The sequence below is a fragment of the Hamadaea sp. genome (assembly GCF_013362815.1).
Lineage (GTDB): Bacteria > Actinomycetota > Actinomycetes > Mycobacteriales > Micromonosporaceae > Hamadaea.
Window position 1 is genome coordinate 1 of record NZ_JABFVK010000097.1, and the last position, 93,382, is coordinate 93,382.

Genomic DNA, 93,382 nt, shown 5'->3' on the forward strand with positions numbered 1-93,382 from the left:
CGGTGCTGGACCGGATGACGGCCGATTGGCTGGCCGTCGTCCGGATGCTCGGCGCGGAGCGGGTCGCGTACGTCGGGCTCTCCCTCGGCGCTCGCCTCGGGCTACCGGTGGCGGCTGCGCTCGGCGACCGGCTGCGATGCGCGGTTCTCGGCAAGTTCGGGCTGGTCCAACAGCATCCGGAGATGCCGCCCGGGCTGGCCCGGCCGGAACGCGTACGCCGGGAAGCGCGCGCTCTGACGGCTCCGGTCCTCTTCCATGTGCAGTGGGACGACGAGCTCTTCGCGCGCGACGGGCAGCTGGCCCTCTTCGACGCGCTCGGCTCACCCGGCAAGCAGCTCATCGCGTACGCGGGCGGGCATGGGGTGACCCCGCCCGGGGCGGTGGAACACTGGCGGACCTTCGTCCACCGCCACCTGGGCGAGGATTCGGCTTAACCCAGCACGGTACGCAGCGTCGCGGCGAAGGCGTCGGGGTCGCCCTTCATCCACGGGTTGTCGCCGAGGAAGCCGCCGTGGTGGCTGGGGAAGGTGACCGGAGCGGTGCCGAGACGGGCCGCCATCGCTTCGCCGCCCCGGTGGGCCATCTCGCCCTCCGACTCCGCGCCGACGCCGATGACGATGCGGGTCGCCGACGCCTTCAGCGCCTCGAAGTCGTGCTCGTAGTGCGTGCAGCTCAGCAGGTTCTGCCCGATGAGGGCGTCGTCGCGCCGTCCGTCGTCCTCGGTCGGCAGCCCGAACGCAGCCGGGTCCGGGATCGGCAGCGTGGCGAAGTCGGCCGGGTATTCGCCGCGGTGACTGGTCAGCATGATGAACATGGCCATCGCCGGGCCGAAGCCGCGGTCGGCGTACACCTCGTTCAACCGCTTGGCCGCGGCCAACGCGACCTCGCGGTCGGGCAGGTTCGGCATCGAGGGCGGCTCGTGGGCGACGAGCGTACGCACGATGCCCGGATACTGCGCGACCAACGCCAGCGCGTTCACCGCGCCGCCACTGCTGGCGAAGACGTCGACCGGCGCGCCGACCGCCTCGATCACCCGGCGCACGTCGTCGGCGTGCTGGTCCGGGGTCGACGGCGAGGCGGGCTCCTCCTTCGGGCTGCGGGCGGTGCCGCGCGGGTCGTAGGTGACGATCGTCCGGTCGGGGAACCGGGCGGCCAGCTCGGCGAAGCCGCCCGCGTCCATCGGCGAGCCGATGAGGAGCAGGGCCGGTTCGGTCGTGCCGTCGGCCGGGCGGACGTCATAGGTGATGACTGCGCCCGGCGCGCCGACGGTGCTGGTCTGGATCTCGCTCATCTGTGCTCCTTGAGGCTCCTTGGAGAATGTGTGCTCTACGAAAGGTAAGACGGGCCGGCCGGGCCGGACTCATCGGTCACCAGACGGAAATCTCGTCGAGCACCGATCCGGAGAAACCGAAGCGGTCATTGCGTACGCACGCCAGCCGGGCAGTCGTGGGCGGGTCGACCCGGGTGACTCGAATGTCGTCGTTCGCCCCATCCGGTGATTTTGCGGAGGTACGCCCCACGCTGCGGAACCGTTTGCCGTCGGTGGTCAGCTCGACGACCGTCCCGTCGCTGAGGAACGGAGTCCGGTAGACCACCAGGGAGACGCTCCGGGGCGTACCGAGGTCGACGCAGATGCGATGCCGGGTGGGCTGCGAGCACGCCGACGAACCCGCCGAGCACGGCGTACGCACCGCTTCGTTGGTGGTGAGGTCGCCGTCGGTCAGGGCGCACGGGCTCACCGCCGAGACGAGCGGCTTGCCGACGTCGCCCACCTTGCACTCGGCGTTCCGGGACGGCGGTGCGGTGCCGACCGGCAACGCGACGCTGCCGGTGCGGTAGAGGAAGTCCTTCGACGTCGCCACCACGATCACGGCCGCCGCCCGGTCCTCGTAGGGCCGCCGGTCCAACACCGCCCGCGTCTCGTGGGTCGTGATCCCGGTCGACTGCGGCTGCTCCTTCTCGCCGAGGGTCCACAGGGCGTACTCGGCGTCGCCGGGCAACCCGGTCCAGGAGACGGTCACCCGTTCGCCCGATCCGTCGACCCGGATCGGCGGCTCCCAGTAGCGCAGGTCGGGTACGCGTTGCTGCGTACCGGTCTGGTGCTGGAACGAGACCGCGACCTCCGGCCCCGCCAGCTGCCCGGCTTCGGGCGCATGCCGGGCGGTGACGGTGATGTTCTTGACCGGCTTGATCTTCTCGGCTGGAAAGGCGTACCCGCCGCGCTCGTCGACCTTGGCCGGCACCGGACTCGGGCAGAACCCCGGGACCAGGCAGAACAGGCCGAGGGAGAACATCGCGAAGCCGGTCCGCACGGTGTCTTCATCCGACACCTGGTACGCCTCGACGGTGGAGCGCGTCGCCGCCCGGCCGTCCTGGCGCAGCACCCGCCCGTAGAGCACGCCGGACGGCGCGGGCTCGGGGGCTGCGCCGGTCGGCTCCGGAGTGGTGGGCATGTCCTGGTAGGCGCATCCCGTCAGCAGCAGCACGGTCAGCAAGACGAGCAATCGGCGCGACATCCGTCGATTATGCGGTCGTACGACAGTCCCAGCGCGCATCGACACAGGGGGCGCGATCAGCGAAACAGCCCCGCGAGATCGCCCTTCCATCCATTGAGGACATGCGCCGGATCCGCGCCGAGGACGCCGGTCAGGACGGCCGCGTACACGTCGCGGAAGTCGGTGTGGAACTTCAGGTCGCCGTTGTCGAGGTCGGTCAGGCTCGGCTGGTCGCCGATCAGCCGCCCGCCCGCGACACCGGCTCCCGCGATCAGGATGTTCGACGCGGTGCCGTGGTCGGTGCCGTCGGAGGCGTTCGCGCGTACCCGCCGGCCGAACTCGGAGTAGACCATCACCACTACCTTGCGCCCGTTCTCGGTGCGCTTCATCCGGTCGAGGAATCCGCCGATGGCGGAGTCGACCGTCTTGAGCTGCGTCTGCTCCCCGGCCTTCTCGCCCGCGTGGAAGTCGAAGCCGCCCATCGACACGGAGAACACCCGGGTCATGACGCCCGCCTCGACGCAGGTGGCGACGAGGTCGAGCTGCGCGGCCAGCGGAGACTGCGCGCCGCCGGTGCCCGTCGCAGGGTCGTGATCGTCGTCTGCGCCGTCGTGGTCGTCGTCGGCGAGCGCCGCCGTGACCAGCTTGTCCACACTGACGAGGTCACCGAAGCACGCCGCCGCGCGCGCCTGCAACGCCGGTTCGCCGGGCATGGCCGCGCCGAGCGCGCGCAGGTCCGCGTCGGTCACGCTCTTCGGCACGGCGACGCTGCCGAGCGGGACGGCGGCGCCCGCGCAGGTCGCCCCCGCGAGCACCGGGGGCAGCACCGGCTCCAGCGAGATCGCCGACCGTGGGTCCCGGCCTGCCTGGTCAAGCCAGCGCCCGAGCCAGCCGGTCGCGCCGGGGCGCACCGGGTCCGCGGTCTGCCAGATGTCCATGGACCGGAAATGACTGCGGTCGGGCTTCGGGTAACCGACGCCGCGCACGATCGTCAGTTCTTTCCGGTCGTACGCCGAATGCAATCCCGTCATCGCCGGGTTGAGTCCGGTGTGCTCGTCGAGGCGGAGCACCTCCGAAGCCTCGTACGCCAGCTCGCCGCGCGCGTCGTGGTAGGCCGGATCGGCGTACGGGATGACGGTGGCGAGCCCGTCGTTGCCGCCGTAGAGCGTGACGAGCACCAGGGTGCGGTCGGCGGCGGCCGTCGGCTCCCCGGCGGTCGCGAGGATGTCGGCGATCGTGTAGACGCCCGCTCCGGCGGCCAGCGCGGTGCCACCGACGACGCCCGAGGCGAGGAGGAACTTGCGGCGGGTGACGGTGTCCATCGGGTCCTCCTTCAGCTGACCGCGTACTCGGGGCTGATCAACGCCAGGGTGACCAGTCGCTGCGGCTTCTTCGCGGCTTCGGTGAGCGCCTTGTGCGTCCGGTCGGTCCAGGCGTCGACGGCGAGCAGCCGGCCGAGCGTCTCGATCTTGGTGGCCGCCGAGCCGGAGCCCAGAGCGGACACAGTGGACTCTGGCAGAGCGGATGCGATCGCGGCCGCACCGCGCATCCGCGCCTGCAGGGAAGAGGTGGTGAGCCAGGCGGTCCCGGCCGGCCAGCCGCCGACGCTGGGCGGCCGCAGCGGCACCTGGCCCATGCCCCGGGTGGCGTTCAGCGCCGAGGTCAGCGCCTTGCCCTTCGCCGGTACGCCGAGCTGCCGCAGCGCGCCGACCGCCCACTCGACGGGTTGCTTGACGAGCTGACCGGCGGCGGAGCCGAACGCGTCGGCGGTGAACAACGCGGTCAGCAGCGCGCTGACGTCGTGCCCGCTCCCGTACGCCGTCACCAGACTGTCCCGAGTGGACGAAGACAGGGGCTCCCCGGAGCCGAAGCGCCGCCAGAACCGGGCCGCGAGGAACTCGGGATGAGCCCGCTGTTCCACCAGGAGCCGGACGAAGGAGTCCGCGTCGTGCGCTGACGTCTGGCCGAGAATCGTCGTGCTGCCCTGGGCGTGCCGGCGAGGAGTGAATACGGCCGCGCCGGTGGCGCGATCCAGACTCCAGCCGGTGAGCGCCTTGGCGCTCGCCTTCACATCGTCCTCGGTGTACGCGCCGACGCCGAGCGTGAACAGCTCCATCAGTTCACGGGCCAGGTTTTCGTTGGGCGCCTTGGCCGTGTTGCGCTGGCCGTCGAGCCAGTAGACCAGGGCCGCGTCGCGCACCATCGCGCGGGCGAAGACGCCGAAGTCCCCGGAGCCCAACGAACGAAACGTTTCGAGCTGCGTACGCATGAGCCGGGCGGACTGCACCTTCTGCGCGCTCGTCGCCCAATGCCCGTGCCAGAAGAACACCAGTTTCTCGGCGAACCCGTGATCCGCCGTCGCCATCCGGCCCACCCACGCCTGAGTCAGCGTCGTGAGCTGGTCCCGGGCCAGTTGCCGGGCCTGCGCCCGCTGCTCCCGGGTGGCCTCCTTGGCCGCCTTCTCCGTACGCCCGAAGAGCGGATCGTCGGCGAAGACCGGCAACGGCGCGGCCTTCTCCGGCCCACCCGGGCGGATCAGGTCCGCCACGACGTCGCGATAGTCGCGCGCCGCCGCGGCGTCCACCTCGGCCGCGGTGGGGCCGAAGGTCGCCCGGCGCAACAGATGCGCGACCAGCTTCCGGTCTGCCATGGCCACGACCGTACCGACGGCCGCTTCGCCGCGCAGCCGGGGGAGGTTCGGGGAATGTAAACCGTCAGAGGCGCTCGACCACGCGGAAGCGCTGAAGCACCGCCATCGTGTCGTCTCCGACGGTGAACTCCGGATCGTTCAGCCAGCCGCGATAGTCGGCCCCGTGCCAGAAGTCCTCGTGCCCCTCGCGCCACTCCGCGACCGAGGTGTACCCCTCGCCCTCGTCACGGGCGTGATCGAGGTCGACGTCGCCGATCCGGGCGATGCGTACCTCGGTCAGCTCGATCACGGCGACCAGGCGCTCGTCGGAGTCGGGCACGACAGCGCGCGTACCGACGACGGGCAGCGGATCGCCGTCGATCTCCCAGTCCTGCAGCAGTCCGGTGGTCGACGTCTTGGTGCCGTCGAGCACGGCTGCGACGAGTAGGTCACGCAGCGGACCCGGGAACCCGAGCTGGAACAGCGGAAGATCGTCGGTCATCGGGCGAGGCTAGCAACGTTCACTGGTTGTCCGCGGCTGCTTTTCCGCGCTCCATCTGCTCGACTGCGGGCGTGCCCGGCAGGGGGCGTACGCTGCCCGCGACCAGCGCGGCGAGACCGAGCATCACCGCGACCACGGTCAGCGCCCGGAGCACGGTGGCGTGCTCGCCGAGGAAACCGATCAGCGGCGGACCGGCGAGGAACGCGCAGTAGCCGATCGACGCGATGACGGAGACTCGGGCGGCCGCCCGCTGGGGATCGTCGCCACCGGCGCTCATCCCGACCGGGAAGCCGAGGCTGACGCCCACGCCCCAGAGCAGGGTGCCGGCGAACGCGTACGCCGGATTCGGCCCGAAGACGAACAGCAGCACGCCGCCGACCCCGATGACGCAGAGCACCCGCACGACCGGTACGCGTCCGTAGCGGTCGAGGATGCCGGGTCCGAACCATCGGCCGATCGTCATCGCGGTGAGGAACGCGGCGAACGCCAATGTGCCCAGGGCGGGGGAGACGCCGTGGCCGTCGATCGCGGCGACGCTGATCCAGTCGTTGCCGGTGCCCTCGGCGAAGGCGAACGCCAGCGTGAAGACCCCGACGAGCAGCGTACGCGGTTCCAGCCAAGCGGCCAGCGGGCTCGTCCGGACGGCGCCCTCCGCCGGAGCCGACTCCGACTCGGTGCGGTCGTTGAGGAAGCGTTGTGCGTACCACGGGATCGTCAGGACGATGACCACCGCGACGCCGAGCAGATGCGCGGTGACCGGGACCTTCAGGGCGATCATGAGCGTGCCCAGCAGCGCGCCCGCCACCGTCCCGAGGCTGAACCCCGCGTGGAAGCGCGACATGATCGAGCGGCCGAGCCGCCGCTCCACGATCGTGCCCTGCACGTTCATCGCGACGTCCCACGCACCGTTGGCGAATCCGAGCATCGCCAGGCCGACGACCACCGGGAACACCCCGGCGAGCGCACCGAGCGCGACCACCGTCAACGCCACCGACAGCAGCAACGCCATCGCGGTGACCGTTCGGGCGGAGCCGAACCGGCTGACCACCGGGCCCGACAGCGGCAGCGCGAGCAGCGAGCCGGCCGCGATGGCGAGCAGCACGAGGCCGAGCGTCGCCGGATCGAGTTCGAGCTGGTCACGGACCTGCGGGATGCGGGAGGCCCAGCTGGCGAAGGCGAAGCCCGAGCCGATGAAGGCGGCGTAGGTGGCCGTCGTCGCGGCGCGCGTGCTCGTCATGATCTAGAAAGTACCCTCACCACTGCGGGCGCAACGCGGGTAGCCGATCCCCGGTGAGCTCGCGGATCAGCCGCGCGAGCCCGGTCCGCAACGCGGCGAGCTCGGCCTCGCCCAGGCTCGCCCCGAGTTCGGCCTCCAGCCCATGCAGTACGCGTCCCGCCGCGCGCAGGTGCGTCTCGGCCTGTTCCGTCAGCACGACGAGTTTGCGCCGGCCACCGGCCGGATGGGGTTCCCGGCGGACGTAACCGCGCGCTTCCAAGTCGTCGACGAGCTGCCCGGCGGCCTGCTTCGTGACGCCGAGGCGCTCGGCGAGTTCCGTGCCGGTCGCGCCATGGCCCTTCAACGCCTGGAACACCGCGCCGTGCACGGGGCGCAGGTCACTGTGCCCGGCGGCGTCCATGCGCCGGACGAATTCGCCCAGCACCAGCTGGAAGCCCAGCCCCATCAAGTAGGTCAGCTCGGCGTCGGCGAGCGGATCGGTCCTCACCCGTCCATGTTGACACAGCCGAGTCAAGTTGCTTTACTCATCCGAGCGAGTAAAGCAACTTGACTTGGAGTCGTCATGAAGATCGTCCGCCCGACCGAAGACCGCCTCATCACCACGGCCGCGGCCGTCACCACGGCCCTCGCCGCACCGAGCCAGGGCAGCACCGAGCTGTGCAACTGGCGCGTACGCATGGAGCCCGGAACCGCCGGACCGCTGCACGCCATCGACCGCGAGCAGCTCTGGACGGTGCTCGCCGGATCACTCACCATCACCTGCGACGGAGCCACCGATCAGGCGGCGGCGGGGGAGACCGTGATCCTGCCCGCCGGGGTCCAGCGGCAGATCACCGCCGGTGACGAGCCCGCCGACATCCTCGTATGCATGGCGGTCGGCGGGATGGCTTCCGTTCCCGGAGACTCTTCTCCTGTTCCGCTTCCTTGGGCTCGCTGACGCTCCCTCCTTCGTTCTTGGGGCGGTCGGCGCGCTTTCGCGGGTGGTCGAGCGCGCGTCGCGTCTTAGGGCGGCGCGGGTTGGGGGCGGGCGTCGCACGTTTTCCGGGCGGTCGTCCCGCGTGTTGGGGGCGGTCGTCCCGCGTTTCCGGGATAACGCGGCCTCGAACACTGTGCGAGACCGCGTTTATCCCGGAAAACGCGAACCCCCCGCGCCCGACCACCCCGCGCGCCCGACCACCCCGCGTGAGCCCGCCCCCGCGAGCCCGACCACCCCGCGAGCGCACCGCGAAAGCTAGCGCCAAAGCACCAGGTCAGGGTCGCAAGCGACAGCGACAAGCTGGTCCAAGGTCAGCGGAGGCGTAGGCCGGCTGACCGGCCACCGCCCGTCAGCGTCAGCGGTGTTGTGCGTACGCGCAACAACAGCAGTCTGTCCGGTGTAGACATAGAGGACGTAGCCGATCATCCCGTCCGGGTCGCTGGTCTGATATACCTCGATGACCTCGCCGTGCGGACCCGTACGCAGAGTGCACAGCGTCCCGGTCAAACAGCGATCGGGTTCGGGCCGAGCTCGAACGGGGCCGGCTTCGATGACGACGGAACCCCGGCCGAGCCGGTCCTGAGTTGCCGCCCCGGCCAGGACCCCGCCACTGGTCATGGCGAAACCCGTCGAAACGCCCGCCGTCAGCGGCGGCGGCCCGGTCCAGTACGCGTCCCGCAGCTGGGCGAACTTCGTGCCGGGCAGGACGGCGGCCACACCACGGCGTACGGCGCAGGTGAATTTGTCGAGTTGTTCCGGCGACACCGAATCGGGGACGTCCGGTTCCTTCGGTTGGTGGCTGGAGCTGGGCAGCCCGGTCGGCTCAACCGACTGAGCCTGGGCGTCCGTGCTCGGCCCGACGCCGGGCAGGTTGTCGCCGAACGGGAACTCCGAACCGGCCGGCAGCGGCGTCGGCGCGTTCGTGGGCACGGTGGTGTCGCACGGCCCGGCCGCCGCGCCGCCGGCGAAGGGTTCCAGGTAGAAGACCGCCCCGAACAGCACGAAACCCGCGCCCATCGCGGCGGTGGCCATGCGCAACATCTCCGCCCGCCGCTTGCGCCGCCCGGCCGCGATGGCCTGCCGGGCCGTGATGCCCAACGGCGGCTCGGCGCGTCCGATCTGCTCCCGCAACGCGTCGCTGAACCAGTCTTCGCTCATCTCACGCCTCCTTGACCAGCCGCGACCGCAACAACGCCAGCCCCCGCGACGACTGACTCTTCACCGATCCCTCACTCATCCCGACCAGCTCCGCGACCTCGGCGATCGGCAGATCCTCCAGATGCCGCAACACGATCACCGCACGCTGCCGCGGCGGGAGCTGCGCGAGCATCGCCAGCACGTCGGTGTCCGTACCGCCCTGGCCAGGCGCCGGGTGGTCCGGCACGTCGGCCACGACACGTTCGCGTTTGCTCACTCTTCGATTACTCAGGTACGCGTTGAGCAGCGTCCGTCGTGTGTAGGCGTCGAGAGTGGCCGGCTGAATGCGCCGCCAATGCCGATAGAGCTGCACGAACGTGTGCTGAACCAGGTCCTCGGCAAGATGCCAGTCGCCGCACAAGGCGTACGCGATACGGCGCAGCTGAGCCGCGCGAGCGGAGAAGTACTCCGCGAACTCGGCGTCCTTGGTCTGCCCGGCTTCGGTCACACATCATGTACGCACGAATACCCGTAAAAGTTGAGACGCAGTGCGGACAATTTCGGGCCTGTGATCGTGGCACTTTCTCGCGACCTTGACCCCCTGGAAGGTGTCATACCTTCGTTCTAATGTTGATCTGTGAACGGGGCATTGGCGCAGGCAGAGGCGGATGTCGCCGAGCTTGCTGCTGGTCCCCTGTGGACGTTTTCCGACGCCGAGATCACCGATGAGGTGCGCCGTACGTTTGCGTTGGTGCAGCGGTTGTCGGCCCGGCTGCTCGCGTTGGTGGGGACGGCCGAGGGGCGGGAGGTGCCGTACAACGCTGGGGCCACTGGGACGGCGAACTGGTTGACGTTTCTGCTGGCGGTCAAGCACACCACCGCCAAGGACATGGCCAAACTGGCGAAGTTGCTGCCGACGGTGCCGGTGCTGGAGGAAGCTCTCGCCGCTGGGCGGGTGAACGTCGAGCAGGCGCAGGTGATCGCGTCGACGGTGCACGGGCTGCCGAACGCGGTCGGTGAGCAGGGCAAGGCCAAAGCAGCCGAGGTGCTGACCAAGCTGGCCGTCGAGCAGCGGGAACGGCCCGACGTGCTGGAGCGGCACAAGCGGCAGATCTTGGAGCTGGTGGCTCCGGAGATCGCCGAGGAACGCCTGCGCAAGGAGTTGGAGCGGGCCGAGCGGTCGGCGCACGACCGGCGTGACTTCACCCTGATCCCGAACGGTGAAGGCGAGTACCGCATCCGCGGCATCCTGGACGCGGAGATGGCTGCGATCCTCCGCGCCGCGTTGGATCCATTGTCGGCACCGCGCCGGCCCGCACCTATCGCCACGGCAGACCAAACGCTGAGCGGTGACAACTCAGACTTCCCGGACGGCAGCGGCGGCCAGCCGGACCTCGGCGCAGCATTCGGCGGATCTGGCACGCGCCCCGGCGGCAGCGGCGATCATCCGGTGTTCGGCGGCGTGGCGACCGCGGCTGGCGGCGCGATCGCGGCTGGCGGCTCAGACGCGGCTGGCGGCGCGCGTTCGGCAGGTGGCGGCACGGTACCCGGCTTGGCGACGGCGGCCGAGGCGGATCTGGCAGGCGATGCGCATCCGTCGCACGGCGGGAGTGGCCGGACGGGCCGGGTGTTGCCGGGTGATCCGGATCTGCGGTCGGCCGGTGCCCGCCGGGCGGATGCGCTGATTGAGCTGTGTGAGCGGATCCTGCACGCGGGGGAGCTGCCGGACAATGGTGGCCAGAAACCGCATCTCACGGTCACTTTGCCGTGGGAGCAGCTGAAGGCCAAGGTCGGCGCCGGGCTGCTGGACACCGGCGACCTGCTCACCCCGGAAACCGTCCGCCGCCTCGCCTGTGACGCGGTCATCATCCCCGCCGTCTTGGGCGGTGACGGGCAGGTCCTCGACGTCGGCCGCGCCCGCCGCCTCATCGACGGCCCGCTACGACGTGCGCTTGTGTTGCGAGACCGCGGATGCGCCTTCCCGGGATGTGATCGCCCACCGCAGTGGTGCGACGGCCACCACGTCCAGGCGTGGGCAGACGGCGGCACTACCTGTTTAGCGAACTCTGTCCTGCTTTGCGGCTTCCACCACCGCGAGATCCACCACGGACACTGGCAAGTACGCATCAGAACCGACGGCTTCCCCGAATTCCTCCCACCCGCCTTCATCGACCCGTTCAGACGGCCCGTGCAGAACACCCTGCACAGACGCTGCTGATGCAGTCGGACAAGCAAGCGTTCGGGCACAGTGGTTCCAGTCGGGCGGACACGGCTGGCGTGTCAGGGACGCAAACCGGTGATCGTCTCCGGGGTGAGACGCCGGCCGAACGCGGCGAGCGCGCCGAGCATCTTGGTGTCGCTCCGGAGACGTTGCCCGGCGGCCACAACGGCAACCTGACCTACCCGCGAGCCTTCGCCGGACGGGTGGCGGAGCTGCTGAAGTGACCGCCAGCGGCGCGACTCAGGTGAGCTGGCCGATCGCGTCGATGAGCAGCCAGACGCCGAAGATCACGAACAGCACGGCCGCGCCGTATTTGATCGCCTTCTCCGGCAGCGCCTTGCCGAGCCAGCGTCCGACCAGGATCGCGAGGGCGTCGGCCGCCACCATGCCGACGGTCGAGCCGATCCAGGTGCCGAACCACCCGTGCTGAGTTGCGAGGGTGATCGTGGCCAGCATCGTCTTGTCGCCGAGCTCGGCGAGGAAGAATGCGCCGCCGACGGCCCACAGCGCGGATCGGCCGGCACGACCGGCTTTGGCCTTCTCGTCGTCGGTGAGGCTGTCACCGCGCAGCGTCCACGCGCCGAACCCGAGGAATGCGATGCCGGCTGCCAAGCCGATCCACCCGGTCGGCAAGGCCGCCCCGAGTCCGTAGCCGATCGCGACCGAGACCAGGTGCACTACCGCGGTGGCGATGCTGATGCCTGCCAACACCGTCGTTGCGCGATATCTCGTTGCGAACGTCATCGCCATGAGCTGTGACTTGTCGCCGAGTTCGGCGACGAAGACCACGCCGAAACTGATCGCGAGCGCGACCAGGAAACCTTCCACTGTGCGTCCTCCCGGGGTGTACGCCGGGAGGAGAACGCGTGCGACGACCTCGACCCGGCATGGCTGCCTGAGCCGAAGGTCTCGCCCACCCGTCCTCGGTCACGCCGAGTGCGGGCCGGAGGACCGGGTCCCGGGGGACCAGTGTGTCGACCACTCCGTGGGGGGCTACTCCCCTTCGCTGCGGATGAGGCTACCGGGCCGTCGGTTACGGGCGGGCGACGACGTGATCAAGGCCACGGGCAACGTTTCGGGGTCCCGATTCCGTCTCCTTCACGACGGGCTAGCGGGGGAGGGCCGGATGGCTGAGTCGAGGCGCGTACGCAAGACGAAGGTCAAGTCGCCGGTGTGGGCGCGGTTGGTCGTGACCCTGGGCCTGCTGGTGGGCCTGGCCGGATTCGGCGGCATGGCCATGGTCGGCAAGTACTTCGGGGACTTGACGGGAGGCATCGAGACCGGGACGACCAGCGAATCGGGCGCGCCGGTCGAGAAGGTTTCCGCGGGCAAGGCGTTGAAGGGCCCGATCACGCTGTTGCTGCTCGGTATCGACCACCGCGAGGGCTGGGCGGCCAACGACGCGCGGGCGGACACGATCATCATCCTGCACATCTCCGCCGACCACGATCAGGCGTATCTGATCTCGTTGCCCCGAGACCTCGCCGTGCCCATTCCCGCCTGGTCGAAGTCCGGGTTCAAGGGAAGCATCATGAAGATCAACGCGGCCTATGAGAAGGGAGCGCAGCGGGGCGTCGGCTGGCAGGGCGGAGCCGGGCTGACGGAGAAGACGATCAAACAACTCGCCGGGATCACGTTCAACGGCGTCGTCGTCATCGACTTCAGCGGCTTCAAGAACGTCATCACCGCGATGGGCGGCGTACACATGTGCGTCGAGAAGAACACCTGGTCCAGCCACTACATCAAGAACTCCAAGGGCCAGCCCGAGTACTACAGCTACAAGGGTGAGAAGCCCCTGCCGAACAGCTGGATCCATCAGAAGGGCTGCCGGGACATGGCCGCCTGGGAGGCGCTCGACTATTCGCGCCAGCGCTACGGGCTGCCCAACAGCGACTACGACCGGCAGAAGCACCAGCAGCAGCTGCTGAAGTCGATGGCGAAGAAGGCGACCAGCGCGGGCGTACTGACCAATCCCGGGAAGCTGTCGGAGATCTTCAAGGCGGCGGGGAGCTCCTTGAAGATGGACACCAAGGGCGTACCCCGGGACGACTTCGTCTTCTCGCTGAAGTCGCTGGCCGCCGCCGACCTGATCACGCTCAAGACCAACGGCGGCCACTTCGCTGAATGCGCCTACGACATCGGCAGCAGTTGCGAGGGAATCACCCAGGGCACGAAGGACATGCTCGCCGCCGTCAAGACCGACACCTTGGGTGACTTCATCACCGACAACCCCGAGTACCTGAGCATTCCGGCCGCTTAGCACCCCGGCGGCCTAGAACAGGGGAATCCCGGCGATCTTGCACAACTCCTGCATGGCCTTGTACGCCTTGCTGAAGTCCGCGCCCGATCGTGCGCTCAGAACGCTCTTCAACGCGTCCGAGCAACTGGTGAGCTGCTCGACCTTGCCGGTGTCGGTGCCGCCGCTCGCGGCGTTCTCGGCCCGGGCCTTGGCCGCGTCCGCCTGGGCCGCCGCGACCTGCGCCTGGAGCTCCTGCACTTTGCGCTGGCCGTCGGCCACCTGCGCGGCGAGCTGGTCCTCTCGCTCGCGGTGGGCCTTGTCGGCCGAGAGGAAGTAGCCCGTCACGGCGGTCAGCGCAATCAGGAGGACCACGACGAGCCCGGTCAGGATCTTGACCGTCGGCCGCCGCGGCGGGCGGTCGTAAGGCACGGCCGTCACGGGATAGTCCTGGACCGTGGTCGGAACGGCGGCGCGGCCGTGCACGGGCACGGTCGGTTCGTCGGGGGCGGTCGGCATCGCCATCTCCCAGGGGATCTCGCCGGATCTGGCCGGAGTGGATCAAGTGTCTTCGCACCTAGTGTGGCCCCCGAGGGCAAACCCCGCTCGGCAATGTCGTCAGGCTGTCAGGAAAAGTCAGGCGATCGGGATAGTCAGGCCGTCCGGAAAATCGGTTGGCCAGATCCCCGGCTTCGGCGATCCTCGTGGCATGACGTACTGACGCGCACCTCCGGTTCCGAGTCCGTTCTTCCTCCCGAAGCGAGCGTCTTCTTTTGTCTCAGCCCTTCGCGGCCGTCACCGAATCCGGTACGGCCACTGTCACCGTGTTCGCCGCGCCCACCAGCTGGATCGAGTCCGACGCCGTCGCGCAGTGCCATCAGGTCGCGGCGTTGCCGGGCATGATCCACGTCGCCGGGATGCCCGACCTCCACCCCGGCAAGGGCGCCCCGATCGGCGCGGCCATGTCGTCGTCCGTGCTCTATCCGCTACTCGTCGGCTCCGACATCGGTTGCGGGATCGCCGTCTTCCCGATCCGGCTCAAGCGCGTCGTGCCCGAGAAGCTCGCGGCCCGGTTCCCCGACCTCGACGTGCCGCTGCATCCGGCGGTGGACGCCGACGACCCCGCCTGGTCGGTGCTCGACGGCGAGATCATGGCGAACATCCCGGCCGGTCACCTCGACAGCCTGGCCACCGTCGGCCGAGGCAACCACTTCGTCGAACTCGCCCGGGTCGGCCCGATCCTGGCGGCCGCCCACGCCGAGCGCATTGAGCTCGCCGAAGGCGACCTCGTCCTCATCGTCCACAGTGGCTCCCGGGGATTCGGCGAGCGGATTCTTCGTGAGCACACCGAGGTCCACGGCGCGGGTCCGGCCGCCGATCCAACGGCGTACCTGGCCGCCCATGATGACGCCGTCCGGTGGGGTTCGCTCAACCGGCGGCTGATGGCAGCCCGGGTCGCGTACGCGTTGGGAGCCGAACCGGCCGACCCGATCGTCGACGAATGCCACAACCTCGTCGAAGTACGCGACGGCGGTTACCTGCACCGCAAGGGAGCCGCCCGCGGCGACGGTCGCGACGTGCTGATCGCCGGCACCCGCGGTACGCCGTCCTACCTGGTGGCGGCGCATGCCGGGGCGGAGGCGAACTACTCCGTGGCGCACGGGGCCGGACGTAAGATGTCGCGCGCCGACGCGCTGCGGCGCGGTCGCGCCAAGCACACCGTCGAGGAGTTGCGGCGTACGCCGGTCGGCTCGGTGGTGGTCTGCGGCGACCGGCAGCTGCTGTTCGAGGAGGCGCCGACGGCGTACAAGCGGATCGAGCAGGTGATCGGCGACCTCGTCGGGCATGACCTCGCGACGCCGATCGCCACGACGATTCCCCTCGTCACCTACAAGACCGCCGAGGCGGGCGCCGCTGACGGGGATGCCCGACGCGACCGGCGGAAGCGGGGCCGGCGGTGAGCGTACACCTGCTGTTGTCGGCTGGACGTGGCCCGCAGGAATGTGCGTGGGCTGTAGCGATGCTGGCCCGCCGGCTCGAAGCCGACGCCGGGCGACGCGGGGTGACCGCTCGCCGGATCGAGACCGTGCGCGGCGAGCGGCCGGGCACGCTGCTGTCGGTGCTGGTCGCGCTCGACGGCGAGGACACCGGAGCCGTGGCGGCGTTCGCAGCGAGCTGGACGGGAACGCTGTGCTGGCAAGCGCCGAGTCCTTATCGGACGGTGGGCCGGAAGAACTGGTACGTCACCGCCCAGCCGTGCCAGGTCGACGCCGAGCGGATCGGATTCGACGAGTCCGAGGTGGACGTCGTCGCGTGCCGCACCGGCGGACCGGGCGGCCAGCACCGCAACAAGGCCAGCACGGCGGTACGGGCGACGCACCGGCCGACCGGCACGGTCGTCGTGGTGGACACCGAACGGCACTTCGCACTGAACCGCCGCATCGCGATGCAGCTGCTTCGCAGCCGGATCGCCGAGCGGGACGAGGCGGCCGGGCGTGAGCTCGTCGCCGGTCGATGGCGAATCCACGACGAGCTGATCCGGGGCAATCCGACGCGGGTCGAGCGCCCCTGAAGCTATCCACAGTGGGCTGGCGGCTTTGCGTCATTTCGTAAAGCCGCCAGCCGGAAACGTATCCAGGGCAACCCGCCGCTGCCAGGATCGCTAACCAGGATCTGCGCACGCGGAAGGAAACCCCCTCATGCATGTCCATTCCAGACGGACGCGCGGCGTACGCATCGCCGCGGCCGCCACGCTGACCTTGTCAGTGCTAGCCGTCCCGACGCGTACGGGAGCCGCCGAGAGCCACCCGCTCGTCGGCTCGGCCGGGTCGGCCTCCTCGGCTGCAGCGGCCGCCGGCCGGGAGATCACCCTGATCACGGGCGATCGCGCGCTGCTGACCATCGACGCGCAGGGTCATCCGGCCGCCACGCTGATCGCCGGGCCGGCCGCCGCCGACGGCTACGTGACCCGGCAGTTCCGCGGCGACCTCTACGTCATCCCCGCCCAGGCGATGCCGCTGATCAGCCAGGGCAAGCTGGACGAGGAGCTGTTCAACGTCACCGCGCTGGCCCGCCAGGGTTACGACGACGCGGCGACCGGCCAGCTGCCCCTGCTCGCCACCTACGCCGGCCAGGTCGCGCGTACGCGGGAAGCACCGAAGCCGCTCGACGGCACCAGCGTCGCCGCGACGCTGCCGATCGCCGACGCCGTCGCGCTGACCGCCGCGAAGGAGAAGACCGCCGAGCTGTGGCGGGATCTGACCGACGGCGAGGGGCCGGAGATCGGCAAGCTGTGGCTGGACGGCAAGGTCACCGCCGACATGGCCGAGAGCAACGCGCAGATCCACTCCGCACAGGCGTGGGCGGCCGGGTTCGACGGCGCGGGCGTGACCGTCGCGGTGCTCGACAGCGGATACGACGCCACCCATCCCGACCTCGCCGGGCAGGTGGTGAACGCCAAGAACTTCACCACCGAGAGCGGCGGAGCCGTCGACCGCAACGGCCACGGCACCCACGTCGCCTCCACCATCGCGGGGACCGGCGCGGCGTCGGGCGGGACGGAGAAAGGCGTCGCACCCGGTGCGAAACTGCTCGTCGGCAAGGTGCTCAACTACGCCGGCAGCGGGCAGGACTCCTGGATCATCGCCGGCATGCAGTGGGCGGTCGACTCCGGGGCCGACGTCGTCAGCATGAGCCTCGGCAGCAGCAGCCCCTCCGACTGCACCGATCCGATGGGGGTGGCCGCACAGAAGCTGACCGAGCAGAGCAAGACGCTCTTCGTCGTCGCGGCCGCCAACGCCGGGCCGGCGCTGCAGACCATCAGCGCGCCCGGCTGTGCTCCCGGCGTACTGACGGTCGGCGCGGTCGACTCAGCCGGGGGGACGGCCTGGTTCTCCAGCCGGGGCCCGGTCATCGGCCGGCACACGGTCAAGCCGGAGATCGCCGGGCCGGGCGTGGGCATCGTCGCCGCCGCGCTGAACACCGGCGGCTACATCGCGATGTCCGGCACCTCGATGGCGACCCCGCACGTCGCCGCCGTGGCCGCCCTGCTCAAGCAGCGGCACCCCGACTGGACGGCGCAGCAACGCAAGACGGCGCTGATCTCGGCCGCCACGCCCAGCACCACCGCTACGGTGTACGAACAGGGCAGCGGTCTGCTCGACGCGTACAAGCCGCTGACGGCGACGGTTTTCGGGCCGGGGACGGCGTATGCCGGCTCGTTCAGCTGGCCGCATCTGCATCAGGACCCCGTCACGACGCCGGTCACCCTCACCAACACGGGGGACAAGGCGGTCACCTTCGACCTCGCCATCGTCGGCGCGACCGGTGAGGACGGCACCGCTTTGGCGAACAAGACCCTGACCGTCGGTGCCTCCAAGGTCACGGTGCCCGCCCAGGGAACCGCCACGGTGCCGGTCGTCTTCGACCCCGCGAAGAACCAGACGGCTGCGGCGTACGGAAACGTCGGCGGACGCCTGGTCGCCACCGCCGCCGACGGAGCCACCGTCACGACGGCGGTCGGGGCGTACCTGGAGCCGCACTACGTCTCGGTGAACCTGCACGTGCTCGACCGCCGTGGCCAAGCTCCGGCGTCACCGTCGTTCGTGGACGTCGTCGACGCCGACCGGCTCACCGCGCAGCGGTTCACCGTGTTCACCACAGACCCGGTGCTCCGCCTGCGGGAAGGCAGCTACTCGATCACCGCAGTGATCGCCAGCCGGGACGAGGGCACCACCGGCGCAGCCGGGCTGGTCAAGTCGATCAGCTTCCTCGGCGATCCCGACCTGCGGATCAACAACGACGACGTCGACCACACCATCACTTACGACGCGCGGGACGCCGTCCGTCAGGAGGTCCGGGGCAACCGGCCGCTGGAGGCGCAGTCCACGGCGGTGGAGTTCGTCCGTGACTGGGACGGCGTCTACCTGGCCGCGGGCATGGTCGGCGGCAGCTCGGTCGACGACGTCTACATCGGACGGACGAAGCCCGTGATCAACGGCGACTTCACCGTCGGCACCTTCTACCGCATGTACGCGCCGGAGCTGGCGCTGCGGACCACCGGTGGGCTCACACTCGGCGCGGAGTACATCGCCACCCCGACCTTCGGCCCGCTCATGCCGGTGAAGTTCGACGGCAACGGGCAAGCCGACGTCGTCGCGGCCGGCACCGGCACGGCGGCTGAGCTCGCCGCGGCCGGAGTCAGCGGCAAGGTGGCGTTCGTCGTCGGCGCGGGAAACATCGGCACGGTGCTGACCGCGGCGGCAGCCGCGGGTGCGAAGGCGGTGGTATTCGGGCAGGCCGCGGCAGGCCGGTGGACCGGCGTGGCGACCGTCGCCACCACGGTCCCCGGAGTCACGGTCAGTGGGGCGGACACCACCGCGTTGCAGGCCGCACTGGCGGCGGGTCCGGTGACCCTGGCCTGGCAGGGCACGGCCGCCAGCCCGTACGTCTACAACCTGGCCTTCACCGACACCAAGAAGACCCAGCCCGACGTCACGAAGTGGGTCCGCGACGACGACCTGGCCAGCGTCACGGAGAACTTCTACGCCCAGCGCACCGACCGGCCGCTGATCGACTTCGTCCGCGCGTACTGGGACGGGTTCCCCGTGACGATCACGTCCAGCCAGCAGAAGTTCGCCGCGCCGTTCACGCGGACGGCGTACTTCACGGCGGGACGCCAGTGGCAGTCGCTGGTGGGCGGGGCAGGCGTCTTCTCCGAGGTCATGCTGGACGTGCCCCGCACGTACGCGGCCGGCTCGGCGCGTACCGCCGACTGGTACAAGGCTCCGGTGCGGTCCACCGGCACTCGGCGGGCCGACTGGTCGCCCGAGCACATCGGCGAGCGGCAGGAAGGGCTGATCGGCATGGCGATGCTGCCGTTCGGCGACAGCGATCCCGACCACTGGAGCGGCGGCGGGTCCTTCGGCGACGGGGGCAACGCCGAGCTGCTTCGCGACGGCGTCAGCCTCGGCAAGTCGGCGTGGCCGTCCGGGCTGTGGGACGTGCCCGACGCCGACGGCGCGTACGAGCTGAAGGTCTCGACGGGCCGGTTCAGCACGAACCCCGTCTGGTACCCGGGCTGGAACATGTTCCGGCGGACGGACACGTCGTTCCGGTTCCGCTCGGCCCGGCCGTCCGACGCCGGCCTGTACGCGCTGCCGCTGCTGGTCCCGACCTACGACATCCCGGCCGACCAGCGCAGCCTGACCCCGGCGAGGGCCGGATTCCAGCTGGGCTTCGGTGCGACCGGGCAGCGGGACTACGACGCGGGCACGATCGTCGCCGCGAAGGCCTGGGTCTCGGTCGACGACGGCACGACCTGGACGGAAGTCCCGGTGGCCCGGTCGGGTGCCGGCTTCACCGCGACGGTCGACCAGTCGGCTGGGGCGGGCAAGTACGTCTCGCTGCGGGTCGATCTGACCGACGAGCATGGCAACGGCGTCCAGCAGACGATCATCCGGGCGTACGGCGTGCAGTAGTCACTCTATATGGACGCCGGGGTGCTCGCGCCCCGGCGTCCACGCGTTTCACGTCTGGTCGGTTCAGATGAGGTCCCAGCTCAGTGGGGTGCCCTTGGCGGCGTCGCGGGTGAAGGTGCGGCCGAGGACTTTGTCGATCTCGATCGGGGGCAGGCCGTTGGCGGGCCGGATCGAGCGCACGTTGGCCGGGGTGACCGGGTCACCGGCCTGGACGTCTTCGACCACGTACAGCGAACGGCGGAACCGCAGGCCTTCCTTCTCCGACTCGGTCGGGCCGATGTGCGTACTGCCCAGGGCGAGCCAGGCACGTTCGGACTCGTCGACCAGGGCACGCATCTCGGCCGGGGTCATCGAGAACGCCGAGTCGACCCCGCCGTCCTCCCGGGCCAGGGTGATGTGCTTTTCGATCACGGTCGCCCCGAACGCCACACTGGCGATCGGCACCCCGATGCTGAGCGTGTGATCCGACAGACCGACCTGTACGCCGAAGGCCTCGGCCAGGATCGGGATGCGCCGCAGGTTGGAGTCTTGCGGCGGCGACGGATACGACGCGGTGCAGGCCAGCAGCACGATCTGGGTCGCACCCGCACCACGGGCGGTGTCCAGCGCGGCGGCGATGTCGGCGACGCTGGCCATCCCAGTGGAGATGATCAACGGTTTGCCGGTCTGCGCGGCGAGCCGGATCAGCGGCAGGTCCACCAGCTCCGACGAAGCGATCTTGTACGCCGGTGCGCCCAACGACTCCAGCAGCTCGATCGCGGTCGGGTCGAACGGGGCCGAGAACACGGTCAGCCCGTGCGACGCGGCCCGCTGGAAGATCGGCTGGTGCCACTCGAACGGCGTGTGCGCCTTCTGGAACAGCTGATACAGCGACTCGCCGCCCCACAGGTCGTGCCCGGCCGAGATCCGGAACTCCGGGGTGTCCACGTCGATCGTGATCGTGTCCGGGGTGTAGGTCTGCAACTTCAACGCATGCGCACCGGACTCGGCGACCGCGTCGACGATCTGCAACGCCCGCTCCAGGGAACCGTTGTGGTTACCCGACATCTCGGCGATGACGAACGGCCGATGCCCCGGCCCGACCGGCTGCTCACCGATCCTGATCTCATCCTTGATCGAAGTCATGACCCGAGTCTGCGGCGTACGCCCGGGCGGGGTCCAAGACATGAGCGCGCCGCAGTGACAGGATCTGGTTATGAATCCAGGTCAGGGGGCATCCGTCGCCGACGACATCGACCTGCGGCTGCTGCGCTACTTCCTCGTCCTCGCCGAGGAGCTGCACTTCACGCGGGCCGCTCAGCGGCTGTTCGTGTCCCAGCCGGCACTGAGCAACCAGGTCCGCCGCCTGGAGCGATACGCCGGAAGCCGCCTCTTCGACCGCACCACCCGCGGCGTCGAGCTGACCCCGGCCGGGCAGGCGTTCCACCCGTACGCCGAACGGGCGGTCGCCGCGCTCCGGGCGGGTATCGCCGCGATGGGGGAGGACGCGGCGATCCGCGTCGACGTGCTGGACGCCGAACTCGCCACGCCGCGCGCGGTGCTCAGCCGGTTGCGCCGGGCGCAGCCGCAGGCCCGAGTCGTCGTCGGCGCGGAGGGCAGCGTCAGCCAGCGCCGCCGCATCCTCGCGGGCGACCTCGACGCGGGTTTCTGCGGACTAGGCGCAGTGAATCCGGATCTCGCGTACGAGGTCGTGCGCCGGGAACCGGTCGACCTCATCCTGCCGGCCGGGCATCGGCTCGCCCGGCGTCGCCGGATTCCGTTCGGCGACCTTGCTGGGGAGACGTTCTACCTGCCCAACGAAGGGCTGGCCCCAGAGTGGAACGCGTTCGTCGTGGATGCGTGCCACCGGGCCGGCTTCGACCCCGTCCGGTACGCGGTAAGCACCGCGACGGCGACGGCTGCGCTCGACCTCGTCGCCGAGGGCGTCTGCGTGACCCTGAGCCTGCGCTCGACGCCGCATCCGGCCGGCACCGCCCGGCGAAGACTGGAACCGGAGCTCACCGGCGATCGGGCGTACGCCTGGGTGCTGGTCTGGCATCCCGACCGGGCCGACGCCGAACCCGTACGCCTGCTCCGGCAGGCGGTGGCCGACGCGCGTCACGACGAGAGCTGGGAGTGACTGTCACAGCCCGCGGCTAGGGTTCGCGGAATGGCGATTGTGACCCTGCGTACGGTCAATCTCGACTGTTCCGACGCTCACGCGATGGCCCGGTTCTACGGCGGCCTGCTCGGCTGGGAGCCCACCTACACCGAACCGGACTGGGTGCTCATGCGTGATCCGGGCGGCGCGACCGGCCTGTCGTTCCAGCGGACGCCGGACTTCGTCCAGCCGACTTGGCCCGAGCAGCCCGACCGGCAACAGAAGATGATCCACCTCGATCTCAAGGTGGAACCGGCCGACGGGCAGGACGAGCAGGCGGCGCTGGCCGAGGCGGTCGCGCTGGCGCTCTCCCTCGGCGGGACGCTCGCCGAGCCGCAGGACCGCGCGGACCTCCGGGTCGTGCTCGATCCGTCCGGGCATCCGCTGTGCCTGTTCCTAGTGTGAATACGCCGAGTGATTCTGAAGGGGATCAGATGATCGACTTCGCGCCGCAGACTGCGAGCGGCAAAGTGCTGTGGCACTTCACCATGTCGCTGGACGGCTTCGTGGCCGGGCCGAACCACGAGATGGACTGGATGTTCGGCGCGACTATCCGGCCCGGACTGATCGACGAGTACGTGCAGACGACGGGCGCGATCCTGGCCGGCCGGGACGGCTGGGAGGTCATCAACAAGGCGCGCCCATACGGCGGGGATTGGGAAGGGTCGTTGTTCGTGCTCACCCACCACCCCGAGGACGCGACGCCCACTCCCGGCGTCACATTCCTCAGCTGTGACGTCGCCGAAGCCGCCCGGATCGGACTCGAGGCCGCCAAGGGCAAGAACCTCGAGGTGTTCTCGCCGACCATCGGTCGTCAGCTGCTGGAACTGGGCCTGATCGACGAAATCGATCTGCACATCGCGCCGGTGCTGCTCGGTTCAGGCAAACGTCTCTACGACAACCCCGGCGGCCCGACGATCCGGCTCGGGCGCGCCGGCGCCGGCGATCCCGCCGCCGTCCTCAACGTGCGGTACCACCCGATCACCGGGTGACGCCGCCTTCCGACAGTCTTGGCGCTGACTTCTTTCATGATCGTCGGATGCCGACGATCAGTGCACGATTCGGCCCACGATTGTCGGAAGCCGACGATCATGCCGGCGCGGACCGCCAAGAATGTCGGCTTCCGACGATCATCGCGACTGTGAGCGGACGAAGCTGAGGCCGAAAGCCCCCGCGCCCAAACGCTGGCCGCGCCGAAGTGGGCTTCTCACGCTGTGAACGCGCCGTAGACAGTGTCTATGCCGCGTGGTAGACACTGTCTACAGACAGCGATCATGGAAGGTGACGGCGATGCGCGGTTCCCGAGTCGTCTCAGCGGGCCACTTCCAGCCCGCGAAGGTCCTCACCAACGACGACCTCGCTCAGCTGGTCGAGACCAACGACGAGTGGATTCGGAGCCGGGTCGGCATCCGCGAACGCCGGATCGGCGGGCCGGACGAGCCGCTCGACCTGCTCGCGGCCGAGGCCGCCGCCGACGCGCTGCGCCAGGGTGGTGTCGATCCGGCGGACGTCGACCTCGTGATCGTCGCGACCTGCACCGCGCTCGACCGCAGCCCGAACATCGCCGCGCGAGTGGCCCGGCGGCTCGGGCTCGGCTCTCCGGCCGTCATGGATGTCAACGTCGCCTGTTCCGGGTTCGGCCACGCGCTGGCCACTGCAGATGCGCTCGTCCGAGTGGGATCGGCGTCGACTGCGGTGGTGATCGGGGCGGAGCGGCTTTCGGACTTCACCGACTGGACCGACCGGACGACGTGCGTACTGGTCGGCGATGGTGCGGGCGCGGTCGTGATCACGGCGAGCGACGAGCCCGCGATCAGCCCGGTCGTCTGGGGATCGTTCCCGGAGATGGGCGACGCCGTCGTCATCGAGGGGGATCAGAAGTTCAGCCAGGCCGGGCAGAAGGTATACCGCTGGGCGGTCACCACGCTGCCCGACATCGCCCGCGAAATCTGCGTCGCGGCCGAGATCAGCCCGGAGGACCTCGGCGGCGTCGTGCTGCACCAGGCCAACCTCCGGATCATCGAGCCGGTCGCGCAGCGTATCGGCGCGCCCAAGGCGATCGTCGCCCGGGACGTCACCGAATCGGGCAACACCTCGGCCGCCAGCATCCCGATCGCGCTCTCCAAACTGCTGCGCCGCGGCGAACTCACCCCCGGCTCGCCGGTGCTGCTACTCGGCTTCGGCGGTGGTTTGGCGTACGCGGGACAGGTGATCCGCTGTCCGTGACGAGTGGCCGGGAGTGCAGCCCGGGTAACGTGACGCCGGATGAACACCTATCGCACGCATGACGACGCCGACCTGCACTACGACCGGCTGGGCGCCGGAGACGGTGAGCCGATCGTCGTCCTGGCCGGTGGCGCAGCCGCTCATCCGTCCTACTTGGACGATCTCGCCGGGCTGTCCGGCGTACGCTCGCTGGTCGTTCCGCAGCTGCGCGGGGTCGGTGACTCACCGTTGCCCGCCGATCCCGAGGTCGCCTCGTTCTGGCGGCAGGCCGAAGACGTCGACCGCCTCCGGCGGCATCTCGGACTCGACCGTGTCGTCCTCCTCGGCCACTCCGCCGGTACGCGGCTAGCCATCTCCTACGCCGCCCAGTTCCCGGCGTACGTGGGCGGACTGGTGCTGGTCACGCCACCGACCGGGTACCTGATCCCGGGCGGGCCCGGGGTCGACCAAGTGACGGAGGCCCGGCGCGGCGACCCCGACTTCGACGCGGCGTACGCGGCCTGGCAGACCGGTCCCGAACAGCACGACGAGGAAGGACTCACCGCCTGGTACGCCCGCGTCGCGCCGGTGTCGTACGCGAAATGGGGTCCGGCCGAGCAGGAGCACGCGCGCAAGTTCCACTACAGGTACGCAGCCAACCGGGCGTACTTCAGTGTCGAGCCGCCCGAAGATCTCGCCGGGCGACTGCGGGCCGTCGAAGCTCCGGTGCTCGTCGTCGCGGGAGCACAGGACACGGGGGTCGGCGTCGGCCCGGTGACCGAGCTGGCCCGGCTGTTCCCGGCCGGGGAGATCGCCGTGATCGACGGCAGCGGGCACTTCCCCTGGTTCGAGCAGCCCGCCGCATTCCGTTCCATAGTGGACACATTCCTGGCCCGGCGGTGAAAGCGGCCCGGCTGTGAGAGCGGCCCGGCTGTGAGAGCGGCGCGGCCGTGGGCGACCATCCGCGACGCTCGGCGCGATGCGTTGATCAGGGCGTTTCCGGTTACGACACACTGACTGCATTCCTGGCGGCTCGCGCAAGCGCTCCCCGGCGCGAGACGAAGGTTGGAGCCTGTTGGGCAAGGAGTGGGGGCGTGCGCCAAGATCACGTTCCCGTGGTCTGCGTTTTCTGGCCAGAAATGATGATCAAGTACCCATGGTCTGCGGAAATCCGCCTTCGGGCGCATATCACGGGCACATGTCGGTCGATGCGAGCCGAAAATCGCAGACCCAGGGAACAGGATCATGTCCAGGTCCTCGGCGGCGCTTTGCCGACGGACTGTAACTCCATGACCACCGGCCCGGGCGGGGGCGGGGGAGAGAGGGCGGGGGCGGCGTTAGGAGACCAGGCGGGTCTGCCAGGCCCAGGCGGCGATCTCCACCCGATTGCGTACGCCGAGCTTCGTCTGGATGCCGGAGACGTGGCTCTTCACCGTGCTCAGCGAGATGAACAGCTCGGCGGCGATCTCCTGATTGGTCAGCCCGCGGGCGATCGCCCGGACGACGTCCAGCTCACGATCCGACAGTTTGCCCCACGGCTTGATGGTGTCGACGGTCGTCGCCGCGGTGAGATGCCGCAACAGGCGTACGGTGATCGACGGTGAGATGAGGGAGTCGCCGGCGTACGCCGCTCGCACGGCTTCGGCGAGCAACGCCGGACCGGCGTCCTTCAGCAGGAACCCGGCCGCGCCGTCCCGCAGCGCGCCGTAGACGTATTCGTCGAGGTCGAACGTGGTGACCACGACGACTCGCAGTGGGGCGGCGACGCCCGGTCCGGCCAGCGCGCGGGTCACGGCGAGCCCGTCCAGCCGGGGCATCCGGATGTCGACCAGGCAGACGTCCGGCCGAAGCCGCCGGGCTTGCTCGATCGCCGCCACGCCGTCGGCCGCCTCGCCCACGACTTCGATGTCGGGCTGGTCGGACAGGATCAGCCGCAGGCCGCTGCGGACCATCGCCTGGTCGTCGGCGATCAGGACGCTGATCATCGGACCGTCCCGGCCTCGTCCGAGGTCCCGGCCGGGGCGGAAGAGCCGCGAGCGCCGGGAGCGGGGAGCGAAGCGGACACGACCCACCCGCCGCCCGGCGCAGGTCCGGCAGTCAGCGTCCCGCCGAGCGCCGAAACTCGCTCGCGCATCCCGAGCAGCCCGTGCGACGAGCCGGAAGACATGACGCCGGAAGACATGACGCCGGAAGACATGACGCCGGAAGACAAGACGCCGGACGACAACCCCGAGGACGTGGCCGGTCCGTCATCGGCCACCCGCACGGTGAGCACCCCGTCCACCGGTGACTCCACGGTGACGGAGACCTGCCGTGCTCCCGGCGCGTGCCGGGCGACGTTCGTGAGCGACTCCTGCACGATCCGGTAGACCGTCGTCGCGAGCTCGGGCGGCCACGCTGCGCCGGAGGCGTACTCGGGCGGCGTACGCAGATCGACGGGTGGCCCGGGAAACCGGCGAACCAGGTCGGCGAGACCTTCCGGCTGGGGCGTCGTCGGCGGGGCGTCGCCGGAATCCCGCAGTACGCCGACCACGCGCCGGGTCGCGGTGAGCGCCTCGGCCGCCGCCGTCTCGATCTCCGCCAGCGCGTCGGCCACCTCCGCCGGTCGCGTACGCGCGACGATCCGAGCCGCCTGGGTCTGCACGACGATTCCGGTCAGGTGGTGCGCGGCGACGTCGTGCAGTTCGCGGGCCAGCGCCAGGCGCTCGTCTCGGCGTACCTGGTCGGCGGAGTAACGGCGACGCAGGTCGACCAGCCGCAGGCTGAGTCCGGTGGTCACCGCGCCCAGCCAGCCCAGCACGGCGAAGCCGGTGACAGTGCCCGACGAGGTCGCCGGGGCGAGTAGATGGCTGCCGACCACGATGACGGCGTACGCCGCCGTGACCAGGCCGCCCCACACGACCGGCTGCCGCCGGATCGCCGCGCCGACCAGTACGGACAGCGCCAGGATCGAGGCCGGGCCGGGTTCCCTCGGCAGCTCGAAGGCAGACGCGATCGGCGTCGCGACCGCGGCGACGGCCAATCCCGCGACGGCGGCGTACGCTCCCGGCAACCGGTCGCGGAGCAGCGCGAACATACCCGTGACGAGGCCGGTCACCAGCCCGAACAACGCCGCGCGCCCGCCCCAGCTCACGGTGACGGCTAGCGCCACCAGGGCCGCGGTCGCCGCCAATGCTCCGGCCAGCAACACGTTGGCGGTGGAGACGACGCGTCGTTCGAACTGCTCCCAGGTAGGCACGCGCCCACGCTACCCACGGCGTGAGCTGCGCCGTCACCGCCGAAAGTAGGGTTCGCCGCTGTGCGTACCCCTTCTTCGAGCCGATGCGCGACCACCCGGCGGCGACCCAGGCTGGCCGCATGTCAACGGAAGCGTTGAGGGCCACGGCCCTCACCAAACGGTATGGCCGGCGGACCGCGCTGGCCGAGGTGGAGCTGGCGGTGCCGCCGGGCCGGATCGTCGGGCTGGTCGGGCCGAACGGCGCGGGCAAGTCGACGTTGTTGCAGCTCATCTGTGGTTTGATCGAGCCGAGCGGCGGCGTGCTGACGGTGCTCGGCCGCCGTCCGGGCGCGGACCCGGCGGCCGTCGGTTTCGTGGCGCAAGATACGCCCGTCTATGCCGGGCTGTCCGTCGGCGAGCACCTGCGGCTCGGCGAGCGGTTGAATCCGCGCTGGGACGCGGCGCTGGCCCGCCGGCGGATCGAGCAGCTCGGCATCGATCTGCGTCAGCGTGCCGGGCGGCTGTCCGGTGGTCAGCGCGCGCAGCTGGCGCTCACCGTGGCCGCCGCGAAACGCCCCGACCTGCTCGTCCTGGACGAACCAGCCGCGGCATTGGACCCGTTGGCACGCAACGGCTTCATGACAAGCCTGGTCGAGTTCGTGACCGACCTCGGCGCGAGCGCGGTGTTGTCCTCACACCTGCTGTCCGATGTGGAGCGAGTCTGCGACTACCTCGTGCTGCTTCGCGACGGCCGGGTCCAGCTCGCGGGCGAGGTCCGCGACATTCTCGCGCGGCACAGCGGCGGGCTCGAGGAGATCGCGCTCGGCTACATGACGGGAGGCCCGCGATGATCTGGCTCAGCTGGCGGCAATTCCGGACCTCCGCGCTGGCCGGGCTGATCGCCCTGCTCGCGGCCGTGGTTCCCCTTCTCCTGCTGGGGATACGCCTGAAGCAGTCCCGTCGTTCGTACCTCGCGAGCTGCGCCGATGCGGTGAGATGCGCCGACGCGCTGCGGCAGTACGCCGCTGAACACCAGAACATGCTGTTGTTCATCGACGCGGGTGTGCTGCTGGTGCCCGCCCTGATCGGGATGTTCTGGGGTGCACCGCTGATCGCGCGCGAGTTCGAGACCGGTACGCATCGACTGGTGTGGAGTCAGAGCATCGGCCGGCGACGGTGGTTCACGATCAAGATGCTGGTCGTCGCGGCTGCGGTCGTGCTTGCCGTATCCGTGCTGACCGGGATGCTGACCTGGGCGGCCGGCCCGGTCGACACGGCGGCGGGGGATCGGTTCACCACCATCGTCTTCGGCGCTCGCGACGTCGTGCCGATCGCGTACGCCGTGTTCGGGTTCGTGACCGGCGCGGTTCTCGGCCTCGTCATGCGGCGTACCGTGCCGGCGATGGCGCTGACCGGCCTGCTCGTGATCGTCACGCAATTCGTGGTGGCCAACGGCGTACGCCCGCATCTGCTGCCGCCGTCCCACGAGACCCGGGCGATGACCGCGTCCGCCATCAACGAATTGCGGGGATTGGGCGGGCTGACCAACCGGCCCTCCGTACGCGGGTTGACCGTGCCGGACGCTTGGGTCACCTCCGCCAGCGATCTGCGTACGCGGGACGGCCGGACGCTGGACCCCGCCGTGTTCGGCGCTTGCATCGCGCCGCCGGCCCCGGGCTCTTCCGGCTCTGGCTCTTCCGGGTCTGGGGGCACCTTTGGCGCTGCGGCTGACTGCCTGGGCGCGCGCGACTTGCACGTCGACGTGGCGTACCAGCCGAATCGGCGGTACTGGCCCTTTCAGCTGATCGAGTCGGGCCTGCTGATCGGGCTCGCGATGCTGGTGGGCGGGTTCGGGTGGTGGCGGATCCGGCGTCGCTGACGCTCGGGGTATGGGCGGTCAGGTGAGTCCGACCTGGTGGCGCCCGGTGCAGTCCTGATCTGTGTGGTTCAGGGTGTGGCAGGGCGACAGCTGGTCTCCGGCGTCGGCGACCTCGGCGAAGTCACGGGGCCGCTGGTCAGTGGATTCGTTCCGGATTCGGTCGGCGACGATGGTCTGGCCAGGCTCGGGGATCATGGCGCCGTCCATACCCGGTTGCGCAGTTCGATAATCCTGCAAGGTCGTACTTCGGGAGTGGCCGTAGTCACAATCGCACGTTTTGAGGTTTGCGTTCGAGCGCGCTCGAAGCCATAGCGTCGCGGCCATGACGAAGACACAACTGACCTGGATCATCACCGGAGCGTCCCGGGGCTTCGGCCGCTCGCTCGCCGAGAAAGCGCTGGCCGGCGGGGATCTCGTCGTCGCGGCTGTGCGGCGGCCAGAGAGTTTGACCGACCTGGCGGCGAAGTACCCCGACACCTGCCTGGTCACGAAGTACGACGCCCGGGACGTCTCCGCCGCGGCGACACTCGTCCAAGCCGCGGTCGAGCGGTTCGACCGGATCGACGTGCTCGTGAACAACGCCGGACGGGCGGTCGTCGGAGCCGTCGAGGAGGTGTCCGACGCTCAGCTGCGCGAGCTGATGGACCTGCACCTGTTCGGTCCGGCCGCCCTGGTCCGGGCGGTGCTGCCGGTGATGCGAGCCCAAGGCTCCGGGTCCATCGTCCAGATGAGCAGCCAGGGCGGCCGGACGTCGTTCCCCGGCGTGGCGGCGTACTCGGCATCGAAGTTCGCGCTGGAGGGCTGGTCCGAGGCGCTCGCGGGAGAGGTCGCGCCGTTCGGCGTACGCGTGATGATCGTCGAACCGAGCCGCTTCCGGACCGACTTCAACTCCGGTGGCACGCTGGAGTTCGCGGACACGTCCGACGCGTACGCCTCGATGCTGGCCGCCGTCCGCGCCGACATGGCCGGGGCCGACGGCCGCCAGGAAGGCGACCCGGATCGGGCGGCCGACATCATCGTCTCGCTGGTCCACGGCGAGTCTCTGCCGCTCCGGCTGCCGTTGGGGCGGGAGGCGGTCGACCGGATCTCCGGGGCGTACCGGCGTGGGCTCGCGGAGGTCGCCGAGTGGGCGGACGTCGCCCGTAGCGCAGACTTCGCCGACGTCCCGGCCTCGGCCCGCCCGGTCTAGGCTTGCGCCATGGCGACGGAAGACCTGATGACGCGGGTGCTGGAAACTCTCGGCGAGGACGATCCGTTGTCGGTCGAAGCCATTCACCGGCTCACCGGCCTCGGCGACGTCCCGGCGGCGATGGCCATCAATGAGGTGGCCGACATGCTGGATATCTCGCCGCATACGTTGCGCTACTACGAACGGGCCGGGCTGGTCGAGGTCGCTCGCGACGCCAACGGCTACCGGGTCTACGACGCGGACGCCGTACGGCGGCTCGTCTTCCTGACCCGGATGCGGCTGTCCGGGATGCCGATGCGCGATCTCCAGCACTACATCGAGCTGGTGGACGCCGGACCGGACACGGTGCCCGAGCGGCTGGACATGCTGCTCGAGCACCGGGACATCATCCGCCGCCGCCTCCGGGAACTGACCTTGTCGCTGGCCGCCACCGAATACAAGATCTCGACCTACGGCGGCGAGACCGGCCCGGACGGGGTCTGACGGCTCAGGCCGTGCGCAGGGGCCGGCCGACTGCGTGCAGATGGCGCAGCGCGATCGCGTACGACCGGAACAGGCCGCACTCCTCGTAGGGCACCCCGATCTCGGCGCAGAACCGCCGGACGATCGGCTTGGCCCGGCGCAGGTTGGCCGACGGCATACTCGGGAACAAGTGGTGCTCGATCTGGTGGTTCAGGCCGCCGAGCACGACGTCGAGCACCGGCCCGCCGGTCACGTTCCGCGAGGTCAGCACCTGCTTACGGAGGAAGTCGAGGTCGTCGGTCGCCATCGGCATGCCCTTGTGGTTGGGGGCGAACGTGCAGCCGAGGTAGAGGCCGAAGGCGGCCTGGTGCACGGCGATGAAGGCGAGTCCCTTGCCCAGCGGCAAGACGGTGAAGACCGCCCCGAAGTACGCCGCGAAGTGCAGCACGAACAACACGATCTCGGCAGCCCGGTGCCGCATGCCGCCCTTTCGCAGCGCCCGGACGCCGGAGACGTGCAGGTTCAGCCCTTCCAGCAGCAGCAGCGGGAAGAACAAGAACCCCTGGACACGGCCGACGAACCGGGCCACCCCCTTCGCCGTCCGCGCCTGATCGGTCGACCAGATCAGGATGTCGGGGGAGACGTCGGGGTCGTGGTCCTCATGGTTGGGGTTGGCGTGGTGGCGGGTGTGCTTGTCCATCCACCAGCCGTAGCTCATGCCGATGCCCAGGTTGCCCGCGAGGAGACCGGCGACCTCGCTCGCCTTGCGGGTGCTGAACACCTGGCGGTGGGCCAGGTCGTGGGCGACGAGGGCCACCTGGGCGAACACGGCGGCCAGCGCGAGCGCGACGATGATCTGCAGCCAGGAATCGCCGACCATTGCGAAGGCGACCCAGCTTCCGGCGTACGCCGCGATCACCAGCCCGATGCGAAGGGCGTAGTAGCCGGGCCGCCGGTCGAGCAGCCCGGCTCGTTTGACGCGTTCGGACAGGCGGGCGAAATCGCTGCCGCGGACGGTGGCCGGACTGGCGAGGGCCGTCGTATCAGTCATGCTCCCAGCCTCGTGGCCGGGGCGCTCCGAACCAATCCCGCTGCCCCCCGAGCGGGGGTGGGGCTGGCCCCAGTCCGATCCCTCGGGCGGGCCTCAATCCGCCGGCTGATCCGTCAGTTCGCGACGCAGTTCCAACTGGACGGCCGACCGACTGTCCAGATTGGATCGGCGATGCGTGGCCGAGCCGTGGAATAGCAGCTCGGGCCGGGGCGTTGGAGAGCAGCGTGACGATGACCGGAGACTATGAACCGAGCGCGACCGGGTGGGTCCGCAAGCACGTCGAGCAGATCATGCGGACCGGGACGACCGACGGAGTGACGATCCGAGGGCTGGCGACCGTGCTGATGACCTATCGGGGCGCCAAGAGCGGCAAGATCCGCAAGACTCCGGTCATGCGGGTCGAACACGACGGGGCGTACGCGGCCGTGGCATCCCAGGGCGGCGCGCCCAAGAACCCCCAGTGGTACGCGAGCCTGGTCGCCGAACCGGTCGTGGAACTCCAGGATGGCCGGACAAACCGGGAATATCGGGCGCGTGAGGTGTCCGGCGACGAGAAGGCGATCTGGTGGGAGCGGGCGGTCGCGGCCTATCCGCCTTACGCCGACTATCAGCGCAAGACCGAGCGCCAGATCCCCGTCTTCGTGCTGGAGCCGATAAGCGGCTGACCGCTGACGATCTCCGTAACGTTCGTCGTCGCCTGGCGAGCGGGCGTCGGATGGTGATCCACAGCCCGTACCGTGTCAGATTCGTCCACCGAAACGACACGCGCCGGGATGTGGATCACGCGTAGGACCGCTCAACCTTTTGGCGCGGTCACGTGTTCATGAGGGTAGAGGCGACCAGAAAGCGAGCCGATGCCCGACGACGAATTCCGTGCCTTCGTAGAACAGCGCTACACCGCGCTGCTGCGGACGGCGTACCTGCTGTGCGGGTCGCCGGATCGCGCCGAGGACCTCCTGCAGGCGGCCCTGCTCGCCGCGATGCCCCGCTGGCGGCGCATGGACCATCCGGAGGCGTACGTCCGCCGGATCATGGTCAACCAGCTGGCCAACTCGTGGCGGCGGCCGATCCGGGAGATCCTCACCGCGGTGCTGCCCGACCGGCCCGTGCGAGACACCGCCATCGAGGAACGGGACGCGATGTGGGTGGCGCTGAGCCGGTTGCCGGCTCGGATGCGGGCCGTGCTGGTGCTGCGCTACTGGGAAGACTTGTCCGAAGAGGAGACCGCCAGGGTGCTGGAGGTGAGCCTCGGCACGGTGAAGAGCCACTCCTCCCGGGGTCTCGCCCGGCTGCGGGATCTGCTCGGCGAGCCGCTGGTGCTCGACGCGGGCGGACCTCGGGACAAGCTACGCATCAACGGGACCGGAGGCGCGCGATGATCGACGAGCTGCAACGAACCCTTCGCGAGCGCGCCGAGGTGGTGGTGGCCCGGCCTCAGCCGTACGAGCGGCTGCTGCGCCGACGCCGGGTTCGCCGGCGGACGACGGCGATGACGGCCGCCGCAGTGGCGATCCTGATCGCGGTGCCCCTCGGGTTCAAGGCGATCGTTCTGCCGACTTATGATCCGGAGCCGGGACCGCCGCCCGCCGCGGTGGCTCCGCTGCTGAACTCGCCGACGCGCGGCAGCCTCGCCGGGGACGAGAAGTTCCTGGCCGGCCTACGCGAGCGGGCGGCAGCGGTCGCCAACGTGGGACGGGGACCGAACGGCCCGCACATGCCCTCCGACCCGGACCTGATCAAGGTGCTCTTCGCCGGCGACGTCGGCACCCGCCGGATCGCAATCGTCGCCGGACTCGACGGGTGGCCGCTGGAGGCGCTCTTCCAAGGCTCGGTCGGCGACGACCCGGGCGACCTCTACAACAGCGGGTCGGGCGAGCTGGAACCCGTCGTGCACACGGATACGGCGAAGATGGGCTCCGATCGGTCGGAGACCTACCTGCTTCTCGGCCCGGCCGGGGCGAGCATCGACAAGGCGACTTCGGTCTACAGCTCGACCGGCGTCCGGCGTACGTGGACTCCGGTCGCGGCAGATCAGGGTTACGTGGCGTACCCGGATCTGACCTGGCGCGAGCGGCTGCGCGTACGCATGGGGGACATGGTGATCTGGGAGGGCGTCGGCGGGCGAGCGCCCGATGCGGCCGTGGAGGTCGACCCGCAGCCGGTGCTTGGACATGGAACCGCGATTCCGGCGTCGTACGCGCAGATGGCGGCGAACTATCTCGCCTACTCGACTGGCCTATCCGGACCGGGAGCGAAGTACCGGGTGTTGTGGAGCGACCGCCTCACCATGCCCGGCACCAAGCAAGGCGAGGCGTACGCCGTCGTAGTGCAGGCGATCACGGCCGACGGCGGCGGTCCGTACTCCCTCTACGTCTTCGAGGCCGGCACCGAGGACACCCGCAACCTTCCGATTGGAAACGGCACCGCCGGGCCGCCGGATCAGGCCTTCCTCTTGCTGCGGTTGCCGTCGTTCGCGGCGATGACCGACGATCGGGTGTACGCCGTCGCTCCTCCGGCAGCGGCTCGAGCCGAGTTCACCGACGCGAGCGGGCACACCGTCGGCATCGGGCTCAGCAACGGCGTCGGCTGGCTGAACACGCCCGCCGGGATCGACAGCGAGGTCCGGTTCTACGACGGCGGGGGAGCGCTGCTGGCGACGCGTCAGTTCAGCGACAAGGACCGCGGCGCGAGCTGCGACGAGCACGATCCGTCCATCTGCGACGGGCCGATCTCGGTCCGGGAGAGCCGGCCGGCTGAGCCGGTCCGGTGATTCAGCGCAGCGGGTGATACATGACATGCAGGCCGACGAGCCCGTGGCGCGGGTGGCGGAACGCCTCCGGGACCGTGCCGATGATCCGGAAGCCCAGGTCCTGCCACAGGTGCACGGCCGGTTCGTTGGTCTCGACGACCGCGTTGAACTGCATGCCGTGGTATCCCCGCTGCCGCGCCCACGCCAAGGCGTACTCGCCGAGCGCCCGTCCCACGCCGCGGCCCTGCGCCTGCGGGCTCACCATGAAGCTCGCGGTCGCGATGTGCGCGCCCCGGCCGGGCCGGTTCGGCCCGAACTTCGCCGAGCCCAGCACGGACTCACCGTCGACGGCCACGACCGTCTGTGCCGGCGGCGTCTCCATCCACAACGGACGCGCGGTTTCCGAGGTCAGGTCTTCCGGGTACGCGTAAGTCTCACCGGCAGCGACGATCGCGGAGAAGAAGGGCCAGATCCGGGGCCAGTCGGAGTCCACGGCAGCTCGAATGATCACACCGAGACATTATCGTCGGAGAGCAGATATCCTTCCGCGCATGTGGGCGCGCATGTTCTCGGGCGTACGCCGGTGGTATTGGCTGGCGGGCGCGGGTCTGATTCTCATCGTCATCGCTGCCTTCGTGCTCTGGCCGCGATCCGAGGAGGAGCCGCGCGCGCGTCAATACCGCGACGTCAGCGCTTGCCTGCTGACCGATTCGGCGGGGATCTCGTCATCGGCGGCGAAACCCGTCTGGGCCGGTATGCAGGACGCCTCGCTGAAGACGCTCGGCCAGGTGCGGTTCCTGTCCATCGCGGGGCCGCAGGACGTGTCGAACGGGCGCACCTTCGTGAACTCGCTGGTCCTCAGCCGATGCGCGGTGATCGTGGCCGCCGGGAAGCTGCCGGTCGAGACGGTCACCGAGGTCGCCCGGGAGAGCCCCCACCAGAAGTTCGTCATCGTGGTGGCCGGCGACCAGACGCCCGCCCCCGGGGTGGGCAACGTGTCGGTGGTCTCCGCCACGGGTGAGGACGCCACGCGTACGGCGGTGAGCAACGCCATCGCCCAAGCCCTCAGCGCGTAGTCTCGCGCGTACCGCCGAGGGTGGTGACGATCTTCGTCAGCGCGTTCTCCAGGTGCGTGAGCTCCTCCGGCGTGAGCGCGGCGAGCGCACGCGCGGCGATTTCGCGCCGGGCGGCGGAGATGGGTGCCTCGGCGGCGCGGGCTTTCGGGGTGAGGTAGAGCCGGACCAGCCGCCGGTCGTCCGGATCGCGGCGGCGTTCGAGCAGGCCCGCGGCTTCCATGCGAGCGGCGGTGTTGACCACGGTGGGGGTGGCGACGTCCAGCCGGGCCGCCAGGTCGCCCGGAGTGAGACCGTCGGTGTCCCAGAGCACTTCGAGGACGAGGTTCTGGCCGATGCGTACGCCGTGTTCCTGCATCGCCGAATCGGTAGCGGTGCGTAGCAGCTTCTGGGCCCGGGTGAGTAGGCGGACGACGTCGGTCACGCGTCCAGTGTATGATCGTTAGCAGGCTAACGATTTGGAGCGGCCCTCATGATTCTGGTTACCGGTGGTGGAGGTTTCCTCGGCACGCACGTCACGCAGGCGCTGCGCGACTTCGGCGAAGAGGTCGTGATCGCCCGGCGGCAGGGGCCGACGCCCGTGGACGTCACCGATCTGGCGAGCGTGCTGGCCTTGGGCAGTCGCTACCCGATCACGCGCGTCGTGCACCTCGCCGCGGCCGGGTTGACCGAAGGGTCCACACTCGACAAGCTCTGGGCCGACACGCTCGGCCTGTTCAGCGTGCTCCGCGCGGCGTACGAGTGGAACGTGGAGCGAGTGCTGCTCGCCAGCAGCATCGGCGTCTATGCCGGGGTCACGCCGGACGACGGGTTCTACCACGAGGACGCCCGATTGCCGGTCGCGAGCCCGCACGCCATCCCGGCCGTGAAGAAGATCGCGGAGACGGTCGCCGCGGCTCAGCGGGAGGTCCCGGCGGTCACGGCCCGCATCGGCGCGATCTGGGGACCGCGCGGCCGGTCCGCGTCACCCTTCTTCGCCGCGCCAGGTCTCATTCACCAGGTCGTACGCGGAGAGCAGCCCACGGCGGCCGCCGACGACGCCATAGACATGCTGTACGCCAAGGACTGCGGCGCAGCAGTGGCCCATTTGGCGACGTCATCCCGACTGCGGCATTCGGCGTACAACATCGGGAGCGGCAGAGTGACCTCGAACCGGGAGCTGGCGGGGGCGATCGAGCGGGTGGTGCCCGGGGCCCGGATCGCGCTGACGGACGGGGGTGAGGCGCAGGCTGCGCTGGACGTGACGCGGCTGAGCGCGGACACGGAGTTCGTGCCCGCGTACGCCCTGGACCGCGCGGTGGCGGACTACACGGCGTGGCTGGCTGTGCACGAGCGATGAGCGTCGGCCGCCGGCGTTCGTCATGATCATCGCAGAATGCCGGATAACGTCCCCTCGCACAGTGTTCGAGACCGCGTTATCCCGGATAACGCGAGCGCGCCCACCCGAGCGCGCCTCGGGACAACGCGGGCGCGCCCCGGATAACGCGAGCGCGCAGGACCCTGAGGAAGCTCAGGGTCAGCGGCGACGTTCGGCAGAAGCCGGAGCCCGCCAAGATCCATAACGTCGAGGGCATGATGCACATGCTGGAGTCGGCGGTCGCCTCGCCCTGGGTCTACCTGGTGTTGTTCGCGGTCGCCGTGCTCGACGGGTTCTTCCCGATCGTCCCGGCCGAGACGATGGTGATCACCGCGGGCGTCTTCGCCGCCGGAGGCCGGCCCAACCTGGCACTGGTGATCGGAGTGGCGGCGCTTGGCGCGTTCGTGGGCGATCACGTCTCGTATCACATCGGCCGCACCGCCGGGCAGGGTCTGCTGCGCCGGATGCCCCCGGACAGCAAGCGGCGGGCGGCGTACGAGTGGGCGTCGAAGGCATTGCAGGAACGGGGCGGGCTGTTGCTGGTCGTCGCCCGGTACATCCCCGGTGGCCGGACCGCGGCGACGATGACCACCGGGGCGGCGGCGTACCCGAGGCGGAAGTTCGCGATGTTCGACGCGATCGCCGCGTCATCCTGGGCCCTCTACTCGGGACTGATCGGCTACCTGGGCGGGCGGGCGTTCGAGGACGACCCGTTGCACGGGCTCTTGCTGGGACTCGGCATCGCGGTCTCGATCACCGTGGCGGTGGAGGCGACTCGGTATCTGCGGCACCGGAAAGCCCGGCCTCGTACGCCAGAATCGCCGCCTGCACCCGGTTACGCAGATCGAGTCGGGTCAAGATCGAACTGACGTGGGTCTTGACGGTCCCCGCCCCGAGGAAGAGCCGTTCGCTGATCTCCTGATTGGACAGTCCGGCCCCGATCAGGGCGAGCACCTCCCGTTCCCGCTCGGACAACCGGCCGACCCGGGCGCGGGCGTCGGCGACCCGGGTGAGCTGGTCGCCGCCGAGGTGGGCGATGACTCGCCGGGCGACGCGGGGGGACAGGAAAGCCGCGCCCTCCGCCGCCGCGCGTACGCCGGCCGGCAGTTCGCGGGGATCACCGGATTTCAGCAGGAACCCGGATGCTCCGGCGGCCAGCGCCGCCGAGATGTACTCGTCCTCGCCGAACGTGGTCAGCATGAGAACGGCCGTCTCCGGGAGGCCCCGGCGGATCTCCCGGGCGGCGGCCAGACCGTCGAGCTTGGGCATGCGGATGTCGAGCAGTGCGACGTCGGGCCGATGGCGAAGAGCCAGCTCAACCGCTTCGCGGCCGTCACCCGCCTCGGCGACGAGCTCGATGCCCGGGTCGCTCGCCAGGATCGCGCGTACGCCCGACCGGATCATCGGCTCGTCGTCGGCGACGAGGAGCCGGATCATCGGGACCGGCCCGGGATCAGGTCCTTGGTGACCAGGCGGCCGTCGCGGAAACACAGCCGGTAGACGTCGATGGGACCGGCGAACAGATCGGTGTTCACCCGGTAATACTCGCATTCCGCCCCGTCGGGCGCGGCAGGCTCGGTCACCTCGGGACGCCCGTCCACCTGGTGCGACGGCAGGTCCAGGTCGGACCGGAGCTGCCCGAGCTGGAAGGACTGGTAAGCGGCTGTGTCTACATAGGATGTCGTGACCTCATACACCCGGAGCCCCAGCACGATGAGCCCGATCGCCGCGAACGCCGCGAGCTGCACCGCGACGCCGCCCCACAGCGTACGGCGGACGGACCGGCGAGCCGATTCGCGCGCCGGTGGCGGTGGCGGCGGCATCGGGGGAGCGCCGTCCACCGGCAGCTCCGCGACCAGCTCGAATCCGCCGTCGATCGGCCCCGCCCGCAGCGTCCCGCCCGCCAGCCGGGCCCGCTCCGTCATCCCGACCAGGCCCCGGCCGCCCGGTTCCACCGTCGCGGGTCCACCCGGTCCGTTACGCACGGTCACCGTCACCCGGTCACCCACGCGCCGCACGTCGACGGTCACGGCCGCGCCCGGCGCGTGCTTCGCCGCGTTGGTCAAGGCTTCCTGCACTATGCGATACGCCGAAAGCCGTCCCATGGCCGGTAAGTCGTCGGCCGCAGAGCCACTGAGCGAGACGGCCATCCCGGAGTCCCGCGTACGCCGGACCAGCTCGACGAGGTCCGGCACGTGCGGCTCGGTCGGGGCGACCTCGGGGCCGGCGTCGCCGGCGAGCACGCCGATGATCTCCCGCAGCCGTTCGGTGGCGTCGGCGGCCGCGACTCGGACGTCGGCGGCTGCCGTGCGATGGTCTTCCGACAGGTGCGAATCGAGTTCGAGGGCTCCAGCGCGCAGGGCGATGAGGCTGAGTTCGTGGCCGAGCGAGTCGTGCATGTCCCGCGCGATCCGGGTGCGCTCCCGGAGGCGGGCCTCCTCGGCGACGAGTTGCCGTTCACGTTCCAGCTGTTCGGCCCGGAGCCAACCGGCCTCCACGAGCGCGGCTCGCTGACGGGCGTACTGCCCGGCCCACCAGGGCAGCACGGCGAACACCGCCAGCGGGATCAGCACCTCGATCCAGGCCCACAGATCACCGAGCCCGGCGACGGCGAGGCCCAGCCCGGCCAGCGCGACCAGCCCGAACACAACGGCGGCCGGTGCGGCGCGGGGCATCCGGCGACCGGCCACCAGGGCGGCGAGGATCGACAGCAGGATCGGCCAGACCGGCAGCTCGTTGGTGCCGATCGGGATCACTAGGTTCGCCGCGGAACCGGCCGCCAGCGTCCAGACGGGCGCTCGCCTGGCCGCAGCGTACGCGATCGCGGTCAACCCGAGCCCGAGAACCATCCCGGGCCAGCCACCCCAGAGCTCCGCCACGACGACGGCCGCAACTCCGACGGCGCCGACGCCGTCGCGGAGCCGGGCGGCATGGAGCATGAACCCACGGTAGCGGGCCTACCGTTAGGGTGTGGTCATGAAGATCGCGATCACCGGCAGCACCGGCCGGGTGGGCGGCCGGGTCGCTCAGCGGCTCCTCGAGTCGAGCACCGAGTCGGTCGCCGAGTCGCAGATCGTCCGGCTCACCCGGCGAGACGCTCCGTATGAGGATGTGTCGGCGCTGCGGGCGGCCCTCAAGGGCGTGGACACCCTCGTCTTCGTCTCCAGCGACGGCGAAGCCGCCCGGATGATCGCGCATCACCAGAACGTGCTGCAGGCGGCGGCCGACGCCGGAGTCGGGCACGTCGTGCTGCTCAGCGGGCTCGACTCGGCTTTGGACTCGCCCTTCTGTTACGCGTACACGAATGGCTTCACCGAGCAGATGTTGCGCGGCAGTGGGCTGGGCTACTCGATCGCCCGCGCGGGCCTGTTCGCCGAATTCTTCGGCGGCCTGGTGCGGCAGGTCGCGGCGGACGGCACTGTGCGGCTGCCGACCGGCGGTTGCAGCGTGTCGCTGGTGGCCCGAGACGACGTGGCCGACTGTCTCGCCGCGCTGGCGCTGGCCGGTCCGACGAACCGCCACCACGATCTGACCGGCGAGCAGAGCCTCTCCGGCGCGGACGTCGCCGCTGCCGCCGGGTACGCCTTCGAAGAATGCCCGGAGGCGGAGTTCGCGGCCTCGCTGACGCTCGGCGGCGAGGAACCCTGGTGGGTGTACGCCTACACCTCGATGTTCGCCGCCATCCGGCAGAACCGCTGGTCAGCGGTCAGCGATGAGGTCAACCGGCTGCTCGGCCGGCCGGCGGCGCGCATCTGAAGGGTCGGATCTGGGTAGAGGTCGTTCGCTAGGGAAGGAGGAGGCGTGTCGGAACCGATCACGGTCGACGAGTTGCGTCCGGGCGACCACGCGTGCCTGACCTACTCCGACCGCGACGAACGACTGGACATCGTGGCCGCGTTCATCGCCGACGGGCTGGATCGCGGTGACAAGATCATCTGCTACACCGAGGACCTCTCGGCAGACCAGATGACGGCCGAGCTGGTCAGCCGGGATGTCACTGGGGCCCGCGCGGGGCAGCTGGTGATCGCGCCGAGCCGGGACGCCGGCCTGGCGGGGGTCGGTGCGCAACCTGTCGTCGACGTTCTCAGCACCGAACTGGCCGCCTCGGTCGAGCAGGGCTTCCCCGGCCTACGGGTCTCGGCCGACATGTGCTGGGCGGTCTCGCCGTCCCCGGCGGCGGAGCGGCTGGCCGAGTTCGAGACCGCGCTCGGCAGCCTGTTCAGTTCGGGCAAACTGACCGCGATCTGCGAATACGACCGCGACCGTTTCGACCCGGTCACGCTGGCCTTCGCCGCGCGGTCGCACGCCAAGACGGTCGCGGCGCTGGCGTACCACGACGATCCGGTGCTCCGGATCTGCCGGCAGCACCGGCCGCCCGGCGTACGCATCGCCGGTGAACTCGACTACACCCATCGCGACCCGCTGGAACAGGCGTTGTCCGAAGCGGTCCGGCTCGACCACCAGCTGTACTTGAACCTGGCCAAGTTGCAGTTCATCGACGTCGCGTGCGCCACGCTCGTCGCGAAGACGGCGCTCTCGCTGCCGCCCGGGCGGACGATGACGATCGTGGCCTCTCCGGTGGTCGCCGCCGTCCTTCGGCTCCTCGGCGTACGGTCCTCGGGTTCGCCGTCCGACGTCCGAATACGATTGATCGAAGTCGATGAGCACCCCTGAGCTGCGCCCGCCCGAACGCGACCGGCCCGGCGTCGCGGCCGATCTGCTCGAGCAACAGTTCGACGCGGCCGGCCTGTACGCCCTGCGCTCGGCGATCGCGGCGCATGCCTCCGAACTCGGCGCAGACTCACGGCGAGCGGGGGAGATCGTGCTCGCCTGCCACGAGCTCGCCATCAACGCCGTACGCCACGGCGGCGGGCGCGGCCGGCTTCGCCTCTGGCGCTCCGGCGACCTGCTCTATTGCCAGGTCGCCGACGACGGCCCGGGCCTGACCGACCTCGACAGCGGCTCGCAGCCGGTGCCGCTGGCCGATCCCGGCGGCCGGGGACTGTGGATCGTCCGCCGGCTCGCCGCCAGCGTCGAGATCGCCAACCATCAGGGTGCCACCGTGACGGCCGCCTTCGCCCTCCACTAGCCCGCTCGGCATGATGTCCCGATGACGACGATCACCGTGCGCCAGGCCGGCCTCGCCGACACGGACGGCGTACGCGCGGTCGGTTTGGCCGCGTGGCCGCCGACGTATGTGCCGCTGACCGGTCCGGAGTATGTGGAGTGGGCGCTGGCCACCTGGTGGTCGATCGAAGCCACCGAGCGCGGGATCGCGACAGGCGACGTGCTGGTCGCCGAGGTGGGCGGGCGCATCGTCGGCATGGCGGGACTGGGCGCGAAGGATGGCGTACCGGTGCTGTGGAAGCTGTATGTGCTCCCCGGAATGCAGGGCGCAGGTGTGGGTTCGGCGCTGATGGCGGCCGTCTTCGACCGGCTGCGCCGACGCGGCGACGACCGGCTCCGCCTGGAGTACCTGGAGGGCAACGAGCGGGCGGCGGCGTTCTATCGGGCTCACGGGTTCCGGGAGATCGGCCGGACCACCGACCCCGAGCGTCCCGGCGTACCGGAGGACGTGTGGATGGAGGTCGCGCTCTAGAGCGGCTACCGTTCCCGCGCCGGCGGTACGATCATGGGCGATGTCCATGCCCTATGAGGCCACCGGCCGGGTCGGCCAGAAGGCCCGCACCCGGCAGGCGCTGGTCGACGCGACCCGGCGACTGCTCGCCGATGGTCAGACGCCGCAGGTCGAGGAGGCTGCGGAGGCGGCCGGCATCTCGCGGACGACGGCCTACCGATACTTTCCGAATCAGCGCCTGCTGCTCATGGCGGCGCACCCCGAGATCTCCCCGGACTCGTTGCTGGGCCCGGACGCGCCCGCCACCCTGCCGGACCGGCTCGACGCGTTCATGGCGGCGTTCTGCGAGTACAACTTCACCTGGGAACCTCAACTGCGCGCTGCTTTACGCGTATCCCTGGAGCCGGAAGCGGAACGGCCGACGTTGCGTCAGGGCCGCGCGGTGCGGTGGATCGAGGACGCCTTGGCGCCTTTGCGGGAGACCCACCCGGAGCTGGACGTGCACGCCCTGGCCGTGGCGATCCGGTCGGCCGTGGGCATCGAAGCGTTGATCTGGCTGCTCGACGTGGCGGGTTACGGCCACGCGGAGGCGGCACGGACCGTTCGGGAGACTGCGCGGGCCCTGGTGGCGGCGGCGACCCGCGAAGTGTGAATGGCCGCCGGCTGAACCGGCGGCCATTGTCGAGAAGAGTCAGGACCAGCGGAAGAACCGAGCCGCGACTCCCCACGCCACCGCCGCGTACGCGCACAGCACCACCACGTGCAGCGCCTGCCGCCAGTGCCCGACGGTCGCGTCCTGCATGACCTGGACGCCCGCCCCGAGCGGGGTGTATTCGCCGATGCGCTGCAACGTCTCGGGCATGACCTCACGTGGAACCCAGAGGCCGGCGAAGAACATCAGGGGGAAGAAGGTCAGCGACCCGAGACCTTGCGTCATCTTGGCGCTGCCGGCCGTGGCCAGCACGAGCCCGATGCCGAACAAAGTGGCTGCGACCAGCAGGAAGCCCAGCACGAACGCGGTCGGGTTGCTGGGCAGGTCGACGCCGTACGCGAGCCAGCCGACCGTCAGCACGAGCAGCACCCCGATGCCCAGCACGGTGAGCTGGGTCAGCGCCTGAGCGGCCAGCAGGTCACGGGCCCGCGCCGGGGTGGCCGCCAGGCGGCGCAGGATCCCGCGTTCCCGGTAGGTTGCGAGCTGCGCCGGCAGCATGCTGAGCGCGACCATCGCGACCGCCATGGTGAGCATGATCGGCACGTAGATCGAGATGGTCGACCGCCCGCCGAGTTCCGGATCGGCCGCCCGGAACGCCGGTACGCTCCCCAGCACCGCCAGGATCGCCGGGGCGAGCAGGATGCCGAAGATGACGGCCGCGACGTCGCGGAAGTAAAGACGCAGTTCGGTGCGGAACATGGTCGCGTTCATCGGGTCACTCCATCGGTGCTCGCGGAAGCGGTGCTTGCGGAAGTCTGGGCGGTTAGCTGCACGAAAGCGTCGTCGAGTGTGGACTGTTCGACGCGGAGGCCGAGCGGGCTGAGCCCCTGCCGGGCCAGCTCGGCGACGACGGCGGGCAGCGCTTCGTCGTTGCCGCGTACGGTGAACCGGTCGCCGTCGGCGGTGACGGCTGTGACGCCGGGCAGGCCGTCGAGCGGGACCGGCCGGGCGAGGCGGAAGGTGAGCACCTGGCCGGTGGCGACCTTGGCGGCGAGCCCGGCCGGAGTGTCCAGGGCGGCGATCCGCCCGTCGTGGATCACGGCGACCCGGTCGCACAGCCGCTCCGCCTCGTCCATGAAGTGCGTGACCAGCAGAATCGTCACGCCGCGGTCGCGGATGTCGGAGATGAGCTGCCACGTGTCGCGGCGCGCCTGCGGGTCGAGCCCAGTCGTCAGCTCGTCCAGGATGGCCAGGCGAGGGTTGCCTACCAGCGCCAACGCGATCGACAGCCGCTGTTTCTGACCGCCCGACAGCTTCGCGTACGCCGTGTTCGCCGAGCCGGCGAGCCCGAGGTCGTCGATCAGCTGCTCCGGCCGGGCGGGGTCGGGGTAGAAGGAGGCGAACAACTGCAACGCCTCGCGTACCGTGATCCGGTCCTGCAGGGCCGACTCCTGGAGCTGCATGCCCAGGATCCGGCGGAGCCGGTCGCGGTCGCGCTGCGGATCGAGGCCCAGCACCCGGATGTCGCCCCGGTCCGGCGTACGCAGTCCGCCGACGCACTCGACGGTAGTCGTCTTGCCGGCGCCGTTGCGTCCGAGGATGCCGAAGATCTCGCCGCGCTCTACGGAGAAGCTCACGTCGTCGACGGCGATCCGCTCGCCGTACCGCTTGTGAAGGTTGAGGACTTCCAGCACTGTCATGCCCAAGACGCTAGAAATCGGCGGCGTCGCGCAGTATCCGGTTGGCTCTCCGATGGGGGTAGACCTAGCCCTACCCCCATCGGGGACCTGGCCCCCGTGCGAAGTCGCCGCCGGACCCGCCAGACTGGGCTCCATGTCGGCCCGATTGCGCGCGTTCGCGGCAGGTCTGGAGCTCTACGCTCTGAGCCTGTTCGGCCTGCTGTGCCTGATTCCCGTGCTCGCCATGTTCGTCCCGGGGTTCCTGCTCGGCCTGGTCTTCCTCGTGCCCGGCCCGCTGCTCGCCGTGCGCCGGCTCACCGGCGTCGTGCGGCGGCGTACCGGCGAGCTCACCGGCATCGAGATCCGCGAACCCTACGTGCCCGCGCCGCCCTTGCCGCAGCCCCAGGCCGACGGCTGGTATCAGCGCGATCGCCAGCTCTACAAGCGACTGTGGTGGCCCCGGCTCGCCGATCGCATCGACTGGGTGCTGGGCGACAACGCGACCTGGCGCGATCTGGGCTGGCTGGCCGTCTCGCCGCTCGCCGGGCTGCTGGGCGTCCTGCCGCTGGCGTTGCCGGTCGCGGCCGCGATCTTCGCCCCCGCGCCCAGCCCACTCCTGACGTTCCTGCTGGTCGCGGCGGGTGCGGTGGTCGGCCTCGCCGTCGCGCCGCAAGGTCTGCGGGTGACCGCGCGGTTCCATCGGCGCCTGCTGGGCGGCTCGGTGCTGCGGACCGACGTCCAGGACGTCCAAGCAGATCATCGGGTACGCGCATGGGTCGCGAAGGCCTCGTCACCGGTGGTGCGACTGGCCCTGCTCCTGCTCACGAGTCTGGTCGCGATCCCGGTGTTCGCCGCGACCGCGATCGCCTTGATTCTCGGCTACGGTGTCGGCCTGGTCTTCGTGGTCCCATGGGCGCAGGCGGATCTGCGCTGGCTGGCCGACTGGCGGAGGTCGCTCGCGCATTGGTCGGGCGTGTCGATCCCGAGCCCCTACCGGCCGCTGCTGCCGTTGGTGCGCCGCCCGGACGGCATGTTCCGGGTGCGCAAGAGCCTCTACAAGTCGGAGCGCTGGGCATCCTGGACTCAGCGGCTCTACTGGGTGCAGAGCGATCCGGCGACGTGGCGGGAATTCGTGTGGCGGGGAACCGATCCGATCATCGGCGGGCTCATCGCGGGAGTGCCGGTGGCACTGGTCGTCTACGGCATCTGGGGTCTCATCCTGCCTCGGATCGTGCACCTGTTCGTGAGCGATTCGCCCGCGAGCTTCTGGTATGGGACCTTCTTCGGTCATCCCGGCCTGGCGATTCCGGGCGGCCTGATACTGGCCGCGACGGGGGTGGCGATCGCACCGGCCGCCCTGCGGCTGCACGGCCGCTGGACCCGGCTACTCCTGCAACCGGCCGGCGAGACCGTGCTCGCCCAGCGGGTCGAGCAGCTGACCCTGTCGAGGGCCGACGCGAGCGACGCCGCGGCCCGGGAGTTGCGCCGCATCGAGCGGGACCTGCACGACGGCACGCAGGCCCGGCTGGTGGCGCTGGGTCTGCGGCTGGGCGCGATCGAGCAGCTCATCGACACCGATCCGGCGGCCGCCAAGGACCTGGCCGGGCAGACCCGGGAGGCGGCCGCGCTGGCGCTGCGCGAACTCCGGGAGGTCGTCCGCGGCATCCATCCGCCGGTGCTGGCCGAACGAGGTCTCGCCGACGCCGTACGCGCGCTGGCGCTGGACAGTCCGCTCACGGTGACCGTCGACATCGACCTGCCGATGCGGCTGCCCGAGCCGATCGAGGCGGCGGCGTACTTCTCGCTGGCCGAGGCGCTCGGCAACGCCGCGAAGCACGCCCGCGCCCGGAAGGTCGCCGTACGCCTGGACCTCATCCTCGGCGAGCGCACCGGTGACCCCGACGTGCTGCGGATGTGCGTACGCGACGACGGGCAAGGCGGCGCGGACCCGGATCGGGGGAGCGGCCTGCGCGGGCTCGCCCGGCGGCTCGGTATCTTCGACGGGACCCTGTCGCTGTCGAGTCCGCCCGGCGGTCCCACCGAGCTGATCATGGAGCTGCCATGCGTGTCGTCCTCGCCGAGGACCTCTACCTCCTCCGGGAAGGACTGGTTCAGCTTCTGACGGCGCACGGGTTCACCGTCGTCGCGGCGGCCGAGACCGGCCCGGAGCTGGCAGCCGCGCTGGACGAGCACGAGCCCGACGTCGCGATCGTCGACGTACGCCTCCCGCCGACCAACACCGACGAAGGACTCCGGATCGCCTTGGCGGCCCGCCGACGCCGTCCCGGCCTCCCCGTCCTGGTCCTCTCCCAGCACGTCGAGCAGCTGTACGCCCGCGAGCTGCTCGAGGACGGCTCCGGTGGCGTCGGCTACCTGCTCAAGGATCGCGTACTGAACGCCGACCAGTTCGTCGACGCGATCCGCCGAGTGGCCGCGGGCGGCACCGCGATGGATCCGGACGTCATCGCCAAGCTGCTCACCCGCGCACAGCCGAACGGCCCGGTCGACCAGCTGACTCCTCGGGAAACCGAAGTACTCGGGCTGATGGCCGAAGGCCGGTCCAACGCGGCGATCGCCCAGCGGCTGTACATGAGCGAGGGCGCGGTCGGCAAACACACCGCGAGCATCTTCGGCAAACTCGGGCTGGCCCCGTCCGACGACGACAATCGGCGGGTGCTGGCGGTTCTCGCGTATTTGAACAGCGCCCGCTGAACGCGCGCGGGGCACCCAGCCTTCAGCGGTGACGTCACCGGCGAAGGGAGCGGTACGAGCCGGGCGGGACGCCGTACCGCTGCCGAAACGCGCGGCTGAAATGCGAAGCGCTGGGAAAGCCGGACGCGGCGGCGACCCGTTCGACCGGCAGCTCGGTCGCCTCGAGCAGCCGGGCGGCGAACACCAGCCGGGCGTCACGCAGGGCTTGCATCGGGCTCTGGCCGGTCTGGTCGGCGTACAGGTGGGCGAACCGCGACGGCGAGATCGCGACGGCGGCGGCCAGCGACCGCACCGTATGCGGTGCGCCCGGGTCGGCGGCGATCAGCGCCTGCGCCCGGCTGATCCGGTCGTCGAGCCGGGGTTCGGGCCGATCCGGCCGGGCGGCCGTCGTGGCGAGCAGGACGATCTCCTCCAACGCGCACAGCGCCAATTCCCGGGCGGCGTCGCTGTGTGCCACTGCCGCTCGGGTGGTGGTGAGCTCGGGTTCGGGCGGGGCGGCCGTGCCGGTCCAGCGGGCGTCGGCGTGCATACGCCGGAAGCCGGTCTCGACACGTTCCCGTACGCCCTCCGGCACACCGCCGACCGCGTACAGCCGATCGCCCCGGGAGTAGGGCCGCAGCCAGGACGACCACGTCGCGCGGGCCTGGCAATGCGCCCACCAGAAGGTCCACTGCCCGGTTCCGGGAGCCACTTCGTAGTGCTGCCGGACGCCGGGGCCGAGCACGACGAGGTCGCCTGGACCGGTGTCGACGACGGTCCGGCCTTGCCGCATCCGCCCCGAGCCACCGGTCGTCCAGGTGAACAGCCAGCTGTCCGCGCCGTGCGGACGGCTGACGCTGTAGCCGGCCGCCTGGTCGTAGTGATCGACGATCACGAGTCCCGACAGCGGTGGCACGTCAGCAGAATCGGGCACGGGGGCAGCAGTCATGGGCATCCCTTCACGACGCCGATAAGCCTAGCGTTGCTGGTGTAACGAGACGCCAGGAGGAGAGGCATGACAGCGACAGACAATTTGGTCGAGCAGTTCGAGGAGCAGGGCTACCTGGTGGTCCGGGGACTGTTCAGCGCGGCCGAGATCGAGGAGTTGCGGACGGAGTTCATGGCGATGCCCGCCGCCGGGCCCGTCCCCGGGCATTTCCAGCCGCGGGTGCCGGAGGACGGCGAGCCCTTCGATCCCCTGCACACCTATCCGCGGGTGATGCATCCCCACCAGATCAACGACCTCGCGCTGCGCTATCTGCTGGAGCCGAGGCTGCGTACCGTCCTGGAGACGTTGCTCGGCGAGGAGGTGCTCGCCGCGCAGAGCATGTTCTACTTCAAGCCGCCGGGCGCGCGCGGTCAGGCGCTGCACCAGGACAACTTCTACCTCCGGGTCGAACCGGGCACCTGCGTCGCCGCCTGGATCGCCTGTGACGTCATCGACCGCGAGAACGGCGGGCTGGAAGTCGTCCCCGGTACGCACCGAATGGACCTGTTCTGCCCGGAGGAGGCCGACCCCGAGCTGTCGTTCGTCCGGGAGTACGTGCCGCCGCCGCCGGGCCTGGCCGCGGTGCCGGTGGACATGCAGCCGGGTGACGTGCTGTTCTTCAACGGCAGTCTGGTGCACGGTTCGCAGCCGAACCGCACCGCCGACCGCTTCCGCCGCTCGTTCATCTGTCACTACGTGGGCCGGTCGGCGGAGCGCATCGGCAGCTGGTACCAGACGATGTCGATGAGCGGCGACCGGGTGGTGCTGCCGCTGAGTGAGGGAGCGGGGCCCTGCGGTACGGAGTTCGAAGCGATGGGGCCGCACTGACCCCGCCGGCCGCATACCGGTGGACTTCGCCGGATGTGCCCGCGCCCGCCCAGGCCGGGCACATCCCGATGGGTGGTGGCAGGATCGCCGTCACGAGCCGGTACCTGACCCGCGACGGCCGGCCGTGGCTCCCGGCGACCGGCGAGTTCCACTTCAGCCGGTATCGGCGCGATCGATGGCGCGAAGACCTGCTCAAACTCCGGGCCGGTGGGCTGACCGGGGTGTCGAGCTATCTGTTCTGGCTGCACCACGAGGAGACCGAGGGCGAGCTGAGTTTCGCGGGCGACCTCGACGTGCGGCACTTCGCCGAGCTTTGTGCCGAGGCGGGTCTCGATTTCGTCGCCCGGATCGGTCCCTGGGTGCACGCCGAAGCCCGCAACGGCGGACTGCCCGACTGGGTGCTGGCGGGATGCGTACCGCGCTCGAACGATCCGGTCTACCTCGCCCGGGTACGCCGTTGGTACGCAGCCGTCGCCGAGCAGTTGAGCGGTCTCGATCACGCCGGCGGGGGACCGGTGATCGCGGTCCAGATCGACAATGAGTACCACGGCGGCGACGGCCATCTGCGTACGCTGAAAGACATGGCGCAGGAAGCCGGCCTGGTAGCTCCACTATGGACGGCGACGGCGTGGGACGGCGTGGATCTGGCGGGAACCGGCCTGCTGCCGACGTACGCCGGCTACGCGGACGGATTCTGGTTCGACGCCGACGAGGGCTGGCCGGAATCGTGCCGGACTCAGTTCGGCTTCAGCCACGCCCGCGACGGGATCAGCGACGGGCCGACCGAGTTCCCGTTCCTGACCTGCGAACTCGGCGGCGGGATGGCGACCGCGTACCACCGGCGACCTGTCGTGACGCCCGACGACGTCGCCGCGGTGGCGCTGACCAAGCTCGGCAGCGGTGCGAACATGCTCGGCTACTACATGTTCCACGGCGGCACCAACCCGATCGGCCGGCACAGCACCTTCCAGGAGTCGCGAGCCACCGGTTACCCCAACGACCTGCCGATCCTCAGCTACGACTTCCAGGCGCCGCTCGGCGAACACGGCCAGTACCGACGCCACTATCACCGATTGCGGCGGCTCCATCTGATGCTGGCGGACTTCGGCGAGGTGCTCGCGCCGATGCCGATGGTTCTGCCCGGTCCGAGTCCGCTGCGCTGGGCCGTTCGCAGTGACGGCCGGTCGGCGTTCCTGTTCGTCAACAATCACCAGCCGCATGAACCGCTGCCGTCGCGCGACGGGGTTCGGTTCCGGCTCGAACTGCCCACGACCATGGTGGAACTGCCCAGCCTGCCGGTCACGGTTCCGGCCGGCGCGAGTTTCTGCTGGCCGGTCAACCTACGGTTCGCGGGTGTGTCCATCTTGTACGCGACTGCGCAGCCGATCTGTGTGGTCGACGACGACTGCGGGCGACCCGTGCTCGTGCTGGCCGCCACGGAAGGCGTCGAGGCCGAAGTCGTCCTCGCCTCGGGCGAGGTGTTCCGCGGTCTGCGCCCCGGGACGGACTGCCTGATCAGCATCGGCGACGACGCGAAGGTGCTCGTGCTGGACTCGGCCAACGCCGACCGGCTCTATCGGGGCGACCTCGGCGGACGGCGGCGGCTCCTGCTCTGTGCGGACGGGGTCGTCTTCGACGGCGGTTCGCTGCGATTGCATACCGGCCGGGCGGAGCCGAGTTTCTCGGTGTTCCCGCCACCGTCCACCCCGCCGGAGGTGGCCGGAGCCCGCGTGGAGTCCGATGTGGACGGCTGCTTCACCCGGTACGCCGTGGTGTTCGACGAGCCGCCGGTGGCTCCGCCTGCGCTGCCATTCGAGCAGCTCCGAGCAGCCGGACAACAGCCGGAACGGGCGGGGGTTCCGGAAGACTCCGATTTCGACGAGGCGGCGGTGTATCGGATCGACATCCCAGCCGCACTGCGCGCGGCTGCATACGACGTGTTGCTCCGACTGGACTGGCAGGCTGACGTCGGTCGTGCATACCAAGGAGATCGCCTGGTGGCCGACCAATTCTCCCAGGGTGAGCCGTGGGAGATCAGCTTGAGCCGGCTCGAGCCCGGCGACCTGACGGTGCGGTTGTTGCCGGTACCCGGGTCCCAGGCGGAGCTTCGGCAGGTCACCGCCGTGCCGTCGTACGCCGTTACGGTCACCGGAACCGGCTGGCGGGCCGAACCCGATTGGACGGCAGCGCACCGGCCGAGTACTGTTGCTCCTCGGCCGTGACATTGCGCTAGGAGGTGAGCCCCGTGAACGTTGTATCGATGTGGGTGCTCCCCCCGTCGTCACGGCCCGGCGATTGATCTGACCATCGCCCGGGAGCGTCTGGACCAGGCACTCCCGAAAGGCGAATCTTTGGACTCTGCACATCTGTTCTCCGGTGTCGGCGAGCACTCCGTCACCGTCAATCGCATCTCGGCGCGGCACTGGCACGCGCTCGACGACGACGAAGTAGCCGGCCGTGGCGAGGCTCACCAACGTCCCGACGGCCGGCTGTTCCTCAGCATCGACGCCTGGTCCGAGCCGGTCTTCGATCGGCTGGCCCATGCGATGCTCGCCGACCTGCCCCGGCCGCTGCATACCGTGGTCGACGAGGCGGATCTGGACCTGCTAGTGCAGTGGGAACGAGCGGGCTTCGCGCCCCGGCGTCGCGAATTCGAGTACGTCATACCCACTGATCCGCAGGTCACCGGCCTTGATTCGGCCCAGCCTCCGTCGGGTATGCACATCCTCGGGTTGGGCGCGGCCGCCGAAGGGCCGTTGCGCGTACTGGACGGGGTCATCCGCGACGAAGTGGACGCCACGATCGGCTGGCAGGAGATGCCGGCGGAGGTGCTGTCCGGTCCGGACGGACGGCTGCCCGTCGATCCGGCGAAGTACGCCGTCGCCGTTCGCGACGACGAATACGTGGGGCTCGTACGCGTGGCTCCGTTGCCCCGCCAGCCCCACATCGGCCTGGTCGCGGTCCGATCCGGGGTACGCCGCCGGGGTGTGGCGCGAGCGCTGCTGGCCGAGGTGCTGGCATCGGCGTACCGCCGTGGTCTCGGCACGGCATCCGCAAACGTGAACCAGTCCAACGGGCCGGCGATCGCACTGTTCGAAGGGCTCGGCGCCCGCCGGGCCGGCAGCACCCTGGAGCTGGTGCTGCGATGACGGCTTCTCGATGGGAGCAACGATATGATCAAGAAATCCACTGACGGCATCCAACTGGAAGGCACCGTCGTCGAGTGCCTCCGCAACGCCACGTTCCGGGTGGAGCTGCAGAACGGGCACAAGGTTCTGGCGCACATCAGCGGGAAGATCCGGAAGAACTACATCAAGATCCTCCCGTTCGACCGGGTGCTCGTGGAGGTCAGCGCGTACGACCTCGACCGCGGTCGCATCCTCTTCCGGTACCGCAACTAGTACTCCAGTCGCGGGCACGGGAACGTGACTTCGACCGACAGTCCGCCACCCGTTCTCGGCCGGGCGTCGACGGTCGCGGCGTGGGCGGTGGCGATGGCCTGGACGATGGACAGGCCAAGGCCGTGCCCGCCGTCGTGGCCGGCCCGCCGGTCGCCGAGCCGGACGAACGGCTGGAAGAGCCGCCCGACCTCGTCGGCCGGAATGGCGACCCCGGTGTTGCCCACTTTCAGGACGGCGTGACCGTCCCGGGTCGTGGTGCCGACCTCGACTTCGCCGCCGGCGGTGTTGTGGCGGATGGCGTTGGCGACCAGGTTGGCGACGAGCCGTTCGATCAGCACCTTGTCGCCGACCAGGACGGCGGGGGAGAGCGCGGCGGTCACGGACACCCCTCGCCGTTGTGCCTCCGGCGCCGCCGAGTCCAGCACGTTGCCCGTGATCGCGGCCAGGTCGGCGACCTCCCGGTCGGCCGGGCCGGCTTGGCTGCCGGCCAAGGCGAGCAGCGCCTCGATGAGGCTCTCCTGCTCGGCGTTGGAGGCGAGCACTCCCGTGGCGACCGCCCGCCAGGTCTCGGCGCTCGTGCCGGGATCGTCCAACGCGACCTGCAGCATCGCCCGTTCCCGGGTCAGCGGCGTACGCAGCTCGTGGGAGGCGTTGGCGACGAAGTTCCGCTGCGCGTCGAACGAGGCTTCCAGCCGGGCGAACAGATCGTCGAGCGTGTCGCCGAGTGCCTTCAGTTCGTCGTCGGGCCCGCGTAAGGCAAGGCGCTGACTGAGATTGCTGGCGGAGATCCGCCGGGCGGTCGCGTTGATCACAGCCAGCGGACGGAGTACGCGTCCGGCCGCCAGCCAGCCGAGGCCCAGTGCGACGACCGTGACAATAGCCAGCGCGATCGGGGCGTCGATGAGTACCTGCCGCAGATCGCTGGCGGCGATCTCCTTGCCCAGCGCGGTCTCCAGCTGGGCGAGGTCGGGCAGCTGACCATCGGGCAACTGCTCCTTGCTCAGCGGACCGCTGGAGACGGTGATGTCGCTCGGCGGGAAGTTCTCTCTGTTGATGTGCCCGTCCGGATTGATCGCATGCCGTACGAGGAGATAGGTGACCACCAGCAGGATCGCTCCGCAGGCGAGGAACAGGCCGCCGTAGAGCAGGGTCAGCCGGAATCGCGCGGTTCGGCGGGGCATCATTCGGCTCCGATGCGATAGCCGCTGTCGCGGACGGTGTGCAGGACGGGCGGGTCGCCGAGCTTGGCGCGCAGCCGGCCGACCGTGGTCTTCACGGTGGTCGTGAACGGGTCGGCGGCCGAGTCCCAGACGTGCTCGAGGAGTTCCTCCGCGGAGACGGGCCGTCCGTCGGCTCGCAGCAGGTACGCCAGCACCGCGAACTCCTTCGGGTTCAGTGCGAGCTTCCGCCCGGCCCGCGTCGCGGTACGCCGTCCGGGATCCAGCACGAGATCGGCGTACCCGAGCTCGTCGCGTACCGGAGCGCCCGGCCGGCGGGCCAGCGCCTGGATGCGGGCCACGAGTTCGGTGAAGTCGAACGGCTTGGGCAGGTAGTCGTCCGCGCCCAGGCCGAGCCCCTCCACGCGGTCGCGAACCGACCGGGCGGCGGTGAGCATGAGGATGCGGCTGGGCGAGCGCGTCGCGACCAGATGGCGGCAGATGTCGTCCCCCGGCACGCCCGGCAGATCCCGGTCGAGCACGACGACGTCGTAAGCCGTGGCCGCGAGTTGCGCGAGCGCGCTGCCGCCGTCGAGCGCCACGTCGACCGTCATACCGCGGCGGAGCAGCCCGGCCGCCACTGCCCGGGCCAGCCGGTCGTCGTCCTCAGCTATCAGCACTCTCATCGACTCTCACCGGCTCACCATGGCAGGGCGCGGTCGCCCGGCGCCGGAAGGTGACAGCCAGGTGACAGCTGGCACCCGCGTGTCACCTGTCGTCGCCTAAACCTGACTGCCGACGGTACCCATCGGCGAAGGAGACGCGAAATGAAACCGTTCGAACGGACCGCCACGCTCGTCGCGGCGGTGCTGCTCAGCCTGGTGACGGCGGCGTGCGCAGGCGGCTCGGCGCAGGACACCGGTTCGGCCGCGACGCCGTCCGCCACGCCCCGTCCGGCCGGCTCGCCTTCCCGGATCGCCTTCTCCCACTGCATGCGTACGCACGGCGTGCCGAACTTCCCCGACCCCGACAGCAAGGGCAACTATCAGGCCACCGGCCCGGGGGCGCTCGGGGTCAGCAGCACCCAGTACGAAGCGGCTGAACAGGCCTGCCTGTCCCAGCTCCCGACCGGGGGTTCGCTGGAGGAGCAGACGAATCAGTGCTTGTGGTTCGGCGCGTGCCCGCCGGCTTTGCTTCAGCAGCTGATGAACATCGAGCGCCAGTACGCCGAGTGCATCCGTACGCACGGCGTCCCGAACTGGCCCGATCCGGAGATCAACAAGGGCAACCGGCCCGCCTTCAACCTGAGCAAGGCCGGCATCGATCCGGACTCGATGGGCACCGCCCGGTTCGAGGCGCTGGATCGGGACTGCCGCAGCCGGCTCGGCGGCTCCGTGCCCAAGCTGCCGACCTCCTGAGGCGACGTCATGACGGACAGGAAACGAGTCTTCTCCCGGCGTCGGCTGGTGGTCGGTGCGCTGGCCGTCGGCGTCGTGGGCGTGGGTGCCCCGCTGGTGGCGGTCAGCGGAGTGCTGGACGGTACGCCGGACGACGGCGAACCGGCCGGGCAACCGACGACTTCGCTGGCGACGGTGAAACGGGGATCGCTGTCGAAGCAGATCCAGCTTGCCGGCACGCTCGGGTACGCGGGCAGCTACACCGTGACGGGCCGTCGGCCGGGGACGGTCACCTGGCTCCCCGCATCCGGTCAAGTGATCGAGCAGGGTCACGTGCTCTACGAGGTGGACGGCGTACCGGTGATCCTGCTCTTCGGAGCGACACCGGCGTACCGGTCGCTCGGGGCGGCCGCAGTCGGAAAGGACGTGGCGCAACTCAACCACGCCCTGGTAGCCCTGGGATTCCTACGAGCGTCCGATGTGGACGGACGATGGGCACGGTTCGGCGGGACGACCCGGACCGGCGTCAAGCGACTGCAGCATCGCCTGGGCTTGCCGCAGACCGGCGAACTGGATGCCGGTGACGTCGTGTTCCTCCCGACGGCCGCGCGCGTGACGGAGCTGGCAGCCGATCTCGGCGGGCCTGCGGACGGCGCGGTGCTCCGGGCTACGTCGACGACTCCGGTGGTGACCGTGGCGCTGGCGGCCGACCTGCAATCGGTCGTCGCTGTTGGTGATCAGGTCGCCATCACGGTGCCGGACGGCAAGGTCACCACCGGCACGGTGGCGTCGGTGGGCAAGGTCGCGGTCGCGGCCTCCGAGCAATCCGGCGGCTCGGTCGCGACGCCGACCGTGCCGGTGACGGTCACGCCCGCCGATCGGGTGGCGACCAGCGGCTGGGATCAAGCGCCGGTCCTCGTGGCGATCACCACGGCCACCGTCGCCGACGTCTTGGCGGTTCCCGTGTACGCGCTGCTCGCCCGGTCCGGCGGCGGGTACGCCGTCGAGGTCGTCGACGCGAACGGAGCACGCCGTCTCGTCGAGGTGACTCCCGGGCTGTTCGACGACGCCACCGGCCTGGTGCAGGTAGCGGGAGCGGGACTCGCCGACGGTCAGCGGATCGTGGTGCCGGCCTCATGACGACGGCGATGCCACCGGTCCTGCAAGTCGAGCAGGTGACCAAGGCGTATCCGAGCAGCCCGCCGGTGACGGCGCTCCGCGAAGTCAGCCTGACCGTCGCCGAAGGAGAACTGGTCGCGATCGTCGGGCCGTCGGGTTCGGGCAAGACCACGCTGTTGCACTTGCTGGGCACCTTGGACCGGCCGAGTGCTGGGCGCGTACTGGTCACGGGGCTGGACGTGGCTCAGTTGTCCGACCGCGATCTGGCCACGGTGCGCGCGGGTCGCATCGGATTCGTGTTCCAGCAGTTCTTCCTCGACGAGTACGCCACGGTCCTGGACAACGTCGCCGACGGACTGTTGTACGCCGGTGTCGGGCTGCGACGGCGTCGTGTCCTGGCGCTCGAGGCGTTGGAAACCGTCGGTCTCGGCGGCCGTCCGCACGTCCGCCCGACGGAGTTGTCGGGTGGTCAGCGGCAACGGGTGGCGATCGCCCGCGCCCTCGTCGACCGGCCGGCGATCGTCCTGGCCGACGAGCCCACCGGCAACCTCGACAGCGCCACCGGCGCAGCCATCGTGGAGTTGCTCGAAGACCTGCACGCGTCGGGCACGACCATCCTCGTCGTCACCCATGACCAGGCGCTCGCCGCCCGGCTGCCGCGCCGGATCGAGCTGCTCGACGGGCAGGTCGTGGCCGACACCACCCACCCCGCTTCCGTGTCCGGAGGAGGTCGCTCATGACCGCATCGCTCGCCCCGTATCGGCTGCGCCTCGGCGATCTGAGCCGGTTGGCCGCCGTCGGCCTGCGTACGCGCAAACTCCGAGCGGGGCTGTCCGCGCTGGGCATCGCGATCGGCGTCGCCGCGATCGTCGCCGTCCTCGGCTTGTCCTCGTCCTCCCAGGCCGGGCTGCTGGCCGAGATCGACCAGCTCGGCACCAATCTGCTCACTGTCGCGAATGGACAGAACTCGGTCGGCGGCCCGGCCGAGCTCCCGATCGCCGCGCCCGGCATGATCACTCGGATCGCCGGAGTGACCGACGTCCAGTACACCGGCCGGGTCGGCGGCCAGCACGTCTACCGCAGTCCGCTGATCCCCGCGATCAACACGAACGTCCTGTCGGTGCAGGCCACCAGCCTCGACCTGCCCGCGACTCTGGGCGCGTCCGTCGCCGTGGGCCGGTTCCTCGATGCGGCCACCGCCCAGGAACCCGTCGTGGTGCTGGGTGCGGCCGCCGCCGCGCGGCTCGGCGTAGACCGGCTCCATCCCGGCGAGCGGATCTGGATCGGCCCGAGTTCGCGGATCGGTCAGTGGTTCTACCTCACCGGCGTCCTGCAACCGGCCGTGCTCGCGCCCGAGATCGACTCGGCCGTTCTCATCGGCTTCCCGGCCGCGAAGGCGTACCTCGGATTCGACGGGCATCCCTCGCAGATCTATGTGCGTACGGCGACCGATCAGGTCAACGCAGTGCACGACCTGCTCGCGGCCACCGCCAGCCCGGCGAATCCGGGACAGGTCACCGTCTCGCAGCCCTCCGATCTACTGGTCGCCCGGGCGGCGGCGAAATCGGCGCTCAACGGCCTGTTCCTCGGGCTCGGCGCGGTGTCACTGCTGGTCGGTGCGGTGGGGGTGGCGAACACGATGATCATCTCGGTGCTGGAACGGCGGTCGGAGATCGGCCTCCGCCGGGCGCTGGGCGCGACTAGGCGGCACATCCGGCTGCAGTTCCTCGGCGAGGCGATCCTGCTCGCCACGCTCGGCGGTGCGATCGGTGTCGCCGCCGGAGCCGCCGCGACCGCGCTCTACGCCCACGCCCGACAGTGGACCGCTGTCGTCCCGGCGATCGCCTGGGGCGGTGGGCTCGCCGCCGCGGTGCTGATCGGTGCCGTCGCCGGTCTGCTTCCGGCACTCCGAGCCGCTCGGATGTCACCCACGCAGGCGTTGTGGGCCGTCTGAGGGGTGGCTCCGTGGCGGGTTCCGTGACCGGGTCCGTAGCCGCCACGGATGTTCCGCCGCCGTCCGGCCGAGATCCTTGAACCTATCGGGCCGGTCTGGCCCCCATGACTCAGCCCACGACACAAGGAGTGATCGGACATGACCTCTCAGATCAGCGCGGACGTTCTGCCCGTCGGCACCGGGCAGCGGCGTACGCGGATCACCGCCAACGGAGTGCTCTGGGTGCTGCAGGCGCTGCTGGGCCTGTTCTTCGCCGGCAGCGGGTTCGGCAAGGTGCTGCTCCTCGACGACGCCTGGTACACCGCCGCACCACAAGCCGTCGCCTGGTACGCCGCGGTGTCGCAGCCGTTGATCGTGTTCATCGGGGTCGCCGAGGTGCTCGGCGGTCTCGGCGTGCTCTTCCCGGCGATGACCCGGGTGCGGCCGAGTCTGACGCCGCTCGCCGCGGCCGGTCTGACGCTGACGATGATCCTCGCCGGTGGCTTCCACGTCGTACGCGGCGAGTTCGACCTGCTCCCGTACAACATCGTGCTGGGCGCGGTGGCCGCCGTCGTCGCGATCGGCCGCTGGGCCAAGCGCCCCATCGCCGCCGCGCCACTGACCCGCGGCCGCGTGATTCTGTCGGCGGTGGTCGCGGTCCTGCTGATCCTGCTGGTCTTCGCCCCGACCTGGTACTCGATGACCCGCTTCTGAGCGAGCGCGTCAGGCGGGCGGCGACAGGCGCTCGTGCCGTTCGATCAGCAGCCGGATGCCGTCCGGTTCGAGCGCCAGCAGGCTCGGCACGATCTCACCCGCCGCGTACGGCGAATCGACCACAGCGCGTTGCAGGAAGTCCACGAAGCCCGCGTCCTGCCGGGTGACCAAAACGGTGTCGGGATCGGGGAGGGCCACGACGAGCCGTTCGCCGTTGAGCGAGCGGCTCATCTGCTCGTGGAAGTCGGGCAGGGCCAGGGCGGACGAGGCGAACCCGCCGTCGCGGCGCAACGTGAGGAAGCGGCCGAGCTCGGGCCGGTCATGGTCCTCGCCGACGTCGACGCGCAGGCCGGCCACGAGTGCGCCGTACGCCGTCGCGAGTACCTCCTCGAACGGCTGGCTCCCCAGTTTGGCGTGGGTCAGGTGGTTCATGCCGATGCGGCCCTGCGGAGTCGGGGCGACGGCTGCCACTGTCACGTGCATCCGCCCGGGCACGACGTCGCGGTGGGGGAGATGCTGCAGCAGGTCGATCGTCGGCGACGACCAGCTCCAGAGCACCGGCAGAAGCTGGCCGTTCTCGGCGACGTAGTCCATGTTGTCGACGGCCTGTGCGGCGGCGTGCTGCCGTTCGGCCTGCTCCATGGTCTGCCGGACCTCGGCGAACGCGGCCTCCCAGCCGCCCGGGCCGGGCCGGTCGAAGCTGTAGGTGACCGCCGCGCGCGGGAACGTCCGCCCGATGAAGTCTTCGTCCACCAGCGACGGTTGCCACTCCGAGTAGATGCGGCTCACGTCGGCGGCGGCCCGGCGCTCCACCGGCACGGCGAACCAGGCCTGCTGCACGCAGTCGTCGGCCTGCGTCGGCCCACTCGAGATGAACGGCTCCGGGTAGCCGGGGATCTCGAAGACCACCATGTTCGTCGACGGGTCGGTGTTCACACGTCCTCCCAAGGCCAGCGCGTCCCTCCTGGCAAGATCGTCAGGGACGGTACCACTGCCCGGCAAGATTAGCCGTCTGTCCGAAGTGGATGACATCGGCCCGGTCAGAGCAGCCGGTTCCGGCCCCAGCCCCGGGTCATCCGCCAGGAGGCGAACGCACCCAGGACGGTCGCGACCGCCAGCAACACGGCCGCGGCGCGTACGGTGGCGGCCCCGTCGCCGGTCAGGGCGGCGGTCAACGCGTGCAGCGCCCAGTATCCAGGTGAGGCGGGGGCGGCGGCGCGCATCCACGCCGGCATCAGTGCCAGGGGCACCATCGCACCGCCGAGCACGGTGAAGAACATCCCGCCCAGGTCGTTCACCGCGCTCAGCTCGCTCTGGCTGCGTACCACCGTGGCAAGCGCGGCGCCCGCGGCGAGCAAGGTCACCGCCCAGCTCACGCCGGCGACCAGCAGGAGGTCCGGCCGCGGCACGCGCAGCCCTAAGAAAATCATCGAGTACGCGATGATCGCGCCCTGTTGGGCGATCAGCATCGCACCGAGCGGAACGGCCTTGCCGACCAGGATCTGCGCGGGCCGGGCGGGGGTGGCGCGGAGCCGGTCGAGCGTGTGCCACGAGCGTTCGGTGAGGATGCCCCCGGCGATGATGTTGAGCCCGAGCAGCGAGAACAGCACGAGCATGCCGGTGACCGCCTGGGTGAGCCCGGCGGACCCGAGCGCGGCCGAGTAGAGCGGGCGAAGCGCCGTGATCAGCACGAGCGGCATGCCGACGCGGCTGAGCGCCGGCCCGGGCTCGGCGAACAGGAGGGCGAAGTTGTGCCGGATCAGGACGGCCGAAGCGCTCATCGAGAAACCGCCAGACTGTGGTAGAGATCGTCGAGGGTCGCCGGCCGGATGTCCACAGCCGACGGCCGTACGCCGTCCGCGAGCAGCCGGGCCAGCGTGCCGGTCGGGTCCGGCGTGGTGATCTGCTCGACGCTGCCGTCGGCGCGGGTCACGTCGAGGTGGCCGGGCAGCCCCGCGAGCAGGCTCTCCTGGTCGCCCCGGGCGATGACCCGACCGGCCGAGCACAGCGCCAGCGTCGCGCCGAGGTCGACGAGTTCGGGCAGGTAGTGCGTGGTGTAACAGACGGCTGTGCCGGTCGCGGCGATGTCCTTGATGAGGTCGAGCAATGCAGCTCTGGTCTCGGGGTCGGCCCCTACCGTCGGCTCGTCCAGAAGCAGCAGTCGAGGTCGATGCAGCAGCGCGGTAGCGGCCTGGGCCCGGCGACGCTGGCCGCCCGACAGCAACCCGACGGGACGGTCGAGGCAGTCGGTCAAGAGGAGGCGCTCGGCTGTCTCCGTGATCGCATCGCGCAGCGTACGCCCGCGCAGCCCGGCGAGGCCGCCGAACAGACGCAGGTTCTGCCGCAGGCTCGCCGACAGGTAGAGGGCCAGTTCCTGCGGTGCGAGCCCGATGCGATCGCGGGCCTGAGACGGCGTACGCCCGTCGACGGTGACGACACCGCCGTCGGGGCGGACGAGTCCGGTGACGATCTCGACGAAGGTGGTTTTCCCGGCGCCGTTGTGCCCGATGAGCCCGCAGATCTCGCCGGCCGCGATCGAAAGGGTGAAGCCGTCGAGCGCGAGACGCTCGGCGTACTGCTTGACCAGGGCTTCCGCCTGAAGCATCGGCCCGCCTCCTTTGTGATCTACGTTGTATAGATCTACACTGTAGAGGTGCCCGATGACGATCGCAAGCGCCGGATTCTGGACGCCGCGCTGGAGCTGGCCGACGAACGCGGCCTCACCGGCGTGACCATGCGCGCCCTAGCGCAGAAACTCGGCGTCACCGCGATGGCGCTCTATCCGCACATCGGGGACAAGGACGGCCTGCTCGACGGGCTGGTGGACCGGATGCTCGCCGAGATGCTGCCCGCCGTGACCGTCGACGGGACCCCGGAGGAGCGGCTGATGGCCGTCGGCCAGGCCGCCCGCGAGCTGGCCCGCCGGCACCCCTCGGCGTACGCGTTGCTGCTGGCCCGCCCCGCAGTCACGCCGGACGCCGTGCGCCTGGTCGACGCCATCTACGGCGCGCTGCTGGAGCTCGGCGTACCGGAGTCGGAGGTGCCCCGGGTCGAGCGGCTCATCACCACCTTCGCCCTCGGGTACGCCAGTAGCGAGGCGAACGGCCGGTTCTCGGCGGGCACGATCAATCCCCGGGGCCGGCGGGCGCAGTTCCCGGCCGAGGAGGTGCCGGCGCATCGGCGGCTGAGCGAGGTGCTCGACCGGATCCCGGACTGGGACGCGGAGTACGAGGCGGATCTGCAGGATCTGCTGCTGATGCTGCGAGCGCGCTGGCCCGCCTGATTCCCGGCTCAGTTCACGACGGCTCAGTTCACGACGGCGAGCACGAAGCCGTCGTGCCCCTTCACCCCGACCGTCTGCACCGCGGTCGCCGCCAACCGGGGCTCGGCCGCGATGAGCTCGGTGAAACGGCGTACGCCGACGACCCGGGGATCGTCCTCCGTGGGATCGGTGACCGCGCCCTCGCGGACCACGTTGTCGCCGACGATGACGCTGCCCGGCCGGGTGAGCTTGAGCGACCACTCGAGATAGTCCGGATTGGACGGCTTGTCGGCGTCGATGAACACGAGGTCGAACGGGCCGGCCTCCTCCGCCTCCAGCTGCGGCAACGTCTCCAGCGCGCGGCCCACCCGGATGTCGACGAGATGCCCGACGCCGGCCCGCTCGACGTTGGCGGCGGCGACCGTCGCGGCGTGCTCGTCCACCTCCAGCGTCACGAGCCGCCCGTCCTCGGGCAGCGCGCGGGCCAGCCAGATGGTGCTGTAGCCGCCGAGCGTACCGATCTCGAGGATGCTGCGGGCGCCTTTGATCCGCGCGATGAGGTTCAGCAGCTTGCCCTGGTTCGGGGCGACCTGCAGGGCGCTGAGTCCCGCCGCGTCGCTGTCCTCCACCGCCGCGACGAGTGCGGAGTCCTCCTTCACGAGAAGGTCCGCGAAGTAGCCGTCGACTGCGGTCCAGGTGCTCTGCGTCATGCGGGTTCCTTTCGGAGACTGAGCAGCGTGAGCGACGTTACCACTGGTGGCGACCGTTCGGGTTGAGCAACAGACCCGTGTCCGGCGTACGCCGCAGACACCGGTGGCCCGTCACCTCGTCGGCGGCGGGCCACAAGAACGGCGCGGTCGCGTCAGTTCTTCTCCTGGTCCAGGAAGTCCACAGCGACCGCGGAGAACAGCGGCGACAAGAACAGGTTGTAGTGCGTCAGCCCGGGCAGGATGGCCAGCGCGTGCCCGCCCGCCGGCCGCCCCTCGGCCATCCAGCCGCCATCGCGCTGACCGCCGTCGAGCAGGCCGAAGACCTCTACGTAGTGGCTCGGGGGAGCCATGTCGGCGTCAGCCGCCACAACGAGGGTCGGCACCTGGACGGCCCGGACCTCCTCGGTGAAGTCGAAGTCCTTCGCCATCGCCGCGCCGATCTTGTCGAGCAGCTGCGGGAAGTCCTCGGGGCGCGGTGCCACCCGCTGGTACAGCTGGTACATCGGGGTGTCCTTCATGAACTCGGCCGCCGCCGCGCTCACCTGCCCCTGCTGACCCAGCATCTCCGGGTAGATGGCGCTGCGCTTGATGTTCGCCGAGGCCGCGACCAGACGGCCGATCTTCTCCGGGTGGCGGAACGCGACGTGCCAGGCGACGCCGCCGCCGAGCGAGTAGCCCACGACGTCGGGGCGGTCCAGGCCCAGGTGGTCGATCAGCGCGGCGATGTCGTCGGCCATCAGCGCCACGTCCAGCGGGCGGTCGATGTCGGCGGTGCGGCCGTGCCCCTGCAGGTCGACCAGGATCACCTGGTGGTGGTCGGCGAACTGGGCGACGACCGGCCCGAACATCTCGCCGGACCCGAGCCCGCCGTGCAGCAGGATCAGCGGCCGGCCCTCGCCATGCGTCTCGTAATACAGGTTGATGCCGTTGACGTCGGCGTACTGGCCGTTGCCCGCGGTGTCGGCGGTCCAGGTGGTCATGATCAGCTCCTCGGTTATGCCTTCATCGTCATCTGACACCAGCAATGACGGTAGGCGTTGGCGAAACTCATCGCTTCCCGCAGAACTTTTTCTGATACGCCGACCGTTTCAGCCCCGGTTCATCGACGGCTTCATCGTCGAGGTGTCGGATGGAAGCCCTTTCCCGTCGACGTGTACACCGTCGTCGGGGTGGTGATCACGATCTTCGGCGGGGGGCCTTGGCTCTCGTCGAAGGCGGGGATGAGGGCGGCATACATGCCCCCGCTGACCTGCGCCTGGACGACTCGCCCGTCGGCCAGGTGGAGGTGGACGTCCTCGGCGTCCAGCGGCGCGACCCCGATCCACCACCAGGCGTCGTCGATCATGCGATTGCCGCCCTGCGCGACCCCCATCTCCAGCTCCGATCCGTCAGTGGGCCCTGAGACCGACGATTTGATCGACGGGCCGAACCAGTTCCGCCGCACCCGGATGTCGTCATCGGCCATTTCCCAGGTGCAGACGCTGAAGACCGTGCGGCTGCGATAAACGTTCTTCGCCTCGAACGGCGAGGTGCGCAAGGTGAGCGCCGTCCAGAACGGCTCGGCCCTGGCCGGCAGGCTTCGCCGGCAGTACGCGTCGAACGCCGCCTCTTGGAAGCTTCCGGTGAGCGTGATCTCGTCGTGGTCCAGCGACTTCCCTCCAGCTCGGACGTCTTCGGCGTTCAGCGCGTTCGCCGGTCCCCACAGCACGGTGAACCCACCGGCCGACGCGGAAACGACCTCCGGACGGGTTCCGGCCACGGTGACCTGGTCCTTGGGGTCGCGAGCCCGGATGACGATCGCCTTGGAGCCGTCCGGCAGGTAGTCCTCGTACGCGATCGACAGGCCGGTCAGCGGTCGAGTGTCGCCGGGGCTGTAGGTGATGCGGCCCGACACCGAACCGTCGGCGAGGCGTACGCAGTCGAAGACGATCTGCAGGTGACCGGGAGGCGCGGTCGAGTACATCCGGAAGGTAGCCTCGCCGGAGCGCAGCTCGAGCAGAGGACGGCCGACGCCGTCGGGCAGCCCCGACATGTGGAGGCGAGCCCTCTCGCCCGCATATGCCGAACGGCAGGCCCGATCGAGCGCGGCGACCTGTCGGGCCTGTTGAATCCGGTCGGCGGCGACCACAGCCGACGTGGCGACGGTCAGCACGAGTAAGGCGACGGAGACCGACAGCACCGTACGCACGCGCCGTCGCCGACGGCGGCCACGGAGCTCCACCTGCGCCAGGATGGCGGGCAGTTCGGCGTCGGCGTACTCGCGCCGGATCAGGGTGTTCAGGTCGTCCTCGGTCAGCATTCCGCCTCCGCTTCGACGGTCGACAGGGCCTCGCGCAGCGACTGGAGGGCCCGATGCAGGTGGACGTGGACGGTCGCAGTAGCGATGCCGAGCAGCCGGCCGGTCTCCTCGGCGGACAGATCGGCCAGGATCCGGAGTGCGACTACTTCGCGTTGCCGGCGGGGAAGCGCCTTCAGCGCCTCGGCCACCCGATCGTCGGGTGGCCCCTCGTCGGGGCCGGTAGGTCCGGGTGCCGGATCAGGGGTCAGGAATTCGCGCCGCCGGCGCCGCCAGCCGGATCGCGCGATGTTCAGTGCCACCTTGATCACCCAGGCCAACGGATGAGGATGCTCGCGAAGCGACGGCCACCGCTGGTACGCCCGCGCAAAGGCCTCGGCGACGGCGTCCTCGACGGCAGGACGATCGCCGACGGCAGCCAGGACGGCCCGAAACGCGACGTCGCGGCGAGCGTCGAAGATTTCGGCGAAGTCGTCCACTCTGTTCCGTTCTGCCGGCGTACTTGGCTGCGTTCGGGTCCGCTGTCCTTGCGACGGGTAAACGCCGGGCGGACTGTTCACCTTTACCTCGACCGATAACGGACTGGTAACAGGCTTGCGCGCTGCACTAGGTTGATCATCATGGTGGGAACGGTCGCGGAGCTCCGGCGTCATCCGGTGAAGTCGATGCTGGGCGAGCAGGTGAGCGCGGCCGAGGTGACCGAGCGCGGGCTCGCGGGAGACCGACGTTGGGCCGTCGTGGACCGGGAGACCGGCAAGATCGCGAGCGCGAAGACGCCTCGGCTGTGGCGGGCGCTGCTCACCTGCCGGGCGACCGCCGGGCTGGAAGGTCCGGTGATCGTCGGTCCGGACGGCGACCTGATGGACTCCGACGAGCTGACCAAGCTGCTCGGGCGGCCTGTGCGGCTCGCGAGTACGCCGCCGCCGGGTGCCTCGCTGGACCGGTCGAAGCCGGATCAGGTGCTCGATCGGGGGCTGGACGCCGAGGTCGACGCCGATGTCGTCCACTTCGGTTCGGCCGCTCCTGCCGGGACGTTCTTCGACTTCGCGCCGATCCACCTGATCACGACCTCAACGCTGCGGAGCATCGCTGCGCTCAGTCCGCGTACCACTGTCGAGGTCGAGCGGTATCGGCCCAATCTGGTGGTCGACACGGCGGAACCCGGGTTTCCGGAGCACGCCTGGGTGGGCGGAAACCTGCGGATCGGCGACCAGGTGGTACTGCGGATCATCGCGTCGACCCCGCGCTGCGCCATCCCGACCCTCGGCCATGGCGAGCTGGCCCGGGACGCCTACGCCCTCCGCGTGCTCGCCGAGCACAACCGGGTGCCCGCCTTGCCGGGACGCGGCCCGGAACCGTGTGCCGGGGTGTACGCACAAGTCGTCGCGCCGGGCTTGGTACGCCCTGGCGATCAGGTCGCGGTGGCGTGAAGTTCGAGCGCGGCGACGGCGGTGACGACGTCCGGAAAGGACGGGATGTACGCGTCGACGGCGCGACCGGCGAAGTCGGCCCGGCTGCGTACGCCGCTTTGCAGGCAGGCGATGAACCGCAGGCCCGCCCCGAGGGCGGCGTCGGCGTCGCCGGGTGAGTCGCCCACGTAGACGCAGTCAGACGGGCAGAACCCGGTCTCGGCCAGGAACTCGTCGAACGCCCGGGGATCGGGCTTGCCGAAGTCCGTGTTGTCGGCGTGGAAGACCCCGCGTACGCGATTGGCCAGGGCGTGCGCCGGATCGAGCAGATGGCGCAGCTCTTCTTCGGTCCGGGAGGTCAGCACGTATACGTCGCGCCCGGCGGCGGCGAGGTCGTCCAGCGCCGTGAGGTTCTCGGGCACGATCGCGTCGAGCCGCCCTTCGGCGACATAGCGACCCAGAACCGCCGGGTACGCCGAGACGAAACGGGCGAGGTCGACGCCGGGGGACCGGATCGGCAACGCCGTCAGCAGTGGCTGGCCCCAGGTCGCCCGATGGACCGCCCGCTCGATCGCGGCCGCCCCGATCAGACTCAGTACCTCGTTCTCAAGTGCGAAGCAGACCGCTTCGGTCAAGCACAACGTGTCGTCGACGTCGATGACGACCGCCCGGATCATCGCGCTGTCCAGCGGAGTCATCGTTTCAGATCCACGAGCGCGGTCGGCTGCTCCGTCATCCGCGTACGCCGGGTGGCGGCCCGGGGGCGGGCGAAGAAGGCCAGCGCCACCAGCGGGATCACGAGCATCGACTCGGCGAGCAGGACGGTGCCGAGCGCGAGGAGCGTCCAGCCGAGGGCCCGCACGAGGGCCACCGCGATCCCGATGACTCCGGCCGTTCCGACGAAGATGCCGTACCACGCTGGCAGCTGCCGACTCAAAACGTTCCTCCCCAGGTTCGCGGGAAGATCCTTTCAGATCGGCTGCGGTGACGCCAGGGCCACAGTGAGTAATTGAGTAGCCGGTCTAGTCGGTCATCGACCCGGGACGGGTTTGGCCACCAGGCTCACCAGGGCCGACCGATGGGTCGTCCCGTACGTGGTGGTGACCTCGAAACGCTGCTCGGTCAGGAACCCGGCGATCCGGCCGGCGATCGCCTCGGCGCGCCCAGGTGTCGGGGGCTCATAGGTCAGGAACATCGCCCCCGACGGCTTGAGCAGCCGCCGAACGATCTCCAGGTCGCTGGCCGACGAGCGCACCCAGAACAGGTTGACGTTGACGGCGAAGACCTTGTCGAACTTCCGGGCGGGCAGGTCGGCCGCGTCGAGGGCGGTCGTCTGAAAGACCGCGCGGCCCGCCGCGACGTGCTCGGCGTTGCGTTGCTCGGCGAACTTCACCATGGTCAGCGACCGGTCGATCGCGGTGATCTGGCCGCTGCGCAACCGGTCGCACACCAGCGACACCGCCGCGCCCCGGCCGCAGCCGATCTCCAGCAGCCGGTCGCCGGGGCGTACCGCCATGTTCGCCACCGTCCACCGGACGCGTTCCGGAATCGCACCCACCAACATGTGTCTGTCATACCAAACGAAGGCTTGCCGCCGCGCATATGGTGGGGTGATGCCGGAGCGCGTGATCCTGGTCGTCGGCTACGACGGCGCCGAGCTGCTCGACATCGCCTGCGTCACGTCCAGCCTGGACATCGCCAACCGCATCGGTGCGAGCCCGCCCTATCGGACCGTCCTGGCGACGCCGGGCGGACGGCCGATCACCTGCGATTCCGGGCTGCAACTGGCCGGGCAGACGGCGTTGGAGCAGTTCCGGGGACCGCTGGACACGTTGCTGGTCAGCGGCGGACTCGGCCATCGCGACGCGGCCGAGGACGCGGTGCTGGTCGGCCACGTACGCCGGTTGGCCAAGCTGGCGCGCCGGACAGCCTCGGTCTGCACCGGCGCGACGGTGCTCGCCGAAGCCGGGCTGCTCGCCAACAAGCGCGTGACGACGCATTGGATGTACGCCGAGCAGCTCGCCCGGAACTATCCGGAGATCATCGTCGACCCCGATCCGATCTACGTGCGCGACGGCGACGTCGCCACCTCCGGCGGAGTCACCAGCGCGCTCGACCTGACCTTGGCGTTCGTCGAGGACGACCACGGCATGGCGCTCGCTCGCGGTGTCGCGCTCGGCGTGGTGGCGTACCTGCAACGACCGGGCGCGCAGGCGCAACTGAGCATGTTCCTGACTCGCCGGGACGGCGACGATCTCGTCGTACGCCGGACGACCAGCCACATCGTGAGCAACCTCGCCGAGGATCTGACGGCGGGCGCGCTCGCTCGCCTGGCCGGGGTGAGCGAACGGCACCTGTCCCGGTTGTTCCTCACCTACGTCCGGGAGACCCCGGCTCAATACGTTCGCCGTGCGCGTACCGAAGCAGCGGCCCACCTGCTCACCTCGACCGCGCTTCCGCTGCCCGCCGTCGCCCGGCGCTGCGGGTTCGGCAGTACGGAGACGATGCGGCAGGCGTTCGTCACGCACTTCGGGGTGCCGCCTTCGGCGTACCGCAGGAATCCCGTCGGACCGGCCACGGAATCGGACCCGTCCGCTCCCGGCCTCGTCTTGTCGTCGGCCGCCGGGGCACGATCGGATTCGTGAGTTCACTTCGGGCCCGCTGGCCTTCGGCGCTCGGCCTCGTCTCCATCGCCGGAGCGGTATTCGTCCTCGTGCTCAGCACATCGGGGGATCTGCCGCTCACGCCGGCCGTCCTGTTCGGCCCGGCGATCGCCACGATGGCCGGGATCTACCTGATGGCGTACGCCCTCGGCCGTCCCCGGACCGCCTGGGTCGCCTTCGTCGTGCTCAGCGTCGTCGTCTCGGTGTTCCAGGTGCTCTATCAGCGTTCCTCGGGGCTGCACCCGGCGGTCGGGATGTCTGCCGTCCTCGTGCTGCTGTGGGTCTGGGTCGTTCTCGCGAGGCGGGAGCTGCCGCTGCAGACGGTGGGCATGGTGTTCTTCGGGGCGCTCAGTCTGCTGTGCGCTTTCGTGGAACCCCGCCTCGGGATCGCCGTCGCCGGGGCGGGGTTCCTCTTCCACGGTGCCTGGGACGCGTATCACTTCGCGGTGGATCGCGTCGTGGACCGGCGGTGGTCCGAGTACTGCGGCGTCGTGGACCTGGGGATCGGGGTGGCGCTGTTCGTCGCTGCCCTCGTCGGGTGACCCGCGCTTGATCACTTGGGCGGCGCGTTATGCCGGATAACGCGGCTTAGATCGCGCGGAAAGCCGCGTTATCCGGCATCCTGCGACGAAGCGGTGAGCGTCACGCGCCCACCTATGGGGGCCACTTCGACGGTGCGATCGTCCCCGACCCCGACCGTCAGGACGGGAGAGGAGCCGACCTGTACGCGCACGGTGGTCCCGGCAGCCGAAGGCACACCGAGCCGAACGGGGCCGTCCGACGAGACGACCGCCGACACCACGGTGGAGCTGCGCGAATAGGAAGACACCACGGTGGACGAATCGCCGTCCACCAGCAGGGTCGAGTCGAGGGTCACCCGCAGCCGATCGGAGGCGTACAGGTGGAGGCGGCCTTCGCTCAAGGCGAGGTTGGTGAGCGTGGCGGCCCGCCCGGGATGGGCGAAGCGCCAGCCGTCCGGCCGCGGGTCGGCCAGCTGCTGCATCGCCAGGTACGCGAGCAGGTTGCCCCAGCTCAGCAGGAAGTCCGAGCGCGCCTCGAACGGGTGGATGTCCTCGTCCGGGCTTGAGAAGTAGTTCTCGTGGACGTGGCTGTGTTCCTCCCACTCGACCCGGAACATGCTCAGCAACTCGTCGACGATCCGGTCCACGTGATCGTCGAGCGCGTACCGGCGAAGCCCCTCGACGGCGAGGAAGGCGACCGGACCCCAGACGCGTCCCCGCATGTAGTGCCGGTTGTATCCGGGGTCGCTGCGCGACACGCTCGGCAGCGGCGGCGTACCGCCGAGGAGCGACGGTGTCAGCAACGTCTCGACGGCTTGCCGGGCGCGCTCCGGCGACGGCGAGCCGGCCAGCAGCGGGTAGAGCATGCTGGGCGCGAGGTGGATGTCGAACGAGCCGTCCGCTCGCAGGTTCCGATAGTGGCCGGCGTCGGCGTCCCAGAAGCGTTCCTCCAACGCCGTCCGAGCGCCCGCGAGCTGGTCGCGCAAGCGCGCCGCGACCTCGGTGAAGCCGAGCCGGGCGGCGATGGCGGCGAGCGCCTCGGCGTCGGCGGCATGCAGCGCGGTGAGCGCGACGTCGGTCAGGTCCATCGTGTGCGTCTTCGGGTCGTACTGGATCTCGTCGAACATCGGCGAGTCGTCCATCCCCGACTCGCGGCGCGTACTGTCCACAGTGGCCGACTTCGGATCTCCGGTCGGATCGGAACCCCAGGTGAGCAGGCCCAACGGGCCGACTCGATCCCGTGTCCACCAGTCGTGCCAGCCGAGCAGTGCCTCGTACGCCCCGGTCAGCAACGAGAGGTTGCGGGTCTCGTCGGACAACCCGCTGCTCAGATACGACTTGAAGACCGTGTACGCCCCGACCGGCGGCTGCGACCGGTCGTCGGTACGCCCGCGTTCGTCGGAGACGCGGTTGGGCACCATGCCGCGGTCGGTCGCCTGTTCCAGCATCTGGTCGTAGATGCCGCGGGCGTAGTCGTGGTCGATCCACGTCGCGGTCAGCCCGCAGAAGAACGTGTCCCAGCCGTGCAACGCCCAGGTGCCGTAGAAGCCCCGCCGTCCGGCGTGCACGAAGTCTCGGGAGGTCGGCGTGATGACCCGGGCGAGGTCGGTGCGGATCACGGTGTTCCAGGTGAGCGCGCGCTGGTAGCCCTCGGCCGATCGGCCCAGCCAGCCGGAACTGCCGATCGCGCGGGACTCGGCGGCCGCCTTCGCCGCCTCGAAGTCGACGGCCGGGGCGGACACACCGACCGGCGCCCAGGCGAAGGTGCCACCGTGTCCGGGCAGGGTGACGACGCCGTCGCCGACGTCTGAACCCTCCGGAAACGTCGCCTGCCCGCGATCGAGATCGACCGAATCGACCGAGGGCAGCTTGTCCACGATCAGGCGGACGCGCGTGCCGTCGGGCGTACCGGGGAGCAGCTCGGCCAGTCCAGTGAGGACGTTCGCCGCCGGGTTGGTGAAGACCAGGCGCAGCAACGCTTCCCCGGCTCGGACGGTGACTTCGGCGTACTCGCCGTCGACGGTGTGGTGGCCCAGCCGTTCGAGGCCTTCGCGCCAGGTGAACCCGTCGGTCACGGTGCCGTCCGGGGCCACGATCGCGGCCCGGATGCGCAGGCCGGAGGGCAGATGGGCGGCGGCCGTGTGGTACTGCGTGTCCCAGGTGTTCCAGTCGTTCGGAACGGGATGATGCTCGGTCATCGGTGCTTCTCCAGGGTCGGTATCCAGATCCGCATGGCGTGCGGGCCGCGATTGGCCCACGCGTAGTACGGGATGAGCGTCAGGTGGTCGCTGCGCAACACCGTCACGCCGCCAAGCAGGTCGGGCCGTGGTTCGGCGCTGATCGGCGCGGCCGGGTCGATCCGCAGGTCCTCCAGCACCGCGTCCGGGTGTTCGGGCTGCTCCAGCGCGTACACCAGGGGTCCGCGCGCCACCGCCAGGCAGCCGCGCGTCGCGTCCACCCGCTCGTCGGGCTCGATCAGCCTCGGCGTCAGGTCCAGCTCCAGCACGACCTGGTCGCCCGGCCGGAAGACCCGCGAGGTCCGCGAATATTCACCACCATGTGGTATGCGGAAAGCCAGGTCGACGGGGTGTGTCGGAGCCTCCAGCACCGTCACGACGACGCGCCCGTCCCAGGGGTATGCCGTATCGACGTCGACCGCGAAGTCCCCGGATCGGAGGGTGCCCTGGGCGTACTGGTGGATCTGGAGACTGTCTTCGGTCCCCGTCGCGACATACCCCGGCAGGCTGGCGAGCGTACGCATGACGTTGGGCGGGCAGCAGGCGCAGTTGAACCACGGCCGGCGGCCGTTGGCGGGGGAGCGTTGCACGTCGGCGCGTGCCCCCGTCCGCCGGTGCAACGTGTTGACGTAGAAGTACTCGGGCTCGGTCAGCGACACTGCTGGGAGCACCGCGTTGTAGAGGATGCGTTCCATCTGGTCGGCGTACCGGGGGTCGCCGGTGGCCAGCAGCAGCCGCCAGGCCCACTGGAAGACGCCGATGGCCGCGCAGGTCTCGGCGTACGCCCGGTCGGGCGGCAGTTCGTAGTCGTCGCCGAACGCCTCGCCGTCCCATCGCGATCCGACGCCTCCGGTGACGTGCTGCCGGCGAGCGCTCATCGCGTCGAACAACCGGCGTACGGCGGCGAGCAGTTCGGCGTCACCGGACTCGATGGCGACGTCGGTCGCCCCGAGGGCGAAGTAGACCGCCCGGACGGCGTGACCCTCCAAACGGGACGCTTCCCGGATCGGTACGCGGTCGGCGTAGTGAGCCGGGTCGGCGAAGTGCGACGGGTCGAAGCCCGGTTTGGTGGCCCGGCCGTGCCCGCGCGCGTCGACGAAGTATGCCGCCAGGTCGAGATAGCGCCGTTCGCCGGTCTCCCGGAACAGCTCGACGAGGGCGGTCTCGATCCCGGGATGCCCCTCCAGCTCGTTGCGCTTCCCGGGACCGAACGTGTCGGCCAGGTGGTCGGCGAAGCGTACGCCGACGTAGAGGAGCGTGCGATCGCCGGTGGCCCGGGCCGCCGCCACGGCCGCCTGGAACAGGTGACCCGCGTTGTACAGCTCGTGGCTCAGCCAGAGCTGGGTGTACCGGGGTTCGCCGCGCAGCCGCATCACGGAGTTGAGGTAGCCGTCGCTCTCCTGGGCCGCCGCCACCGTCGCGGTCAGCTCGCGAAGGTGGCTCAGCAGCCCCGGATCTTCGCTGCGGGCGTACTCCCAGGCGGCGGCCTCCATCCACTTGTAGACGTCGGAATCCCAGAAGACCGCACCACGCGCCGCGCCGGTCTGTTCCCCGGCGGCGATCCGGAGGTTGCCGATGTTCCCGGCCTCGATCAGGCGCTCCCGGCCGACCGGGATCGCCGCCGAGTTGGCGGCGATCCGGTCGGCCCAGAACCCGCCGGTGATCCGGCTGTCCGCCAAGCCCAGGGGATGCAACGTCACCCCCGTCGTCGGTGCGGCGATCACGCGGGAGCCTGCCGCCGGAACCGTACGCCGTCGGCGATCACCACGCCGTCGGCCGCGTCGGTCAGCTCCACGTAACCGTCGAGGCCGGCCCGGAACGGGAAGGTGCCCAGCGAGACCCATTCGCCCATGCGTGCGTCGGCGACTCCGTGGAGCTTCTGGTTGACGGCCATGGTGGACGCGCCCTCCGCGTGATGAACCGTGTAGGGCGCGTTACTCGCCCGGTTCGGGTCCGCGGCGTACGAGATGAGCACCTCGTAGCGATCGTCCCCGGGAAGCGCGGGCCGCCAGCGGGCGCTGTTGGCCCCGGTGCCCTTCGCGTGGGTGAGGTAGTTGAAGCCGTAGTAGCCGAAGACGCCGCGGCTGCTCGGCCAGGTGCCGGTGGTCGCGAAGCCGAGGCCGCCGTTGTCGACGGCGAAGTCCTCGCGGACGTCGGGCGCGTGCGTGGCCGCGACCAGGCTGAGCTGGTCGAGCGAGACGGCTGTGCCGCCACCGCGGCCGGGACCGGCGAGCGTGAACCGGATCGTGTGCCGCCCCGCGCCCAGCCGGCCGGTACGCAAAAGCGCAGTGTCATAACCGTCTCCGCGATAAGACGTGAGATCCAGTGTGGACGTACGCGGCGTCTCTCCGTCCACGGTGACGGTGATCAGCCCGCCGTCGGCGGACCGGAAGTACCGCAGCCACAGCTCGTAGTCGCCGCCCGGAGCCACCGTGAACGGGTACTCGACGTAGTCGCCGACGGCCGACGGAGTCCACGCCGCGCGGGAACCGTCCCGGGCGGTCGCCTCCTCGACGACAGTGAGCGTGCCACCGGAGACGGTCGCGTGCTTGGCGGTCTTGCCCAAGTCCTGCGTTAGCTTCTCGGTGACTTCCGTTCCGGTGGCGAGAGTGTCGCGCCCCTGGGTGAGCCATTCGAGGTTGAACCGGGCGAGCGCGACCCGGCGGGGGCTGCCGTCGAGGTCGCCGTCGCAGCCGTAGAGCAGCACGATCGTGCCGTCGGACAGCCGCGCGAGGTCGGAGTAGAACGCCCGGATCGGGCTGAGCGACCGGCTGTAGCGGAACGACTGGCCCTCGTCGTAGCTGACCGCGACCGTCATGTTCCACCGCATCGGCGAGTCGGGGAAGCTGAACAGCATCCGGTTCGGCTCCGGGCTGTGCGGTCCGCCGGTGTAGCGGATCAGGCTCGTGTCACAGCCGTTGAACAGCCCGGCGTTGAAGTCCATCCGAGGCTTCGACCAGGTCACGCCGCCATCGTGGCTGACCGCGATCGCCCGTGGCCAGTCGTTGCCGGAACCAGGCCGGGTGTTCATGACGACCGCGCCATCGGCCCGTTGCACGAGCCGGGCCTCGCCCGCGACCGGCAGCCCGGCCTCCATCGGGATCTCGCCCCCGGCCAGCCAGGTACGCCCATGGTCGTCGCTGTAGATCGTCGACGCGCCATAGTTCCGGTCGGCCGTGGGTACGCCGGTGATGACCGTCCGGTGCGAGCAGGACAGGATGAGCCGCCCGGAGTCGAGCTGGATGCCGTGGCCGGGACCGGGACCGTGCATCGCCCAGTTGTACGGGAAGTGGTCGAACAGTCCGGCGAGGCTGCGGCGTTCGCTCCACGTCTGCCCGCCGTCCGTGCTCGACACGACGTACACCGTGCTGGAGTCGGCCGAACAACTCGTGTTCTCCGGCAGCTGCTCGCAGAGGTTGTGGAAGAGGAACACCTCGCCGGTGATCCGGTCGACGACGAACGTCGGGTTCGCCCAGATCTGACCGTCGACCGACTGCTCGACGACCTGGGTGGGACTCCAGGTCCGGCCGCCGTCGGCGCTGCGGCGTACGAGGATGTCGTGCGGTCCGGCGTCACAGGTCTCGTGGCGGCCCTCGGTGCAGGCCAGGATCGTGTCGTCGGGCAGGACGGCCAGGGCGTGCACGTGATAGCTCGACAGCCCGTCGACGGTGTTGTCCCACAGTGTCGTCTCGGTGAAGAACGGCTCCTGCGATTCGGCGGTCGTTTCGAGAGTGCCGTCGGCTGCGGTGGCGGGTCCGGTCGTGAGGGGCAGGGCGAGCGCGGAAGCGCCGGCGACGGCGCCGAGGGTGAACGCTCGCCGGCTGATCCGGTGGGACATGCGGCTCTCCTTGGCTGGTCGGTATTCGGCAGGGGGAGTCAGGCCGGGCGCAGGACGTCGCCGAGCCCGTCGAGGGCGGTACGCAACGCCGAGAGCTCGGCGTCGGTGCATGGCTGGAACGGTTCGGCGGCTGTCGCGGGAGCCAGCCCGAGCAGGTGCAACGCGGTCTTCATGACGACGACGCCGCTCGCGCCGGGCCGGATCGCGAAGAGGGCGGCCAGCCGGTCGACGTCGTGCTGGAGCTTGGTGGCGGTTTCGTGGTCGCCGTTCCTTCCGGCGTGGAACAGGTCCACGCACAGGGCGGGGGCGAGCATGCCGACGCCGGGCACGGTGCCGGATGCGCCGAGCCGGAGGGCGATGTCGAGCTGGCGTTCGACGCCTTGGGCGACGCCGAAGCCGGGTCGTTCGGCGGCCAGGTCGCAGAGCCGGGCGAACTGCGACGCGTCGCCGGAGTTGTCCTTCAGCCCGGCGATCCCGGGTTCGTCGAGCAGACGGCGTACGAGGCTGACCGGAACCGGGTTCCCGGTGTACGCAGGGCTGTTGTAGACCACGACCGGGCGGCCGAGCGCGGCCACCGCCTGGAAATGCGCCAGCAGCTCCCGTTCGGTGTGCTTGAAGTAGAACGGGGCCAGCACCACCACCGCGTCGAGGTCGACGCCGTCCAGCAGTTCCACGCGATCGCGGGTCTCCCGGGTGCCGGGACCGGTCGCGGCCACCATCACGGTCGCGTCCGCGCCGGCGAGGACCCGCCAGCGCGTGGTCACCTCGGTGGCGTACCGCCGGACGTCGTCGCCGGACAGGAGCGGGCCTTCGCCGTTCGTCCCCGCGAGGAGCAGGGACGTGACACCGCCGGCCGCCAGGTGCGTGAGCAACGGGTCGATCGCCTCGGCAGCCGGCCGCCCGTGCGGGTCGAGCGCGGTGATCAGCGGAATGACCGTGCCGCTGACCAGCGGTTTTCCGGCACCTTCGGTGGCCGCTCGGCCGTTTTGCCTGGTAGACATGGGACCTCCTGGGCGAGTGCTTCCGGACGGTACCGGCGATCGGAGCCGGACGCCAGACGCTAATAGGTATTAGTATTTCGCGCCCGTCTTTCGAGATCGCGTTCTGGATCACCCCTTGACATCCCGTCTTAGCCGGTGTGAAACTTTGCGACCACCGAACACCCCCGTTTAGTAGGGCGCATTAGCAGGAGGCACACAGTGTCCCGAAGCCCCGTTCCTCGCGGCCCCGCCCGGCGACCCACCCAGGCCGACATCGCGCGGCTGGCCGGCGTCAGCCAGGCGACCGTCTCGCTCGTGCTGAACGAGCGCGAGTCCGAGGTACGCATCAGCCCGGCGACCCGGGACCGGGTGCTGGCCGCCATGCGCGAATGGGGTTACGTGGCCAATCCGTCGGCGCGGTCGCTCGCCGGTGGGCGTAATCGCATTCTGGGTGTGCACACGTTCGAGCCGGTGTTCCCGACGAAGAGCGCGGACTTCTACTTCCCGTTCCTGGTCGGCATCGAGCAGGAGGCCGCCGATCTCGGGCACGACCTGCTGCTGTTCACCAGCGCGGGCGGCGAACGGCAGATCTTCCGCGACGGATCCAGCCGATTGTCGCTGGCCGACGGCGCGCTCCTGCTGGGCCGCAATCCAAACGTCGAGGAGATCGAGCGGCTGCGCGACTCCGGGTATCCATTCGTCTACATCGGACATCGTGAGGTGTCCGGCCCGCCGATCCCGTATGTCGCCGCCGACTACGCCTCCGCCACCCAGCAGCTGACCGAGCGGTTGTTCGCACTCGGTCACCGGCGCGTCGCGTACGCCCGGATCGGCGACGGCGACGCCCAGCCCAGCCGCGACCGGGAGAAGGGGTTCCGCCGGGCGGCGTCGTCGGGCGAGACGCGGCGGCTGACCGGTCCGGTGTGGACGCTCGAGTCGGCCGAGGACGTGCCGGGCCTGCTCGCCGAGATCCGCCACGGCGGCATCACGGGGATCGTGGCCGAGCAGCAGATCCTGGCTGAGGAGATCCTCGCGTACGCCCGTGGGCAGGGGCTGTCGATCCCGGGCGACCTGAGCGTCGTGGTCCTCGGTGACTCGGCCGGAGCCACCCAGACCGGCATGGATTGGACCGGGTTGATCGTGCCCCGGGAAGAGATGGGCCGTCAGGCCACCCGGCTGCTGGTCCAGCTGCTCGAAGATCGGGCCGACGACGAAGCGGTGACGGGAGCCGGTGCGCCGCACGAAAGCGTCGAGTGCGTGCTTGCCGACGGCGCGACGGTCGGGCCGGTGACGGCGTCATGATCCGGCTCATCGTCAAGCGGCTGCTCATCGGCGTACTGGTGATGTGGGGAGCGGCCTCGGTCATCTTCCTCATCGTCCGGGTTGCGCCCGGTGACCCGGCCAGCATCATGCTCGGCCCCGACGCCGACAGCGAGCAGATCGCCGACTTGACCGCCCGTCTCGGCCTCGACAAGCCGATGTACGTCCAGTACCTGAGTTACCTCGGCGACGTCGTGCGGCTGGACTTCGGCGACTCCTACCGGCTCGGCACCGCAGCGATGCCGACCGTGCTGGAGCGGCTGTCCGCCACCGCCGAGTTGATGCTCGCCTCGACTGCGATCGCCGTGATCGTCGGGCTGACCCTCGGGCTCCTCGCCGGAGCCCGCCCGGGGTCGATCACTGACCGGGTGGTCTCGGCGATCTCCATCGCGCTGCAGTCGTTCCCGACGTTCTGGGTCGGCATCATGCTGATCCTGATCTTCGCCCAGGCGCTGAGAATCCTGCCGAGCGCGGGTGCGGGCTCACCGCTGCATCTGATCCTTCCGGCGGTCACGCTCGCCCTGCCGTTCACCGCGGTGGTCGCCCGCCTGACCCGCACCAACGTCGCCGAGACGATGCGCGAGGCGTACATCCAGACGGCGAGATCGAAGGGGCTGTCCGAGCGGCAGGTCCTCCTCGGTCATGCGCTGCGCAACTCGCTCATCCCGGTCGTCACCGTCGTCGGCCTGCACATGGGCGGGCTGATGGGCGGGGCGGTCGTCGTCGAGAACGTCTTCGCCTGGCCCGGCACGGGTTCGCTCATCGTGGACGCCGTCTCCAACCGGGACTACGGCCTGGTCCAGGCGGCGACCTTCCTCATCGCGGGCATCGTCATGGTGTTCAACCTCGTGACCGACCTCGTCTACTCCCAGCTCGACCCGCGCATCCGCCTGGACGGTGCGTCATGACGGCGACGCTGGAGAAGTCCCCGGCGAAGGCCGGGCCCACCGCACGGAAGCGGCCCGGCCGGCGCTGGACCCGTTGGATCCCGTACGCCATCCTCGCCCTCTACGCCCTGACCGGCGGCATCGGCCCGCTGCTCATCGACTACAACCCGGTCTACACGTCGTTGCCGGACCGCCTGCTCGCGCCGGGGTCGCCCGTGTCCTCCGGGGCGACCGCCTGGCTCGGCACCGACGGCACCGGCCGGGACGTGCTGGCTCAGGTCGTCTACGGCGCGCGTACCTCCGTCCTGATCGGACTCGCGACCGTCGTGGTGTCCTGTGTGGTCGGTGTTGCGATCGGTACGTTGGCCGGCTACTTCCGGGGCTGGCCGGACATGATCCTCGCCCGGGGCATCGACATCCTGCTGGCCTTCCCGGCGATCCTGCTGACGATCGTCATCGCCGGGGCATTCGAGCGCAGCGTGCTCGTCGTGGTCGTCGCGCTGTCGGCCACAGCGTGGATCTCGTTCGCCCGGGTCACCCGGGGCGTGGCCTTGTCCATCCGGGAACGGGCCTGGGTCGACGCCGCCCGGGTGCTAGGCGTACGCCCCCTGGCGATCCTGTGGCGGCACGTCGTCCCGTTCACCGCCGGACCCGTCGTCGCGCTCGCGACGCTTGAGTTCGCCCTCGTCGTCCTGGCCGAGGCCGGGTTGAGCTTCCTGGGCATCGGCCTGCCGAACTCGGCCGTCTCCTGGGGCCAGACCATCGCCAACGGCAAGCAGTACCTGGCGACCGCCTGGTGGATCTCGGCGATCCCCGGCGTCGCGCTGTCCCTGCTGATCATCACGATCGGCATCCTCGGGGACCAGCTCACCGCCCGCTACGGACGCGGGCACGTCCGATGAACCGATCATTCGTCCCCTGCGACATTTCAGGAAGGCATCGATGACCAGATATCGTGCCCTGCGGCGTACGGCGCTGGCCGCGTTGGCCGCCTCGCTGGCCCTGACCGCCTGCAGCACAACCAGCGGCGGCTCCTCCGGCGGCGGCCGGGACATCACCGTCGCCGGCACCTACTCGATCGAGAGCCTCGACCCGGCCAGCCCGTCCGGCGGCGGAGCGACCGGTACGCAGCTCACCTCGAAGGCGCTGTTCAGCCGCCTGGTCCGGCCCAAGGCCGACGGAACCCTCGAAGGCGACTTGGCCACCGAGTGGACGCCGGACACCACCGCCACACAATGGACGTTCAAGCTGCGTACGGGCGTCAAGTTCAGCGACGGCTCGGAGGTCACCGCCGACGACGTGGTCGCGTCGTTCCAGCGGTTCATCGACCTCAAGAGCACCAATGCCGCCAACTTCACCGGCTACACGATGACGGCGAGCTCCCCGGCCGAGGTCGTCCTCAAGGCGACCAAGCCCGACGCCGCCATCCCGTACAAGCTGGCGGTCTTCTTCGTGATGCCCAAGCGCGTGCAGGGCGAGGACAAGGAGTTCTTCCAGCACCCGGTCGGCTCGGGTCCGTTCAAGCTGGAGAAGTTCGACTCGGCGGGCACCGTCGTGTTCACCCCGAACAGCGGCTACTACGCCGGCGCGCCGAAGGTCACGAAGGTGACCATCAAGAAGATGCCGGAGCTGGCGGCCCGGCTCACCGCGCTGAAGACCGGTGAGGCGGATCTGATCTGGGGCATCCCCGACGACCAGCTGCCGCAGCTGCAGAGCGACGCCAACCTGACCGTCCAGACGGTGCCGAGCACCGCCGTCTTCACGATGTGGTTCAACTCGTCGATCCCGGCGTTGAAGGACGCCGCCGTACGCCGGGCGCTCTGGCAGGCGGTCGACTTCGCGACCATCATCAAGACGCTGTACCCGCAGACGGGAACGCTGTCGGACGCGCCGGTCTCACCGGTGACCCTCGGCTACTCGCCGCAGGAGGCGCAGAAGTACGACCCGGCGGCAGCCAAGGCGGCGTTGCAGGCGGCCGGCTTCGACTTCTCGAAGAAGTTGCGCCTGCAGTTCGCCAACGCCGAGTTCCGGCAGTTCAACCAGGCGGTCGTGTCCGACCTGGCGAAGATCGGCGTCCAGGTCGACCTGCTGGAGAAGGAGCAGGCCGTGTTCACCAAGGACCTCCTGGCGATGAACTGGGACGTCAACTTCCAGCAGCTGTCCAACCCGACCTTCGACGGGGCGAACACGCTGGGCCGCCTGTACACGTGCGCCGCCAAGCGCAACGGCTACTGCAACCCGGAGCTGGACAAGCTCCTCGCAGCGGCGGGGGCGAGCCCGGACAAGAACGAACGCGTACGCCTCTACGGCGAGGCCAGCAAGATCATCTGGTCGGACGCGGTCGGCATGTTCCCCATGGCGGTCAAGTTCGCGTACGCGTGGAACAAGAACCTGACCGGCGTCGTGCCGGACCCGAACGGGCTGCCGGACTTCTCGACGATCGGCGTCAGCGGATCATGACCACGCGCATGCCGTCTCACGCGGGCCGCACCGAGGCGGCCCGGCAAGTGACCCGGCAACCGAGCCTGCTGGAGGTGTCCGGGCTGGTCGTCGACCTGCCCGGCCCTTCGGGCGGCCCGGAGATCGTCCGCGTCGTCGACGGGGTGTCGTTCGACGTCCCCGCGGCGACGACGGTGGGACTGATCGGCGAGTCGGGCAGCGGCAAGACGATGACGGCCAACGCCCTCATCGGCCTGCTGCCCGACGGGGCCGAGACGGGCGGCGAGCTGCGCTGGCGCGGGGCGGATCTGCTGACGGCCACCCCGGCCCGGCGGCGGGCCCTGCGCGGGCACGAGATCGCGATGATCTTCCAGGATCCGCTGGCCGCCCTCAACCCGACCCAGACGATCGCCCGGCAGGTCGGTGAGATCCTGCGGCGGTCCGGCCGCCCGCGCGACGAGGTACGCCGCCGCGTGATCGAGCTGCTCGACCGGGCAGGCGTGCCCGACCCGGCGACCCGCGCGGACAGCTACCCGCACGAGTTCTCCGGCGGTCTGCGGCAGCGTGCCGTCATCGCGATGGCGCTCGCGGGCAGTCCCGCGCTGTTGCTGGCCGACGAGCCGACCACCGCCTTGGACGTGACCGTGCAGTCGCGCATCCTGCGGCTGCTGCGGTCCCTGCAGGACGACGACGGGCTCGCCATGGTCCTGGTCAGCCACGATCTCCGGGTCGTCGCGCACGTCGCGCAGCAGACCGTCGTCATGTACGCCGGTCGCGTCGCCGAACGGGGCCCGACCAACGAGGTCCTGCACCGCCCGGCGCACCCGTACACCCGGGCACTCGTGCAGAGCGTGCCCGCCGTGCGAACGCGTACGGCGATCGCGTCGCCGCTGCCGGGCACGCCCGCCACTCCGGCGAACCGGCCGTCCGGGTGCGCGTTCCATCCGCGCTGCCCGCTGGCCCGCGAACGGTGCAAGGTCGAGCAGCCGCTCATCCGGGAGATCGCCGCCGGCCAATGGACAGCGTGCCACTACGCGGAGGAACTCCAGGGGGTGCGGCATGACCCTGCTTGACGTACGCGATCTCCGGGTCAGCTTCGGGCGGCGTACCAAGGTAGTCGCCGTCGACGGCGTGAGCCTCGCGGTCGCGCCCGAGGAGACCGTGGGACTCGTGGGCGAGTCCGGTTCCGGCAAGACCACCGTCGCCCGGGCCGTCGTCGGGCTCGTGCGGCCCGACTCGGGCGCGATCGTCCTCGACGGACAGCCGTTGGGCCGCATCGGCCGCCGCCCGGCCGTGGCGCATCGGGCCGTGCAGATGGTCTTCCAGGACCCCCGGTCGTCGTTGAACCCGCGGATGACGGTCGCCTCGGTGATCGACGAAGTGTGGCGTACGCACCCGGTCACCGCGCCCGACGGCGATCGCACGGCGGCGCTGCACCGGCTGCTCGACGACGTCGGGTTGGACGCAAGCGTCGCCCGTCAGCGCCCGGGGGAGTTGTCCGGCGGCCAATGCCAGCGGGTCAGCATCGCCCGCGCGCTGGCCGCCAAGCCCCGGCTCCTGGTGTGCGACGAGGCGGTGTCCGCGCTCGACGTCTCGGTCCAGGCCCAGGTGTTGCGGCTGCTGGTGGATCTGCGCGAGAAGCACCACCTGGCGATGTTGTTCATCTCGCACGACCTCGGCGTCGTGCACCAGATCGCCGACCGGATCGCCGTGATGCGGCGCGGCGAGCTCGTCGAGGAAGGCCCGGCCGCCGACGTCCTGGGCGCTCCACAGCACGAGTACACCCAGAGCCTGCTCGAAGCGGCGCTCGAACTGAACGAGTGAAACACCAATTGCACGACCTGGGGAGGAAACACCGATGACGGACGGCTCATCCCGCGTACCAGCTGGAAAATCAGATGTGCTGGTGGTCGGCGGGGGGCTCGGGGGAGTCGCCGCCGCACTGGCCGCGCTGCGCCGGGGCCGCACGGTCTTGCTGACCGAGCCCACCGACTGGCTGGGCGGCCAGCTCACCAGCCAGGGCGTGCCGCCGGACGAGCACCCGTGGATCGAGCAGTTCGGCGCGACCCGCTCCTACCGCGCGCTCCGCGAGGCGATCCGCGATCACTACCGCCGCTGGTATCCGCTGACCGCCGCCGCGCGCGCCAAGACCGACCTCAACCCCGGGCTGGGTCGCGTCAGCCGCCTCTGTCACGAGCCGCGGGTGGCCGCGACCGTGCTCGCGGCGATGCTCGGCCCGCATCTGGCCACCGGTCGGTTGACCATCTGGTACGCACACCGCCCGATCGCCGTGACGAGCGACCGGGATCGGGTCACGTCGGTGCTGTTCGAAGGCCCGGACGGGACCCGGGTCGAGGCGAGCGCGCCGTACGTCCTCGACGCCACCGAGCTCGGCGAGCTGCTACCGATGGCCGGTGTCGAGCATGTGACCGGTTTCGAGTCCCGCGAGGAGACCGGCGAACCGAGCGCGCCCGCCGTCGCTCAGCCGGCCAACATGCAGGCGTTCTCCTGGGTGTTCGCGGTCGAGCACCGCGACGGCGAGGACCACACGATCGACCGTCCCGACCAGTACGGCTTCTGGCGTGACTATCAGCCGCCGTTCTGGCCGGACAAGCTGCTGAGTCTGGTGGCACCCGATCCGCGTACGCTCGAACCAGTCGCGCGCACCTTCGTCCCGCACGGCTCCTCCGGTCCGGTCGTGGCCGACCAGAGTCGCGATCCGGGCGACAAGGACCTGTGGATCTTCCGCCGCATCCTCGCCCGGGAGCAGTTCCAGCCCGGTTTCCTGCCCAGTGACGTCACCATCGTGAACTGGCCGATGATCGACTACCTGCCCGGCCCGCTGATCGGCGTGTCCGACGAGGAACGGGACAAGCACCTCGACGGTTCCCGGCAGCTGGCCCTGAGCATGTTCTACTGGCTGCAGACCGAGGCGCCGCGCCCGGACGGCGGCACGGGCTGGCCTGGACTACGCCTGCGGCCCGACGTCATGGGCACCGCCGACGGTCTGGCCAAGGCTCCCTACATCCGCGAGTCACGGCGCATCCGGGCCCGGCGAACCGTCGTGGAGCAGGACCTCTCGCTGGCCGTACGCGGAGACCACGGCGCAGTGTCCTATCCGGACAGTGTCGGCGTCGGCATGTACCGCATCGACCTGCACCCGTCGACCGGCGGCGACAACTACATCGACGTGGGCAGCAGCCCATTCCAGATCCCGTTGGGCGCCCTCCTGCCCGTACGCGTGCGCAACCTCCTCGCCGCGGGCAAGAACATGGGCACGACGCACATCACCAACGGCTGCTATCGGCTGCACCCCGTGGAGTGGAACGCGGGTGAGGCGGCCGGGGCGTTGGCGGCGCACTGCCTGGCGAACGGGCTCGAACCGGCTCAGGTGCACGAGAGCCCGGAGTTGCTCGAGCGCTTCCAGAACGAGCTGGTCGCCGACGGCTTCGAGCTGGCCTGGCCGGAGATCCGGGGTTACTGAAATTCGGTTTCACCCATGCGCCGCGGGGACTACCCTGCGGCGCATGACCATGGCCGTGTTCGGCCAGGGCACCCGGTAGACCGCGCGTACACCGGGGCGCCGTTTTCCGGCGCACACATGCCCTGACGCAGGTAAGTCCAGTGTCGACTGAGGTCCGCTGACGACGCGCCTGCCTTCGCCGTACCCTCCACTCGGAGACCGCCATGGCCGCCGTGCCCGTCAGCGCACGCGATCCGCGCATCAGCGCGCTCCTGTCCACCCGGACCCCGTCCGGCTCCGTCCTCGCCGAAGGCCTCTGGGCACATCAGTGTTTGTTGCGGGCCGACGCCGACATCGAGGTCCTCGTCACCTGCCCCGACCTGCTGGATCCCGCCGCCCGGCGGCTCGCGCGCGACCTGACCGCGCGGGCGCGTACCGCCGTCGAGGTGTCTGCCAAGACCTACGCCCGCATCGGCCGCCGCACGAAGGCCTCCGGCCTGGCCTCCCTGGTACGCCTGCGCCAATGGCGAGCCGAGGATCTGCCGGTCGACCCCGGCACCCGAGTTCTCGTCGCCGACGGCATCGAGTACGCCACCAACCTCGGCGCGCTGATCCGCGTCGTCGACGCGAGCGGGGCGAGCGCCCTGCTGATCACCAATCGCCAAGCCCGGCTGGAACACCCCGACGTGTTCACCGCGAGCCGGGGCACGCTGCTGACCACGCCGGTCGTCGACTTCGGCGAACCGGCCGCAGCAGCGCAATGGTTGCTGCGTAGCGGATTCACGATCCGGCTGGCGTTGCCGGGCGCACCCGGCGGCTTCCGTACGCCCGCCGATCCGACCGGCCCGACCGCGATCGTCGTCGGCTCCGAGGGAAGAGGCGTCGCCGCGGAATGGCGGTCGGTACCGCACGAACCCGTCTCGATCCCGATGCGCGGCCGAGCCGACTCGCTCAACGTCGCCGTCGCAGCCGGAGTGCTGCTCTTTGGCTGACCCAATTAGGAACGAACTTCGCCTAAAGCGGGTCTAGCGTTCTCCTCAACAGCAAGATTTGTTGAGGGAGAACCGCAATGACCAGCACCGCACCTGCCGGCTACACGACCGCCGCGCCGTGGATCGTCACGCCCGACACCGGTCGCCTGCTCGACTTCATCGCCGCAGTGTTCGACGGAGTGGAGCAGGGCCGGGTGCCGTTGGCGGACGGCACGATCGGCCACGCCGAGATCCGGGTCGGCGACACCGTGCTGCTCGCCTTCGACCAGCGTCCGGGCTGGCCGTCGATGCCCTCGCTGGTACGAGTATTCGTCCCCGACGCCGACGTCGCGATGGAACGCGCGGTTGCGGCAGGCGCGTCGGTGGTCACCGAGCCGGCCACCCACGCCTTCGGCCAGCGAGGCGGGCGCCTACGCGACACGTTCGGCAACATCTGGTGGATCAGCGCCGTAGTCGAGGACGTGCCGGTGGAGGAAGGACTGCGCCGGCTCGGCGAACCGCAGTACGCCGACGCGATGCGAGACGCGCAGGAGACGCTGGACCGCGAACTCAGCGGCGTCGACCGGGAGGTCAGCGCGGTCAGCCTGCCGCCGGCAGCGCATAGCTGAGCCATTCCAGCGTCTGTCAGCCACTCCACGACCTGGCGGTCCCGATGACCCCAGTACGCGTTACTCGGACGCGGCAGCCCGCGCCGATCCATCCGGCATTCGAGTTCGACGAACACCTTGAGGGCCAGGACGAGATCTTGCTGATCGAGGTTGTCCAGCCAGGTCCGCAGGTACTCCGCGAGATCTTCCTCGACGTTGCCGATCGCGCACAACGCCTCCCCGACACCGAGCACGGGGTCCTCCGCGAAGAGCGCGTCGGCCCACATCGCTCGCAGGTACGCCCGCACCGCTTGCTGCTCGTGCAGCGGCCAGGTGGTCCAGCCGGCTTCCCGCACGCAGCACGGGCAGTATTCGATCGACCGCGGCCGTGCGTTCTCCGCGAACGCCTCGTAGAGCCGGTCGATCGCACCCGTCAGCTCACTCATCGGGTCCGCCCGGTGATTCGGGCAGCGGTCACCTGCGCCGAGCGCAGCTCGCCGACCAGGATACGCAGAAACGCCCCGGCCATGAGCGGGTACGCCTCGCCCTTGCAGTCCAGCCAGATCGACCAACCGCCGTCCGGATGCGGCTCGGGGTCGGAGACGAAGTTCGGGGAGTACTCGGCGTCGAGCACCGCGTCGACGTCGGCGTACTCGGTGCCGTCGTCACCGACGAGGAACAGCCGCTCAAGGGAGTTCTCAAGCGCGGCCAAGACCGCCCCCGCAGGCTCGCCGGTGACGCGTACGCGGAAGTCCTGGGTGGGGAAGTGCTCGTCGCCGTGGACACCGCGGAGCGGAAAGCAGCCGGGGTCGACGACCACCGGCCCGGTGTCGCTCCACTCGGCCTCGATCGCGGCACGTTGGCGTTCGGCGGCCACCCGGGCCGAATGCCGCGTCGCCAGTTCGGCGAGCCGCCAGAGCATCGGCACGTCGCCCAGCTGCGCGGCGCGGCGCATCCAGGCTTCGGCGGCTTCCCGGTCGTGCATACCGTCGTGGGTCAGAGCGCACTCGGCGATCTTGTACGCCGCCTCGGCGTCGCCCCGGTTCGCCGCCTCGGCCCAGCGAAGGATCGACTCTCTGATCGGCTCGTCAGCCATCGGTCCATCATGACGGCTGCTGCCCGGTTCCGTCCGCCCCGAGTTCGTCGGGCCCATGCCCGGCTGAACGGCGTTTGCGGACTTCGTAACCGGCGATGGCCAGCGCATAGAACACGACGTCGGCGGCAATCTTGCCGACGGTGATGCCGACGACCATGCCGCCGAGGAGGATGGTTCCGGCGTACATGGCGAGCGGGCGCACTGCCGCGCTGTCGATCAGCTCCGCCGGGCCGAACTCGAACACCATGTCGCGCAGCGTGTGGCGTACGCGTCGCGGCGCGCGATGGTCCCGGGCGAAGACCACGGTGTAGAACGCCACCGTCTCGCCCAGCGCGCCGAGCGCCGGTTTGCCGAACCACCCGGCGACCGCGAGCGCGCCGGCGATGCCGGCCAGCTCCGGTGGAGCATATCGGACGAACCATTCCTTGAGCCGCATCACGCGTGCTCAACGGGATTTGGCGCGCGCCGATACGTTGCTCTGGTCGGCCGCTCTCCGGGGCCGCCTGGTCCGCGCGGTTCGCCCGGAGCCTTCCCTCGCGCAGATATCCGATTTGTCCGCACGAATCGACGCGCGAGAAGTTGACCTTGGCGAGTTTCGGTTGCCCTAGCGACACTTTCTCGCCAAGGTCAACTTTTCCCCGCGTCAGCGCCCCCGCTCGCGAAGGTGCGAGCGAGCCCCCGAAAGCGGAGCGCCCCGCCGCGTCGGCGAGTGAGCGGCGTCGGGTATGAAGGGCGAATGCAGTTCGTCCTGTTCCCCGGCCGCCACCACGTCCTGACCCGGTTCCAGGCGGAGTACCTGGGCCGGCTCGCCCGAGGCGGGACGGTCGTCTGGGCGGTGACGTCGGCCAACCATGCGAACACCCGGCGCAACCCGGTCGCGTACCACCGGCGGGAGGCGGCCATCGAGCGGTTCAGCGTCCTGACCGGGCTGCGATCGCTGGTGGTTCCGGTGTTCGACACCGCCCCGACGGATCGGTTCGCCGAGGTGACGATCAAGAACATCGCGACCGAGACCGGCATCGAGCTGACGCCGGCGAACACCGTCGTGGCCTGTTCGACGCCGGAGGTGGCGGCGCTCTACGCGAAGCTCGGGTTCGAGATCGCCACCGTGGAGGAGGAATCGGGCGCCGAGCGTCCCTGGGATGTGCTGCTCCGGCTGGCGAACGGGGATGAAGCCTGGCGGGAGCTGGCCCACCCGGCCACGGTTGACGTGTTCGACCGCTATCAGCTGGTGGACGCCGTGCGTACGGTGGTCAACGATCCGGTCGTCGGGGACGAGGGTGGTCTGACGGCGACCCGGGACTACCGTACTTATGCCGAGTCGTTCGCCGACAGCGCGGCCCGCAAGTGGTCCGCCGTACGCGAATTCGTCCGGCCCGGTCGCATCGTGGACATCGGCTGCGGCGCGGGCGCGGTGCTCGAACTGGCCGACCGGGAGCCCGCGTTGCGGGAGAGCGATCTTGTCGGCGTCGAGGTCGCCCGGCACTTGTTCGACGAGTGCGTCCACAAGAAGGCCCAGGGCGTCTTCACCAACCCCAACGTCTTCTTCTACCGCCGCAACGTCCTCGGCGGGGCGGTCTTCCCGCCGCGCTCGGTCGACACCACGCTGACGTTCGCGCTGACCCACGAGATCTGGTCGTACGGCGATCAGGCGAGCTCGTTGCGCGCGTTCGTGCAGGCGATATACGACCACACCGCGCCGGGCGGCGTGTGGATCAACAGCGACGTCTGCGGCCCCGACGACCGCGACCGCCCGGTGCTGTTGCGCCTCGCCCGCGAAGACGGGGCGAACCCGATCGAACCGCGTCGTGACCTGCCCGAACGACCTTCGGCTGAGGTGGCGGCGTACGTGGCCGGGCTGTCGACGCGCGCTCGCTTCGACCAGTTCGTCGTCGACTACCGATTCCCGGTCGATCACAAGGTCGAGGGGGATGCGATCCGGCTGTCCCTGGCGGACGCGATGGACTACCTGACCCGCAAGGACTACGCGGGCAACTGGATGTCGGAGACCCAGGAGCAGTTCTGCGGACTGGAATACGCCGACTGGAAGAGCCTCCTCGCCGACGTCGGCTTCGAGGTCGACCCGGCGTCGCGTACGTCACGCAACGATTGGGTGGTCGCCAACCGGATCGCACCCGTCGCGACACTGACCGATGTGGACGGACGTCCGCTGGACTGGCCGGTCACTCACGTGCTGCTGGTGGCCCGCCGCCCGCTCAACACCTGATCTGCCGCCGGCCTGGCTGACGGGCGGGCGAAATTCGGTTGCGAGCGCAATCACCGCCAGGCTAGCGTCGCGTCCATGTTCGCCACGGCTGGATTCGGCGCGCTCGCAGGCCTCCGCCTGCCGGGCGCCGTCGCCGTGCGCGCGAAGTCGGCCCGACTGGATAGCTGACTCTCCTCCCATCCGACCTTCTCGAAGGCGTGAGCCGCAGGACGTGCGGAGGAGAGTGCCGCGCCGCGTCCTGTCCAGGCTATCGACTTCGAAGGATCAGTCATGTCCAAGAGCACGTTCGTCCGCGCCAAGCCGCATCTCAACATCGGGACGATGGGCCACGTCGACCACGGGAAGACGACGCTCACCGCCGCCATCACCAAGGTCCTCGCCGAGCGCTACCCGGCCGCGAACCGGTTCGTCGCGTTCGACGGGATCGACCGGGCGCCGGAGGAGATCGCCCGCGGCATCACCATCACCATCGCCCACGTCGAGTACGAGACGGCGACGCGCCACTACGCCCACGTCGACATGCCCGGCCACGCCGACTACGTGAAGAACATGATCACCGGTGCGGCTCAGGTCGACGGCGCGATCCTCGTCGTGTCCGCGCTCGACGGCGCGATGCCCCAGACCCGCGAGCACGTGCTGCTCGCGCGGCGGGTCGGCGTACCGCACCTGGTGGTGGCGATGAACAAGGCCGACGCGGTGGACGACCCAGAACTGCTCGACCTGGTCGAGCTCGAGGTCCGCGAGCTGCTCACGGCCAACGGGTTTCCCGGTCATTCGATCCCGGTCGTACGCGTATCGGCGCTGAGGGCGCTCGAAGGTGAGCCGCAGTGGACGCAGTCCATCGTGGACCTCCTCGACGCCGTGGACACGTACGTTCCGGTGCCGCAGCGCGAGCTGACGCAGCCGTTCCTGATGCCGATCGAGAACGTGCTGACCATCTCCGGCCGGGGCACCGTCGTCACCGGCGCGATCGAGCGCGGGACGCTGACCGTCGGCGAGACGGTCGAGGTCGTCGGCCTCGAACCGACCTTCTCGGCGGTGGCCACCGGGCTGGAGACGTTCGGCAAGTCGCTGGACCGGGCCGAGGCGGGCGACAACGCCGCCGTCCTGCTCCGGGGGGTCAAGCGCGACCAGGTACGCCGGGGGCAGGTCGTCGCGGCGTCCGGCAGCATCCGGCCGTACTCGCGGTTCCGGGCGCAGCTGTACGCGCTGACCACCGCCGAAGGCGGCCGCCGTACGCCGTTCCACGCGAACTATCGGCCCCAGTTCTACTTCCGGACCACCGACGTGCCGGGTTCGGTGGAGCTGGGCACGCTGCCCGAGGTACGCCCCGGTGACACCGTCGACCTGACGGTGGACCTGGGCGCGCCGATCGCCATGGAGGTCGGCCTCGGATTCGCCGTACGCGAAGGCGGCCGCACGGTGGCGGGTGGCACCGTCACCGAGCTGCTCAGTTGAACCCGCCGGCCGGGTCGTGCCTCGACGACCCGGCCGGCCTACTGCGCTTCTCGCTGGCAGGATGGCGGTCATGTCGCAAGTGGTCTTCCTCAACGGCGCATCGTCGGCCGGCAAGACAAGCATCGGAACGGCGCTTCAAGAGGTGACCGCCGACCCGTTCATGCTGTTGGGCATCGACACCTGTTTCGCGATGGTCCCGTCGCGGTGGGCGGGTGGCCCGGCCGGTCCGTTCCGCCACCTGGGATTCGCGTATCAGCAGCTGCCGGCCGACGACGGCCATCCGATGCTGGCCATCACGTACGGCGAAGTCGGCCGGCGGATGATGGCCGGCTTCCACCGGGGCGTCGTGGAGATCGTGCGCGCCGGAAACTCGGTCATCATCGACGAGATGCTGCTCGACGAGCGTGTACGCGACGACTGGCTCGAAGTCCTGGCGCGACTGCGACCGTTGGTCGTCGGCGTGTTCTGTGACGATGAGGAACTCGAGCGCCGGGAGAAGGCCCGCGGCAACCGGCCCGGCCTCGCCCGATGGTCGGCGCGGCAGGCCCATCGCGGCGTGACCTACCACCTCGAAGTGGACACCACCACGACGGAGTCGGCAGTATGCGCGGCCGCGATCGCCCGGCATCTCAGCCCCGGCCTAGGCGTCTAAGCGTCTAAACCCTGAAGCCTGCGTCGCGTTCGGGCTGACGAATATCCTGACGCTGTGATGGGTCCGCCTACGCTCATTGAGCGCCGTCCGCCGTGGGCGATCTTCGTCCGACGCGGCCCGCCACAGAAGTTTGAGACTCCACCGGGCCGCACCAGCCTCATCTGACCGCAAGCACGTTCTGAGTCAGCAGCGTCGGTGCAGGGTGTTCTGGACGGGTCTGCGTAGTGGGTCGATGAAGGCTGGTGGGAGGAATTCGGGGAAGCCGTCGGTTCGGATGCGTACTTGCCAGTGTCCGTGGTGGATTTCGCGGTGGTGAAACCCGCAAAGCAGGACAGAGTTGGTCAGACAGGTGGTTCCGCCGTCTGCCCACGCTTGGACGTGGTGGCCGTCGCACCACTGGGATGGGCGATCACAGCCGGGGAACGCGCATCCTCGGTCTCGCAACACGAGCGCGCGTCGTAGTGGGCCGTCGATGAGGCGGCGGGCGCGGCCGACGTCGAGGACCTGCCCGTCGCCGCCCAATACTGCGGGGATGATGATCGCGTCGCAGGCGAGGCGGCGGACGGTTTCCGGGGTGAGTAGGTCGCCGGTGTCGAGCAGTCCGGCGCCGACTTTGGCTTTCAGCTGCTCCCACGGCAGGGTGATCGTGAGGTGCGGTTTCTGGCCGCCGTTGTCCGGCAGCTCCCCCGCGTGCAGGATCCGCTCGCACAGCTCGATCAGCGCGTCCGCGCGGCGGGCACCGGCCGACCGCAGATCCGGATCCCCCAGCAACACCCGGCCGGTCCGGCCACCCGCGCCGTGCGACGGATGCGCATCGCCTGCCGGATCCGGCTCGGCCGCCGTCGCCAAGCCGGGTACCGTGCCGACACCTGCCGACCGCGCGCCACCTGCCACGCCTGAGCCGCCTGCCACGCCTGAGCCGCCAGCCACGGTCGCGCCGTCGCCAGCCGCGGTCGCGCTGCCGCCCGCTTCAT

At 70.1% G+C, this 93,382-nt stretch carries 96 protein-coding genes and 1 pseudogene; 55 read left to right on the forward strand and 42 right to left on the reverse strand.

Translation table 11 applies throughout. The annotated features are described in order from the left end of the window. Positions 1 to 434, forward strand: a 434-nt coding sequence (locus HOV77_RS31320) for a hypothetical protein (protein ID WP_290868845.1), incomplete at its 5' end; no start/stop codon positions are given. Here the strand turns inward: HOV77_RS31320 and HOV77_RS31325 are convergent. The 7 genes from HOV77_RS31325 to HOV77_RS31355 form a co-directional block, all read right to left on the reverse strand. After that, positions 431 to 1,291, reverse strand: a complete 861-nt coding sequence (locus tag HOV77_RS31325; RefSeq protein WP_290868848.1) for an alpha/beta hydrolase — start codon at positions 1,289 to 1,291, stop codon at positions 431 to 433. The genes HOV77_RS31320 and HOV77_RS31325 overlap by 4 nt on opposite strands. Before the next feature lie 76 nt (positions 1,292 to 1,367). After that, positions 1,368 to 2,516 carry a hypothetical protein gene (locus HOV77_RS31330; RefSeq protein ID WP_290868851.1) on the reverse strand — a complete coding sequence of 383 codons (1,149 nt, stop codon included), beginning with the start codon at positions 2,514 to 2,516 and terminating at the stop codon, positions 1,368 to 1,370. A 56-nt stretch (positions 2,517 to 2,572) separates the two neighbouring features. Next, on the reverse strand, positions 2,573 to 3,817 hold the full coding sequence (locus HOV77_RS31335; RefSeq protein WP_290868853.1) for a DUF1501 domain-containing protein: 1,245 nt from the start codon (positions 3,815 to 3,817) through the stop codon (positions 2,573 to 2,575). 11 nt (positions 3,818 to 3,828) lie between these two features. Beyond that, complete coding sequence (locus tag HOV77_RS31340) at positions 3,829 to 5,145, reverse strand: DUF1800 domain-containing protein (protein WP_290868855.1); 1,317 nt, start codon at positions 5,143 to 5,145, stop codon at positions 3,829 to 3,831. Positions 5,146 to 5,209: 64 nt separating this feature from the next. Next, on the reverse strand, positions 5,210 to 5,626 hold the full coding sequence (locus HOV77_RS31345; RefSeq protein WP_290868857.1) for an ASCH domain-containing protein: 417 nt from the start codon (positions 5,624 to 5,626) through the stop codon (positions 5,210 to 5,212). A 19-nt stretch (positions 5,627 to 5,645) separates the two neighbouring features. Further along, positions 5,646 to 6,863, reverse strand: coding sequence for an MFS transporter (locus tag HOV77_RS31350; protein ID WP_290868860.1), 1,218 nt, complete (start codon positions 6,861 to 6,863; stop codon positions 5,646 to 5,648). 16 nt (positions 6,864 to 6,879) lie between these two features. Beyond that, complete coding sequence (locus HOV77_RS31355; RefSeq protein WP_290868862.1) at positions 6,880 to 7,350, reverse strand: MarR family transcriptional regulator; 471 nt, start codon at positions 7,348 to 7,350, stop codon at positions 6,880 to 6,882. A gap of 75 nt (positions 7,351 to 7,425) precedes the next feature. Here HOV77_RS31355 and HOV77_RS31360 point away from each other — a divergent pair, with 75 nt between their 5' ends. Next, on the forward strand, positions 7,426 to 7,800 hold the full coding sequence (locus tag HOV77_RS31360) for a cupin domain-containing protein (protein WP_290868865.1): 375 nt from the start codon (positions 7,426 to 7,428) through the stop codon (positions 7,798 to 7,800). A gap of 294 nt (positions 7,801 to 8,094) precedes the next feature. Here the strand turns inward: HOV77_RS31360 and HOV77_RS31365 are convergent, their stop codons facing one another. Both HOV77_RS31365 and HOV77_RS31370 read right to left on the reverse strand, forming a co-directional pair. Then, positions 8,095 to 8,997 (reverse strand): hypothetical protein, encoded by a 903-nt coding sequence (locus HOV77_RS31365; protein WP_290868868.1) that lies wholly within the window; start codon positions 8,995 to 8,997, stop codon positions 8,095 to 8,097. 1 nt (position 8,998) lies between these two features. After that, entirely contained in the window at positions 8,999 to 9,484 is a 486-nt protein-coding gene (locus tag HOV77_RS31370) for a SigE family RNA polymerase sigma factor (protein WP_290868871.1), read from the reverse strand. Positions 9,485 to 9,613: 129 nt separating this feature from the next. On the opposite strand from HOV77_RS31370, the gene HOV77_RS31375 reads away from it, so the two are divergent. Together HOV77_RS31375 and HOV77_RS31380 are read left to right on the forward strand one after the other, a co-directional pair. Then, the gene (locus HOV77_RS31375) at positions 9,614 to 11,194 is read left to right on the forward strand and encodes an HNH endonuclease signature motif containing protein (protein ID WP_290868874.1); all 1,581 of its coding nucleotides are present in this window, start codon (positions 9,614 to 9,616) and stop codon (positions 11,192 to 11,194) included. A 59-nt stretch (positions 11,195 to 11,253) separates the two neighbouring features. Beyond that, positions 11,254 to 11,421: a hypothetical protein gene (locus HOV77_RS31380; RefSeq protein WP_290868877.1), complete on the forward strand. Its 168-nt coding sequence runs from the start codon at positions 11,254 to 11,256 to the stop codon at positions 11,419 to 11,421. 16 nt (positions 11,422 to 11,437) lie between these two features. On the opposite strand, the gene HOV77_RS31385 is transcribed toward HOV77_RS31380, so the two are convergent. Next, positions 11,438 to 12,025, reverse strand: a complete 588-nt coding sequence (locus HOV77_RS31385) for a TMEM165/GDT1 family protein (RefSeq protein ID WP_290868880.1) — start codon at positions 12,023 to 12,025, stop codon at positions 11,438 to 11,440. Positions 12,026 to 12,323: 298 nt separating this feature from the next. On the opposite strand from HOV77_RS31385, the gene HOV77_RS31390 reads away from it, so the two are divergent. Next, complete coding sequence (locus HOV77_RS31390; protein WP_290868882.1) at positions 12,324 to 13,457, forward strand: LCP family protein; 1,134 nt, start codon at positions 12,324 to 12,326, stop codon at positions 13,455 to 13,457. 12 nt (positions 13,458 to 13,469) lie between these two features. On the opposite strand, the gene HOV77_RS31395 is transcribed toward HOV77_RS31390, so the two are convergent. Then, the gene (locus tag HOV77_RS31395; RefSeq protein WP_290868885.1) at positions 13,470 to 13,952 is read right to left on the reverse strand and encodes a hypothetical protein; all 483 of its coding nucleotides are present in this window, start codon (positions 13,950 to 13,952) and stop codon (positions 13,470 to 13,472) included. A gap of 254 nt (positions 13,953 to 14,206) precedes the next feature. On the opposite strand from HOV77_RS31395, the gene HOV77_RS31400 reads away from it, so the two are divergent. The 3 genes from HOV77_RS31400 (at position 14,207) to HOV77_RS31410 (ending at position 19,912) form a co-directional block, all read left to right on the forward strand. After that, positions 14,207 to 15,394, forward strand: a complete 1,188-nt coding sequence (locus HOV77_RS31400; RefSeq protein ID WP_290868887.1) for an RNA ligase RtcB family protein — start codon at positions 14,207 to 14,209, stop codon at positions 15,392 to 15,394. Continuing rightward, on the forward strand, positions 15,391 to 16,005 hold the full coding sequence (gene prfH / locus HOV77_RS31405; RefSeq protein WP_290868890.1) for a peptide chain release factor H: 615 nt from the start codon (positions 15,391 to 15,393) through the stop codon (positions 16,003 to 16,005). Before HOV77_RS31400 ends, prfH begins: the two co-directional genes overlap by 4 nt. Positions 16,006 to 16,132: 127 nt before the next feature. Then, positions 16,133 to 19,912, forward strand: a complete 3,780-nt coding sequence (locus tag HOV77_RS31410; protein WP_290868892.1) for a S8 family serine peptidase — start codon at positions 16,133 to 16,135, stop codon at positions 19,910 to 19,912. 63 nt (positions 19,913 to 19,975) lie between these two features. Here HOV77_RS31410 and pseI read toward each other — a convergent pair whose 3' ends face one another. After that, entirely contained in the window at positions 19,976 to 21,028 is a 1,053-nt protein-coding gene (pseI, locus tag HOV77_RS31415) for a pseudaminic acid synthase (RefSeq protein ID WP_290869112.1), read from the reverse strand. 79 nt (positions 21,029 to 21,107) lie between these two features. On the opposite strand from pseI, the gene HOV77_RS31420 reads away from it, so the two are divergent. The 5 genes from HOV77_RS31420 (at position 21,108) to HOV77_RS31440 (ending at position 25,160) form a co-directional block, all read left to right on the forward strand. Then, the gene (locus HOV77_RS31420) at positions 21,108 to 22,031 is read left to right on the forward strand and encodes a LysR substrate-binding domain-containing protein (protein WP_290868894.1); all 924 of its coding nucleotides are present in this window, start codon (positions 21,108 to 21,110) and stop codon (positions 22,029 to 22,031) included. A 30-nt stretch (positions 22,032 to 22,061) separates the two neighbouring features. Beyond that, the gene (locus HOV77_RS31425) at positions 22,062 to 22,457 is read left to right on the forward strand and encodes a VOC family protein (protein WP_290868896.1); all 396 of its coding nucleotides are present in this window, start codon (positions 22,062 to 22,064) and stop codon (positions 22,455 to 22,457) included. A 29-nt stretch (positions 22,458 to 22,486) separates the two neighbouring features. Further along, complete coding sequence (locus HOV77_RS31430; protein WP_290868899.1) at positions 22,487 to 23,044, forward strand: dihydrofolate reductase family protein; 558 nt, start codon at positions 22,487 to 22,489, stop codon at positions 23,042 to 23,044. 298 nt (positions 23,045 to 23,342) lie between these two features. Next, complete coding sequence (locus HOV77_RS31435; protein ID WP_290868901.1) at positions 23,343 to 24,278, forward strand: beta-ketoacyl-ACP synthase III; 936 nt, start codon at positions 23,343 to 23,345, stop codon at positions 24,276 to 24,278. A 39-nt stretch (positions 24,279 to 24,317) separates the two neighbouring features. Further along, positions 24,318 to 25,160 carry an alpha/beta hydrolase gene (locus HOV77_RS31440; RefSeq protein ID WP_290868904.1) on the forward strand — a complete coding sequence of 281 codons (843 nt, stop codon included), beginning with the start codon at positions 24,318 to 24,320 and terminating at the stop codon, positions 25,158 to 25,160. Between the two features lie 434 nt (positions 25,161 to 25,594). On the opposite strand, the gene HOV77_RS31445 is transcribed toward HOV77_RS31440, so the two are convergent. Together HOV77_RS31445 and HOV77_RS31450 are read right to left on the reverse strand one after the other, a co-directional pair. Next, positions 25,595 to 26,242 carry a response regulator transcription factor gene (locus tag HOV77_RS31445; RefSeq protein ID WP_290868907.1) on the reverse strand — a complete coding sequence of 216 codons (648 nt, stop codon included), beginning with the start codon at positions 26,240 to 26,242 and terminating at the stop codon, positions 25,595 to 25,597. Continuing rightward, complete coding sequence (locus HOV77_RS31450; protein ID WP_290868910.1) at positions 26,239 to 27,495, reverse strand: histidine kinase; 1,257 nt, start codon at positions 27,493 to 27,495, stop codon at positions 26,239 to 26,241. Before HOV77_RS31450 ends, HOV77_RS31445 begins: the two co-directional genes overlap by 4 nt. A 119-nt stretch (positions 27,496 to 27,614) precedes the next feature. Here HOV77_RS31450 and HOV77_RS31455 point away from each other — a divergent pair. After that, positions 27,615 to 28,271, forward strand: a pseudogene (locus tag HOV77_RS31455) (ABC transporter ATP-binding protein); the annotation flags it as partial. Positions 28,272 to 28,321: 50 nt separating this feature from the next. After that, positions 28,322 to 29,353, forward strand: a complete 1,032-nt coding sequence (locus tag HOV77_RS31460; RefSeq protein ID WP_290868911.1) for an ABC transporter permease subunit — start codon at positions 28,322 to 28,324, stop codon at positions 29,351 to 29,353. Between the two features lie 18 nt (positions 29,354 to 29,371). Here HOV77_RS31460 and HOV77_RS31465 read toward each other — a convergent pair whose 3' ends face one another. Continuing rightward, on the reverse strand, positions 29,372 to 29,548 hold the full coding sequence (locus tag HOV77_RS31465; protein WP_290868914.1) for a hypothetical protein: 177 nt from the start codon (positions 29,546 to 29,548) through the stop codon (positions 29,372 to 29,374). Positions 29,549 to 29,675: 127 nt separating this feature from the next. Between HOV77_RS31465 and HOV77_RS31470 the strand changes: the two genes are divergently transcribed. Together HOV77_RS31470 and HOV77_RS31475 are read left to right on the forward strand one after the other, a co-directional pair. After that, entirely contained in the window at positions 29,676 to 30,542 is an 867-nt protein-coding gene (locus HOV77_RS31470; protein WP_290868917.1) for an SDR family NAD(P)-dependent oxidoreductase, read from the forward strand. A gap of 9 nt (positions 30,543 to 30,551) precedes the next feature. Next, entirely contained in the window at positions 30,552 to 31,025 is a 474-nt protein-coding gene (locus tag HOV77_RS31475) for a MerR family transcriptional regulator (RefSeq protein ID WP_290868920.1), read from the forward strand. 4 nt (positions 31,026 to 31,029) lie between these two features. Here the strand turns inward: HOV77_RS31475 and HOV77_RS31480 are convergent, their stop codons facing one another. Beyond that, entirely contained in the window at positions 31,030 to 32,055 is a 1,026-nt protein-coding gene (locus HOV77_RS31480; protein WP_290868922.1) for an acyl-CoA desaturase, read from the reverse strand. Positions 32,056 to 32,285: 230 nt separating this feature from the next. Between HOV77_RS31480 and HOV77_RS31485 the strand changes: the two genes are divergently transcribed. The 3 genes from HOV77_RS31485 to HOV77_RS31495 all read left to right on the forward strand — a co-directional run bounded on the left by HOV77_RS31485 (position 32,286) and on the right by HOV77_RS31495 (position 34,825). Then, positions 32,286 to 32,720, forward strand: a complete 435-nt coding sequence (locus HOV77_RS31485; protein WP_290869115.1) for a nitroreductase family deazaflavin-dependent oxidoreductase — start codon at positions 32,286 to 32,288, stop codon at positions 32,718 to 32,720. Between the two features lie 189 nt (positions 32,721 to 32,909). After that, positions 32,910 to 33,434, forward strand: a complete 525-nt coding sequence (locus tag HOV77_RS31490; RefSeq protein ID WP_290868924.1) for a SigE family RNA polymerase sigma factor — start codon at positions 32,910 to 32,912, stop codon at positions 33,432 to 33,434. Then, positions 33,431 to 34,825 carry a hypothetical protein gene (locus tag HOV77_RS31495; protein ID WP_290868926.1) on the forward strand — a complete coding sequence of 465 codons (1,395 nt, stop codon included), beginning with the start codon at positions 33,431 to 33,433 and terminating at the stop codon, positions 34,823 to 34,825. The genes HOV77_RS31490 and HOV77_RS31495 overlap by 4 nt, the downstream gene beginning before the upstream one ends. Before the next feature lies 1 nt (position 34,826). On the opposite strand, the gene HOV77_RS31500 is transcribed toward HOV77_RS31495, so the two are convergent. Beyond that, on the reverse strand, positions 34,827 to 35,315 hold the full coding sequence (locus HOV77_RS31500; RefSeq protein ID WP_290868928.1) for a GNAT family N-acetyltransferase: 489 nt from the start codon (positions 35,313 to 35,315) through the stop codon (positions 34,827 to 34,829). Positions 35,316 to 35,355: 40 nt separating this feature from the next. Between HOV77_RS31500 and HOV77_RS31505 the strand changes: the two genes are divergently transcribed. Then, on the forward strand, positions 35,356 to 35,880 hold the full coding sequence (locus HOV77_RS31505) for a hypothetical protein (protein WP_290868930.1): 525 nt from the start codon (positions 35,356 to 35,358) through the stop codon (positions 35,878 to 35,880). Here the strand turns inward: HOV77_RS31505 and HOV77_RS31510 are convergent. Then, complete coding sequence (locus HOV77_RS31510) at positions 35,870 to 36,301, reverse strand: MarR family winged helix-turn-helix transcriptional regulator (protein ID WP_290868932.1); 432 nt, start codon at positions 36,299 to 36,301, stop codon at positions 35,870 to 35,872. The genes HOV77_RS31505 and HOV77_RS31510 overlap by 11 nt on opposite strands. Positions 36,302 to 36,349: 48 nt before the next feature. On the opposite strand from HOV77_RS31510, the gene HOV77_RS31515 reads away from it, so the two are divergent. Both HOV77_RS31515 and HOV77_RS31520 read left to right on the forward strand, forming a co-directional pair. Beyond that, complete coding sequence (locus tag HOV77_RS31515) at positions 36,350 to 37,216, forward strand: NAD(P)-dependent oxidoreductase (RefSeq protein WP_290868934.1); 867 nt, start codon at positions 36,350 to 36,352, stop codon at positions 37,214 to 37,216. A 233-nt stretch (positions 37,217 to 37,449) separates the two neighbouring features. Then, positions 37,450 to 38,103, forward strand: a complete 654-nt coding sequence (locus HOV77_RS31520; protein WP_290868936.1) for a DedA family protein — start codon at positions 37,450 to 37,452, stop codon at positions 38,101 to 38,103. Here HOV77_RS31520 and HOV77_RS31525 read toward each other — a convergent pair. After that, entirely contained in the window at positions 37,988 to 38,671 is a 684-nt protein-coding gene (locus HOV77_RS31525; protein WP_290868938.1) for a response regulator transcription factor, read from the reverse strand. The two genes, HOV77_RS31520 and HOV77_RS31525, sit on opposite strands and share 116 nt — an antisense overlap. Further along, the gene (locus tag HOV77_RS31530) at positions 38,668 to 40,173 is read right to left on the reverse strand and encodes a histidine kinase (RefSeq protein ID WP_290868940.1); all 1,506 of its coding nucleotides are present in this window, start codon (positions 40,171 to 40,173) and stop codon (positions 38,668 to 38,670) included. The genes HOV77_RS31525 and HOV77_RS31530 overlap by 4 nt, the downstream gene beginning before the upstream one ends. A 37-nt stretch (positions 40,174 to 40,210) precedes the next feature. Between HOV77_RS31530 and HOV77_RS31535 the strand changes: the two genes are divergently transcribed. From HOV77_RS31535 to HOV77_RS31555, 5 genes are read left to right on the forward strand one after another with little or no spacing between them, the layout of a single operon-like run. Continuing rightward, positions 40,211 to 40,990 carry an NAD(P)H-binding protein gene (locus HOV77_RS31535; RefSeq protein WP_290868942.1) on the forward strand — a complete coding sequence of 260 codons (780 nt, stop codon included), beginning with the start codon at positions 40,211 to 40,213 and terminating at the stop codon, positions 40,988 to 40,990. A gap of 45 nt (positions 40,991 to 41,035) precedes the next feature. Beyond that, complete coding sequence (locus HOV77_RS31540) at positions 41,036 to 41,908, forward strand: MEDS domain-containing protein (protein WP_290868944.1); 873 nt, start codon at positions 41,036 to 41,038, stop codon at positions 41,906 to 41,908. Then, positions 41,895 to 42,323: an ATP-binding protein gene (locus tag HOV77_RS31545; protein WP_290868946.1), complete on the forward strand. Its 429-nt coding sequence runs from the start codon at positions 41,895 to 41,897 to the stop codon at positions 42,321 to 42,323. The genes HOV77_RS31540 and HOV77_RS31545 overlap by 14 nt, the downstream gene beginning before the upstream one ends. A gap of 21 nt (positions 42,324 to 42,344) precedes the next feature. Next, the gene (locus HOV77_RS31550; RefSeq protein ID WP_290868947.1) at positions 42,345 to 42,833 is read left to right on the forward strand and encodes a GNAT family N-acetyltransferase; all 489 of its coding nucleotides are present in this window, start codon (positions 42,345 to 42,347) and stop codon (positions 42,831 to 42,833) included. 40 nt (positions 42,834 to 42,873) lie between these two features. Next, positions 42,874 to 43,464 carry a TetR/AcrR family transcriptional regulator gene (locus tag HOV77_RS31555; protein ID WP_290868949.1) on the forward strand — a complete coding sequence of 197 codons (591 nt, stop codon included), beginning with the start codon at positions 42,874 to 42,876 and terminating at the stop codon, positions 43,462 to 43,464. 39 nt (positions 43,465 to 43,503) lie between these two features. Here the strand turns inward: HOV77_RS31555 and HOV77_RS31560 are convergent, their stop codons facing one another. Next, positions 43,504 to 44,235 carry an ABC transporter permease gene (locus tag HOV77_RS31560; protein WP_290868951.1) on the reverse strand — a complete coding sequence of 244 codons (732 nt, stop codon included), beginning with the start codon at positions 44,233 to 44,235 and terminating at the stop codon, positions 43,504 to 43,506. Continuing rightward, the gene (locus HOV77_RS31565) at positions 44,232 to 45,164 is read right to left on the reverse strand and encodes an ABC transporter ATP-binding protein (RefSeq protein ID WP_290868953.1); all 933 of its coding nucleotides are present in this window, start codon (positions 45,162 to 45,164) and stop codon (positions 44,232 to 44,234) included. The genes HOV77_RS31560 and HOV77_RS31565 overlap by 4 nt, the downstream gene beginning before the upstream one ends. Before the next feature lie 133 nt (positions 45,165 to 45,297). Here HOV77_RS31565 and HOV77_RS31570 point away from each other — a divergent pair, with 133 nt between their 5' ends. Both HOV77_RS31570 and HOV77_RS31575 read left to right on the forward strand, forming a co-directional pair. Further along, positions 45,298 to 47,265, forward strand: a complete 1,968-nt coding sequence (locus HOV77_RS31570; protein ID WP_290868955.1) for a sensor domain-containing protein — start codon at positions 45,298 to 45,300, stop codon at positions 47,263 to 47,265. Then, positions 47,205 to 47,855: a response regulator transcription factor gene (locus HOV77_RS31575; protein ID WP_290868957.1), complete on the forward strand. Its 651-nt coding sequence runs from the start codon at positions 47,205 to 47,207 to the stop codon at positions 47,853 to 47,855. The genes HOV77_RS31570 and HOV77_RS31575 overlap by 61 nt, the downstream gene beginning before the upstream one ends. A gap of 34 nt (positions 47,856 to 47,889) precedes the next feature. Here the strand turns inward: HOV77_RS31575 and HOV77_RS31580 are convergent, their stop codons facing one another. Then, complete coding sequence (locus tag HOV77_RS31580; RefSeq protein WP_290868959.1) at positions 47,890 to 48,783, reverse strand: helix-turn-helix domain-containing protein; 894 nt, start codon at positions 48,781 to 48,783, stop codon at positions 47,890 to 47,892. A gap of 66 nt (positions 48,784 to 48,849) precedes the next feature. Between HOV77_RS31580 and HOV77_RS31585 the strand changes: the two genes are divergently transcribed. From HOV77_RS31585 to infA, 4 genes are all read left to right on the forward strand, one after another. Next, the gene (locus HOV77_RS31585; protein ID WP_290868962.1) at positions 48,850 to 49,650 is read left to right on the forward strand and encodes a phytanoyl-CoA dioxygenase family protein; all 801 of its coding nucleotides are present in this window, start codon (positions 48,850 to 48,852) and stop codon (positions 49,648 to 49,650) included. A gap of 68 nt (positions 49,651 to 49,718) precedes the next feature. Beyond that, on the forward strand, positions 49,719 to 51,872 hold the full coding sequence (locus HOV77_RS31590; RefSeq protein WP_290868965.1) for a beta-galactosidase: 2,154 nt from the start codon (positions 49,719 to 49,721) through the stop codon (positions 51,870 to 51,872). A gap of 129 nt (positions 51,873 to 52,001) precedes the next feature. Continuing rightward, complete coding sequence (locus tag HOV77_RS31595; protein ID WP_290868968.1) at positions 52,002 to 52,799, forward strand: GNAT family N-acetyltransferase; 798 nt, start codon at positions 52,002 to 52,004, stop codon at positions 52,797 to 52,799. Between the two features lie 24 nt (positions 52,800 to 52,823). Continuing rightward, entirely contained in the window at positions 52,824 to 53,051 is a 228-nt protein-coding gene (gene infA / locus HOV77_RS31600; protein ID WP_290868971.1) for a translation initiation factor IF-1, read from the forward strand. Here the strand turns inward: infA and HOV77_RS31605 are convergent. Both HOV77_RS31605 and HOV77_RS31610 read right to left on the reverse strand, forming a co-directional pair. Beyond that, a complete protein-coding gene (locus HOV77_RS31605) occupies positions 53,048 to 54,232 on the reverse strand; it encodes an ATP-binding protein (RefSeq protein WP_290868974.1) in 1,185 nt (394 codons plus the stop codon). The two genes, infA and HOV77_RS31605, sit on opposite strands and share 4 nt — an antisense overlap. Continuing rightward, a complete protein-coding gene (locus tag HOV77_RS31610) occupies positions 54,232 to 54,894 on the reverse strand; it encodes a response regulator transcription factor (protein WP_290868977.1) in 663 nt (220 codons plus the stop codon). The genes HOV77_RS31605 and HOV77_RS31610 overlap by 1 nt, the downstream gene beginning before the upstream one ends. Positions 54,895 to 55,035: 141 nt before the next feature. Here HOV77_RS31610 and HOV77_RS31615 point away from each other — a divergent pair, with 141 nt between their 5' ends. From HOV77_RS31615 to HOV77_RS31635, 5 genes are all read left to right on the forward strand, one after another. Further along, positions 55,036 to 55,626, forward strand: a complete 591-nt coding sequence (locus tag HOV77_RS31615; RefSeq protein WP_290868980.1) for a hypothetical protein — start codon at positions 55,036 to 55,038, stop codon at positions 55,624 to 55,626. Positions 55,627 to 55,635: 9 nt separating this feature from the next. Further along, positions 55,636 to 56,745 carry a peptidoglycan-binding domain-containing protein gene (locus tag HOV77_RS31620; protein WP_290868983.1) on the forward strand — a complete coding sequence of 370 codons (1,110 nt, stop codon included), beginning with the start codon at positions 55,636 to 55,638 and terminating at the stop codon, positions 56,743 to 56,745. Further along, positions 56,742 to 57,464: an ABC transporter ATP-binding protein gene (locus HOV77_RS31625; protein ID WP_290868986.1), complete on the forward strand. Its 723-nt coding sequence runs from the start codon at positions 56,742 to 56,744 to the stop codon at positions 57,462 to 57,464. Before HOV77_RS31620 ends, HOV77_RS31625 begins: the two co-directional genes overlap by 4 nt. Next, positions 57,461 to 58,678 (forward strand): ABC transporter permease, encoded by a 1,218-nt coding sequence (locus HOV77_RS31630; protein WP_290868990.1) that lies wholly within the window; start codon positions 57,461 to 57,463, stop codon positions 58,676 to 58,678. Before HOV77_RS31625 ends, HOV77_RS31630 begins: the two co-directional genes overlap by 4 nt. Positions 58,679 to 58,816: 138 nt before the next feature. Then, positions 58,817 to 59,371 carry a DoxX family protein gene (locus HOV77_RS31635; RefSeq protein WP_290868993.1) on the forward strand — a complete coding sequence of 185 codons (555 nt, stop codon included), beginning with the start codon at positions 58,817 to 58,819 and terminating at the stop codon, positions 59,369 to 59,371. A 9-nt stretch (positions 59,372 to 59,380) separates the two neighbouring features. Here HOV77_RS31635 and HOV77_RS31640 read toward each other — a convergent pair whose 3' ends face one another. From HOV77_RS31640 to HOV77_RS31650, 3 genes are all read right to left on the reverse strand, one after another. Then, positions 59,381 to 60,307 carry a hypothetical protein gene (locus tag HOV77_RS31640; protein WP_290868996.1) on the reverse strand — a complete coding sequence of 309 codons (927 nt, stop codon included), beginning with the start codon at positions 60,305 to 60,307 and terminating at the stop codon, positions 59,381 to 59,383. A gap of 104 nt (positions 60,308 to 60,411) precedes the next feature. Next, complete coding sequence (locus HOV77_RS31645; RefSeq protein WP_290868999.1) at positions 60,412 to 61,152, reverse strand: ABC transporter permease; 741 nt, start codon at positions 61,150 to 61,152, stop codon at positions 60,412 to 60,414. After that, positions 61,149 to 61,976, reverse strand: a complete 828-nt coding sequence (locus tag HOV77_RS31650; RefSeq protein ID WP_290869002.1) for an ABC transporter ATP-binding protein — start codon at positions 61,974 to 61,976, stop codon at positions 61,149 to 61,151. Before HOV77_RS31650 ends, HOV77_RS31645 begins: the two co-directional genes overlap by 4 nt. Positions 61,977 to 62,024: 48 nt before the next feature. Here HOV77_RS31650 and HOV77_RS31655 point away from each other — a divergent pair, with 48 nt between their 5' ends. Continuing rightward, positions 62,025 to 62,654: a TetR/AcrR family transcriptional regulator gene (locus HOV77_RS31655; protein ID WP_290869005.1), complete on the forward strand. Its 630-nt coding sequence runs from the start codon at positions 62,025 to 62,027 to the stop codon at positions 62,652 to 62,654. Between the two features lie 23 nt (positions 62,655 to 62,677). Here HOV77_RS31655 and HOV77_RS31660 read toward each other — a convergent pair whose 3' ends face one another. From HOV77_RS31660 to HOV77_RS31675, 4 genes are all read right to left on the reverse strand, one after another. Beyond that, the gene (locus tag HOV77_RS31660; protein WP_290869008.1) at positions 62,678 to 63,343 is read right to left on the reverse strand and encodes an O-methyltransferase; all 666 of its coding nucleotides are present in this window, start codon (positions 63,341 to 63,343) and stop codon (positions 62,678 to 62,680) included. A 152-nt stretch (positions 63,344 to 63,495) separates the two neighbouring features. Further along, the gene (locus HOV77_RS31665; protein WP_290869043.1) at positions 63,496 to 64,323 is read right to left on the reverse strand and encodes an alpha/beta fold hydrolase; all 828 of its coding nucleotides are present in this window, start codon (positions 64,321 to 64,323) and stop codon (positions 63,496 to 63,498) included. Positions 64,324 to 64,454: 131 nt separating this feature from the next. Continuing rightward, the gene (locus tag HOV77_RS31670) at positions 64,455 to 65,642 is read right to left on the reverse strand and encodes a hypothetical protein (protein WP_290869046.1); all 1,188 of its coding nucleotides are present in this window, start codon (positions 65,640 to 65,642) and stop codon (positions 64,455 to 64,457) included. Continuing rightward, entirely contained in the window at positions 65,636 to 66,118 is a 483-nt protein-coding gene (locus tag HOV77_RS31675) for a sigma-70 family RNA polymerase sigma factor (RefSeq protein ID WP_290869049.1), read from the reverse strand. Before HOV77_RS31675 ends, HOV77_RS31670 begins: the two co-directional genes overlap by 7 nt. Before the next feature lie 141 nt (positions 66,119 to 66,259). Here HOV77_RS31675 and HOV77_RS31680 point away from each other — a divergent pair, with 141 nt between their 5' ends. Further along, entirely contained in the window at positions 66,260 to 67,069 is an 810-nt protein-coding gene (locus tag HOV77_RS31680; RefSeq protein WP_290869052.1) for an MOSC N-terminal beta barrel domain-containing protein, read from the forward strand. Here HOV77_RS31680 and HOV77_RS31685 read toward each other — a convergent pair. From HOV77_RS31685 to HOV77_RS31695, 3 genes are all read right to left on the reverse strand, one after another. Then, positions 67,051 to 67,746 (reverse strand): HAD-IA family hydrolase, encoded by a 696-nt coding sequence (locus HOV77_RS31685; protein ID WP_290869054.1) that lies wholly within the window; start codon positions 67,744 to 67,746, stop codon positions 67,051 to 67,053. The two genes, HOV77_RS31680 and HOV77_RS31685, sit on opposite strands and share 19 nt — an antisense overlap. Then, on the reverse strand, positions 67,743 to 67,985 hold the full coding sequence (locus HOV77_RS31690) for a hypothetical protein (protein WP_290869056.1): 243 nt from the start codon (positions 67,983 to 67,985) through the stop codon (positions 67,743 to 67,745). The genes HOV77_RS31685 and HOV77_RS31690 overlap by 4 nt, the downstream gene beginning before the upstream one ends. 93 nt (positions 67,986 to 68,078) lie before the next feature. Continuing rightward, positions 68,079 to 68,612, reverse strand: coding sequence for a class I SAM-dependent methyltransferase (locus tag HOV77_RS31695; RefSeq protein ID WP_290869059.1), 534 nt, complete (start codon positions 68,610 to 68,612; stop codon positions 68,079 to 68,081). A 49-nt stretch (positions 68,613 to 68,661) separates the two neighbouring features. Between HOV77_RS31695 and HOV77_RS31700 the strand changes: the two genes are divergently transcribed. Together HOV77_RS31700 and HOV77_RS31705 are read left to right on the forward strand one after the other, a co-directional pair. Then, the gene (locus HOV77_RS31700) at positions 68,662 to 69,693 is read left to right on the forward strand and encodes a helix-turn-helix domain-containing protein (RefSeq protein ID WP_290869061.1); all 1,032 of its coding nucleotides are present in this window, start codon (positions 68,662 to 68,664) and stop codon (positions 69,691 to 69,693) included. Continuing rightward, the gene (locus HOV77_RS31705; RefSeq protein ID WP_290869064.1) at positions 69,690 to 70,253 is read left to right on the forward strand and encodes a hypothetical protein; all 564 of its coding nucleotides are present in this window, start codon (positions 69,690 to 69,692) and stop codon (positions 70,251 to 70,253) included. The genes HOV77_RS31700 and HOV77_RS31705 overlap by 4 nt, the downstream gene beginning before the upstream one ends. 68 nt (positions 70,254 to 70,321) lie before the next feature. On the opposite strand, the gene HOV77_RS31710 is transcribed toward HOV77_RS31705, so the two are convergent. Genes HOV77_RS31710 through HOV77_RS31725 form a run of 4 tightly spaced genes read right to left on the reverse strand, consistent with a single transcriptional unit; the run spans position 70,322 to position 77,308 of the window. Further along, positions 70,322 to 72,430 (reverse strand): trehalase family glycosidase, encoded by a 2,109-nt coding sequence (locus HOV77_RS31710; RefSeq protein WP_290869066.1) that lies wholly within the window; start codon positions 72,428 to 72,430, stop codon positions 70,322 to 70,324. After that, on the reverse strand, positions 72,427 to 74,193 hold the full coding sequence (locus tag HOV77_RS31715; protein ID WP_290869068.1) for a beta-L-arabinofuranosidase domain-containing protein: 1,767 nt from the start codon (positions 74,191 to 74,193) through the stop codon (positions 72,427 to 72,429). The genes HOV77_RS31710 and HOV77_RS31715 overlap by 4 nt, the downstream gene beginning before the upstream one ends. Beyond that, positions 74,190 to 76,307: an exo-alpha-sialidase gene (locus HOV77_RS31720; protein WP_290869070.1), complete on the reverse strand. Its 2,118-nt coding sequence runs from the start codon at positions 76,305 to 76,307 to the stop codon at positions 74,190 to 74,192. The genes HOV77_RS31715 and HOV77_RS31720 overlap by 4 nt, the downstream gene beginning before the upstream one ends. A 38-nt stretch (positions 76,308 to 76,345) precedes the next feature. Next, positions 76,346 to 77,308, reverse strand: a complete 963-nt coding sequence (locus tag HOV77_RS31725; RefSeq protein ID WP_290869073.1) for a dihydrodipicolinate synthase family protein — start codon at positions 77,306 to 77,308, stop codon at positions 76,346 to 76,348. A gap of 198 nt (positions 77,309 to 77,506) precedes the next feature. Here HOV77_RS31725 and HOV77_RS31730 point away from each other — a divergent pair, with 198 nt between their 5' ends. The 9 genes from HOV77_RS31730 to HOV77_RS31770 all read left to right on the forward strand — a co-directional run bounded on the left by HOV77_RS31730 (position 77,507) and on the right by HOV77_RS31770 (position 86,996). Then, positions 77,507 to 78,589, forward strand: a complete 1,083-nt coding sequence (locus tag HOV77_RS31730; protein WP_290869076.1) for a LacI family DNA-binding transcriptional regulator — start codon at positions 77,507 to 77,509, stop codon at positions 78,587 to 78,589. Next, positions 78,586 to 79,515: an ABC transporter permease gene (locus HOV77_RS31735; RefSeq protein ID WP_290869078.1), complete on the forward strand. Its 930-nt coding sequence runs from the start codon at positions 78,586 to 78,588 to the stop codon at positions 79,513 to 79,515. The genes HOV77_RS31730 and HOV77_RS31735 overlap by 4 nt, the downstream gene beginning before the upstream one ends. Beyond that, positions 79,512 to 80,396: an ABC transporter permease gene (locus HOV77_RS31740; protein WP_290869081.1), complete on the forward strand. Its 885-nt coding sequence runs from the start codon at positions 79,512 to 79,514 to the stop codon at positions 80,394 to 80,396. The genes HOV77_RS31735 and HOV77_RS31740 overlap by 4 nt, the downstream gene beginning before the upstream one ends. Before the next feature lie 40 nt (positions 80,397 to 80,436). Then, positions 80,437 to 81,954 carry an ABC transporter substrate-binding protein gene (locus HOV77_RS31745; RefSeq protein ID WP_290869083.1) on the forward strand — a complete coding sequence of 506 codons (1,518 nt, stop codon included), beginning with the start codon at positions 80,437 to 80,439 and terminating at the stop codon, positions 81,952 to 81,954. An 8-nt stretch (positions 81,955 to 81,962) separates the two neighbouring features. Further along, positions 81,963 to 83,006, forward strand: coding sequence for an ABC transporter ATP-binding protein (locus tag HOV77_RS31750; protein ID WP_290869085.1), 1,044 nt, complete (start codon positions 81,963 to 81,965; stop codon positions 83,004 to 83,006). Next, the gene (locus HOV77_RS31755) at positions 82,993 to 83,757 is read left to right on the forward strand and encodes an ABC transporter ATP-binding protein (protein ID WP_290869088.1); all 765 of its coding nucleotides are present in this window, start codon (positions 82,993 to 82,995) and stop codon (positions 83,755 to 83,757) included. The genes HOV77_RS31750 and HOV77_RS31755 overlap by 14 nt, the downstream gene beginning before the upstream one ends. Before the next feature lie 34 nt (positions 83,758 to 83,791). Beyond that, entirely contained in the window at positions 83,792 to 85,417 is a 1,626-nt protein-coding gene (locus HOV77_RS31760) for an FAD-dependent oxidoreductase (protein ID WP_290869090.1), read from the forward strand. Positions 85,418 to 85,620: 203 nt separating this feature from the next. Continuing rightward, positions 85,621 to 86,388, forward strand: a complete 768-nt coding sequence (locus tag HOV77_RS31765) for a TrmH family RNA methyltransferase (protein WP_290869092.1) — start codon at positions 85,621 to 85,623, stop codon at positions 86,386 to 86,388. A 77-nt stretch (positions 86,389 to 86,465) separates the two neighbouring features. Then, the gene (locus HOV77_RS31770) at positions 86,466 to 86,996 is read left to right on the forward strand and encodes a VOC family protein (RefSeq protein WP_290869095.1); all 531 of its coding nucleotides are present in this window, start codon (positions 86,466 to 86,468) and stop codon (positions 86,994 to 86,996) included. Positions 86,997 to 87,417: 421 nt separating this feature from the next. Here the strand turns inward: HOV77_RS31770 and HOV77_RS31775 are convergent, their stop codons facing one another. Together HOV77_RS31775 and HOV77_RS31780 are read right to left on the reverse strand one after the other, a co-directional pair. Further along, positions 87,418 to 88,071, reverse strand: a complete 654-nt coding sequence (locus tag HOV77_RS31775; protein ID WP_290869097.1) for a hypothetical protein — start codon at positions 88,069 to 88,071, stop codon at positions 87,418 to 87,420. A gap of 7 nt (positions 88,072 to 88,078) precedes the next feature. Further along, positions 88,079 to 88,507: a hypothetical protein gene (locus HOV77_RS31780; RefSeq protein ID WP_290869099.1), complete on the reverse strand. Its 429-nt coding sequence runs from the start codon at positions 88,505 to 88,507 to the stop codon at positions 88,079 to 88,081. A gap of 300 nt (positions 88,508 to 88,807) precedes the next feature. Here HOV77_RS31780 and HOV77_RS31785 point away from each other — a divergent pair, with 300 nt between their 5' ends. The 3 genes from HOV77_RS31785 to HOV77_RS31795 all read left to right on the forward strand — a co-directional run bounded on the left by HOV77_RS31785 (position 88,808) and on the right by HOV77_RS31795 (position 92,408). Further along, the gene (locus HOV77_RS31785) at positions 88,808 to 90,298 is read left to right on the forward strand and encodes a class I SAM-dependent methyltransferase (RefSeq protein ID WP_290869101.1); all 1,491 of its coding nucleotides are present in this window, start codon (positions 88,808 to 88,810) and stop codon (positions 90,296 to 90,298) included. Positions 90,299 to 90,568: 270 nt separating this feature from the next. Beyond that, positions 90,569 to 91,756, forward strand: coding sequence for an elongation factor Tu (gene tuf, locus HOV77_RS31790; RefSeq protein ID WP_290869103.1), 1,188 nt, complete (start codon positions 90,569 to 90,571; stop codon positions 91,754 to 91,756). Between the two features lie 70 nt (positions 91,757 to 91,826). Continuing rightward, entirely contained in the window at positions 91,827 to 92,408 is a 582-nt protein-coding gene (locus tag HOV77_RS31795; RefSeq protein WP_290869106.1) for an AAA family ATPase, read from the forward strand. A gap of 183 nt (positions 92,409 to 92,591) precedes the next feature. On the opposite strand, the gene HOV77_RS31800 is transcribed toward HOV77_RS31795, so the two are convergent. Then, positions 92,592 to 93,382, reverse strand: a 791-nt coding sequence (locus HOV77_RS31800) for an HNH endonuclease signature motif containing protein (RefSeq protein ID WP_290869109.1), incomplete at its 5' end; no start/stop codon positions are given.

What these genes read in the sequence shown, in the direction of transcription:
- HOV77_RS31325 (WP_290868848.1), bottom strand. Translation starts at nt 1,291, where the DNA reads ATGAGCGAGATCCAGACCAGCACCGTCGGCGCGCCGGGCGCAGTCATC.
- HOV77_RS31330 (WP_290868851.1), bottom strand. Translation starts at nt 2,516, where the DNA reads ATGTCGCGCCGATTGCTCGTCTTGCTGACCGTGCTGCTGCTGACGGGA.
- HOV77_RS31335 (WP_290868853.1), bottom strand. Translation starts at nt 3,817, where the DNA reads ATGGACACCGTCACCCGCCGCAAGTTCCTCCTCGCCTCGGGCGTCGTC.
- HOV77_RS31340 (WP_290868855.1), bottom strand. Translation starts at nt 5,145, where the DNA reads ATGGCAGACCGGAAGCTGGTCGCGCATCTGTTGCGCCGGGCGACCTTC.
- HOV77_RS31345 (WP_290868857.1), bottom strand. Translation starts at nt 5,626, where the DNA reads ATGACCGACGATCTTCCGCTGTTCCAGCTCGGGTTCCCGGGTCCGCTG.
- HOV77_RS31350 (WP_290868860.1), bottom strand. Translation starts at nt 6,863, where the DNA reads ATGACGAGCACGCGCGCCGCGACGACGGCCACCTACGCCGCCTTCATC.
- HOV77_RS31360 (WP_290868865.1), top strand. Translation starts at nt 7,426, where the DNA reads ATGAAGATCGTCCGCCCGACCGAAGACCGCCTCATCACCACGGCCGCG.
- HOV77_RS31365 (WP_290868868.1), bottom strand. Translation starts at nt 8,997, where the DNA reads ATGAGCGAAGACTGGTTCAGCGACGCGTTGCGGGAGCAGATCGGACGC.
- HOV77_RS31390 (WP_290868882.1), top strand. Translation starts at nt 12,324, where the DNA reads ATGGCTGAGTCGAGGCGCGTACGCAAGACGAAGGTCAAGTCGCCGGTG.
- HOV77_RS31395 (WP_290868885.1), bottom strand. Translation starts at nt 13,952, where the DNA reads ATGCCGACCGCCCCCGACGAACCGACCGTGCCCGTGCACGGCCGCGCC.
- HOV77_RS31410 (WP_290868892.1), top strand. Translation starts at nt 16,133, where the DNA reads ATGCATGTCCATTCCAGACGGACGCGCGGCGTACGCATCGCCGCGGCC.
- HOV77_RS31420 (WP_290868894.1), top strand. Translation starts at nt 21,108, where the DNA reads ATGAATCCAGGTCAGGGGGCATCCGTCGCCGACGACATCGACCTGCGG.
- HOV77_RS31425 (WP_290868896.1), top strand. Translation starts at nt 22,062, where the DNA reads ATGGCGATTGTGACCCTGCGTACGGTCAATCTCGACTGTTCCGACGCT.
- HOV77_RS31430 (WP_290868899.1), top strand. Translation starts at nt 22,487, where the DNA reads ATGATCGACTTCGCGCCGCAGACTGCGAGCGGCAAAGTGCTGTGGCAC.
- HOV77_RS31435 (WP_290868901.1), top strand. Translation starts at nt 23,343, where the DNA reads ATGCGCGGTTCCCGAGTCGTCTCAGCGGGCCACTTCCAGCCCGCGAAG.
- HOV77_RS31440 (WP_290868904.1), top strand. Translation starts at nt 24,318, where the DNA reads ATGAACACCTATCGCACGCATGACGACGCCGACCTGCACTACGACCGG.
- HOV77_RS31445 (WP_290868907.1), bottom strand. Translation starts at nt 26,242, where the DNA reads ATGATCAGCGTCCTGATCGCCGACGACCAGGCGATGGTCCGCAGCGGC.
- HOV77_RS31460 (WP_290868911.1), top strand. Translation starts at nt 28,322, where the DNA reads ATGATCTGGCTCAGCTGGCGGCAATTCCGGACCTCCGCGCTGGCCGGG.
- HOV77_RS31465 (WP_290868914.1), bottom strand. Translation starts at nt 29,548, where the DNA reads ATGATCCCCGAGCCTGGCCAGACCATCGTCGCCGACCGAATCCGGAAC.
- HOV77_RS31470 (WP_290868917.1), top strand. Translation starts at nt 29,676, where the DNA reads ATGACGAAGACACAACTGACCTGGATCATCACCGGAGCGTCCCGGGGC.
- HOV77_RS31475 (WP_290868920.1), top strand. Translation starts at nt 30,552, where the DNA reads ATGGCGACGGAAGACCTGATGACGCGGGTGCTGGAAACTCTCGGCGAG.
- HOV77_RS31480 (WP_290868922.1), bottom strand. Translation starts at nt 32,055, where the DNA reads ATGACTGATACGACGGCCCTCGCCAGTCCGGCCACCGTCCGCGGCAGC.
- HOV77_RS31485 (WP_290869115.1), top strand. Translation starts at nt 32,286, where the DNA reads ATGACCGGAGACTATGAACCGAGCGCGACCGGGTGGGTCCGCAAGCAC.
- HOV77_RS31490 (WP_290868924.1), top strand. Translation starts at nt 32,910, where the DNA reads ATGCCCGACGACGAATTCCGTGCCTTCGTAGAACAGCGCTACACCGCG.
- HOV77_RS31495 (WP_290868926.1), top strand. Translation starts at nt 33,431, where the DNA reads ATGATCGACGAGCTGCAACGAACCCTTCGCGAGCGCGCCGAGGTGGTG.
- HOV77_RS31505 (WP_290868930.1), top strand. Translation starts at nt 35,356, where the DNA reads ATGTGGGCGCGCATGTTCTCGGGCGTACGCCGGTGGTATTGGCTGGCG.
- HOV77_RS31515 (WP_290868934.1), top strand. Translation starts at nt 36,350, where the DNA reads ATGATTCTGGTTACCGGTGGTGGAGGTTTCCTCGGCACGCACGTCACG.
- HOV77_RS31520 (WP_290868936.1), top strand. Translation starts at nt 37,450, where the DNA reads ATGATGCACATGCTGGAGTCGGCGGTCGCCTCGCCCTGGGTCTACCTG.
- HOV77_RS31525 (WP_290868938.1), bottom strand. Translation starts at nt 38,671, where the DNA reads ATGATCCGGCTCCTCGTCGCCGACGACGAGCCGATGATCCGGTCGGGC.
- HOV77_RS31530 (WP_290868940.1), bottom strand. Translation starts at nt 40,173, where the DNA reads ATGCTCCATGCCGCCCGGCTCCGCGACGGCGTCGGCGCCGTCGGAGTT.
- HOV77_RS31535 (WP_290868942.1), top strand. Translation starts at nt 40,211, where the DNA reads ATGAAGATCGCGATCACCGGCAGCACCGGCCGGGTGGGCGGCCGGGTC.
- HOV77_RS31545 (WP_290868946.1), top strand. Translation starts at nt 41,895, where the DNA reads ATGAGCACCCCTGAGCTGCGCCCGCCCGAACGCGACCGGCCCGGCGTC.
- HOV77_RS31550 (WP_290868947.1), top strand. Translation starts at nt 42,345, where the DNA reads ATGACGACGATCACCGTGCGCCAGGCCGGCCTCGCCGACACGGACGGC.
- HOV77_RS31555 (WP_290868949.1), top strand. Translation starts at nt 42,874, where the DNA reads ATGTCCATGCCCTATGAGGCCACCGGCCGGGTCGGCCAGAAGGCCCGC.
- HOV77_RS31560 (WP_290868951.1), bottom strand. Translation starts at nt 44,235, where the DNA reads ATGAACGCGACCATGTTCCGCACCGAACTGCGTCTTTACTTCCGCGAC.
- HOV77_RS31565 (WP_290868953.1), bottom strand. Translation starts at nt 45,164, where the DNA reads ATGACAGTGCTGGAAGTCCTCAACCTTCACAAGCGGTACGGCGAGCGG.
- HOV77_RS31570 (WP_290868955.1), top strand. Translation starts at nt 45,298, where the DNA reads ATGTCGGCCCGATTGCGCGCGTTCGCGGCAGGTCTGGAGCTCTACGCT.
- HOV77_RS31575 (WP_290868957.1), top strand. Translation starts at nt 47,205, where the DNA reads ATGCGTGTCGTCCTCGCCGAGGACCTCTACCTCCTCCGGGAAGGACTG.
- HOV77_RS31580 (WP_290868959.1), bottom strand. Translation starts at nt 48,783, where the DNA reads ATGACTGCTGCCCCCGTGCCCGATTCTGCTGACGTGCCACCGCTGTCG.
- HOV77_RS31585 (WP_290868962.1), top strand. Translation starts at nt 48,850, where the DNA reads ATGACAGCGACAGACAATTTGGTCGAGCAGTTCGAGGAGCAGGGCTAC.
- HOV77_RS31590 (WP_290868965.1), top strand. Translation starts at nt 49,719, where the DNA reads ATGGGTGGTGGCAGGATCGCCGTCACGAGCCGGTACCTGACCCGCGAC.
- infA (WP_290868971.1), top strand. Translation starts at nt 52,824, where the DNA reads ATGATCAAGAAATCCACTGACGGCATCCAACTGGAAGGCACCGTCGTC.
- HOV77_RS31605 (WP_290868974.1), bottom strand. Translation starts at nt 54,232, where the DNA reads ATGCCCCGCCGAACCGCGCGATTCCGGCTGACCCTGCTCTACGGCGGC.
- HOV77_RS31610 (WP_290868977.1), bottom strand. Translation starts at nt 54,894, where the DNA reads ATGAGAGTGCTGATAGCTGAGGACGACGACCGGCTGGCCCGGGCAGTG.
- HOV77_RS31615 (WP_290868980.1), top strand. Translation starts at nt 55,036, where the DNA reads ATGAAACCGTTCGAACGGACCGCCACGCTCGTCGCGGCGGTGCTGCTC.
- HOV77_RS31620 (WP_290868983.1), top strand. Translation starts at nt 55,636, where the DNA reads ATGACGGACAGGAAACGAGTCTTCTCCCGGCGTCGGCTGGTGGTCGGT.
- HOV77_RS31625 (WP_290868986.1), top strand. Translation starts at nt 56,742, where the DNA reads ATGACGACGGCGATGCCACCGGTCCTGCAAGTCGAGCAGGTGACCAAG.
- HOV77_RS31630 (WP_290868990.1), top strand. Translation starts at nt 57,461, where the DNA reads ATGACCGCATCGCTCGCCCCGTATCGGCTGCGCCTCGGCGATCTGAGC.
- HOV77_RS31635 (WP_290868993.1), top strand. Translation starts at nt 58,817, where the DNA reads ATGACCTCTCAGATCAGCGCGGACGTTCTGCCCGTCGGCACCGGGCAG.
- HOV77_RS31645 (WP_290868999.1), bottom strand. Translation starts at nt 61,152, where the DNA reads ATGAGCGCTTCGGCCGTCCTGATCCGGCACAACTTCGCCCTCCTGTTC.
- HOV77_RS31650 (WP_290869002.1), bottom strand. Translation starts at nt 61,976, where the DNA reads ATGCTTCAGGCGGAAGCCCTGGTCAAGCAGTACGCCGAGCGTCTCGCG.
- HOV77_RS31660 (WP_290869008.1), bottom strand. Translation starts at nt 63,343, where the DNA reads ATGACGCAGAGCACCTGGACCGCAGTCGACGGCTACTTCGCGGACCTT.
- HOV77_RS31665 (WP_290869043.1), bottom strand. Translation starts at nt 64,323, where the DNA reads ATGACCACCTGGACCGCCGACACCGCGGGCAACGGCCAGTACGCCGAC.
- HOV77_RS31670 (WP_290869046.1), bottom strand. Translation starts at nt 65,642, where the DNA reads ATGCTGACCGAGGACGACCTGAACACCCTGATCCGGCGCGAGTACGCC.
- HOV77_RS31680 (WP_290869052.1), top strand. Translation starts at nt 66,260, where the DNA reads ATGGTGGGAACGGTCGCGGAGCTCCGGCGTCATCCGGTGAAGTCGATG.
- HOV77_RS31685 (WP_290869054.1), bottom strand. Translation starts at nt 67,746, where the DNA reads ATGACTCCGCTGGACAGCGCGATGATCCGGGCGGTCGTCATCGACGTC.
- HOV77_RS31695 (WP_290869059.1), bottom strand. Translation starts at nt 68,612, where the DNA reads ATGTTGGTGGGTGCGATTCCGGAACGCGTCCGGTGGACGGTGGCGAAC.
- HOV77_RS31700 (WP_290869061.1), top strand. Translation starts at nt 68,662, where the DNA reads ATGCCGGAGCGCGTGATCCTGGTCGTCGGCTACGACGGCGCCGAGCTG.
- HOV77_RS31710 (WP_290869066.1), bottom strand. Translation starts at nt 72,430, where the DNA reads ATGACCGAGCATCATCCCGTTCCGAACGACTGGAACACCTGGGACACG.
- HOV77_RS31720 (WP_290869070.1), bottom strand. Translation starts at nt 76,307, where the DNA reads ATGTCCCACCGGATCAGCCGGCGAGCGTTCACCCTCGGCGCCGTCGCC.
- HOV77_RS31725 (WP_290869073.1), bottom strand. Translation starts at nt 77,308, where the DNA reads ATGTCTACCAGGCAAAACGGCCGAGCGGCCACCGAAGGTGCCGGAAAA.
- HOV77_RS31735 (WP_290869078.1), top strand. Translation starts at nt 78,586, where the DNA reads ATGATCCGGCTCATCGTCAAGCGGCTGCTCATCGGCGTACTGGTGATG.
- HOV77_RS31740 (WP_290869081.1), top strand. Translation starts at nt 79,512, where the DNA reads ATGACGGCGACGCTGGAGAAGTCCCCGGCGAAGGCCGGGCCCACCGCA.
- HOV77_RS31745 (WP_290869083.1), top strand. Translation starts at nt 80,437, where the DNA reads ATGACCAGATATCGTGCCCTGCGGCGTACGGCGCTGGCCGCGTTGGCC.
- HOV77_RS31750 (WP_290869085.1), top strand. Translation starts at nt 81,963, where the DNA reads ATGCCGTCTCACGCGGGCCGCACCGAGGCGGCCCGGCAAGTGACCCGG.
- HOV77_RS31755 (WP_290869088.1), top strand. Translation starts at nt 82,993, where the DNA reads ATGACCCTGCTTGACGTACGCGATCTCCGGGTCAGCTTCGGGCGGCGT.
- HOV77_RS31760 (WP_290869090.1), top strand. Translation starts at nt 83,792, where the DNA reads ATGACGGACGGCTCATCCCGCGTACCAGCTGGAAAATCAGATGTGCTG.
- HOV77_RS31765 (WP_290869092.1), top strand. Translation starts at nt 85,621, where the DNA reads ATGGCCGCCGTGCCCGTCAGCGCACGCGATCCGCGCATCAGCGCGCTC.
- HOV77_RS31770 (WP_290869095.1), top strand. Translation starts at nt 86,466, where the DNA reads ATGACCAGCACCGCACCTGCCGGCTACACGACCGCCGCGCCGTGGATC.
- HOV77_RS31775 (WP_290869097.1), bottom strand. Translation starts at nt 88,071, where the DNA reads ATGGCTGACGAGCCGATCAGAGAGTCGATCCTTCGCTGGGCCGAGGCG.
- HOV77_RS31780 (WP_290869099.1), bottom strand. Translation starts at nt 88,507, where the DNA reads ATGCGGCTCAAGGAATGGTTCGTCCGATATGCTCCACCGGAGCTGGCC.
- HOV77_RS31785 (WP_290869101.1), top strand. Translation starts at nt 88,808, where the DNA reads ATGCAGTTCGTCCTGTTCCCCGGCCGCCACCACGTCCTGACCCGGTTC.
- tuf (WP_290869103.1), top strand. Translation starts at nt 90,569, where the DNA reads ATGTCCAAGAGCACGTTCGTCCGCGCCAAGCCGCATCTCAACATCGGG.
- HOV77_RS31795 (WP_290869106.1), top strand. Translation starts at nt 91,827, where the DNA reads ATGTCGCAAGTGGTCTTCCTCAACGGCGCATCGTCGGCCGGCAAGACA.